This window comes from Halonotius sp. F2-221B (assembly GCF_046719765.1).
Lineage (GTDB): Archaea > Halobacteriota > Halobacteria > Halobacteriales > Haloferacaceae > Halonotius.
This window is the reverse complement of the sequence record NZ_JABEBY010000007.1, coordinates 9,438-120,070: the sequence shown is the minus strand read 5'-3', so window position 1 is coordinate 120,070 and position 110,633 is coordinate 9,438. Positions and strand designations below refer to the sequence as shown.

116 protein-coding genes, 1 tRNA gene and 1 pseudogene are annotated in these 110,633 nt (G+C 63.5%); 58 read left to right on the top strand and 60 right to left on the bottom strand.

Features of this window, described 5'->3' with window-relative positions; translation table 11 throughout:
* Window positions 1–433: 433 nt before the first annotated feature.
* Window positions 434–1,585 carry a hypothetical protein gene (locus HKK80_RS06845; RefSeq protein WP_411798860.1) on the bottom strand — a complete coding sequence of 384 codons (1,152 nt, stop codon included), beginning with the start codon at window positions 1,583–1,585 and terminating at the stop codon, window positions 434–436.
* A complete protein-coding gene (locus tag HKK80_RS06840) occupies window positions 1,578–1,889 on the bottom strand; it encodes a winged helix-turn-helix domain-containing protein (RefSeq protein WP_411798859.1) in 312 nt (103 codons plus the stop codon). Before HKK80_RS06840 ends, HKK80_RS06845 begins: the two co-directional genes overlap by 8 nt.
* A 112-nt stretch (window positions 1,890–2,001) precedes the next feature.
* On the opposite strand from HKK80_RS06840, the gene HKK80_RS06835 reads away from it, so the two are divergent.
* A complete protein-coding gene (locus tag HKK80_RS06835; RefSeq protein WP_411798858.1) occupies window positions 2,002–3,213 on the top strand; it encodes a DNA cytosine methyltransferase in 1,212 nt (403 codons plus the stop codon).
* Window positions 3,214–3,243: 30 nt separating this feature from the next.
* Here the strand turns inward: HKK80_RS06835 and HKK80_RS06830 are convergent, their stop codons facing one another.
* From HKK80_RS06830 to HKK80_RS06820, 3 genes are all read right to left on the bottom strand, one after another.
* Complete coding sequence (locus HKK80_RS06830; RefSeq protein WP_411798857.1) at window positions 3,244–4,899, bottom strand: tryptophan--tRNA ligase; 1,656 nt, start codon at window positions 4,897–4,899, stop codon at window positions 3,244–3,246.
* Entirely contained in the window at window positions 4,896–6,059 is a 1,164-nt protein-coding gene (endA, locus tag HKK80_RS06825) for a tRNA-intron lyase (protein WP_411798856.1), read from the bottom strand. The genes HKK80_RS06830 and endA overlap by 4 nt, the downstream gene beginning before the upstream one ends.
* A 111-nt stretch (window positions 6,060–6,170) precedes the next feature.
* Complete coding sequence (locus HKK80_RS06820) at window positions 6,171–7,187, bottom strand: A24 family peptidase C-terminal domain-containing protein (protein WP_411798855.1); 1,017 nt, start codon at window positions 7,185–7,187, stop codon at window positions 6,171–6,173.
* 126 nt (window positions 7,188–7,313) lie between these two features.
* Between HKK80_RS06820 and HKK80_RS06815 the strand changes: the two genes are divergently transcribed.
* Complete coding sequence (locus tag HKK80_RS06815; protein WP_411798854.1) at window positions 7,314–7,739, top strand: hypothetical protein; 426 nt, start codon at window positions 7,314–7,316, stop codon at window positions 7,737–7,739.
* A 58-nt stretch (window positions 7,740–7,797) separates the two neighbouring features.
* On the opposite strand, the gene HKK80_RS06810 is transcribed toward HKK80_RS06815, so the two are convergent.
* Complete coding sequence (locus HKK80_RS06810; RefSeq protein ID WP_411798883.1) at window positions 7,798–9,522, bottom strand: DNA-directed DNA polymerase II small subunit; 1,725 nt, start codon at window positions 9,520–9,522, stop codon at window positions 7,798–7,800.
* Between the two features lie 146 nt (window positions 9,523–9,668).
* Here HKK80_RS06810 and HKK80_RS06805 point away from each other — a divergent pair, with 146 nt between their 5' ends.
* Window positions 9,669–10,403, top strand: coding sequence for a S26 family signal peptidase (locus HKK80_RS06805; protein WP_411798853.1), 735 nt, complete (start codon window positions 9,669–9,671; stop codon window positions 10,401–10,403).
* Between the two features lie 90 nt (window positions 10,404–10,493).
* Here HKK80_RS06805 and HKK80_RS06800 read toward each other — a convergent pair whose 3' ends face one another.
* Window positions 10,494–12,302 (bottom strand): Cdc6/Cdc18 family protein, encoded by a 1,809-nt coding sequence (locus tag HKK80_RS06800; protein WP_411798852.1) that lies wholly within the window; start codon window positions 12,300–12,302, stop codon window positions 10,494–10,496.
* Window positions 12,303–13,286: 984 nt separating this feature from the next.
* On the opposite strand from HKK80_RS06800, the gene HKK80_RS06795 reads away from it, so the two are divergent.
* Genes HKK80_RS06795 through HKK80_RS06785 form a run of 3 tightly spaced genes read left to right on the top strand, consistent with a single transcriptional unit; the run spans window position 13,287 to window position 15,008 of the window.
* On the top strand, window positions 13,287–13,928 hold the full coding sequence (locus HKK80_RS06795) for an Era-like GTP-binding protein (protein ID WP_142443889.1): 642 nt from the start codon (window positions 13,287–13,289) through the stop codon (window positions 13,926–13,928).
* Window positions 13,928–14,329 (top strand): DUF2073 domain-containing protein, encoded by a 402-nt coding sequence (locus HKK80_RS06790; protein ID WP_142443888.1) that lies wholly within the window; start codon window positions 13,928–13,930, stop codon window positions 14,327–14,329. The genes HKK80_RS06795 and HKK80_RS06790 overlap by 1 nt, the downstream gene beginning before the upstream one ends.
* Before the next feature lie 4 nt (window positions 14,330–14,333).
* The gene (locus HKK80_RS06785; protein WP_411798851.1) at window positions 14,334–15,008 is read left to right on the top strand and encodes a Zn-ribbon containing protein; all 675 of its coding nucleotides are present in this window, start codon (window positions 14,334–14,336) and stop codon (window positions 15,006–15,008) included.
* A gap of 224 nt (window positions 15,009–15,232) precedes the next feature.
* Here the strand turns inward: HKK80_RS06785 and HKK80_RS06780 are convergent, their stop codons facing one another.
* On the bottom strand, window positions 15,233–16,228 hold the full coding sequence (locus HKK80_RS06780) for a radical SAM protein (RefSeq protein WP_411798850.1): 996 nt from the start codon (window positions 16,226–16,228) through the stop codon (window positions 15,233–15,235).
* Between the two features lie 143 nt (window positions 16,229–16,371).
* Between HKK80_RS06780 and HKK80_RS06775 the strand changes: the two genes are divergently transcribed.
* Window positions 16,372–16,731 (top strand): hypothetical protein, encoded by a 360-nt coding sequence (locus tag HKK80_RS06775; protein WP_411798849.1) that lies wholly within the window; start codon window positions 16,372–16,374, stop codon window positions 16,729–16,731.
* Between the two features lie 26 nt (window positions 16,732–16,757).
* Entirely contained in the window at window positions 16,758–17,873 is a 1,116-nt protein-coding gene (locus HKK80_RS06770) for a DUF373 family protein (RefSeq protein ID WP_411798848.1), read from the top strand.
* A 24-nt stretch (window positions 17,874–17,897) separates the two neighbouring features.
* Here the strand turns inward: HKK80_RS06770 and pyrE are convergent, their stop codons facing one another.
* A complete protein-coding gene (gene pyrE, locus HKK80_RS06765; RefSeq protein WP_411798847.1) occupies window positions 17,898–18,419 on the bottom strand; it encodes an orotate phosphoribosyltransferase in 522 nt (173 codons plus the stop codon).
* Between the two features lie 278 nt (window positions 18,420–18,697).
* Between pyrE and HKK80_RS06760 the strand changes: the two genes are divergently transcribed.
* Window positions 18,698–19,702 carry an arsenic resistance protein gene (locus HKK80_RS06760; RefSeq protein WP_411798882.1) on the top strand — a complete coding sequence of 335 codons (1,005 nt, stop codon included), beginning with the start codon at window positions 18,698–18,700 and terminating at the stop codon, window positions 19,700–19,702.
* Between the two features lie 20 nt (window positions 19,703–19,722).
* On the opposite strand, the gene HKK80_RS06755 is transcribed toward HKK80_RS06760, so the two are convergent.
* On the bottom strand, window positions 19,723–20,763 hold the full coding sequence (locus HKK80_RS06755; RefSeq protein WP_411798881.1) for a methyltransferase domain-containing protein: 1,041 nt from the start codon (window positions 20,761–20,763) through the stop codon (window positions 19,723–19,725).
* Window positions 20,764–20,873: 110 nt separating this feature from the next.
* On the opposite strand from HKK80_RS06755, the gene HKK80_RS06750 reads away from it, so the two are divergent.
* On the top strand, window positions 20,874–21,212 hold the full coding sequence (locus tag HKK80_RS06750; RefSeq protein ID WP_411798846.1) for a DUF5658 family protein: 339 nt from the start codon (window positions 20,874–20,876) through the stop codon (window positions 21,210–21,212).
* Between the two features lie 70 nt (window positions 21,213–21,282).
* Window positions 21,283–21,678 (top strand): hypothetical protein, encoded by a 396-nt coding sequence (locus HKK80_RS06745; protein ID WP_411798845.1) that lies wholly within the window; start codon window positions 21,283–21,285, stop codon window positions 21,676–21,678.
* A 27-nt stretch (window positions 21,679–21,705) separates the two neighbouring features.
* Here HKK80_RS06745 and hisG read toward each other — a convergent pair whose 3' ends face one another.
* Window positions 21,706–22,551 (bottom strand): ATP phosphoribosyltransferase, encoded by an 846-nt coding sequence (gene hisG, locus HKK80_RS06740; RefSeq protein ID WP_411798844.1) that lies wholly within the window; start codon window positions 22,549–22,551, stop codon window positions 21,706–21,708.
* Between the two features lie 377 nt (window positions 22,552–22,928).
* Between hisG and HKK80_RS06735 the strand changes: the two genes are divergently transcribed.
* Window positions 22,929–23,606: a peptidase gene (locus HKK80_RS06735; RefSeq protein WP_411798843.1), complete on the top strand. Its 678-nt coding sequence runs from the start codon at window positions 22,929–22,931 to the stop codon at window positions 23,604–23,606.
* A 26-nt stretch (window positions 23,607–23,632) separates the two neighbouring features.
* Here the strand turns inward: HKK80_RS06735 and HKK80_RS06730 are convergent, their stop codons facing one another.
* Both HKK80_RS06730 and HKK80_RS06725 read right to left on the bottom strand, forming a co-directional pair.
* The gene (locus tag HKK80_RS06730) at window positions 23,633–24,070 is read right to left on the bottom strand and encodes a hypothetical protein (RefSeq protein WP_411798842.1); all 438 of its coding nucleotides are present in this window, start codon (window positions 24,068–24,070) and stop codon (window positions 23,633–23,635) included.
* On the bottom strand, window positions 24,067–24,585 hold the full coding sequence (locus tag HKK80_RS06725; RefSeq protein WP_411798841.1) for a sugar-specific transcriptional regulator TrmB: 519 nt from the start codon (window positions 24,583–24,585) through the stop codon (window positions 24,067–24,069). The genes HKK80_RS06730 and HKK80_RS06725 overlap by 4 nt, the downstream gene beginning before the upstream one ends.
* 103 nt (window positions 24,586–24,688) lie before the next feature.
* On the opposite strand from HKK80_RS06725, the gene HKK80_RS06720 reads away from it, so the two are divergent.
* The 5 genes from HKK80_RS06720 to HKK80_RS06700 all read left to right on the top strand — a co-directional run bounded on the left by HKK80_RS06720 (window position 24,689) and on the right by HKK80_RS06700 (window position 28,443).
* Entirely contained in the window at window positions 24,689–25,996 is a 1,308-nt protein-coding gene (locus HKK80_RS06720) for an amidohydrolase (RefSeq protein WP_411798840.1), read from the top strand.
* A 79-nt stretch (window positions 25,997–26,075) separates the two neighbouring features.
* Complete coding sequence (locus HKK80_RS06715; protein ID WP_411798839.1) at window positions 26,076–27,365, top strand: adenosylhomocysteinase; 1,290 nt, start codon at window positions 26,076–26,078, stop codon at window positions 27,363–27,365.
* A 43-nt stretch (window positions 27,366–27,408) separates the two neighbouring features.
* The gene (locus HKK80_RS06710; RefSeq protein ID WP_411798838.1) at window positions 27,409–27,636 is read left to right on the top strand and encodes a hypothetical protein; all 228 of its coding nucleotides are present in this window, start codon (window positions 27,409–27,411) and stop codon (window positions 27,634–27,636) included.
* A gap of 91 nt (window positions 27,637–27,727) precedes the next feature.
* Window positions 27,728–28,150: a Holliday junction resolvase Hjc gene (gene hjc / locus HKK80_RS06705; protein ID WP_021041039.1), complete on the top strand. Its 423-nt coding sequence runs from the start codon at window positions 27,728–27,730 to the stop codon at window positions 28,148–28,150.
* 83 nt (window positions 28,151–28,233) lie between these two features.
* The gene (locus HKK80_RS06700; protein WP_120103759.1) at window positions 28,234–28,443 is read left to right on the top strand and encodes a hypothetical protein; all 210 of its coding nucleotides are present in this window, start codon (window positions 28,234–28,236) and stop codon (window positions 28,441–28,443) included.
* A gap of 13 nt (window positions 28,444–28,456) precedes the next feature.
* Here the strand turns inward: HKK80_RS06700 and HKK80_RS06695 are convergent, their stop codons facing one another.
* Window positions 28,457–29,566 (bottom strand): DNA primase, encoded by a 1,110-nt coding sequence (locus HKK80_RS06695; RefSeq protein WP_411798880.1) that lies wholly within the window; start codon window positions 29,564–29,566, stop codon window positions 28,457–28,459.
* A gap of 121 nt (window positions 29,567–29,687) precedes the next feature.
* Between HKK80_RS06695 and HKK80_RS06690 the strand changes: the two genes are divergently transcribed.
* Both HKK80_RS06690 and HKK80_RS06685 read left to right on the top strand, forming a co-directional pair.
* Entirely contained in the window at window positions 29,688–30,281 is a 594-nt protein-coding gene (locus tag HKK80_RS06690; protein ID WP_411798837.1) for a hypothetical protein, read from the top strand.
* Window positions 30,282–30,405: 124 nt separating this feature from the next.
* Entirely contained in the window at window positions 30,406–32,742 is a 2,337-nt protein-coding gene (locus tag HKK80_RS06685) for a DEAD/DEAH box helicase (RefSeq protein WP_411798836.1), read from the top strand.
* Between the two features lie 12 nt (window positions 32,743–32,754).
* Here the strand turns inward: HKK80_RS06685 and HKK80_RS06680 are convergent, their stop codons facing one another.
* Entirely contained in the window at window positions 32,755–33,090 is a 336-nt protein-coding gene (locus HKK80_RS06680) for a DUF5615 family PIN-like protein (RefSeq protein WP_411798835.1), read from the bottom strand.
* Window positions 33,087–33,386, bottom strand: a complete 300-nt coding sequence (locus HKK80_RS06675) for a DUF433 domain-containing protein (RefSeq protein ID WP_411798834.1) — start codon at window positions 33,384–33,386, stop codon at window positions 33,087–33,089. Before HKK80_RS06675 ends, HKK80_RS06680 begins: the two co-directional genes overlap by 4 nt.
* Before the next feature lie 120 nt (window positions 33,387–33,506).
* Between HKK80_RS06675 and HKK80_RS06670 the strand changes: the two genes are divergently transcribed.
* Complete coding sequence (locus HKK80_RS06670) at window positions 33,507–33,779, top strand: AbrB/MazE/SpoVT family DNA-binding domain-containing protein (protein ID WP_411798833.1); 273 nt, start codon at window positions 33,507–33,509, stop codon at window positions 33,777–33,779.
* Window positions 33,776–34,252, top strand: a complete 477-nt coding sequence (locus tag HKK80_RS06665; protein WP_411798832.1) for a type II toxin-antitoxin system VapC family toxin — start codon at window positions 33,776–33,778, stop codon at window positions 34,250–34,252. The genes HKK80_RS06670 and HKK80_RS06665 overlap by 4 nt, the downstream gene beginning before the upstream one ends.
* A gap of 11 nt (window positions 34,253–34,263) precedes the next feature.
* On the opposite strand, the gene HKK80_RS06660 is transcribed toward HKK80_RS06665, so the two are convergent.
* A complete protein-coding gene (locus HKK80_RS06660) occupies window positions 34,264–34,938 on the bottom strand; it encodes an HAD family hydrolase (RefSeq protein WP_411798831.1) in 675 nt (224 codons plus the stop codon).
* Window positions 34,939–35,012: 74 nt separating this feature from the next.
* On the opposite strand from HKK80_RS06660, the gene HKK80_RS06655 reads away from it, so the two are divergent.
* Window positions 35,013–35,774 carry a topoisomerase DNA-binding C4 zinc finger domain-containing protein gene (locus HKK80_RS06655; RefSeq protein ID WP_411798830.1) on the top strand — a complete coding sequence of 254 codons (762 nt, stop codon included), beginning with the start codon at window positions 35,013–35,015 and terminating at the stop codon, window positions 35,772–35,774.
* Window positions 35,775–35,834: 60 nt separating this feature from the next.
* On the opposite strand, the gene HKK80_RS06650 is transcribed toward HKK80_RS06655, so the two are convergent.
* Window positions 35,835–36,632, bottom strand: a complete 798-nt coding sequence (locus HKK80_RS06650) for a helix-turn-helix transcriptional regulator (RefSeq protein ID WP_411798829.1) — start codon at window positions 36,630–36,632, stop codon at window positions 35,835–35,837.
* A gap of 233 nt (window positions 36,633–36,865) precedes the next feature.
* On the opposite strand from HKK80_RS06650, the gene HKK80_RS06645 reads away from it, so the two are divergent.
* The 6 genes from HKK80_RS06645 (at window position 36,866) to dhaM (ending at window position 41,718) form a co-directional block, all read left to right on the top strand.
* A complete protein-coding gene (locus HKK80_RS06645; protein ID WP_411798828.1) occupies window positions 36,866–37,852 on the top strand; it encodes a DMT family transporter in 987 nt (328 codons plus the stop codon).
* Between the two features lie 73 nt (window positions 37,853–37,925).
* Window positions 37,926–38,294: a phosphoribosyl-AMP cyclohydrolase gene (gene hisI, locus HKK80_RS06640; protein ID WP_411798827.1), complete on the top strand. Its 369-nt coding sequence runs from the start codon at window positions 37,926–37,928 to the stop codon at window positions 38,292–38,294.
* A 1-nt stretch (window position 38,295) separates the two neighbouring features.
* Window positions 38,296–39,531, top strand: a complete 1,236-nt coding sequence (locus tag HKK80_RS06635; RefSeq protein WP_411798826.1) for a hypothetical protein — start codon at window positions 38,296–38,298, stop codon at window positions 39,529–39,531.
* A gap of 116 nt (window positions 39,532–39,647) precedes the next feature.
* On the top strand, window positions 39,648–40,643 hold the full coding sequence (gene dhaK / locus HKK80_RS06630) for a dihydroxyacetone kinase subunit DhaK (RefSeq protein ID WP_411798825.1): 996 nt from the start codon (window positions 39,648–39,650) through the stop codon (window positions 40,641–40,643).
* Complete coding sequence (gene dhaL / locus HKK80_RS06625; RefSeq protein WP_411798824.1) at window positions 40,640–41,341, top strand: dihydroxyacetone kinase subunit DhaL; 702 nt, start codon at window positions 40,640–40,642, stop codon at window positions 41,339–41,341. The genes dhaK and dhaL overlap by 4 nt, the downstream gene beginning before the upstream one ends.
* Window positions 41,341–41,718, top strand: coding sequence for a dihydroxyacetone kinase phosphoryl donor subunit DhaM (dhaM, locus tag HKK80_RS06620; protein WP_411798823.1), 378 nt, complete (start codon window positions 41,341–41,343; stop codon window positions 41,716–41,718). The genes dhaL and dhaM overlap by 1 nt, the downstream gene beginning before the upstream one ends.
* Before the next feature lie 21 nt (window positions 41,719–41,739).
* Here the strand turns inward: dhaM and HKK80_RS06615 are convergent, their stop codons facing one another.
* Window positions 41,740–42,090, bottom strand: coding sequence for a hypothetical protein (locus HKK80_RS06615; protein ID WP_411798822.1), 351 nt, complete (start codon window positions 42,088–42,090; stop codon window positions 41,740–41,742).
* A 358-nt stretch (window positions 42,091–42,448) separates the two neighbouring features.
* Between HKK80_RS06615 and thsB the strand changes: the two genes are divergently transcribed.
* The 3 genes from thsB (at window position 42,449) to HKK80_RS06600 (ending at window position 45,612) form a co-directional block, all read left to right on the top strand.
* The gene (thsB, locus tag HKK80_RS06610; protein WP_411798879.1) at window positions 42,449–44,095 is read left to right on the top strand and encodes a thermosome subunit beta; all 1,647 of its coding nucleotides are present in this window, start codon (window positions 42,449–42,451) and stop codon (window positions 44,093–44,095) included.
* A 217-nt stretch (window positions 44,096–44,312) separates the two neighbouring features.
* The gene (locus HKK80_RS06605; protein WP_411798821.1) at window positions 44,313–44,501 is read left to right on the top strand and encodes a hypothetical protein; all 189 of its coding nucleotides are present in this window, start codon (window positions 44,313–44,315) and stop codon (window positions 44,499–44,501) included.
* A 73-nt stretch (window positions 44,502–44,574) separates the two neighbouring features.
* Window positions 44,575–45,612: an ornithine cyclodeaminase family protein gene (locus tag HKK80_RS06600; protein ID WP_411798820.1), complete on the top strand. Its 1,038-nt coding sequence runs from the start codon at window positions 44,575–44,577 to the stop codon at window positions 45,610–45,612.
* Here HKK80_RS06600 and HKK80_RS06595 read toward each other — a convergent pair.
* Both HKK80_RS06595 and leuS read right to left on the bottom strand, forming a co-directional pair.
* Entirely contained in the window at window positions 45,604–45,825 is a 222-nt protein-coding gene (locus tag HKK80_RS06595; RefSeq protein ID WP_411798819.1) for a hypothetical protein, read from the bottom strand. The genes HKK80_RS06600 and HKK80_RS06595 overlap by 9 nt on opposite strands.
* A gap of 57 nt (window positions 45,826–45,882) precedes the next feature.
* Window positions 45,883–48,786 carry a leucine--tRNA ligase gene (gene leuS, locus HKK80_RS06590; protein ID WP_411798818.1) on the bottom strand — a complete coding sequence of 968 codons (2,904 nt, stop codon included), beginning with the start codon at window positions 48,784–48,786 and terminating at the stop codon, window positions 45,883–45,885.
* Between the two features lie 318 nt (window positions 48,787–49,104).
* On the opposite strand from leuS, the gene HKK80_RS06585 reads away from it, so the two are divergent.
* From HKK80_RS06585 to HKK80_RS06575, 3 genes are all read left to right on the top strand, one after another.
* Entirely contained in the window at window positions 49,105–49,884 is a 780-nt protein-coding gene (locus tag HKK80_RS06585; RefSeq protein WP_411798817.1) for a glycerophosphodiester phosphodiesterase, read from the top strand.
* 99 nt (window positions 49,885–49,983) lie between these two features.
* The gene (locus HKK80_RS06580) at window positions 49,984–50,730 is read left to right on the top strand and encodes a bacteriorhodopsin (RefSeq protein WP_411798816.1); all 747 of its coding nucleotides are present in this window, start codon (window positions 49,984–49,986) and stop codon (window positions 50,728–50,730) included.
* Between the two features lie 88 nt (window positions 50,731–50,818).
* The gene (locus HKK80_RS06575; protein ID WP_411798815.1) at window positions 50,819–51,520 is read left to right on the top strand and encodes a V-type ATP synthase subunit D; all 702 of its coding nucleotides are present in this window, start codon (window positions 50,819–50,821) and stop codon (window positions 51,518–51,520) included.
* Between the two features lie 571 nt (window positions 51,521–52,091).
* On the opposite strand, the gene azf is transcribed toward HKK80_RS06575, so the two are convergent.
* Window positions 52,092–52,886, bottom strand: coding sequence for an NAD-dependent glucose-6-phosphate dehydrogenase Azf (gene azf, locus HKK80_RS06570; protein WP_411798814.1), 795 nt, complete (start codon window positions 52,884–52,886; stop codon window positions 52,092–52,094).
* 142 nt (window positions 52,887–53,028) lie between these two features.
* Here azf and HKK80_RS06565 point away from each other — a divergent pair, with 142 nt between their 5' ends.
* On the top strand, window positions 53,029–53,379 hold the full coding sequence (locus HKK80_RS06565) for a dihydroneopterin aldolase family protein (protein WP_411798813.1): 351 nt from the start codon (window positions 53,029–53,031) through the stop codon (window positions 53,377–53,379).
* Window positions 53,380–53,450: 71 nt separating this feature from the next.
* Window positions 53,451–53,867, top strand: coding sequence for a DUF5790 family protein (locus HKK80_RS06560; RefSeq protein WP_411798812.1), 417 nt, complete (start codon window positions 53,451–53,453; stop codon window positions 53,865–53,867).
* 33 nt (window positions 53,868–53,900) lie between these two features.
* On the opposite strand, the gene HKK80_RS06555 is transcribed toward HKK80_RS06560, so the two are convergent.
* From HKK80_RS06555 to thiE, 4 genes are read right to left on the bottom strand one after another with little or no spacing between them, the layout of a single operon-like run.
* Window positions 53,901–54,629, bottom strand: a complete 729-nt coding sequence (locus tag HKK80_RS06555) for a creatininase family protein (protein ID WP_411798811.1) — start codon at window positions 54,627–54,629, stop codon at window positions 53,901–53,903.
* 44 nt (window positions 54,630–54,673) lie between these two features.
* A complete protein-coding gene (locus HKK80_RS06550; protein WP_411798810.1) occupies window positions 54,674–55,657 on the bottom strand; it encodes an aminopeptidase in 984 nt (327 codons plus the stop codon).
* Window positions 55,658–55,716: 59 nt separating this feature from the next.
* Window positions 55,717–56,553: a hydroxyethylthiazole kinase gene (gene thiM, locus HKK80_RS06545; protein WP_411798878.1), complete on the bottom strand. Its 837-nt coding sequence runs from the start codon at window positions 56,551–56,553 to the stop codon at window positions 55,717–55,719.
* Window positions 56,540–57,208 (bottom strand): thiamine phosphate synthase, encoded by a 669-nt coding sequence (thiE, locus tag HKK80_RS06540; protein ID WP_411798809.1) that lies wholly within the window; start codon window positions 57,206–57,208, stop codon window positions 56,540–56,542. The genes thiM and thiE overlap by 14 nt, the downstream gene beginning before the upstream one ends.
* A 103-nt stretch (window positions 57,209–57,311) precedes the next feature.
* Between thiE and HKK80_RS06535 the strand changes: the two genes are divergently transcribed.
* Window positions 57,312–58,730 carry an MATE family efflux transporter gene (locus tag HKK80_RS06535; protein WP_411798808.1) on the top strand — a complete coding sequence of 473 codons (1,419 nt, stop codon included), beginning with the start codon at window positions 57,312–57,314 and terminating at the stop codon, window positions 58,728–58,730.
* Between the two features lie 61 nt (window positions 58,731–58,791).
* Here the strand turns inward: HKK80_RS06535 and HKK80_RS06530 are convergent, their stop codons facing one another.
* The 4 genes from HKK80_RS06530 to HKK80_RS06515 all read right to left on the bottom strand — a co-directional run bounded on the left by HKK80_RS06530 (window position 58,792) and on the right by HKK80_RS06515 (window position 64,437).
* A complete protein-coding gene (locus tag HKK80_RS06530) occupies window positions 58,792–59,124 on the bottom strand; it encodes a helix-turn-helix transcriptional regulator (RefSeq protein ID WP_411798807.1) in 333 nt (110 codons plus the stop codon).
* Complete coding sequence (locus HKK80_RS06525; protein WP_411798806.1) at window positions 59,121–59,600, bottom strand: hypothetical protein; 480 nt, start codon at window positions 59,598–59,600, stop codon at window positions 59,121–59,123. Before HKK80_RS06525 ends, HKK80_RS06530 begins: the two co-directional genes overlap by 4 nt.
* The gene (locus tag HKK80_RS06520; protein ID WP_411798805.1) at window positions 59,597–59,863 is read right to left on the bottom strand and encodes a hypothetical protein; all 267 of its coding nucleotides are present in this window, start codon (window positions 59,861–59,863) and stop codon (window positions 59,597–59,599) included. The genes HKK80_RS06525 and HKK80_RS06520 overlap by 4 nt, the downstream gene beginning before the upstream one ends.
* Window positions 59,864–59,979: 116 nt before the next feature.
* Window positions 59,980–64,437 carry a PAS domain S-box protein gene (locus HKK80_RS06515; RefSeq protein ID WP_411798804.1) on the bottom strand — a complete coding sequence of 1,486 codons (4,458 nt, stop codon included), beginning with the start codon at window positions 64,435–64,437 and terminating at the stop codon, window positions 59,980–59,982.
* 344 nt (window positions 64,438–64,781) lie between these two features.
* On the opposite strand from HKK80_RS06515, the gene HKK80_RS06510 reads away from it, so the two are divergent.
* Window positions 64,782–65,570 (top strand): DUF4097 family beta strand repeat-containing protein, encoded by a 789-nt coding sequence (locus HKK80_RS06510; protein WP_411798803.1) that lies wholly within the window; start codon window positions 64,782–64,784, stop codon window positions 65,568–65,570.
* A gap of 71 nt (window positions 65,571–65,641) precedes the next feature.
* On the opposite strand, the gene HKK80_RS06505 is transcribed toward HKK80_RS06510, so the two are convergent.
* The 4 genes and pseudogenes from HKK80_RS06505 to HKK80_RS06490 all read right to left on the bottom strand — a co-directional run bounded on the left by HKK80_RS06505 (window position 65,642) and on the right by HKK80_RS06490 (window position 66,792).
* Complete coding sequence (locus HKK80_RS06505) at window positions 65,642–65,797, bottom strand: hypothetical protein (protein ID WP_411798802.1); 156 nt, start codon at window positions 65,795–65,797, stop codon at window positions 65,642–65,644.
* A pseudogene (locus HKK80_RS06500) lies at window positions 65,794–65,892 on the bottom strand (AbrB family transcriptional regulator); the annotation flags it as partial. The pseudogene HKK80_RS06500 and the gene HKK80_RS06505, both read right to left, overlap by 4 nt.
* Before the next feature lie 110 nt (window positions 65,893–66,002).
* Entirely contained in the window at window positions 66,003–66,407 is a 405-nt protein-coding gene (locus HKK80_RS06495) for a DUF1648 domain-containing protein (protein ID WP_411798801.1), read from the bottom strand.
* A 58-nt stretch (window positions 66,408–66,465) separates the two neighbouring features.
* A complete protein-coding gene (locus tag HKK80_RS06490; protein WP_411798800.1) occupies window positions 66,466–66,792 on the bottom strand; it encodes a hypothetical protein in 327 nt (108 codons plus the stop codon).
* 107 nt (window positions 66,793–66,899) lie between these two features.
* On the opposite strand from HKK80_RS06490, the gene HKK80_RS06485 reads away from it, so the two are divergent.
* Window positions 66,900–67,400: a hypothetical protein gene (locus HKK80_RS06485; protein ID WP_411798799.1), complete on the top strand. Its 501-nt coding sequence runs from the start codon at window positions 66,900–66,902 to the stop codon at window positions 67,398–67,400.
* Window positions 67,401–67,544: 144 nt separating this feature from the next.
* Window positions 67,545–68,546 (top strand): halo transducer protein, encoded by a 1,002-nt coding sequence (locus HKK80_RS06480; RefSeq protein ID WP_411798798.1) that lies wholly within the window; start codon window positions 67,545–67,547, stop codon window positions 68,544–68,546.
* Between the two features lie 9 nt (window positions 68,547–68,555).
* On the opposite strand, the gene HKK80_RS06475 is transcribed toward HKK80_RS06480, so the two are convergent.
* The 12 genes from HKK80_RS06475 to gatC form a co-directional block, all read right to left on the bottom strand.
* On the bottom strand, window positions 68,556–69,665 hold the full coding sequence (locus HKK80_RS06475) for an AbrB/MazE/SpoVT family DNA-binding domain-containing protein (protein WP_411798797.1): 1,110 nt from the start codon (window positions 69,663–69,665) through the stop codon (window positions 68,556–68,558).
* Window positions 69,666–69,667: 2 nt separating this feature from the next.
* Window positions 69,668–70,336, bottom strand: coding sequence for a phosphate signaling complex protein PhoU (gene phoU, locus HKK80_RS06470; protein ID WP_411798877.1), 669 nt, complete (start codon window positions 70,334–70,336; stop codon window positions 69,668–69,670).
* A 5-nt stretch (window positions 70,337–70,341) separates the two neighbouring features.
* Window positions 70,342–71,256, bottom strand: coding sequence for a phosphate ABC transporter ATP-binding protein PstB (pstB, locus tag HKK80_RS06465; RefSeq protein WP_411798796.1), 915 nt, complete (start codon window positions 71,254–71,256; stop codon window positions 70,342–70,344).
* Window positions 71,253–72,821, bottom strand: coding sequence for a phosphate ABC transporter permease PstA (pstA, locus tag HKK80_RS06460; RefSeq protein ID WP_411798795.1), 1,569 nt, complete (start codon window positions 72,819–72,821; stop codon window positions 71,253–71,255). The genes pstB and pstA overlap by 4 nt, the downstream gene beginning before the upstream one ends.
* A complete protein-coding gene (pstC, locus tag HKK80_RS06455; RefSeq protein ID WP_411798794.1) occupies window positions 72,818–73,945 on the bottom strand; it encodes a phosphate ABC transporter permease subunit PstC in 1,128 nt (375 codons plus the stop codon). The genes pstA and pstC overlap by 4 nt, the downstream gene beginning before the upstream one ends.
* 45 nt (window positions 73,946–73,990) lie before the next feature.
* A complete protein-coding gene (locus HKK80_RS06450; RefSeq protein WP_411798793.1) occupies window positions 73,991–75,160 on the bottom strand; it encodes a substrate-binding domain-containing protein in 1,170 nt (389 codons plus the stop codon).
* A gap of 191 nt (window positions 75,161–75,351) precedes the next feature.
* Window positions 75,352–76,311, bottom strand: a complete 960-nt coding sequence (locus HKK80_RS06445) for an energy-coupling factor transporter transmembrane component T family protein (protein WP_411798792.1) — start codon at window positions 76,309–76,311, stop codon at window positions 75,352–75,354.
* A complete protein-coding gene (locus HKK80_RS06440; RefSeq protein WP_411798791.1) occupies window positions 76,308–78,152 on the bottom strand; it encodes an ABC transporter ATP-binding protein in 1,845 nt (614 codons plus the stop codon). Before HKK80_RS06440 ends, HKK80_RS06445 begins: the two co-directional genes overlap by 4 nt.
* Before the next feature lie 21 nt (window positions 78,153–78,173).
* Window positions 78,174–79,037, bottom strand: coding sequence for a hypothetical protein (locus HKK80_RS06435; protein ID WP_411798790.1), 864 nt, complete (start codon window positions 79,035–79,037; stop codon window positions 78,174–78,176).
* Between the two features lie 244 nt (window positions 79,038–79,281).
* Window positions 79,282–80,016, bottom strand: a complete 735-nt coding sequence (locus tag HKK80_RS06430) for a 2-phosphosulfolactate phosphatase (RefSeq protein WP_411798789.1) — start codon at window positions 80,014–80,016, stop codon at window positions 79,282–79,284.
* A gap of 184 nt (window positions 80,017–80,200) precedes the next feature.
* Entirely contained in the window at window positions 80,201–81,565 is a 1,365-nt protein-coding gene (gatA, locus tag HKK80_RS06425; RefSeq protein ID WP_411798788.1) for an Asp-tRNA(Asn)/Glu-tRNA(Gln) amidotransferase subunit GatA, read from the bottom strand.
* Window positions 81,562–81,840, bottom strand: a complete 279-nt coding sequence (gene gatC / locus HKK80_RS06420) for an Asp-tRNA(Asn)/Glu-tRNA(Gln) amidotransferase subunit GatC (RefSeq protein WP_142443825.1) — start codon at window positions 81,838–81,840, stop codon at window positions 81,562–81,564. The genes gatA and gatC overlap by 4 nt, the downstream gene beginning before the upstream one ends.
* Window positions 81,841–82,164: 324 nt before the next feature.
* Between gatC and HKK80_RS06415 the strand changes: the two genes are divergently transcribed.
* From HKK80_RS06415 to HKK80_RS06380, 8 genes are all read left to right on the top strand, one after another.
* On the top strand, window positions 82,165–83,154 hold the full coding sequence (locus HKK80_RS06415; RefSeq protein WP_411798787.1) for a transcription initiation factor IIB: 990 nt from the start codon (window positions 82,165–82,167) through the stop codon (window positions 83,152–83,154).
* Between the two features lie 63 nt (window positions 83,155–83,217).
* On the top strand, window positions 83,218–83,694 hold the full coding sequence (locus HKK80_RS06410) for an NUDIX hydrolase (protein WP_411798786.1): 477 nt from the start codon (window positions 83,218–83,220) through the stop codon (window positions 83,692–83,694).
* Window positions 83,695–83,697: 3 nt separating this feature from the next.
* On the top strand, window positions 83,698–84,111 hold the full coding sequence (locus HKK80_RS06405) for a gamma-glutamylcyclotransferase family protein (protein WP_411798785.1): 414 nt from the start codon (window positions 83,698–83,700) through the stop codon (window positions 84,109–84,111).
* Window positions 84,112–84,349: 238 nt separating this feature from the next.
* Entirely contained in the window at window positions 84,350–85,561 is a 1,212-nt protein-coding gene (ilvA, locus tag HKK80_RS06400; RefSeq protein ID WP_411798784.1) for a threonine ammonia-lyase, read from the top strand.
* 87 nt (window positions 85,562–85,648) lie between these two features.
* Window positions 85,649–86,824, top strand: a complete 1,176-nt coding sequence (locus tag HKK80_RS06395; RefSeq protein WP_411798783.1) for a PQQ-binding-like beta-propeller repeat protein — start codon at window positions 85,649–85,651, stop codon at window positions 86,822–86,824.
* A gap of 78 nt (window positions 86,825–86,902) precedes the next feature.
* Window positions 86,903–87,289, top strand: a complete 387-nt coding sequence (locus tag HKK80_RS06390; RefSeq protein ID WP_411798782.1) for a Rid family detoxifying hydrolase — start codon at window positions 86,903–86,905, stop codon at window positions 87,287–87,289.
* On the top strand, window positions 87,274–87,492 hold the full coding sequence (locus HKK80_RS06385) for a hypothetical protein (RefSeq protein ID WP_411798781.1): 219 nt from the start codon (window positions 87,274–87,276) through the stop codon (window positions 87,490–87,492). The genes HKK80_RS06390 and HKK80_RS06385 overlap by 16 nt, the downstream gene beginning before the upstream one ends.
* Before the next feature lie 27 nt (window positions 87,493–87,519).
* A tRNA-Ser gene (locus HKK80_RS06380) sits at window positions 87,520–87,600 on the top strand.
* Window positions 87,601–87,754: 154 nt separating this feature from the next.
* Here HKK80_RS06380 and ptsP read toward each other — a convergent pair.
* The 7 genes from ptsP to HKK80_RS06345 all read right to left on the bottom strand — a co-directional run bounded on the left by ptsP (window position 87,755) and on the right by HKK80_RS06345 (window position 95,894).
* The gene (gene ptsP, locus HKK80_RS06375) at window positions 87,755–89,440 is read right to left on the bottom strand and encodes a phosphoenolpyruvate--protein phosphotransferase (RefSeq protein WP_411798780.1); all 1,686 of its coding nucleotides are present in this window, start codon (window positions 89,438–89,440) and stop codon (window positions 87,755–87,757) included.
* Window positions 89,437–89,742 carry a phosphocarrier protein HPr gene (gene ptsH1 / locus HKK80_RS06370; protein WP_411798779.1) on the bottom strand — a complete coding sequence of 102 codons (306 nt, stop codon included), beginning with the start codon at window positions 89,740–89,742 and terminating at the stop codon, window positions 89,437–89,439. The genes ptsP and ptsH1 overlap by 4 nt, the downstream gene beginning before the upstream one ends.
* Window positions 89,743–89,815: 73 nt before the next feature.
* Window positions 89,816–91,174: a phosphoglucosamine mutase gene (gene glmM / locus HKK80_RS06365; protein WP_411798778.1), complete on the bottom strand. Its 1,359-nt coding sequence runs from the start codon at window positions 91,172–91,174 to the stop codon at window positions 89,816–89,818.
* A 104-nt stretch (window positions 91,175–91,278) separates the two neighbouring features.
* Window positions 91,279–92,022 (bottom strand): DNA polymerase sliding clamp, encoded by a 744-nt coding sequence (locus tag HKK80_RS06360; RefSeq protein WP_411798777.1) that lies wholly within the window; start codon window positions 92,020–92,022, stop codon window positions 91,279–91,281.
* A 477-nt stretch (window positions 92,023–92,499) separates the two neighbouring features.
* On the bottom strand, window positions 92,500–93,873 hold the full coding sequence (locus HKK80_RS06355; RefSeq protein ID WP_411798776.1) for a phosphoglucomutase/phosphomannomutase family protein: 1,374 nt from the start codon (window positions 93,871–93,873) through the stop codon (window positions 92,500–92,502).
* Between the two features lie 48 nt (window positions 93,874–93,921).
* Window positions 93,922–94,620 (bottom strand): hypothetical protein, encoded by a 699-nt coding sequence (locus HKK80_RS06350; protein WP_411798775.1) that lies wholly within the window; start codon window positions 94,618–94,620, stop codon window positions 93,922–93,924.
* Window positions 94,621–94,682: 62 nt separating this feature from the next.
* Window positions 94,683–95,894, bottom strand: coding sequence for an anion permease (locus HKK80_RS06345; RefSeq protein WP_411798774.1), 1,212 nt, complete (start codon window positions 95,892–95,894; stop codon window positions 94,683–94,685).
* Window positions 95,895–96,006: 112 nt separating this feature from the next.
* Here HKK80_RS06345 and HKK80_RS06340 point away from each other — a divergent pair, with 112 nt between their 5' ends.
* Window positions 96,007–96,681, top strand: a complete 675-nt coding sequence (locus HKK80_RS06340; RefSeq protein ID WP_411798773.1) for a nitroreductase family protein — start codon at window positions 96,007–96,009, stop codon at window positions 96,679–96,681.
* 397 nt (window positions 96,682–97,078) lie between these two features.
* Window positions 97,079–97,654, top strand: a complete 576-nt coding sequence (locus HKK80_RS06335; protein ID WP_411798772.1) for an archaellin/type IV pilin N-terminal domain-containing protein — start codon at window positions 97,079–97,081, stop codon at window positions 97,652–97,654.
* A 37-nt stretch (window positions 97,655–97,691) separates the two neighbouring features.
* Here HKK80_RS06335 and HKK80_RS06330 read toward each other — a convergent pair whose 3' ends face one another.
* Window positions 97,692–97,868 carry a hypothetical protein gene (locus HKK80_RS06330; RefSeq protein WP_411798771.1) on the bottom strand — a complete coding sequence of 59 codons (177 nt, stop codon included), beginning with the start codon at window positions 97,866–97,868 and terminating at the stop codon, window positions 97,692–97,694.
* Between the two features lie 7 nt (window positions 97,869–97,875).
* Window positions 97,876–99,663, bottom strand: coding sequence for a translation initiation factor IF-2 (gene infB / locus HKK80_RS06325; RefSeq protein ID WP_411798770.1), 1,788 nt, complete (start codon window positions 99,661–99,663; stop codon window positions 97,876–97,878).
* 155 nt (window positions 99,664–99,818) lie between these two features.
* Between infB and HKK80_RS06320 the strand changes: the two genes are divergently transcribed.
* Window positions 99,819–100,544, top strand: coding sequence for a universal stress protein (locus HKK80_RS06320; RefSeq protein WP_411798769.1), 726 nt, complete (start codon window positions 99,819–99,821; stop codon window positions 100,542–100,544).
* Here HKK80_RS06320 and HKK80_RS06315 read toward each other — a convergent pair.
* A complete protein-coding gene (locus HKK80_RS06315; RefSeq protein ID WP_411798876.1) occupies window positions 100,541–101,917 on the bottom strand; it encodes an APC family permease in 1,377 nt (458 codons plus the stop codon). The genes HKK80_RS06320 and HKK80_RS06315 overlap by 4 nt on opposite strands.
* A 179-nt stretch (window positions 101,918–102,096) precedes the next feature.
* On the opposite strand from HKK80_RS06315, the gene HKK80_RS06310 reads away from it, so the two are divergent.
* Both HKK80_RS06310 and HKK80_RS06305 read left to right on the top strand, forming a co-directional pair.
* Window positions 102,097–102,342 carry a PRC-barrel domain-containing protein gene (locus HKK80_RS06310; RefSeq protein WP_411798768.1) on the top strand — a complete coding sequence of 82 codons (246 nt, stop codon included), beginning with the start codon at window positions 102,097–102,099 and terminating at the stop codon, window positions 102,340–102,342.
* 4 nt (window positions 102,343–102,346) lie between these two features.
* A complete protein-coding gene (locus tag HKK80_RS06305) occupies window positions 102,347–102,805 on the top strand; it encodes an NOB1 family endonuclease (RefSeq protein WP_411798767.1) in 459 nt (152 codons plus the stop codon).
* Between the two features lie 21 nt (window positions 102,806–102,826).
* Here the strand turns inward: HKK80_RS06305 and HKK80_RS06300 are convergent, their stop codons facing one another.
* Both HKK80_RS06300 and HKK80_RS06295 read right to left on the bottom strand, forming a co-directional pair.
* Entirely contained in the window at window positions 102,827–103,561 is a 735-nt protein-coding gene (locus tag HKK80_RS06300) for a lysostaphin resistance A-like protein (RefSeq protein ID WP_411798766.1), read from the bottom strand.
* A gap of 54 nt (window positions 103,562–103,615) precedes the next feature.
* Window positions 103,616–104,908 (bottom strand): glucose-6-phosphate isomerase, encoded by a 1,293-nt coding sequence (locus HKK80_RS06295; RefSeq protein ID WP_411798765.1) that lies wholly within the window; start codon window positions 104,906–104,908, stop codon window positions 103,616–103,618.
* A 184-nt stretch (window positions 104,909–105,092) separates the two neighbouring features.
* Between HKK80_RS06295 and HKK80_RS06290 the strand changes: the two genes are divergently transcribed.
* The 5 genes from HKK80_RS06290 to HKK80_RS06270 all read left to right on the top strand — a co-directional run bounded on the left by HKK80_RS06290 (window position 105,093) and on the right by HKK80_RS06270 (window position 108,085).
* The gene (locus HKK80_RS06290) at window positions 105,093–105,374 is read left to right on the top strand and encodes a ribbon-helix-helix domain-containing protein (RefSeq protein ID WP_411798764.1); all 282 of its coding nucleotides are present in this window, start codon (window positions 105,093–105,095) and stop codon (window positions 105,372–105,374) included.
* 1 nt (window position 105,375) lies between these two features.
* A complete protein-coding gene (locus HKK80_RS06285; RefSeq protein WP_411798763.1) occupies window positions 105,376–105,639 on the top strand; it encodes a type II toxin-antitoxin system RelE family toxin in 264 nt (87 codons plus the stop codon).
* Between the two features lie 61 nt (window positions 105,640–105,700).
* On the top strand, window positions 105,701–106,354 hold the full coding sequence (locus tag HKK80_RS06280; protein WP_411798762.1) for a cyclase family protein: 654 nt from the start codon (window positions 105,701–105,703) through the stop codon (window positions 106,352–106,354).
* A gap of 123 nt (window positions 106,355–106,477) precedes the next feature.
* Complete coding sequence (locus HKK80_RS06275) at window positions 106,478–107,266, top strand: hypothetical protein (protein ID WP_411798761.1); 789 nt, start codon at window positions 106,478–106,480, stop codon at window positions 107,264–107,266.
* A gap of 72 nt (window positions 107,267–107,338) precedes the next feature.
* Window positions 107,339–108,085, top strand: a complete 747-nt coding sequence (locus HKK80_RS06270) for an SIMPL domain-containing protein (protein WP_411798760.1) — start codon at window positions 107,339–107,341, stop codon at window positions 108,083–108,085.
* Window positions 108,086–108,096: 11 nt separating this feature from the next.
* Here the strand turns inward: HKK80_RS06270 and HKK80_RS06265 are convergent, their stop codons facing one another.
* Window positions 108,097–108,675, bottom strand: coding sequence for a hypothetical protein (locus tag HKK80_RS06265; RefSeq protein WP_411798759.1), 579 nt, complete (start codon window positions 108,673–108,675; stop codon window positions 108,097–108,099).
* A gap of 54 nt (window positions 108,676–108,729) precedes the next feature.
* The gene (locus HKK80_RS06260; protein ID WP_411798758.1) at window positions 108,730–110,493 is read right to left on the bottom strand and encodes an excinuclease ABC subunit C; all 1,764 of its coding nucleotides are present in this window, start codon (window positions 110,491–110,493) and stop codon (window positions 108,730–108,732) included.
* Window positions 110,494–110,633 lie beyond the last annotated feature (140 nt).

The window sequence follows — 110,633 nt, the reverse complement described above, 5'->3', positions numbered from 1 at the left end:
TGAGACGGCGTGAAGGCTCAGGTCCCGAAGGAGAACCGAACCGCGCCAGCGCGCCACCGCCGCGGCGGTGGTGGACGAAGGCCAACGATCGGATCACGCGCGAGCGGGATTCGAGAACACGACAGCAGGCCGGTGTGAATCCGGCTGAAGCAGGCTTGCGGCGGCAACGCCGGTGAGAACCCGGCTATCGCCGACCGAGGGTCGCCGCCAAGGCCGCGTTCGTTGCGGAACGCGACCGAAGGTGGTCGGCCCGCCGACGCCGGCAAGACCCGGTGTGACCCCGGGCAAAGCCAGGCGAGCCCCAACAGGCGGTGAAAGCCCGCCGAAAGCTGTCACCGGCCGTGTGGCGCGGGGACAACGTCTCCCGTCCGGTGCATCACCCACGTTCACGGTGGGACTATTCATATCGTATTCACACACTAAGCGATAGAGATTACTCGATCAGATGTGCCAGCGCGGTGTTATTCGGATCAATGTGTTCAATGAACCGAAGCAGGCGCTGTAGTGCTCCGGGATCTTCTTCGATGTTCGTCAGGTAGTGAGCCATCGCTTGAAGGGCTCGATTCTGCTTGTGATAGTCCCACAGCTGCAATCGCTGTGCGAGTTGCTCGTCGGTGAGAACGTTGACATCCGCTTCCCTCAGCACTGTGATCGCGTCGTCGGATGCAGACCGACAGACGGCGACAACAATAGTCGTTGCATTCTCCGCCAACACCATGATCGAGCCCAACTCACTTTCGACGTTTTGGCCATCGATAGCTCGATCCTTGACTTCCACGGAAAGCATGAGATCCGGCCCTTGATAGCCGTCGATGTCCCCGTGGCGGTTCTGTCGAGAGGAGCCGGTTCGAACTTTGCTCGCTTCCAGCGAGAGATGCGGCCACATCGCTGTCACGTACCCATACGCCCACGCTTGGTAGGTCAACCCACCTTCCTCGTCCGGATGGCTTCTGTCGTACTCGTGAAGTACTGCCTCGAACGGCGAGGGGAACGGTGGTTCTCGCTGCGTGATATCTTTCCGTTCTAACTGTTCGAGACCGTACTCGAACAGCCGCTGGGTTGCGATGTACCGACCATCGCGGGAGAGCTGAAACGCCATCGCTAACAGATCCGTGTACCGCTCCCACTCACCGGTATGGTGGCCAGGAGAACTCGGGAAGTTCGTGCGTTTCAAATCCTCACGAAACAGGTCGATGACGGCGTTTTGGACGGGTCGAATCGCGTACTTTTCGCCATCATGTGTGATCGTCAACGTCGATTTGACGCTCGCCTGATCGTAGCGGGACAAGATATCGTCAGCACTGACATCAGGATCGAAACCCGAAACCCATTCGTCGGTCTGCGAAAGCTGCTCGGCGATCATCAAGAAGTCTATCGCAAGTCCGAGTGTTCCTTTCGAACTGACGAACTCGGATTGCTCCGCCGCAATCAGTTGCTCGATCACGGCCAGTTCTTCGTCTGAAATGGTCGAGTCGTCGGGTTCTGTCTGTTGTGAAATCGATTTCTCGTCTATATACTCACGCGGAAAGTAGTCAGACAGAAACCGAGTAATCGCTTCTCGTTCGGATGGTGTGCGTTCAGTCATTCTCTCCCTCTTCGTACTCGTCAAGCAGTGTTGCGACCGTTTCGCCGTGCTCCGTGAGTCGGTACAGCCGAGTTCGTGAATCAGTCCCGTAAGCAGATACGACATCCCTATCCGCTAACTCGCCGAGACCACGGCTGACGTGTGAGACGTGTATATCGTGTGTCTCAGCGATTTTCGTCGGGTTGGACGGGCCTGATGAGAGTTCACTGACAATCAGTCGCCGGTAGCGCGAACCGACGATATACGCCAGCGTATCATATGGATCAGTCCCGTCAGTTTCTTTTGAGTTCAATCTCAAATCCACTCAATAGCCAGCAGAATACCAAGAATAAAGTATCTATTTACCATGTATTTACCAACGCGAGCGGTAGCATGATACGAATCATTAAATACGGAATCGACAAAGAGTGTAGTAAATGGACGAGTCCAAACTGACATACGTCGATCTGTTCGCCGGGGCTGGCGGGCTGTCTGTTGGTCTCGAAAACGCCGGCTACGAACTCGTCCACGCTGTCGAGATCGATGAAGACGCGAGAGAAACGTTTGCTGCGAACCGAAACAGCATTTCAACGGCTGATCTCACAGGCGACATTCGGGATATCGAGTCGGACGATATTAGGGAGGAAGCAGGGACAGAATCAGTCGACTTGGTCGCTGGAGGGCCACCGTGTCAAGGGTTTTCAGAAGTCGTGAGTCCCGACGGTTCCGACGAGCGGAATCACCTTTTTACGCATTTTATCGATTGGGTGGACAAGCTTAGTCCGAAAGCAGCACTCTTCGAGAACGTTCGGGGTATGGAAAACACCGCAGACGGAAAATTCCTCGACGCAGTAAAGAAATCTTTCGGCAGCATTGGTTACAACGTCACAACTCGAATCGTTACATCATCTGATTTCGGCGTTCCACAGCATCGACGGCGACTCGTCGTACTCGCATACGAACAGCCTCGACTCACCCACCCGCTGGAAGGGTTCGAACTCGATCCGGTCGAGACGGCAAGCGTGATGGACGGTATCGGTGATCTCCCGAACGTGGCACCGGGAACGGAAGTCACTGAGTACGATCAAACACCCGAAACCGTTCTACAGGAAGATCTTCGTGGCGACAGTGAAACCCTGACCGGGCACGAAGCAGCCAGACACTCCGACGAGATGGTCGAGATGATTTCACACATCCCCGACGGCGGAAACAGAACTGCGATTCCTGACGAACTACAACCCTCTTCTGGTTACCACAATTCCTACTCCCGACTCGATTCAACTAAGCCAGCGGTTGCGATCACCTCGAATATGTCGAAACCATCCAGTGCCCGCTGTATCCATCCGTTCGAAGATCGGGGGCTGACACCACGCGAAGGAGCCCGACTCCAGACGTTCCCCGACGAATACGAGTTCCACGGTGGATTGGTCGCTCGTCGCCAACAGATCGGAAACGCAGTCCCACCCTATCTTGCCGAAGCTCTCGGCTACTATCTCAAACAGGCCGTTTTCGACGTAGAGCTAAGCGAAAGGGATCACGAGCGGATTCAGTTGCTGCGAAGCGGCACGATGGCACCGTCGGAGTTCCGCAACAGAAAGAGCGAGATCAGTGGGCCGAAGCAGCAAGCAACGTTCGGAAAAATCAAGTGAGCCTGCAGTAGCAGACGAGGAACATCGATCTCAGTGCGAACCGCCCGGCCCCTTCCGCTCGGAGTCGAGAACGATATCGAGATCATCGAGCAGTTCCCGTGCTTCCTCGCGTTTCTCCTGATGGTTTTTTAGGAACTCCTGCATCAGCGTCGCCGCCTGCTCCTTGCAGTCGCCGCAGAGCCGCTCACCGCCGACACACTCCTCGTAAACTTCCTCGACCAGACCATCGTCGTCGTTGGCGAGCAGGTAGGCGTACAGCTCATAGACCGGGCAGTCGTCGGCCTCGCCGCCGAGTTCGCGCTGTTTTTCAGCCGTCTCGCGACCGCCCGTCGTCGCCGACTTCACCTTGTCGTAGCCGTCTTCGGGGTCGTCGAGCAGGCTGATATGGCTGGCCGGGATCGACGATGACATCTTGCCGCCGGTCAGTCCAGTCATGAAGCGGTGATAGATCGAGGAGGGCTGGATGAAGCCGTAGCCGCCGGCGTCCACTTCGACCTCGCGGGCGAGGTCTTCGGCCGCGTCGAAATCGAGCTCGAAGGAATCGATGTGGCCCTCGTAGACGCGTTTTTCGCCCTCGATGGCGTCGATCATCGCCTCGAAGGCGTCTTCGGGGCCGTGGCGGTGGAAGAACCGGACGCGCGGGCGAAGTGGTTCCTTTCCTGCGTTTTGCAGCTTATTGTTCAACGAGGCTTTCACGCTGCCGGTAGTGGATCCCATCTTGACGCTCGAATACGAATCTCGATTAGAGGGATCAACCGCATCTTCACCATCCCGCAGCAGAACCGCAGCATCGACACAGCGGATTTTGTGGTCGTTGTCGATGATCTCAGCAAGTCGATCATACGTCTCAGAAAGTAGCTCTCGCTCTTCCTCTGCGTCTTCAAGAGAGAAGCTAGCGTACTCTCGCGTGACTTTGAAAAATCGCATCCGCACCGCCAGATCCCGAGCGAGCCGGACGTGGGGATCCTGATCGGGGCCGACCGGGATCACCGTCGGCTTGGGGCCGTCGACCAACTGTGGGTAGAGCATGTCGGCCATCTGGGTGACGACGCTCTGCATGTGGGAGACGCTGGTCTCGCCGTCGAAGCCGTAGATCGAGCCGAACTCAGCAAAGCGGGCGTTCGAGCCGAGTTCGAAGGCGAGATCCTGAAGCTCTCGATTTTGGGATTGGCGGTAGAGCGTCCCCTCCTCGGCGTCGAAACCGAGGGCAAGCAGGCTCAGCAGATAGCTCTCGGTGTGTTCATCGATCTCGTCCCACGTCATCCCGCGGGCAGAGTGAGCTTCAAGATCGGCGATCAGGGCGTAGGCGTCGGCACCCTGCTGTTGGTGCCAGATGATCTCATCGAAGACAAGCTTGTGGCCGATATGCGGGTCGCCGGTCGGCATAAAGCCCGAAAGGGCAGCGGCGGGTTCGCCGTTGGCGAGGGCGTCGGCGACGGGCTCGTAGTCGCGGTGGCCGAAGATGACCCCGCGGCGCATGAGGTAGTGGGGGTTCGGTACGTCGCCGAGAATCTGCTCAAATTCCTCGATGCCGAACTCCTCGAAGAGCTTGCGGTAGTCGGCGATCGTTGACGATCCCCACGGGTCGATGGTCGTCTCCTCGACGCCGCCGTCGGTTGCGGCGGCCGCGTCGGTCGCGCCGGCTTCGGACGTGCCATCGTCGTCGTGGGGGGTATCGTCGGTCATGGTGTCAGGCGGCTCACCGCAAGCCAGTCTATCTCCCCGTTCGCGCCGGTCAGCGCAAAAACCATTCGTTTCCGAACCCCGCCGGCCAGCCGCACATCGAGTGACAGTTCGCGGGGATCGAAGGCGTGATCGGCCCCAACAACGCGGACGAGCCGCTCGGAGTGCGGGAGGTCATCGACCGATTCAACCGTGTTGTAGGTGCGGAAATCCGCGCCGAACTTGTAGCCTGTTTTCGGCACCACGTCCTGCTGGCGGAGCCGGCGGTAGACCGCGAGCCGGCGGTCGAACCGCTCGCCTTCGACCCGCCGGCCCTGTTCGCGGATCACGGTGTAGCTGGCCGGCGCGTCGGCGGAGCCGTCGGTGTCGTCAACGCCATCAAGGACGAGAGTTCCGTCGGCAGCGAGGGCGGCGGCCTCAACGAGTGAGAGTTGAACCGCGCTGTCGATGATCGCCTCCCGCACCTCAAGCGGTTGGCCGTAGAACCCGTGGTCGTAGAAGCCATCGGGAGCATCCCAGACGATAACACGATCACCGATGAGCGAACCCGTGATCCCCGCCGGCGGACTGTAGGTCGTCCCGCCGTCGAACTCGGGCGTGGTGGTTTCGAGGTAGCTGATCTCGCTTTCCTCGTCGACGACCGCGAGGGTAAGGTTTGCAAGCTCGTCGGCCGGGAGCGATTCGCGTTCGCCGACGACCGCGATACGATAGGCCGGTTCGCCGTCGCCGGGTTTTGTGCCCCGAGGGGGGACGATCAGATCGATCAGATCGCCGTCGACCGCGTCGACGCCGTCGGCCGTATCGACGCCGTCGGCCGCGTCAACGCCGCCATCGACCGTGTCGACACCGGGCCAGCCCGCGCGGGCGGGCGTAAGATAGAATCCCCGATCGCGGAGGTCGGCGTAGACGAGAAACCGGAGGGCGAACCGGTCGGCGGCCGCCGCGGAGGCGACGAAGAACTCTTCAAACGAGAGGCGACCGGCGGAGCCGTCGTGGTCGACGACAGCCGTGAGGTCGCCACGGAGCAGGAGGTGGGCGGCCTCAACGCGGGCCAGGTGGATCTCGTTGCCGTCGGCCGGCCGGCCGTAGCCGCGAGCGTCGTGGAACTGCTGGCGGGCGTTGCCGCCGACCGCGACGACGCCGTTGCGAAGATGTCCGTCCATACCGAAGGGGGCGGCGGCGAGGCCAAAGGCACACCGATCCCAGAACAGGTGGTGCCGCCACAACGGCAGAATCGCTACACGAGCGGAGCCATTATACAACGAGCGGAGCCGTTATACAAGCGGGAAGAGCCCAATCCAGCGAAGAAAGGCGAACAGCAGGTCGCCGTAGGTGAAGGCGACGAGGAGGCCGGCAAACATCGGGACGACGAACGGAAGTCCCGGTGAGACCCAGACCGTCTCCTCGTCGGTCGTCGCCAGCAGTTCGAGACCGTCGCGGAGTTGTTCAGGATCGGTGCCGTAGGTCGACCGATCGATCGACTCGAAAAACTGGTCGACACCCCACGGGTCGTCGAGAGTCTCGGCGGGAGCGTCGCCGTCGACTGTCGGAACAGCGTCGGCGTCGTCCCAATCGAGGTCGTCGTCGATGTCGCTGCGGCCGTCGGTCGGCTCGCCGGTCGCCTCGATGCTGGCCGGATCCCGAGCGACATCGGGGGCCGCCCGGAGCGCGGCTAAGGGGAGGCCGCGCCAGCGAAGATACATCCGGAGGGCGTCAAGATCAAGCCCATTGTGGGTGAACCCATCCGGGGTTTCAAACAGGCGGCCGTGGCGATCCGGCAGCGAGTCGATGCGGACTGGTCGGGCCAGAAACATCACCACGGGCTCGATCCGGCGGCGGAGCAGATTGCCAAGGCCCAAGCCGACCGGGGCGGCCACCGCGAGGATCACCGCGTTCGTCAGCACCGTCAACGAGAACACGCCGATTGTCGTGTCGACGATGGGGAGTTCCAGCCCGCCGAGAGCGTAGGTCGGGAACGTCGGCAGGAGGACGGCGAGGGCGATCATCGCCTTCGCGTCGGCCGCGCCGAACGCGCCGAACCACCAGAAGGCGTAGCCAAGCGGGGCGACAAATAGGAGGCTGATCCCGGCACGGATCAGGAAGGCTTGGCCGCCGGGAGCACTGAAGACAAAAAATTGGATGGCCTCCCAGACGAGCAGCAGTCCGCCAAGGATGACCAGCGGTGGCCACACCCGGTTCGGGATGCGGCGGGTGTGGATGTCGCGCCACGCAGCCCACCCAAGAACCGGGATCACGAGAAGTCGAAGCAGATCCGGCAACGTTGCAACCATTACCACAGTTCGGAACCGCATCACCCATAGGTGTTTAGGTGTCGAACAGCGGCACAGTGGGCTGGCCCGCGGTGATACCCCACTATCGCCCCGAATTTTATGCGGGTAGATATGATATACGGTCACATGGATGTCCGGGACGCCGTCGAAGAGGACGCCGAGTCGATCGCGGCACTGGCCGATGTGCCGGCGGATGTCGTCCGAAACCTTGTGCACGATCGCAGCGTTCGGGTCGCCGAACGGAAACAGGCCGGCAATGACCCCAACACCGATACCGACGCACTCGAATCCGAGCTGTTGGGGTTCGTCAGCTTCGATGTCCACGACAACACCGTCCACGTGACACAGGTCGGCGGGACGAAGGAGGCCTGTGAGCGGCTGCTGAGCGAGCCGGTTCGGTTCGCCGCCAGCGAGGGGCTGGACGTGGAACTACTGGTCGAACAGAACGCAACTGATCTCCAGACAGCCGCCCAGGCCGCGGGGTTTCAGGAGGCCGGCAACGGCCCCGTCTTCCGTGGGTCGGCGACGATCCGGTACTACCAGGAACCCTGATCGGAGAAACAGAAAGGAATCCTGATCAGGGGAAACAGGACGGTTCCTTACACCTCGCTCACGCGAACTTTCGAACCGTCATATCGAGTGTGTCGAGGTCGACGATCGGGGCGTGAGCCACATCGGGGTCGATATTGACCTTCTTTTGGAAGGCGGTTTGGGCCTGCCAGCAGCCGCTGTTGACCGCCAGCACGTTGTGGTACTTCCCCCAGCCGAGTTTGTGGACGTGGCCGGTGTGGAAGATGTCGGGCACCGTGTCGATGGTGAGATAGTCCTTTGTTTCGGGTGCAAGTCGCATCTTCCCGCCGTACTGGGGGGCGACGTGGCGTTTTTTCAGGAGAGAGTACATCGCTTTGTGTGGCTCGTCGTAGCTGGCTTTGTCCTCAGGGTGTTCGGCGATCACCTCGTCCAGTGAGACGCCGTGGTACATCAGCACGGAGACGCCCTCGATGGTGACCGTCGAGGGGTTGCCCGTGATCTTCGGGTCGTGGGCTGACATGATATTTCGGAGCTCCTCGTCGAAGCCGGGTTGTGGTTCGGCCAGCCGGACAGCATCGTGGTTGCCGGGGATCATCACGATCTCCATGTCGCCAGGGACGGCTTTGAGATGCTCCGAGAACGCTTCGTACTGATCGAAGATATCGATGATGTCGAGTTCCTCGTCCTGATCGGGGTAGACGCCAACGCCTTCGACCATGTCGCCGGCGATCAGGAGGTATTCGACGGCTTCGGCTTCCTCGGTGTGGAGCCAGTCAGCGAATCGGTTCCAGGCGTCGGCCATGAACTCCTGGCTGCCGACGTGGATATCCGAGATCAAGGCGGCCTGGACGTGGCGGTCGGCCGTACTCGGACGGAAGGTTCGGGGAACGTCGGGGAAGTGAATCGAGTCGGTGAATAGGATGCCCGAATCGTCGGCAAGGGTGCCCTGGACGGCGATGCATTCGTCGAGAAGGAGTTCATCGACCAGCTCGGCGATCGGCCGGTCTTTCATCACGAGCGCGGGGAAGGTTCCGGTTGTGTCTTCGAGTTCGATCAGCCAGTGGCCGCTGGCCGTCGAGCGGATATCGTTGACGAGGCCGATCATCTCGGCGTCGCTGCCGCCGGGCATGTCGGCGATGGCCGACGCCGGGCGGTGGTTGACGCGGCCCTTGAGGAGTTTTGAAAGCTGTTCGTAGCGATCCCGAAATGTCGTCACGAACTGGCTGTACTCGCCGGTGCCGGTGCTGCGACCGGTGATGTCGCCGGTGATCTCGGCGGGTTCCGGGTTCCGATCCACCGAAGAGCCGGCGGTTCCTGTTGGTTCATCAACCACTTCTTTACGCCCGGTCGACTTTGACCCCTCTGTTTCGTGTGGAGATTTTGACTTCGTCTGTTGATTTGGGTGTGTTTTGGTTGCAGTCGAAGTGGTGGTGTTTGAGCTGGGTTGGTGGGCTGTTTCAGGCTGTGAGTCGGTGGTTGCAGCCGAATCGGGGGCTGTCGACTCGGTCGCGGCTGCTGCCGTCGACTCAGCCGCCGAGTCTGAGTTGGTCGTCGGGGTCGACTCGGTTGTGGTCGTTGACGACGATGGTTCAGTGGCCGGCGTGGCAGAGGAAACGGCCGCGCCGGTCGCAACGGTGTCGCTGTCGAGACAGGCGCGAACGTCGCTGCTCGTGAGGCGAAGCGTGTCGTCGTCGGTCGCCGAAACGACAGCCTCGATAGCGGCAGCCGGATCCGCCGCGCGGGCGAGCAGGGTGACCGCCTCGCGGTCGGCGTTGTAGCCGTGGCGGGCCAGCGTCTGAACGATCCGGGACGGCCTTTCGGATGGCACTGTCGGGATCTCGGGATCACCGGGCAAAAACATGCCGACAGCCGGAGCCAGTGGGAGTGGCGCTGGCGGGTGGCGACCCCGGGTCAGAAGTTTCAAACGCGGTGCGGCAGAAGACGTTTGTAATGAGTGATGGTGATCGGCAGCCGGCTGTCGAGTCGGAACCCGACGAAGGGTCGTGGTTCCAGCGGCTCCGTGGGGCCGACGACGGACCGCTGTTGTTCCTTCGGGAACTGCTGCTCAGCCTCTCGATCGTGGCTGCCATCGGACTCGTGCTCTTTGCGGCGACCGGGGTCTGGCCGCCGATGGTCGCCGTCGAGAGCAACAGCATGGATCCCAACATCAACAAATACGATCTCGTCGTCGTCAGCGAGCCGGGCCGGTTTGCGCCGGGAGAAGCCAACGATCAGGGGCTCGTGATGGCCGACACAAGCGACACCAGCTATGAATCGTTCAACCAGCCAGGGAGTGTGATCGTCTACGACTACCCCGGCCGTGTCGGCTCGCCGATCATCCATCGGGTACGGTTTCGTGTCGAAGCGGGCGAAAACTGGTATGATCGAACGTCGCCCGATGCGGTCGACGCCGAAAGTTGTGCGGAGTTAACAAACTGTCCGGCCCCGCATGCAGGGTATATCACGAAAGGCGACAACAACCAGCGGTACGATCAGGCAAACGGGGTTGCACCCGTGGTGAAATCGGAGTGGGTCAACGGGGTCGCCCGGTTCAGGATTCCGTATCTTGGCCGGCTCCGATTGGCGTTGCTCGGAACGGGATACAGTGGCGGGATGAGTGGGACAGTCTCCCCTGGTAGCGGAATTGTCACTAGTGGCGGAATGGTCAGATCAGTTGCGGGATAACAGCCGACCCGGCAGTTTGGGAGTATACCGACGACGGGGGTAAGAAGGAGGCTCAGTTCCGCGACAGCTCAGTTGTCGAACCGAGCCTGATCAGTTATCAAAACGAGCCTGCACAAACGGTTGCACGTCGTCGATGTTGCCAAGTCGGGAGTCCGACAGCAGGACGGCCTCGGTTTCCTCAAGCGGTACCGAGAGGCTCATTTCTTTCGTGCGCCCGTAGCGACCCTTCGAGACGACAACCGCGTTGACGATGCCGAGCATGTCGAGTTCGCTGATGAGATCGGTGACGCGCCGTTGGGTCAACACGTCGGCGTCGATCTCCTCACAGAGGCGTTTGTAGATATTGTACACCTCACCGGTGTTGATGTTGTGGACGCCGTTCTGTTCCAGCAGGATGATCGAAAAGAGGACGATCTTGCTTTGGGTGGGGAGGGTGCGAACAACCTCAACGACGCGATCAAGTTCGATCTTATCCTGTGCCTGCCGGACGTGTTCTTCCTCGACGATGTCGGCCTGGCTTCGCTCGGCGAGTTCGCCGGCCGTTCGGAGGAGGTCGAGTGCGCGGCGGGCATCGCCGTGTTCCTGGGCCGCAAACGCCGAACACAGCGGAATCACGTCGCCGGTGAGGGCGTCAGGTTTGAATGCGACCTCGGCGCGGTGTTGGAGGATATCGCCGAGCTGGGTGGCGTCATACGGCGGGAAGACGATCTCCTCCTCGCCAAGGGAGGATTTGACGCGTGGATCGAGGAAATCAGTAAATTTGAGATCGTTCGAGATTCCCATAATCGAGATCCGGGAGTTTGTCAGCTCGTTGTTCATCCGCGAGAGGTTATACAGGGTGTCGTCGCCGCTTTTCTCGACGAGCTTGTCGATCTCGTCGAGCATGATGACGACCACGCGCTCGTTGTAATCGACAGCCTCGAAGAAGGTGCTGTAGACGCGGTCGGTCGGCCACCCGGTCATCGGGACGGGCTCCATCTCCTCGGCGTCAGCCTCCAGAGCTTCGATGCGCTCGTCGACGGCGTCGACCGAGGTGTACTGCTCGGTGACGATCGGCAGGCTGCCTTCGGGGTCGGCCTCGGCGTCAGTTTCGGCATCCGGGATCGAGACCGTCGTATCGTCGGCGTTGGTGTCGCTGACGGTGGCCGTTGTATCAGGGCCACCCTCGGCGAGCTTCTCGCGGACGGTTTCGAGTGCGTCGATCCGGGATTCGATGAGCGCGACGTTTTTTTCGATGAACTTGTTGGCGAGCTGTGCGAGCACGCGATACTGGGTGTCGGTGACCTCGCAGTTGATGTACTCGACCTCACAGGGAACGTCGTACTTTTCGGAGGTCGATTCCAGCTCCTGGCTGACGTACTTCGCACTCGCGGTTTTGCCGGTACCGGTTTTGCCGTAGATCAGGATATTGGAGGGTGTGTCGCCGCGAAGCGCGGAGACGAGAATCGTCGCCATCTGGTTGATCTGGTCGTTGCGGTGGGGGAGCTCACGTGGGGTGTAGGACGGCCGCAGGACTTCCTTGTTCTCGAAGATCGGTTCCCCGGAGAGCAGATCGTCGAACAACCCCTCGCTGTCGTCGGCCGCGTCCGGATCGGGATCGAGATCGAAATCCAAATCGGTCGAGGCGGTCGATCGGTCGCGGCTCCAGTCGGCGTCGGCAAGATCGAGGTCGTCAACCGAGCGATCAGCTGACGGGATCGGATCCGATGCCAACACCGACGACGGATCGGTTGAGGCGTTGTCGGTATCCGAGTCAGAGTGAGTTACTGTTGTCTCCGGCTCAGCAGCCTCCTCTCCGGAGGGGTTCTCGACTGCTTCAGCTGTCCCCGCCGAGTCGGACTGCGATGTCGACTCGGTGTCGCTCAGGTCGTTGTGTTGTCGTGTGTGATCGTCCGTCATTGATCCCATCCCATCGTCTTGTGTTCCGCGTTCCACCCTTTATTTCACGTGGAGCCGCCAACAGGAATGCCCGAAATCAGCTGAAAGACGGCGGAGACCGCAGTTTTTGCCGAATCGGGGACTGCTGACGTGTTGAAATGATGCAGGCGAAACAGAGGGAGACATAGTACAAAAACGTTCTCACTTTGGATACTATTTGCCGATATTTTTGTTGGTTTTTCGATACTGATAGCTATTTTGAAGTTCAACGATGCCGACAGCTTGTATCCGATATGGGTTACCCGGGTGCTGTCGATTGGAAATGAGTGTCGGACACTGTGCAGCACATGAGGTGTGAGCCGTGAGGTGACGATATTTCAATGTGAGATGATCCTGGAGAGGGAGGATCTTGGAGAGGGAGGATCCTGGAGAGGCATAATCTGAGATGGGCGTCTGCCGACTCTGGCGAGAAGGCAAAATGAGCCGTGGCTACACCCCCACCCCTTTGTTTCGAGTGGAACATCCCGATCGGCCGTCGACTATGTTCTCCGTTTATTTTTTGTAGTTGCTCTAGTATCTAATACAACAAAATAACCGGATAGAATAATATATTTTCTTCGCAGTACGGGTGTCGTTTCTTAGTATAGCATATAAATATTTTGGTGTTAGATACCACTCTCAGACACCCCTCCGTCAGTATGATTCCACCCGAAACAAAGGGGTGGGGGGCTAGTGGGGATGGCGGCCTGCCACAATCAACGGCTACTCACCGAAGCAGATTCCCACTAAATCGATTTCTCGCATACTGATCTCGTTTGTCCCGGTTTCTGATCTTCTCTAATCGAGATTCCCTCGCTCACACGCGAATGGTTTCAGACGATGCTACCCGTTGTCCGTTGAATTCGGCCGCTCACCCCTGTCTGACGCAGTGTTTAAGTGTTCCCGGATTGCAAGATGCGTCATACGCCCTTCCACGCGAAACAGGGGAGGTGCGGGAGTGTCAGGATGGGTCTACTCACAAATCTCAGGGACAGCGTCTCGCGGGTCACCGACCGGCTGTTCGCGTCCGACGATCCGAAACGGATCGGGATCTACGGACCGCCGAACGCCGGAAAGACGACCCTCGCAAACCGTATCGCACGTGACTGGACTGGCGACGCCATCGGCCCCGAAAGCCACGTTCCACACGAAACACGCCGTGCACGCCGCAAGGAAGGCGTCGATATCGAGCGCAACGGCCGCTCGGTCACCATCGACATCGTCGACACACCGGGTGTCGCCACCAAGGTCGACTACAAGGAGTTCCTCGACCACGACATCGAGAAGGACGACGCGATCCGTCGCTCCCGGGAGGCGACCGAAGGCGTCGCCGAGGCCATGCACTGGCTCCGGGAGGATGTCGACGGCGTCATCTACGTCCTCGATTCGACGACCGACCCCTTTACGCAGGTGAACACCATGCTCATCGGCATCATCGAGAGCCGCGATCTCCCGGTGCTCATCTTCGCCAACAAGATCGATCTCGACGAGGCCGATATCAAACGCGTCGCCGACGCCTTCCCCCAGCATGAGACCGTCCCACTGTCGGCCCTTGAGGGCGACAACATGGACGAGGTGTACGACAAAATCGCGGAGTACTTCGGATAATGCCTGAAGCAACACCCTCGGATTCCACGACGGAATCGCAAAACGGCGTCCAGATCGACCTGATTAGCGGGTCGCGGATGGAGGGGCTTCGGAGCATGGAGAAGATCCGGCTCATCCTTGATGGCGTCCGCGACGGCAACATCGTCATCCTCGAAGAAGGCCTCTCGCCGGACGAGGAGTCGAAACTCATCGAGGTGACGATGACCGAGATCAGCCCCGACGAGTTCAGCGGGATCGAGATCGAGAGCTATCCCCACGAGGAGGCCGCCGACCAGAGCTTCCTCGACCGCCTCATGGGCCGAGAGTCGACGAAGAAACTCACCGTCATCGGCCCGGCCAACCAGATCGAAACCCTGCACAAGGACGACCAACTCATCAGCGCGCTGGTCTCCCGGAAGTAGCGTCATGCCCCACCAGTGTACCAACTGCGGCCATGTCTTCCCCGACGGCTCCAAGGAGATGCTCTCTGGGTGTCCTGACTGCGGCGGCAACAAATTCCAGTTCAAACAGGGCTCAGTCGAGGATGTCACTGACGATGCCGCCGAGCAGCAGGCCACGCTCGACGATTCTGCCGCGGCCGATGAGTCCGTGACACCCAACCCGGAGCCGGCCACAGAACCCACTGGCACGGCCGATGCCGATTCCCCTGGGACGAGCGATACGACCGAGCCGACCGACGCCGAAGTCCTCGACGACGACCGTACGCCGGGCGGCGAATCACCGGCCCAATCGAGTGCCCGCTCGGATATCGTCTCTGACGACGAACTCCCCGATTCTCCGCCGCCGGCCGACGATTCGGCGGCGACGCCCGATTCAGAAACCCCTCCGGCCGATCAGCCCGCTGCCGACGCCGCCGACGCAGGTGACGTGGCGGCCGACGAGGCGACCTCCTCAAGCCTTGATCAACTCCGCCAAGAGCTCAACGATCAGTTCGAAAGCATCCGCATCGTCAGCCCCGGCCAGTACGAACTGAATCTGATGGAACTGTACGACCGCGACGAGTACATCATCTCGCTGCGCGAGGACGGCCGCTACGTCATCGAAGTCCCGGATAGCTGGGATACTGACACCCCATCCTAACGCTACGGTTTCACCGTCCCGCCTCCGCCAACGCGTTCGCTATGCCAGCGGCGTCCGTCCGACGACCGTCCCATCAACGGTCGAATACCACGTTTTTCCGGTCAGTCACTCGCCGCGCTCGTTCCTTCGGAAAAACCTGGACTAAAACATTCCTCACTCCCGCTGGTCGTTCGTCGTGGATCGATCGGCTGTGTCTACCTACCCCACTCAAACTCTACAGAAAACTACGCTAACGGCGTCCGCTCGACGACCGTCCCGTCGACAGTCGGGTACTGCTCGACGATCTCGCCCTCGTTCACGTCGCCGTCTTCGACCATCTCTTCGAGCAGCCACCAGGCCAACTCGACGTGGTCGGATTTGACGGTGTAGAACTCCTCTGGAACCCCGAGTTCTTCGAGTCGAGCCTCCGGCTCCCACGTTTTCCCGTAGACGAGCGTCCCGTCGTCGGTGATCTCGTCGAACTCACGGCCGATAACACGGGCCATCCGCTTCAGGCGGTTTCGGTGTTGGGCGGCGTCTTTGAACACGCTCGTACAGAAGTAGACGCGTTCGTGATCACCCATCGTTTCCAGAATTTCCTCCTTCGAGCCGTCGACGGCGGACATGTGGCCGTCCTGCAGTTCGTAGCCCTTCTCTTGCATCCGCCGGTAGTTCCCGTCGCTCATCTCGAACTCGTTGATATTGCAGAACTCCGCCGCGCCCTCGTCGAGGAACTCCAAAAACTCCTCTTCGGCACGGATTCCGGGTATCTCGAAGGCGGGTGTCATCCCCTCTTCGCGGGCGATATGGAGGATCTCTTCCCACTCAGTCCCATGCAACTCGCCCCACTGCTCGTACGGTGGGTGGAACCGGATCTCGTCGAGGCCGGCCTCCGAGAGCCGCCGCATGTTCTCGCGGCCGCCCGTGATTCCGGTGTAGAGGTGGGTATGGTGATCCTCGCCGAACTCGTCTTTCAGCAGCCGGAGGTAGCGACAGGTCTTCTCCATCGCTTCCTGCGGTTCGCCACCGGTAATCGAGGTACCCAGCGCGTCCATCCGGTGGGCTTCCTCGATGATGTCTTCGTCGTTTTCGACGAGGCGTTCGTTGGCGTAGACGTCGGTGACGTTCTTGCGGTTTTCCCCAAGCGGACAGTAGAAACAATCCCGCTGGTCACAGTAGCCGTAGACGAAAAGCACCATCTTCCCGCCCTTAGCGCACTGTTCGCAGCCTTTGGAGATCATCAGTTACTCGGTATACCGTTCCCCACCACAAAAACCGTCCGAAACGCCGAGCGCGTAATGAAAACCGGTGTCACGCCGGGACTTTTGCTTTCGATCGGCTGGGTTGCCCCGCTGTGTGCACGCCCTCCCGCCTGCGACCGCTCATGGCTTCCACACGTTGGGCCGCTTCCCGGTTCCATACCCTCGCTTTCGTCTCCACGGTCGCCCGTTCGCCACGTGATGACGCCCTCGGCACTGTCGACCCCGACAGCACCCGCTCGGTCGATCATCTCGGCGACTCGGTTGAGGTTGTCCCCTACCGCGCCGAGGACCGGCTCACCGAGGCCGACAGCGAACCCGATCTCACCACCCTCGTTCCAGTCGCCGAGGATGTCGTTGTCTTTCGGCGTCTATCCCCGCGGACGATGACCCCAACGCGATCAACGCCGTCCTCGCCGGCGTCGAACACACCGCCTACCCCCTTTGTCTCCCGGCCGCTCTCGTATCCCCCAGAAAAGTCTTAACGGGTCGCTCGCGTACCTTCGTATGCATGCTGCTCGTCCTCTGTATCGACCTCGACGATGATGTCGGCCGGAAGACCGACATCGAGACCCCGGTCGTCGGCAGCGATGCGGTTCGGGAGGCCGCTATCGCCCTGGCGACGGTCGATCCGGAGGACTCCGATCTCAACGTCATGTTTCAGGGGCTCTCGACGTACGACTCGCTGCAGGCCGAGGACGACGAGGCCGTCGAGGTCGCCGTCGTCACCGGTGTCGAGGGCAACGATGTCAGCGCCAACCGCACCATCGGCGACGAGATCGACACGGTGCTGGCGGGCCTCCAGACCGGCGAGGAGGTCAGCGCGATCGTCATCACCGACGGGGCCCAAGATGAGTCGGTGATCCCGATCATTCGCTCGCGGATGCCGATCGATGGCGTCCAGCGCGTCGTCGTCCGGCAGGCCCAAAATCTCGAATCGATGTACTACACCATCAAACAGGTGTTGGCCGACCCCGAGACCCGCGGAACGATCCTTGTGCCGCTCGGGGTGCTCCTGTTGATCTACCCGATGGTCGTCATCGCCGGCGTGTTCGATGTTGCCGGCGCGGTTGTCCTCGGTCTCTTGTCCGCCCTCCTCGGCCTCTACACGCTGTTCCGCGGGCTCGGGTTGGAGGACAGCATCGATGCGACCGCCGACCGCGTTCGCAACGGGCTGTACGCCGGCCGGGCGACGCTGATCACCTACGTCGTCGCTCTCGCGCTCGTCATCGTCGGCGGCGTCCAGGGCGTCTCCCTCGTCGAGACCGTTACGGCGACCGACGGCGACGCGGCGGCGATTGTCACCACCGCCGCGGCCTTCGTCCACGGCTCGGTGCAGTGGTTTGCGGCCGCTGGGATCACCAGCAGCCTCGGTCAGGTCACCGACGAGTATCTCGCCGATCGCTTCCGGTGGCGGTATCTCAACGCGCCGTTTTATGTCGTTGCGATCGCCATCGTCCTCTACGGGCTGTCGGGCTTTCTCCTCCCGGATATCGCGGGGGTTGCCGCCTTCACCCTCCCGGATCTGGCGATCGCACTCACCGTCGGGACGCTGTTGGGCGTCCTCAGTACGCTCACCTTCGCGGTCGTCGAATCCCGGTATCCGGCGGCCCCGGAGCCAGCCTGATCAGCCGCGATCGACCGCTGCCGGCTACCGATCGGCCAGCAGTTCGCTTGCGGTCACGAGCGCGTCGAGTTCGAGATCGTGTTCGGCCAGTGTCTCGGCGGCACCCTCCTCGCGGTCGACGACAACGAGCACCCGGTTTACCACCGCGCCGGCCGCCCGCAGTGCTTCGGCAGCTTCGACTGCCGAGGTACCGGTCGTTGCAATATCCTCAAGCACAACGACCTCCTCGCCCTCATCAAGCCGTCCTTCGATCCGATTACCGGTGCCGTACTCCTTGGCCTGCTTGCGGGCGATCACGTAGGGGCGGCCGGTTTCGACGGCGGTCACCGCGACCAGCGGCACCGCACCGAGAGCGACGCCGGCGAGCTTTGGTTCATTGATCTCGGCAGCGAAGGCCGCCGCAATCAGCTCAAGACAGCGTGGGTTGGTTTCGAAGAGATACTTGTCGACGTAGTAGTCGCTGGTGCCGCCATGGGAGAGCTCGAACTCGCCGTACTGCACGGCGTCGGCGTCGCGTAAGGCATCGATGAGTGCCTGATTGGGCATACGCGGACTCGGCCAGCCGTCGGCTTAAACGGGCGGGATCCCGACTGCTCCGCCCGCTGTAGAACACTACCGACCGCTCATGAGTGAACGATTTTGACCGGTATTTGTGTTCTCATAACACTATTCTATACACCGCCCCATTCTGTTTTAGCCGATAAAACCACAATTAAACGCCATTGTTTGGATTGTGCGTTTACCACCGATCGATAGTTTTGTATAATATGGGCACAACTAATGGGTATGAACGACTCCCAGCCGATCATCGGTCGGAGGCAGCCATGATCCGCTCCTTCCTCATCACCCTGAAACAGAACCTGATCTACGTTGTCATCGCTTCGCTGGTCGGCGGTCTTGCGTTCGGTCAGATCGCCGGGGGCGACATCAAGAGCCTGCTGCGATCAGCGGTGGTGCCCGTATTATTCCTGATGATCTACCCGATGATGATCAACATCGATCTCCGAGAGATCCTTTATGTGCGAACACACGCAAAGGTTGTCAGCCTCAGCCTGCTGCTCAACTTCGTGTTCGCGCCGCTGGTGGCGGTCGGCCTTGGTCGGTTGTTTTTTGCCGGCTCGGTCGGCTATACGATCGGGTTATACTTCATCGCGCTGATCCCCTCCTCGGGGATGACCGCCGCCTGGACCGGGCTGGCCGGCGGCGATCTGGAATCCGCCTTGGTCGCCATGTCGGTGAACCTGCTGGCGGCGATCGCCATCCTGCCGGCGTATCTCTCGTTGCTGGTGCCCGGCAGTGTCGGATTCGAACCAGCAGCCCTCTACCGGCAGCTTGCAACCGTGATCGTCGGCCCGATGATCGCCGGGACGGCCACCCGGTGGTGGCTACTCCGCCGATACAAGTCGGACGGGCTCAAGCGACTCAAACCCGTGTTTGGTGGGCTGAGCTCGCTGGGTGTGATGTTGATCGTCTTTATCGCGATGACAATGCGGTCGGCCTCGATCCTTTCGGATCCTGTGACCTCCGCGACCACGATCATCCCGTTGCTCGCGTTCTACGCCGTGATCTTGGCTGTGGGTGCGGGACTCGGCCGCCTGCTGTTGTCCGATGAGCTTGGCATCTCGCTGGTGTACGTGACCAGCATGCGGAACCTCTCGATCGCTGTGGCGATCGTTGTCGCCAGCGATAGCCTTCCGACCGAGGCTGTGCTCCCGATCGCCTTGGCCTACATCATTCAGCCGCCGCTGGGGGCCGTGTACATGCACTACCGCCGGGATGTCGTCGAGGAGGGGCTGTCGATCAGGCAGGCCGTCGCCGCGATGATCTAACCGGCCGTCGCCGAGATACTCTAACCGGACAGTACGTGGACGTGCCGCACTAAGGATCCGTGCACTCGCCGTTCGAACCGCCGTTCGACCGTCCATCCGGCTTCCTGTGCGGCATCGTCCCACGATCGATCGGCGACGACAACCGCGCGCGGGGCGATCCGACGGGCTTCTCGGAGCGCGCCACCGACCAGCTCGCTCAACTCGTGGCGGGCGATCTTTGATTGGCGGCCGTAGGGGGCATCGAAGACGACCGTGTCGGCCGCGTTATCAACGAGCGGTAGCGCGGTAGCGTCGCCGCGGCAGACGCTCACCTCGCCGTCGAACCCCTCGCCGGCCTCCTCGCGCAGTTCCGCCAGATTCTCTCGGCTCCCGCGGGCCATCTTCCACTGGGCGTCGACGCCGATCACGTTGCTGCCGACGAGGCCGGCCTCCAGTAGTAGCCCGCCGGTGCCACACATCGGGTCGACGACCGTTGTTTCTGGGCCGGCTCCCGCGATGTTCACGAGTGCCCGGGCGTCCAACGGAGCCATACTTCCGGGCTGGACGAATGGGCGATCTGTGGGTCGGCGCTCGCCGTAATCCCGGCGGCTCTCGACGGCCAGCCAGCCGATGAGGCAGCAGGTATCGTCGTCATCATCTGCGTCGTCGTCCACGAAGTCATCGTCTGCGCCGTCATCGTCATCGCCCGCGAACAACACCCGCAGTTCGTGGTCTGGATCATCGAGATCGACTTCGAAGCCGCGATCGACGAGCACACCGCCGAGCTGCCGTTCGGCCGCCTGGGTGCTCACACCCGTCTGACTCCGCACGTCGCGGGCCCGAACTGCGACCGAGCCCTCGCGGTCGATGCCGGCTGCCGTGAGCGCGGCTGCGGCGGCCTCGATATCGGCGTCTGTCTTTGCAATGAGCTCGCTGGCAGCATGCGTGTAGGCGAGCCGCCGGACGCCGTCGGGATCGATCCCGCGAGCGGTCGCCACCCCGCCGGCGATGACCTCGACTGCACTCGCGGCCGAGCCGGCCTCGTAGGCCGCAAACACATCCTCGTCGCCGGCGAGCTCCAGACAGTACACGCATCGATACACTCGTAGATCGGCTTTCAGCGTGTCGATTCTGGGGCCCATCCCATCGTCCAACCCGGTGTTCTCTTGTCGGTTCGCCCACCACTCGGTGTATGGCACTCCCCGCTGTCGACCTCGGGTGGTGGTTGCTTGCGGTGCTCTGTTACGGCGTCGGCGACTATGTGACGACAGTCGTTGCTGTCCGTCGGTATGCGGTTGTTGAGGCAAACCCCGTCGTCAGCCGACTCCTTTCGCGACAGCCCGGGCCGATCGGCTTCGCCGTCCTCAAACTCGCCACGCTGGCGGTCACGGTTGCGGGATATCTTTTCATCGCCGACAGCCCGATCGCGGTCGGGGTTCCGATCGCTGTCGCGGCTATCGGCGTCGTTGTAACCGTCTCGAATCTTCGGGCGATCAGGGGGAGCCACCGGCTGGATGAGCCGGCCAACTGAGCCGATCGCTGCGCTCGCCGTCGCGTCGCCAAACGACAGATTCGACATCCCCCGGGGTCTGTGGGTAGGTATGTCGGTGGCTGGATCGTCGTTGTCGTCCGCACTCACCCTGCAAGCAGCCCCGAGCCCGACGGCCGTCCTCGGAACTGTCGGGTTGTTGGCCCTCTTTTTGTCGATCACGGCCCACCTCGCGGCCCGGAACGTCCTCGGCGATGTCGCCGTTGTCAAAGCACTCGGCGTCGGCGTCGGCCCCGCGGTCGTTTCGACTGGAACGGCACTGCTCTCGCTGCCAGGCGTGCTTGGTGTGGCTCTCGCGCTTGCGGTTGATGCCGCGGCGATCCACCTGCTCTATCGGCAACCACGCCGAACAACCGGGTTGATTACCGCGATCCACGCGATCATCACGGTCATCCTCGGCACGGTCGTGGGTGGAGCGGTGATCCTCTATATGAGCGCGCCGGGCTGATCTCACTGTCCTCGAATTATCCCGCAGCTATTCGACGAGCCGTTCGATCTCGGTGACGAGAATCCCGGTCGCGCCCGCGGCTTTCAGATCGTTGATGACCTCGAACACCTCGCGTTCGTCGACGACGACGTGAACGGCCAGATCGTCGCTGCCGGCGACATCCATCACCGTCGGCCCGCCGAGTCCGGGGATCACGTCTTTGACAGCGTCGAGATCCTCGCTGGCGACGTTCATCATCAGATAGCGTTTGTCGTCGGCTGCCAGCACCGACTCGAAAGCGGTCGTGAGCTGTTTGACCTTGTCGTCGTCGGCCGTCTCGGGGCGGGCGAACAAGCGGACTGAGCTCTGTAGCACCTCGTCGATGATCGCTAGTCGGTTGACTGCGAGCGTCGTTCCTGTGGAGGTGATATCGACGATGGCGTCGGCCATCTCGACGTGTGGCGTCAACTCGGTCGCGCCCGTGACCTCGACGATGTCGGTGTCGATCCCCTGCTCCTCGAAGTACTCGCGGGTGATTCGCGGGAACTCGGTGGCGACCGTTTTGCCTTCCAACTGCTCGGGTTCGCTGATCTCGCCGTCTTCGGGTGCCGCGAGGACGAGCCGGCACTGGCCGAACTCCAGGTCGACCAGTTCGTCGAGGTCGGTGCCGGACTCGCGTTCCTGATCGAGGCCGGTGATCCCGACGGCGGCCGCGCCGTCAGCGACGTACTCGGGGATGTCCGCGGCGCGGGCGAACAGCACAGTCACGTCGGGGTCGACCGTCTCAGCGTAGAGCTTCCGCTCGGCCCCGTTTTCGATCCGCAACCCGGCGCGTTCGAGTAGCTTCACCGTCGGCTCGTGGAGACGCCCCTTGTTGGGCACGGCGATGCGCATACTCGCTCCTCTCGGTGACGGGGCAACTGTCTTTCCCTCTATTCGTCGTAGTATTCCGATCCGTAGCTGCGTGGGAGCAGGATATGTAGAAAGCCCTCGGTTCTCTCGACCACCGAAAGACTCGCTCCGCTCGTCTTTCGAGGTTCTGCTCGCTTCGCTCGCAGAACTCCCGGGACTCGCTGCGCTCCTCTCTCGCTTCGCTCGCTGTGGTGCTTGCGTCGTCCAGGTTCGTCGAGAGAACCTCGCCCTTTCATTCCGCCAGGGAGTCGGTTGCTCGGCCGGCCGACCCGCGTGCTTGACTGCTCTCTACGAACTCCTTGTTGCTGGCGGGAACGCGGAGCGGAACCGCTATGGGGCCGTCGGCCGCAGTCGGATGTATGACTGCGGCCGCCGCTCCGCTACAGGCCACCATCGATCCGTTGTGGTTCGTCGTCGCCGCCGTCGTGCTGTTTCTGGCTATGGCCGCCCTTGGCCCGCGGGTGTCGCTGTCGCTTCGAGAGACACGCTCGCCGACGACCGACGAGCAGGATGATCTCGACGCGTTGCTCGCGGCGGCCGATCTCGATCCGCCAGCGATCCACATCTCCGAGACGGCCGATCCGTCGTCGATCAAAATCTCGCTGCACGGCCTGCCGGGTCGCCGCAGACTGCTGCTTACCGAGGGGGTTCTCGATTCTCTCGATGACGCGACGGCGACCGCGCTGCTGACGGCCGAAGCCCAGCGCGGCCGTCTGTTGTATCTCGAATACCGCGCGGTCGCGTCCGCGGTCGTCATCGGCGTCGCCACCGCGATGTTCGGCGGGTTGCTCGCGTTTTCCAACGGGCTGTTTGTCATCGCGGCTGCCGCGCTCGTCCTCTTCTGGATCGGTCGCCAACTCCAGTTCCGCGCGGATCGAGCGGCCGCCGACCGCGTCGGTGCAAGTGAGTTGGCCGACGCCTTCGAGGCAGTCGCCGACCACCGCGGCGTTGAGCCCGAGGGGGCGACGTGGCAGACGTATTTCGAAGTACAGCCGCCGCTCGGCCAGCGGATCGCTCGGCTGCGCGCGGGCGAGTGACTCACCTGTTCCGCCGGGTAGTCAGCCTACTCCCCGTCTTCGACGGCCTGCCAGAGTGAGTCCGTCCGCGTACGGACGCCATCGACAACGAGTTTGAGAACAGGTTCGAATTTGGTCGGCCACGCGCGATCCTCGCCGGGCGTGGCGGCATCCGGTGGCGGATGGAAGTGATCTCGGTCGTTGTGCTCGTTTGGATGGCGATCCCACCGCTGACACCACGTCCGATCCGGCCAGTCTTCCTGATAATGGATCCTGAAATCGCCGTTCGTGTACCAGCGAATATCCAGAAACCGCCGATCGATCCGTGACGGCGTAGCTTTCGGTGTCAGTGTGGCTCCCAGTTTCGTCTGCCCCTCGGCGACGACGATCGCTGCAGTCTCGATCTGTGGTGCGGTGCGGAGTCGATCCCGAATGGCTTCGAGGATGCCACGATCAATTTCGGGGACGCTGTCGTCGCCGGTCATTGCCGAACCGGCGGGCTCGAATCGCCCGCTTGGAGGCGTCGGGCCTGTTCGTGTCGCTGGAGTTCCGAGCGCGCTGTTTGCCAGTCGGTCAGTTCTGCGAATGCGGTTTCCGTCGAGATATCATCCGGCGGGGCCAACGCATCCACTTCGCTCGGATCGTCCGCGTCGTACCGCTGTTCGTACGTTTCGATTCGTTCGATCAGCGACTGGACTTGCGATTGTAACTCTGCAGCCGGTTTGCTCGCCAGTTCGTTGATGCGCCGCCACTCGAAATATCGGTCATTACGCTCGTAGGTCGGTGGTTCGCCGTCGTGTTCGGTCACGACGCCGAGCTTCGAGAACCACTCCAGATACTTCCGTGCGGTCTTGGGATCACAGTCGGCGGCGTTGGCCATGTCTTTGGCCGTTTTCGGCTGCCGTGTCTGGAGGACGGTATCGTACACACGCTCCTCGGCTGACCGCGCCGTATCGAACGGGTTTTCGAACGGTGGTGGCGCGTCCTCACTGTCGCTCATGGCTGATGGTACTGCCCGCGAGGATATAATTCTTTGTTACAGATTTATTTCTCCATCGCTGCCAACCCGCCCCGATTAAGAGACCCGCGGCACAATCGCCGGTATGACCGAGACGGCATTCGACGACACCGTCGTGATCGAGGGCGGCCATGTCCTCACGCCCGACTTCGAGGTACGCGAGGCCGACGTACTGATCGACCGCCAGGCCGGCGTGGTGCTCGATGTCGATGACGACCTTGATGGCGACGAAACGCTGGATGCGACCGACTCGCTAGTGATGCCGGGGCTCGTCAACGCCCACACGCACGTCGCCATGACGCTGCTGCGCGGCTACGCCGACGACAAGCCGCTCGACGCATGGCTCCAAGAGGACATCTGGCCGGTCGAAGCCGAGTTGACGCCGGCGGATATCCGCGTCGGCACCGAACTCGGCCTCGTCGAGTTCATCAAAAACGGGATCACTAGCTTCGCCGACAGCTACTTCGAAGTCCCCGAAATCGCCGCCGCAACCGAAGCATCGGGCCTTCGCGCGAACCTCTGTCACGCCTTCATCAGCGTCGGCAAGGACGACGAGGCCGCCCGCGCCGACGCACAGGAAGGCCTCGACATCGCCCGCGAGTTCGATGGCGCGGCCGACGGCCGGATCACCACGGCGTTGATGCCACACTCGCTGACGACCGTTGAGACCGAGTATCTGGAGGAGTTCGTCCCGCAGGCCCGCGAGGCCGGCGTCCCGCTGCATTTCCACGCCAACGAGACGGAAAACGAGGTCGAGCCAATCGTCGACGACCACGGCGTCCGCCCGCTCGAATACGCCGACGACCTCGGAATGCTCACCGACGACGACTTCCTCGCCCACTGCGTTCACGTCGACGAGACCGAAATCGAGCTGCTGGCCGAGACGGGCGCGAGCGTGATCCACTGCCCGGCCTCGAACATGAAACTCGCAAGCGGGATCGCCCCCATACAGGAGATGCTCGACGCGGGCGTGAACGTCGGCCTCGGAACTGACGGCGCGGCCTCGAACAACGATCTCGATCTGTTCGACGAAATTCGGGATGCGGCTATGCTCGGCAAACTCGCCCGTGGCGACGCCCGCGATGTCGCCGCCGAGTCCGCGGTGCGCATGGCAACTGAGGGCAGCGCAGCGGCCATCGGCTTGCCTGTCGGTCGACTCGAAGCCGGCGGGACGGCCGATATCGCGGTCGTCGATTTCGACGCCCCCCACCTCACACCGGTTCACGACTACGTGAGCCACCTGGCCTACGCGGTTCGCGGCTCGGACGTGCGACACACGATCTGTGACGGCGAGATCCTGATGGAAGACCGCGAGGTTCGGACGCTGGACGAGGCGGCGATCCGCGAGCGGGCGAGCGAGCACGCCGCCGACCTCGTTGCGCGCGCCGAGTAATTCGTTCGCGCCGAGTAACCCGCTGGCCCAGCGTCGCCGTCTTCGGTACCGTTTTCACCGCCTGACGTGATGAACGCGTATGAGCACATCAGCGTATCCACCGGTCGCGTCCCACCTCGACGACCCCGAGGACGCGGCAACCGAGGGCCGCCGCAAGATGGACTGGGCACTCCAGCATATGCCCATCCTCCAGTCGCTCCGCGAGGAGTTCGAAGCCAACCAGCCGCTCGCCGGCGAGACGGTCGGGATGGCGATGCACGTCGAAGCCAAGACGGCCAACCTCGTCGAACTCTTGGCTCTTGGCGGCGCGGAAGTAGCGATCACCGGCTGCAACCCGCTATCGACGCACGACGACGTGAGCGCGGCCCTCGACGCCCACGAGAACATCACCTCCTACGCCGTCCGGGGCGTCGACGACGAGGACTATTATGCGGCCATCGATGCCGTCATCGACCACGAGCCGACGATCACCGTCGACGACGGGATGGACATGATCGCGGCGATCCACGAGGATCACCCGGAACTCATCGACACCATCGTCGGCGGCTGCGAGGAGACGACGACCGGCGTCCACCGCCTGCGGGCGATGGACGACGACGGCGCGCTCGAATACCCGGTCTTCGCGGTCAACGACACGCCGATGAAGACGCTCTTTGATAATGTCCACGGCACCGGCGAGTCCTCGCTGGCGACGATTGCGATGACGACGAACCTCTCGTTCGCTGGCAAGAACGTCGTCGTCGCCGGCTACGGCTACTGCGGGAAAGGCGTCGCCAAGAAAGCCGCGGGCCAGAACGCGAACGTCGTCGTCACCGAGGTCGACCCCCGGAAAGCCCTCGAAGCCCACATGGAAGGCTACGACGTGAAACCGATGGAAGAGGCCGCCGCCGAGGCCGACCTCATCCTGACGACCACCGGCAACCGCGATGTCGTCGTCGACGAGCATTTCGACGTGATGCCCGACGGTGTTTTGCTGGCGAACGCGGGTCACTTCGACATCGAGATCGACCTCGTTGCACTCGAAGAGAAGGCCGTCGACAACTACGAAGCCAGAGATGGTGTCCAAGCCTACGAGATGCCCGACGGCCGCCGGCTCAACGTGCTGGCGGAGGGCCGACTCGTCAACCTCGCCGCACCCATCGCGCTCGGCCATCCGGTCGAAGTCATGGATCAGAGCTTCGGCGTCCAGGCGGTCTGTGTCCGCGAACTCGCCGCCAACGGCGACGCCTACGAGGCGGGTGTCCACGACGTGCCGGACGACCTCGATCGGGAAATCGCTGAGATCAAACTCGGCGCCGAGGGTGTCGCCCACGACTCGCTGAGCGACGAACAGAGAGAATACCTCGATAGCTGGGATCACGGAACGTAGCCGGAACCGTCGTACTTTTCACCTCGCCCGGAGCACTACGGGTATGAATGTCGGTTGGGCATACCTCGGGCTGGCCGCCATCTGCGTGATTGTCGGCGCATATATGGGGATGATCCAAGGGCGACTGCTCGGTGATCTCGTGATGCTTGTCTCCCTTCCGCTGATCTACGTTGGATCGACGAGCCTCGCTGCCGGCGATGTTGCCGAGAAGCTGAGCGAAAACGCTATCGGGAGTAGCACGGGGTCAACCGAGGACTCTGACGAGCCGTGAGCTGGCGGCCGTATCCTTTTGCCCGTCCCCGCTCATTCCTGCGTATGCACCGTCCTCGACGACTGCCGGCGACGACTGCCGACCGCCACTCATGAGTGCCAACCGCAAGGGCGACCGCCGCGAACGCGAGTTGGTCAACCGTCTTGACGAGGCCGGCTTTGCGGTCATGCGCGCGCCGGCCAGCGGCAGTGCCACCGACCGCGACCTCCCGGATGTGTTGGCCGGCGACGACGGCCGATTTTACGCCATCGAAGCCAAATCCTCCAGCGGCGACCCGATCTATCTCTCCGGCGAGGAGGTTGAAGCCCTGATCTACTTCGCCCAGAACTTCGGCGCGAAGGCGCGCATCGCCGTCCGCTTTGATCGGGAGGACTGGTATTTCTTCCATCCGGGCGATCTCTATACGACCGACGGCGGCAACTACCGCGTCAAAAAGGAGACCGCCCTCGCCGATGGCACCGATTTCGAGGAACTCGTCGGCCACAGCGAGCGGACGACGCTTGACGACCTCTGATCGCCCGACGCCGAACCGACCGCTGCGGCCGCTGCCGTCGGCGGTTTCGAAGCCCTTTTGCGCCGGCCTACAGAACCCGAGGTATGGAAATCGACGCGGAACTCCGCCGGCAGATCGTTGCGTCGCTGTTTGCCGTCGGGCTGTTCCTCGTGAGTCTTGTCGCTATCGGCGTCGTGTTCAACGGCACCGACGGCTTCGATCCGACCGGTGGCTTCGCACTCGTCGGCGCACTCGCCGGGTTTATTCTGTTGATGGCTGCCGTCGGCTTCGGCCTTGCCCGCGCCGGCGACTGATCCGTTTGATTTCTCACTCGCTGTCGTCCACTGCTGCTTGCTCTCGCCAGTCGACGAGGTCGTCGTCGGTCGCCTCCAGTTGGTGTTGGTAGTATGCCAGCGGATGGCCGGCGACCTTCCAGTGGTCGTCCTCGTTGTGGCAGATCCCGTACGTGCTCAGGGTTTCACACGACGGCGGCGGGTACTGCGTTCCACGGTCGGCCTGCAGATACTCGATCTGGTAGCGAATCCCCTTGGGATCAAGCGAGGATTCCCCACAGAAGGCGACGATCTCGTCGGCGTCCATCCCGATCCCGGTGAGAAACGCCATCAGCGTGAACTGCTCGATGGCTTCGAGTTCGATCCCGTCTTCGGCCTTCTGCAACAGGTTCTCGATACACGGCGGGAACAACTCGCGGGCGACAAAATCGATCTCGCCGACCGTGGTGCGCTCCGACAGCAGCCGTCGCAGTTCCGTGAGTTCGGCCTCCAACTCGGCGGCGATACCTTCGTCCTCGTTGAGGCCCTCGAACGGCAGTCCCTCGGCGACTCGCCGCCGGATCGCCGCCCGCAGCAGCCGAAACAGCTCTTCGCGGTCGACACGCACCTGCCCGTCGCTGAGTTCGCGGTTGACCAGCCGCCAGTCGTCGCCGAGCCCGGTTGCGAGATCGAGATACGTTCCCACCTCGATCCAAAACCACTCCGGGGCGGCCGCCGGCTGTGGCGTGTCGGCTTCCGGCGTGATCGCCCCCTCGAGTCCGAGTTCGGCGATCAGCGTCGCCCGATCGAGGCTGGCGTCTGGCGTACTCCGGAGTTCGCTGCCGGCGGTGTCAAGATCGTCTTTCACCCGCTCGATCGCGGTTTTGGCCTCCGCGGCGGCGTACTTCTCGACGGCTGCCGGTGAGTCGAGCAAGGACACGAGGATGCGGGCGATCGGATACGACAACAGCTCGTCTTCAAGCCGCCACTCATCCGGCGTTTCGGCGTCGACACGGCCGGCCAACAGCGCGCGTTCAACCCGCTCGCGGCCGCGATCGACAGCCGGCTCGTCGTTGGCGACAAGCGTGCCCAGATCGACACCCGTCTCCGTGACAGTCTCTCGGGCCGCAGCGAGAAACGGATACCGGGCGTCTCGGGGGGTGATCGCCATCGTACGCCGTCTTCACAAGCGGGGTGAATAAGCCCGACGGTCAGCGGCGTCGCCCCGTCCGCGGCACCGTCCTCGGTGACGTAAACTATAATCACCGCGCGCCGAACTATCGATCGTGCCGCGTTTCAGCTACCCCTGTCCCGGCTGTCGGACGACCAACAGCCTCCATGATCCCGACTGCCGGTTTGAGGGTACCCCGTGGCCAACCATCGAGAAGGCTTACATCGATTGTCTTGCCGTTCTGACCGCCGAGGAGCTAACCGAGGAGGAGCTTCGATCGTCGGTCGACAGCGAGTGGCGTGACCTCCATACCGCCGCGTTGGCGACGCTCAAATCGCTCAACCGGATCGAGCAGGCTGATGATGGCACCCTCCGGCTGCTGACGGCCGCCGAGTACGCCGAGCAGGTTTCGGAACCCTCAATCGAGCCGATGGCAACGATCTACGAACACGGCTCGGTGCCGGGCTGTCACGACAACGCGGTCTTTGCGATGATCGCGTGGTACGAGATGGTCGATCTCTCGTGGCCCGAAACGAAGGACAATGTCGTCACGTGGCTCCGGGAGTCCGGCGCGTGGGATCGCGGCGGCTTCGCGGAATCATCCCCGGAGGAACTCGTCGAGAGCAAACGCCACGTCTATGAGTCAGGCTACGGCTGGAAACAAGCTGGCCAAGAGGCCAAAGCCGTCATCGACCGCCATCTCGGCTAGCGCTGTCTCGCCACGCTGTGCTGTACCCGCAGCCAAATCTCCAGTCGAACCGGGGCCGAAGGAAACGCCTTTCATCGCCCAACCCCCGACACCATGCAATGAGGCATCCCGCCGGTGAGTCGCCGTGAAGGTCGCCGAGGCGATCCCGGAGTTCGCCGACGCCTTCGGCTTCGAGGAGTTCAACCGGATGCAGCGGGAGGCACTGCCGGTCATCTTAGAGACCGACGACAACGTCGTCGCCAGCGCGCCGACCGCCGCCGGCAAAACCGCGCTGGCCGAGCTGGCGATCTGTCGCTGCCTCCGGGACGGCGGCACCGCGCTGTTCATGGCTCCGATGCGCGCGCTCACCAACGAGAAGGAAGCTGAGTGGGATCGCTTCGAGGAGCTCGGCTACTCCGTCTACGTCGTCACCGGCGAGCGGGATCTCAACCCCCGCCGCGCCGAACGCGCCGATATCCTCGTGATGACGCCCGAAAAAACGGACTCGGCGACGCGCAAACACGACTCGCCGCGGTATTCGTTTATTACTGATGTTGACTGCGTCGTCATCGACGAGGTTCACTTGCTGGATTCGGAGGGCCGCGGCGGCGTTCTTGAGGTGACGATCTCGCGGCTCCGGCGGCTCTGCGCGCCGCGGATCGTCGCGCTGTCGGCGACGATGCCGAACATCGAGGACGTGGCCGGCTGGCTCGACGCCCCGCCGGAAGCGACCTTCGAGTTCGGCGAGGAGTACCGCCCGGTCGAACTCCACACCGATGTGCAGACCTACAGCCATGGGGACAACGCCTTCGCCGACAAATACCGCCGGCTCTACGCCGCCCTCGATAAGGTTGAGCCGCACCTCCGCGAAGATGGTCAGGCCATCGTTTTCGTCTCATCCAGACAGGACGCGGTACGGGCGGCCGCGAAAGCCCGCGACGAGGTCGCCGACCGCGACATCCCGATGGGAGCCCGCGGCGACTACGATTTCCACAACGACGCCACAGACCTCAACAACGACAGCCTCCGGAAAGGTGCTCCCGACGGCGTCGCCTTCCACCATGCTGGCCTCGCCAAGGACGACCGCAACAAGATCGAGGAGTGGTTCAAGGACGGCAAGATTCAGCTGCTCTTCTCCACTTCGACGCTGGCGTGGGGCGTCAACCTCCCGGCCCGCTGTGTCGTGATCCGCGATACCAAATATCACGATCCGCTGGAAGGCGAGGTCGACATCAGCCCGCTCGATATCCTTCAAATGCTCGGCCGCGCCGGCCGCCCGGAGTACGACGACGTGGGCTACGGCTGGGTGATCTGCGACCGCGAGGACGCCGACAAATATCGGCGACTGCTCAGAGAGGGCAAGGAGATCGAGTCCCGGTTGGCCGACGATCTCGACGCCCATCTCAACGCCGAGATCGCCCTTGGCACGATCCGTGATCTCGACGACGTGATGAGTTGGCTCGAAACCACGTTCTACTACCAGCGCGCCCACGCCGATCCCGACGCCTACGATCCCGAGGGGCTCCGCGAGCGGGTGCGGTCGACGCTGGAAACGCTCGTCGACCGCGGCTTCGTCGACACCGACAGCGATCTCGGCGTCGAGGGAACCCAACTCGGCCGGCTGGCGTCGAACTTCTACCTTCGGTTGTCGACGGCCGTCCGGTTTGCCGATCTCGTTGAGCGCGATCGCCTCTCGGTCGATGCCGTCCTCGACGCCGTCGCCCGCGCCGAGGAGTTCGACAGCGTCTCCGCGCGGCAGGCCGAAACCGATGCCATCGACGAGGTGCTCGGCGACACCGATACCGACCTCGAAAACGGCCACCGGAAAGTTCTCGCTATCTTGCAGGCGAGCATGGACGATCGGGTGCCCTCGGGGCTTCGCAGTGACGCGTGGGTGATCAAGCAGAATGCCCTGCGCCTGCTCGCCGCACTCCACGCCTTCGCCGACCGGTTTGCTGGCCCCCGAGCCGCCAACCTCGTTCGCCGGATCGAAGCCCGCGTCGAACACGGTGTCTCCCGCGAAGCAGTCGGTCTCACCGCCATCGACGGTGTCGGCGCGGGCCGAGCCGAAACCCTCGCTACTGGCGGGCTGACGACACCCGGCGAGATCGTTGCGGCCGGCGTCGATGAACTCACGCGCGCTGGTCTCACGGCTGGCGTCGCTGAACGTGTCGTCGATGCGGCCAGCGAGTTGCCACGGATCTCCGTTGAGTGGGGTGAGTTCCCGACCACCATTGGCCGCGGCGACAACGAAATGTGCGAAATCACGGTGCGGACGACCGCCGGCAGCGCGGCTGTCGGGGTTCGCGTGACGGTCAACGGCGTCGAGATGAACGAAAAGCGGTGTTATTTGAGCGACGAGACGGCGGTTCCGGTCGGCGTTTTCGGAGCCGATGAGGATCTGGAGTTCACCGTCGAGGTGACGTTCCCTGATCTGCCGTTGCCGCCGGTGCGGGCGAGTCGGTCGGTGACGGTGGAGTAGTCGGTTTGTTCCTCAGAGCCACTCGCCCGGCACATATAGCACCGTTTCTGAGAGGTCGTCCGTGACGGCATCGATTCGCCTGACGGCAGTAGCAATCTCACCAGGTGAGGCAGTTGGATCACACGCGAGGACGCCGAGAAACGGCTCACCCTTCAGTTCTGGGTCGGCCCCACGGAAGTCGGTGTCTTGGCTGAGAATCGCGCGATTCGTCTCGCGGGCGTACTCAAGTAGCACCTTGTCGTCAGCACTCAGCGGGAGTTCGTTGCCGACGACAGCGACATCGTGGCCTTCGCCATCGAGGGCCGACACAAACGCTGTCGGGACGTGTTCGTCGGCCAACAGCCTCATACTTCGCGTTCGGACTGGACATCGGCATCGAGGTCGTCGGGGCCACGAACGACGGAAACACCGTCAGGAATCGACTGTCGCTCGGCTTGCACCTGGCGCATCTCCTCGGGATTGTCGTAGTAGTATGTGAGCGCGCGGTGGACATCCGCGATATCGAGGTTGTACTCCGCCGCGACGGCCATCGGTGACTCGCCGCCGTCGACGACGCGGGCGGCGATATGGTGGACACCGATCCGCCGTCCCTCGATTCGTGGCGCGCCGCCGAGGGTATCCGGCGTTGTGACGATTTCGCTCATTATATCTCAGTACGCCGTCATCGCGTATAAAATCATGTTCATATGGCGTTTTCTTGCTGATCGGTGTCGATTCACCCTGAGTAATACTTTTCTTGTATTACGCCATACGTTCAACTACACATGCCCCGCGTGACAACGAAAGGTCAAGTCACGATTCCCAAAGAGATCCGGGAGGCTCTCGGTATCGAACCGGGTGACGAGATCACGTTTGAGGAGGACGAATCGGGGTACACGATCCGGAAACAACCCCCGACGACAGCCGACGGTGATGATCCGTTCGCCAAACACCGCGGTCGTGCCGACAGCGACGACTCGATGCCCGAGCGGATGCGCCGGCTCCGCGGTGAGTACCCTCGTGACGTGGGTGACGACGAACTCGGGGGCGACACGTGATCACCGCGGTCGATACGAATGCGCTGCTCGCCCTGTTGTACGACGACGAACACGCCGACGCCAGCGAGTCGGTTCTGCGCCGCGCTTATCAGGATGGTCGGGTCGTGATCTCGTCGATCGTCTACGCCGAACTCGCTGCCGACGGCCATTTCGAATCGTCTGCGGCTCTCGACGAGTTCTGCGACGACCTTCGATTGCAACTTGACGAGCCGTCACAAGAAGCCCTGTTCCGCGCCGGCGGAGCCTTTCAGGAGTACACTGACCGCCGCCCTGACGGATTGCAGTGTCCGACGTGTGGGACTGACCAGACGGTTCCCTGCACGGAGTGTGGCACCGCGCTCGCTCCGCGACAGCATATCGCCGCTGATTTTCTCATTGGTGCCCACGCCGCTGTCGACTGCGACCGGCTGCTTACCTTCGATACTGCGTTCTACGAGACGTATTTTCCGTCTGTCACCGTCAGATCCGAGTAGTCACACGCGGCCTATCCCTCAACTCCCGTCCGTCGTCGAATCTCAGCCCGTAACTCTGCGGAGCCGTCGACAACGACATCGGCCGCCGAGAGGTCGGTATCGTCGTTCGGCCCGCTCCGGTAGGCGATCACCGTCATGCCGGCGCGCTTCCCGGCTTCGACGCCGTTTTTCGAATCCTCGACGACGAGGCAGTCGGCCGGGTCGATGCCGAGGACGCCCGCGGCATGCTCGTAGACATCCGGGGCTGGCTTCCCCTCGCCGTCGATGTCTTCCGCGCTGATCGTCTCGCCAACCGCGATGTCGAACCGCTCGGTGACGATCTCGTGCCACGCTGGCGGCGCGGAGGTGACGATGCTGACGGTAACCTCGTTGGCGGCGAGTTCATCATGGAGGTCGTGAAAGCCATCGAGCAGCGAGACACGCTCGCGGTAGATTTCGCGTGCTGTTTCATCGAAGATATCGATAAACTCGTCTTTGCTGATTTTCGTCTCGTAGTTCGCATCGAGATAGTCGTAGATCTCCTTGTAGTTCATCCCGGTTGTCTCGTCGAGATCCGGGTACGCGCCCGCGAGCGTCGCCGGAAAGATGTGCTCGGGCTGGGCGTCGTGCCAGTATCGCTCGGAGTCAACGATCACGCCGTCCATATCGAACAACACGGCCCGGCTCCCGCGTTTGGAGTCGCCCATGGTGGCCCGTCATCGCCTTCACCTAAAGACTCTCGCCCGTAGCTTTAGGGCGGAAGCCGCGGCCACGGCGGCCCATGGCCGACCGCACCCGCATCCTGACCGGCGACTGCACCGTCGAGTTCGAAGGCAGCCGCGACCGCACCCAACGCGGCCACGTCGTGATCCTGGTCAAACCGGATCGCACCGTCCTCGTCCACGACGCCGACGGCTACCAGCCCGTCGCGTGGCTCACCCGCCCCGACGAGGTCACCGTCGAACACGACAGCGAGGGGTTCAGCCTCACCGCCGCGGCCGACGGCCAACAGCTTTCGGTTAGCTCTCACGACGTTGCCGGCGTCGAATCGTTCCCGGTTTCCGAAGCCGGCGTCCCCGTTGGCGACTGCCCGCTGTGCACTGGCCAACTCGTCCGCACGCGCGGGGAAGTCAGATGTCTCGACTGTGCCGAACAGTACGGCCTGCCGTCGGGGGCGACCGTGCTTGACTCCACCTGCCCGGATTGTGGTCTCCCACAGATCCGCGTCGAACGCGGCGAGGCCTTCGACCTCTGTGTCGATTACGCCTGTGAGTCGCTGTCGGATGCCGTCCGCGAGCGATTCGACGAGGCCTACGACTGTCCTGACTGTGGCGCGCCGCTCCGCGTTCGCAGCCCCGACGGGCGACTCTTCTTCGGCTGTGACGACTACCCGGATTGTGAAACGTCGTTTTCCTTCCCCGCGGGCGTCGTCACCGGGGCCTGTGAGTGCGGGCTTCCGCGGTTCCGCACCGCCTCTGGCGAGCGGTGTCTCGACGGCACCTGTGAGTATGACCGACCGGCCTCGGAGACACCCTCTGTCTGATTGCTGTCACCCTCTGGTCGATTGCTGTCGGCTGCGGCCTCACAGCCGGTGTCGCCGTCGTCACGTGTCGCCAGCGAGATCTGTCTCGTCCAGTGGGCGCGCCGACGCCCAGTAGTCGCTGTGTCGGGCTGTTGCCCACGTCTTGACATCCGAGTCGTCGGTGTCGACAGCCGCCTGCAGCCGTCCCTGCTCGTCCCGCAACAACAGGCTCACCGTGTCGTCAGCGACTGTCACCGCCAGCGGAATATCATCTTCGATGACACGAATCGTCGCGTCGGCGGCCGCATACAGCTGTTTGAGTTGTCCGCGCAGCCCCGTCTCGTGGGCCACCGCATCGATCGCCGCCGCGGAGAATACGCCCTCGAACTGCCCACCATCGGCGACCCACTCGACGACCGCGGCCAGCGTCTGTTCGTTAAACGCATGTGAGAAGACCCGCACCCGGTCTGCCGTCTCAATCAGTTCGATCACGCAGCTGATCGGCGCGCTCGGTCGGGTCTGGGTCGGCGTCGTAATCGTCGCCTCGCCCAGTCGTTTCAGGTCAAAACCGAGATCGTCGGCCGGCAGCCACCCGCTGATCTCTCGAAGGTGGAGCTCGGCAGTCAGGCTCTCGGAGAGTTCGGTCAGCCCCGCGGCGACGAGCCGGCCGGTCGCCGTTGCGGTGTAGCCGGCCTCGGTTGCTCGCACCCAGTCACGTTCCTCGAAATCCCGGAGAATCCGACCGAGCGTTGGCTGTGAGGCCCCGGTCTCGGCCGCCAACGCCCCCCGGTCGTGTGGGGCCTCGGCCACCAGCGTCAGCACATCGCCACGGTTGGCCGACCGCGCGAGAAACTCCATCTCCTCGAAGACCCGATCCATACCCTGTGTTCTTGCCCCGCCCGCAAGTCGGTTTCGGCCATCTTTCACACCGTGAAACTACGTCGTTACGTGCGCCGCCTGCACGTTGCGGCTGGTCGTCACGATCCAACCGATTGTCCCGCAGTGCAGCGATTTCTGGATTGGTTTATGCCCATTCAGCCCCTCTGTTTGGATATGAGCGATCTTCTCTCTTCGACGCTATCTCCCCGCCCGTTCGCCGGATCGGAGGCCGGATGCAACTGACCGACCACCGCTGGACGGCGGCGTTTCTCGCGGTGAGCGTGCTGTTCGGTGGCACCTTTGTCGCAGCGAAGGCTGGCCTCGCTGACGTGCCGCCGCTACTGCTTGTCGCGGTGCGGTTCGATCTTGCCGCGCTCGTCCTCGGTGGCTACGTCCTCCTCACCCACGACGTGGGCGATCTCATCCCGCGAACCCGCGGCGACATCGCCGGCATCCTTGCCGCTGGCGTCTTTGCGATCGGCCTCGCCAACGGCCTGTTGTTCCTCGGCCAGGGCTCAGTCACCAGCGGCGTCGGCGCGATCCTCTTCGCGCTTGTGCCCATCTTCACCCCGCTGTTTGCCGGCGGCCTGCTCAGCGACGAACGCCTCTCGGCGACCGGCGCGGTCGGCACGCTCGTCGGCCTCGTCGGCGTCGGCATGGTCATCGAGTTGACGCCGGCGACGCTGCAAGCGACGCTGTCCGGCGGCGCGGCGATCGTGCTCGCGGGTGCGGTCAGCCTCGCGCTCGGTACGGTGTTGATCCGCCGCTCCGCGCCGCGGCTGTCGAGTACGGTTCGCACCGCATGGGCCCTCCCGATCAGCGCGGCGTTGCTCCACGCGCTCAGCCTCGCTGCCGGCGAGTCGGTCGCGGCGGCGACGTGGACGGCCTCGGCGCTGCTCTCGGTTGTCTACCTCGGCGTCTTCGCCGGCGCGCTCGCCTACATCCTGCATTTCAATCTGCTCGATGCCGTCGGGGCGACCCGGTCGAGTCTCGTCTTCTACGTCAGTCCGGTCGTCGCCACCCTCGGCGGCTGGCTCCTGCTTGGGGAGTCGCTGTCGGCGATGACCGTCGCCGGCTTCGGCGTGATCGTTGTCGGCTTCGGGATCATCGGTGCCCCGGAGTTGGCCCCGCTGGCCCGCCGGGGTCGCCACCGCCTCATCGAATGGAGCCGGGCCCACGGCTACGGCCGCGTCGACACGGGTCGCTACAGCGGCGAGTAGGGGACGCGCCGATCGCCGACGCGCCGTCGGCGACGGGAAAGGCCTATTCGCCTCGCCGCGTTGAGTCCTCCCAATGACCGAGCAGATCGATGTTGATTTCGGTGACAACGGCCTCGTCCCCGCCGTCGCCCAAGACGCCGACTCGAAGGACGTGCTCATGCTCGCGTACGTCTCGCCGGACGCCCTCGACAAGACACTGGAGACCGGTCGCGCCCACTACTACTCCCGCAGCCGCGATGAGCTCTGGGAGAAAGGCGCGACCAGCGGCCACACCCAAGAGATTCAGGAGGTTCGGGTCGACTGCGACGCCGACACGCTGCTGTATCTCGTCGAACAAGAGGGCGGGGCGTGTCACACCGGCCACGAGAGCTGTTTTTACCGCACCATCGACGGCGAGCACGTCGGCGAAACCGTCTTCGATCCCGACGCAGTCTACGAATAAGATGGTCGATCCTGTCCCCACGCAGTCGCCGCCGGCTGTCATCGAGGAGCTCCGGGCGGCTGCCGACCGCGTGCAGGCCGCCGAGGCCGCCATCGCCGACCACGGTGAGGATAGCGTCGAAGCCGCCGCGGACGCCTACCGGAACGCGACGCGACTCCTCGACAGCTACGAGGATAGCGCGACCGGCACCGGCGATTTTACCGCCTATCTCCAGTTCCAAACCGAGATCCTCGCCCTCGTCGATTCGCTGTCCGACGACGCGTTCGCCGCCGACGCCTTCCAGCGCGTCAGCGACCGGCTGGACAAACGCCGGCTGAACGAGGCGGATTTCGAGTTCGCCCGCGAACAGATCGAGACCGCCGGCGAGGCCGTCGACATGCTGGAGGAACGGGAGGACGCCATCGACGCCTACCGCGAGGCTCGCAACGAGGCCAAGACCGAACGCGACGAACTCCGCGACGAAGCCGACCGCCTCCGCGACCTCCAGCGGCTCGCCGATGTCGACCTTGCTGTCTCGACTGACCCCCTGCGGGAGCGTGTCGATGACTACAACACGGCTGTCCGGGCTGCATTCGAACGGTTCCGCAAAACGCGACCGGCCCGCGATCTCTTTACCCTCCTCGACGATGCGGCCGACCGCCCGCTCGTTGGTGTCGACCGCCCGCCACGGGATCTGGTCGACTACATCGCATCGAAGCCGGCCGGCACCGAACCGCTGGCGACGCTGCGCGAGTACGCCGACTACTCCCCCTCAAAACTGGAGCATTACGTCGACGACCCCGGCGCGCTCCGCACCTCGGTTGCCGTCCATCAGACCTACCTCGACCGCCTCGACGCTGACCCCTTCTGTGTCGATTGGCCGCCCGCCGAGGCCGCGACGCTCCGGGCGCGGCTCGACGAGTTGGCCCCGTTCGTCCGCCGGCTTGATTCGGTCTTCGAGGCCGACAGCGGTGCTGCCGCTCCCGGCGACGACACCGATAGCGTCACCGCCGCCCCCGCCGATATCGCCGACGCTGTCGATCCGTCCGCACCGATCGAGGCTGCCCGCCGTCGCCTCGCTCGCTTTTCGCGCCGCGACGAGTACGAGCGGCTCCGGGAGGTTGCCGTCGCCGAACACGAACTGGACGATGCGGAGTACGAGCGGGTTGCAAGCGGGGCTGTTGCCGACGATCTCGAAGCTGTCACCGACGCCATCGACACGATCGAAACCGCGCTTGCGGAGACGGCTCTCGACTGATCGGCCGCGGCTCCGCCCGACAGCATGTGCTGTGGTAATCTCCGCGCGGTGCTGTATTACCTGCCAGATTCGGAGAATTAACCTTTAGTCTATCACGGTCGATTGCGATAGTGCGTATGAAGAAACTCATCAACGATTCTGACGACGTTGTCGACGAAATGCTCGACGGAATGACCGCCGCCTACCCGGAGATGCGGCGACTCCCTGACACACAGGTACTCGTTCGGGATGACGCGCCCGTCGACGGGAAGGTCGGTGTCGTCTCGGGCGGCGGCAGCGGCCACGAGCCGACCCACGGCGGCTATATCGGCGACGGCATGCTCGACGGGGCGGCCGCCGGCGACGTGTTCTCCTCGCCGACCGCCGACGAGTTCGAGGCCCTGCTCGACGCGACCGACAGCGGCGAAGGGGTACTCGCCGTCATCAAAAACTACGAGGGCGACGTGATGAACTTCGAGACCGCCATCGAGATGGTCGAGATGGAGGGCACCGACGTTGCCACGGTCGTCGTCAACGACGACGTTGCTGTCGAGGACTCGCTCTATACATCGGGCCGGCGCGGGGTCTGTGGGACGATCCTCGTCCACAAGGCTGCCGGCGCGAAAGCCGCCGCGGGCGCGGATCTCGACGAGGTTCAGCGGGTCGCCCAGAAGGTCGTCGACAACGTCGGCACGATGGGGATGGCACTCACCTCCTGTGTGACGCCCGAAAAGGGTGAAGCGACGTTCGATCTGCCCGACGACGAGATCGAACTCGGGATCGGGATCCACGGCGAGCCGGGCACCGAGCGCACCGACGTGATGTCGGCCGACGAGATCACCGAGGAACTCACTGAGAGCGTCCTCGACGACCTCGACCTCGACGAGGGCCAGGAAGTCGTCACCATCGTCAACGGGATGGGCGGCACGCCGCTGATGGAGCTGTTCGTCGTCAACCGCAAGCTCCAGGAACTCATCGGCGACCACGGCCTCGAAACGTGGGACGCGTGGGTCGGCGACTACATGACCTCCCTGGATATGGAGGGGGCGTCGATCACGGTCTGTGCGGTCGACGACGAGCTCAAAGAGCTGCTCGACGCGCCGGCTGATACCCCGGGTCTGACAGTCCAATGAGCGGGGACGCAGCTGCTGTCGTCGCCGCCGTCGAAGCCGTCGCCGAGCGTATCCAGGCCGAACGCTCGCATCTGACCGACCTCGACTCCGCCATCGGTGACGCCGACCACGGCGGCAACATGGCCCGTGGCTGGGCCGAAGCCGCCGACGCCGTCGCTGATCTCGACGACCCGGATGTCCAGACAGTCGTCAAGACTGCGGGCAAGACCGTCCTCTCGGAAGTCGGTGGTGCGGCCGGGCCGCTGTACGGCGGCTCGCTCGTCTTCGCCAGCCAAGAGTTGGAGGGCGGCATCACGCCGGAAACCGCGGTCGCCTTTGCGGAGACCTACCTCGAAAAGGTCAAAGACCGCGGCGACGCCAGCGTCGGCGCTGGGACGATGGTCGACGCGCTGACGCCCGCCGTCCACACGTTCAAGAAGTCCATCGAGACCGACGACCTCCCGCCGCTGGAAGCGTTCGCCAAGGCGGTCGCGGCCGCTGAGGCTGGCGTCCAGTTTACCGTCCCGATCCGGGCGAGCAAGGGCCGCGCCTCGTATCTCGGCTGGCGGTCGGTCGGCCACCAGGATCCCGGCGCGACGAGCACGCTGTATATCATGGAGGAACTGCTGGAGACGGCAGCCGACGAACTCGACAGTGAGGTACCGGATGTCGACGCCTCGTCGCCGACGATCCCGGATGCGGAGGCCGCGGAGAACTGATGGTCGGACTCGTTGTCGTCTCTCACAGCGCGACAGCCGCCGAGGGGATCGTCGAGGTCGCCGCCGAGATGGGCGGCGAGACGGCGATCGAAGCCGCCGGCGGTGACGACGGTGGGGTCGGCACCAACGTCGACCGCATCAGCGACGCGCTGGCCGCCGCCGACGATGGCGACGGCGTCGTCGTTCTCGTCGATCTCGGCAGCGCGGTGATGAACGCCGAGGTCGCCATCGAGATGCATGACGGCGAGGCGATCATCGCCGACGCGCCGGTGCTCGAAGGCGCGGTCAACGCCGCTGTCGCCGCGACCGATCCAAAGGCGACGCTGGAATCAGTGGTTGAGCAGGCCGAGGCCGCGGCTGACCTCAGCAAAACCTGACGGGGTCGCCGGCTCCGTTTTTTAGACGCCGGGGATCCCGAACGCGCCGATCCCGAGGCTGAGGAGGCTGTTTGCGACAAAGATGATGCCCAGTGCGGCGAGCCACGCGATCAGGCCGATGGCTCCGGCGGTACCCCAGCCGCCGGGATACCGCCAGTTGATGACGCCGACCCAGACGACGAGGGCGATGAGTGGGCCGATCAGCGGCACCCACGAGGTGAGCGCCCAGGCGATCGCGCCGAGCAGCGCGGTGATGACCGCGTGTCTGTAGTCGTCGACATCGACGATGGCGCGGGCGCTGATGAAGATCGCTAAGCCGCCGATGAGGAGGGCGATCACAAACGAGACGAGGCCGCCGATAACAGGAACCATACCTACTGATTCGCTTGTGGGCGTATGTATGTGTGCACTGGGCTCCTGTCGTCGATCCCCGTTTGCGGCTGTCATCGGTGTCTTCGTTCGACAGGTGTCAACGCCGAGAACTCGGCCTCCCGCCTGTTGTGGCTGCTTGGTCAATATATAAACCCAACCGAATCGCTGGGTGTCGGTTTAGATAGATCCGTGATAACACGGCTCATGAAACTCAGATTCCCCGTCGCTTGCTGTGTGTTTTTCGAACTCGACTTCGATGCGCTCGCTCGTTGATGACGCCGACGAACAACACATTTATATAGAATCACAAACAATCAAGCGGTGAACTATGAGTCAGCGCATGCAGCAGGGCCAACCGATGATCATTCTCGGAGAGGACTCTCAGCGCGTCCAGGATAAGGACGCCCAGCAGTACAATATCTCGGCCGCTCGGGCGGTCGCCGACTCCGTCCGGTCGACACTCGGACCGAAAGGGATGGACAAGATGCTCGTCAGCTCGACGGGCGATGTCACTGTCACCAACGACGGTGTCACCATCCTCACCGAGATGGATATTGACAATCCGACCGCCGAGATGATCGTCGAGGTCGCCGAAACCCAAGAGGACGAGGCCGGCGACGGGACGACCACCGCGGTCGCCATCGCGGGCGAACTCCTGAAGAACGCCGAAGACCTCCTCGAACAGGAGATCCACCCGACGGCGATCATCAAGGGCTTCCATCTCGCCAGCGAGCAGGCCCGCGAGGAGGTCGACAACATCGCCGAACCTGTCGACCCTGACGACGAAGCTCTCCTCAAGAAGGTCGCCGAGACCTCGATGACCGGTAAGGGCGCGGAGCTCGAAAAGGACGTACTGGCCGATCTCGTCGTCCGTGCTGTCCAGCAGATCACCGTTGAAGCCGACGACGGCTCCCACGTCGTCGACCTCCAGAACCTCAACATCGAAACGCAGACCGGTCGCTCGGCGGGCGACAGCGAGCTTCTCGTCGGCGCGGTTATCGACAAAGACCCTGTCGTCGACGATATGCCGACCGAGATCGACGACGCCGATACGCTGCTGCTCAACGAAGCCATCGAGATCGAGGAGGCCGACGTTGACACGCAGGTCTCGATCGAATCCCCCGACCAGCTCCAGAACTTCCTCGACCAGGAGGAAGAACAGCTCAAAGCAAAGGTCGACCAGATCGTCGAGAGCGGTGCCGACGTGGTTTTCTGTCAGAAAGGCATCGACGACCTCGCCCAACACTACCTCGCCAAGGAGGGCGTGCTGGCGATCCGCCGGACAAAGAAGTCCGACATCAAATTCTTGAAGAACGTCCTCGGCGGCAGCGTCGTCTCCGACCTCGATTCGCTGACGGCCGCCGACCTCGGCAGCGGGTCGATCAGCCGCGACGAGGCAGACGAACTGTTCTACGTCGAGGGCACCGGCGGCGAGGTACACGGCGTGACGCTCCTGCTGCGTGGCTCGACCGACCACGTCGTCGACGAGCTTGAACGCGGGATCAACGACGCGATTGACGTTGTCTCGACGACCGTCTCCGACGGCCGTGTGCTCGCCGGCGGCGGCGCGCCCGAGGTCGAACTCGCCTCCCGGCTCCGCGATTACGCCGACAGCATCGAGGGCCGCGAGCAGCTCGCCGTCGAGGCCTTTGCCGACTCGCTGGAGCTTGTTCCCCGCGTGCTCGCCGAGAACGCCGGGCTGGACTCCATCGACTCGCTGGTCGATCTCCGCGCCGAACACGAGAGCGGCGACACCCACGCCGGGCTTGACGCCACAACCGGCGACGTGACTGACACCTTCGACGCCGGTGTCGTTGAGCCAGCCCACGCCAAAGAGCAGGCACTCGCCTCCGCTGCTGAGGCCGCGAACCTCGTGCTCAAGATCGACGACATCATCTCCGCCGGCGATCTCTCGACGGACAAAGAGGACGACGAGGGCGGTCCCGGCGGTGCTGGCGGTATGGGCGGCATGGGCGGTATGGGTGGCATGGGCGGCGCGATGTAAGCGAGGCGAGAAAACGCGAGCCGCAGGCGAGCGGCAAATCGCCTCGCTGTCGAGCGGGCGGCCGGCGACGCCGGCCGCTTCTAACGTGGCGGCTTCGCCGCCACGCGGGCGAAGCCCGCGAGACTAAGTTCGGCCAACAGCTACTCCACGATTCACTCTCTCGAACCGCCGCGGCTAACCGGAATCGATTTTTTGCTGGCCGAGAGACGACAAGCCGATGCTCAGTCGCCTTCGTCACCTCGCCAAACGTGGGGCACTCCTCGCTGTCGGTGTCCCGCTGTTGGTGCTCGTCGTCGGTGTGGCCGTCCTCGTCCCGTTGGTCTGGCTTGCGGTGACTGCGTTCCTCCTGTGGCTGGTTCGTCGCCAGCGACGCCGCATCACACAGTTGGAAGTCGACGCCGCGTAGCGACTGCCGGCACCCGAACAAACCGTGGCCGACGCGGCCCAACTGTTACTACCTCACGCTCAAAGGGTAAGCCATGCAGACGCTCTTACTCGACAGCGACGACGTACGGGCGAACGCGCCGCTGCCGGCCGTGATCGACGCCGTCGAAGCCGCCTTCGGGGCCGACGAACGCGGCGACACCCAGATGCCGGCGAAATCCTATATCGATCTGCCGCAGTACAACGGCGATTTCCGGTCGATGCCGGCCTATCTCTCGGTCGACGCCGACGCGCCCGAAGCCGCCGCGAGCGAGGACTGGGACGCCGCGGGTATCAAATGGATCAATGTCCACACCGACAACAGCGAGCGCGGCTTGCCGACCGTGCTGGGGACGATGATCTACTCCGATCCTGAAACCGCCTTTCCGCTGGCGATCATGGACGGCCGCGAGTTGACGCAGCTGCGTACCGGCGCGGCCGCCGCCGTCGCCACCGACCATCTGGCTATCGCGGAGGCAACCTCGCTCGGCCTCGTCGGCGCGGGCGTCCAATCCTACACCCAGCTTGAAGCGATTTCGACGGTTCGACCGATCGAGGAGGCCGTCGTCGCCGATCAACGCCCCGACCCCGTCGCCGATTTTATCGCTCATTTCGAGGATCGCTTCGACGTGCGGGCCGGCGAGATCAGCGACGCAGCCGCCTGCGACGTGCTCTCGACGGTCACGCCGGTCGAATCACCCATCGTCGACCGCGCCGACGTTGGCAACCACACCCACATCAACGCCATCGGCGCGGATGCGGCGGGCAAACACGAACTCAGCGATCAGATTCTGCTGGACGCGAAACTCGTTATCGATGACTACGAGCAGACGACCCACTCCGGGGAGATCAACGTCCCCTACAGCGCGGGGACGCTGACCGACAGCGACATCTACGGCGCGCTCGGCGAGATCGTCGTCGGCGACAAAGCAGGCCGTGAGGCCGCTGATGGTATCACGGTCTTCGACTCGACAGGGTTGGCTATTCAGGACGTTGCCGCCGCTCGCGTCGTCTACACCGAGGCCACCGAAGCCGACAACGGCACCGCCTTCGACCTGCTCGGTCTCGGCGATGTCGAGGCGTCGCTACGCTGACGAACCGGTTTGGGAACGAACCGCCGAGACCGCCTTGCCGACGAGGACGACCGCGAGAAACAGCGGGAGCAGCGGGAACAACAGCGTGAGGATTCCAAGCAGGACGATCCAGCCGATCACATCCATGCTGGTGTCCTCGTGGCTGCCGTAGCCGGGCGTGACAGTTCGGTACACTGGCTCACGCAGGCCGCTATCCGATGCTGTGGAGGACATACAACAGCTACGCTTCGACAGGAGATAAGCAGGTGGTCGGATGGGGGATCGATCCCGCTACTCGATGTGGATCGCCGGCCGGAACGGCACCGCGCTCGACGCTTTGCCGCCCGGATCGTCGATGTCGTCGCCGTCCTCGGTGTAGACCGCCACCGCGGCGTCGTGTTCGCGTTCGAGGAAGGCGACCGCGGTCTCGTAGGTCGACCGTTCGTCGATTTCGGCCATCGCAGCGAGCGTCTCATCGTCAACGCCGCGGACGAGTTCGACGAGATCCCCCACGAGGTCGTTGACCGCGTCGCCGCGCTCGCGGAGGTCGGGATCCTGCATGACTTCGCCCATCACCTGTCCCACGTCGGTACCGACTTCTCGAACCGTCTCGAAGACCTCGCGTTTCCAGTCGGCGGCGACGTAGACCCGGATCGTTGCGGGATCCTGCTCGGTGACGGTGAGGATATCTTGGATGTCGTCGGCCAGCCGTTCGATCTGTCGCTCCTCGATTTCGGTGCGCGGTGACTCCCAACTCTCGTCGACCGCGGGCCACGGCGCGTCCTCGGCGGGCGTGTCGGTCAGCTGCTCGTGGAGTTCGTTCGCCATGAACGGAACGAACGGCGCAAGCAAGCGAAGTCTGGTTTCAAGCACATGGCGGAGCGTCCACTGCGCGCCGTCCCGATCCAGATCCGACCGCCGGCGGTACCATTTTAGGTGTTCTTCGAACCCATAGAAGGCGGCCTGTGAGGCGGTTCGGGTTTCGGCGTTGTCGAGGGCGGCAGTCACGTCGCTGATGGTCGTCTGGAGCTTCGACAGCAGCCAGCGGTCGATATGTTCGAGGTCGCCCTCGGGATCGACGCGGTCGGCTGCGGCCGCTGCGTCGTCGTCGATCAACTCTTGGGCGCGGTTCCAGAACCGCCGCAGTTGGTCTTCGACGCCTTCGACCTGCTCGGCTCGCCAGTCGTAATCCTGCCACGGTTCGGCGGAGTTGAGCAGGAAGAAGCGAACCGTGTCTGCGCCGTAGTTTTCGATGGCTTTGCCGGGGAGGACGACGTGGCCCTTCGAGGAGGACATCTTCTCGCCTTCCAGCAGGCCCATCCCCATGATCGTGATCCCCTCGGGCCACTCGGCCTCGTCGAACAGTTCGGCGTGGTGGAACAGGAAGAACGTCAGGTGATTCGAGATGAGGTCGTTGGCCGAAAACCGCTGGCTGACGGGGTACCAGTACTGCCATTCTGCCCGAAGTTCGAGCGCACGCTCGTCGGCCTCGCCCTCGACGGCCTCGTCGCCGTAAAACAGCGCGTCGAAAAAGTCGCGGTCGAGATCCTCAACTGGGATCTCTTCGAGGCGGTGGGCGATGGTGTAGTAGGCCATGTAGATCGTCGAGTCCGACAGCGGTTCGATGACGAACTCGTCGTCCCACGGCAGCCGGGTACCGAGCCCATAGTTTCGAATGCAGGGCCACTCGTTGAGCCAGTCGATGGTGTGGGTGTACTCCCCGCGGGTGTTCTCGGGTGTCGTATCCAGATTTTCGACGGCACGTTTCGCGGCCTCTTTCCAGTCCTCGTCGTTGTACGTGAGGAACCATGTGTCCTGGTAGGCGACGACGACTTTGCCGCCCGCACGGGAGATGACGGGCTCGGGGAAGTCGTACATCGCGCCGAAGGCACCCTGCTCGCGGTAGTTCGCGGCCAACTCGTCGCGGACGTTCTCGATCACTTCGCCGGCGTACTCGCCGTACTCCTCGTGGAGCGTTCCGGTGTGGAACTCCGCGTTGTACACGTCCTGGGTGACTTCCTCCAGTTCGGGGTCGGTGCTGTCGGTGATTTCCGCGGATTCGACGGCGTCTTTGGCGGGAATCTCGCCGTAGCCGTCGACATCGAGGATCGGCACCGGTTCGATAGCGTCGACTGCGGCGGGATCGATCCCGTAGGATTCTAGTCGCTCCGTGTCGGCTTTTGCCTCCTGCAGTGCGAGGTAGTCGTCGGGGCTGTGGGCCGGCACCGACATGACGACGCCGGTGGCGTTGTCGGGATCGACGAACCCCGCGGGGAGGATGATGATCTCGTCGCCGGTCACCGGGTTGGTGACGGTGTCGCCGACGACCTCGCTGCCGGGGAACTCGCGGTGGATTTCGACCTCGTGATCCTGCAGTTCGAGTTTTTCTGCTGCCTCAGTCGAGACGAGCCACGTTTCGCCGTCGACGGTGGCTTCGACGTAGGTCGCCTCCGTGTTGATGTAGGCGTTGGTGACGCCACGCACCGTTTCGGGTCGTAGCGTCGCCATCGGGATGACCGTCTCCCCGTCGTCGCCGTCACCGGCGCGAGTGAATTTGATCAGCGTGTACTCCTGATACTCCACGTCCTCGCCTTCCAGCAGGTCGTGGGTTGTCACCGGGTTCTCCTGTTCGGTGCAGTACTTGACCGGGTGGAGGCCTTTTTCGAGTCGGTCGCGCTCCTTCAGCGTCTCGTACTGCCACGTGATGAACTTGGAGTAGCGGTCGTCGTTGGTCGTAAACTCGCGCCGCCAGTCGATCGAGAGGCCGAGCGAGCGCATCCCCTTCTTGTAGTGCTCTTCGATGAAGTGGTGGGCATACCCCATCGGCGTTTCGAGGTCTTCGAGCACGTCGTCGTCGACGTTGTAGGTGTCCTGTAAGACGGACATTTGGGACTCCTCGCGTTTCTGGAGGCGTTCGACCGCGCCGATGATCGGCGTCCCGGTGACGTGCCACGCCATCGGGAACAGCACCTCGTCGCCCTGCTGGCGACGGTAGCGGGCGTACACGTCTGGCACGGTGTAGGTTCGGGCGTGGCCGATGTGCATACCGCCGCTGGGGTAGGGATAGGGAACCGTGATAAACGTCGTCTCCTCGTCCTCGGGGGCTGCCGCGTCGGTGGGATCGGGTTCATAGCGGTTTTCGGCGTCCCACCGCGCCCGCCACTCGGCTTCGAGTTCCTGCGGGTCGTAGTCCATACGGGCCTTTCTGTGGGTGTCGCGTAAAATAGCATCTATCCGGGCGCACACGACTCGGCTGTTGCTGTTGACCCTCGTCTCAAATCTGAACTGAATACTGTTCAGCGTATCGTGACTGGATCGAAACACCTCGAAAGCCCCACCCACGTCGGCGGATCAGGCAGCCGCAGTCGGGCGGGACTTTCGAGGTGTTCTCAATCCTATCGCACTAATCTGAACCACAGTACTCGGACGCATGCGACGCGGCTGTCGCTGCTGACGCCTAAGCCACCCAGTGACACCCACGAACTTAGGACTGCCCGCACCAACCCGATATCAATGCGTTCCACGTCGCCACAAGTGATCGCCCACCGCGGCTACGCCGCCGACAACCCCGAAAACACGATCGCCGCGATGCGGGCGGCCGCGAACGACGACCGAACGGACGCCATCGAAATCGACGCTCGCTTGACGGCCGACGACCGCGTGATCGTCTTTCACGACGACGATCTCTCGCGGCTGACCGACGCCCCGCCAGCCGTCAGCGACACGCCGATCTGGGAGCTATCCGACGACGAGATCAGCGGGTACACTGTCGCCGACAGCGACGAGTCGATTCCACTACTGACCGAGGTGCTGGCGGCGATTCCCGCGTCGACATCGGTCAATCTCGAACTCAAACATCCCGGCCGCGACGGCCTCCAATTCGGCGCCGTCGATGGCGACGCCGCCCGCGAGCGTGCGACCGACCGCTGGCGACCCTTCGTCGACCGCGCGCTCGACATTGCGACCGCGACCGATCACGACCTGCTCGTTTCGTCGTTTTACGAGGGCGCGTTGGCGGCGACCCACGCCGTCGATCCCGCTGTGTCCGTCGCGCCGCTCGTCGCTGACGATGTCGAGACCGGAGTCGCCCTCGCCGACCGCTACGACGCCGCGGCGATTCACCCGCCGCTGGATCTGGTGGTCGAGTCCAACCTCGTCGCTCGGGCACACGATGCCGACCGCCGCGTCAACGCGTGGACGGTCACGACCGCCGAGGAGGGACGCACGCTCGCTGCCGCCGGCGTCGACGGCCTCATCGCGGATACCCCCGGCGTGATCCCGGGACTGGTGTAATCGCATGCCGGTGTGGTCACCAGCCCCATGGGTGCCGATTCAACCTAACCAGTCTGGTAGTTGCTTTTTATATACTCGCCACATAACATAGTATGGATTATGGTTGGATACACACCAGGATCAGAAGGATTGTTCCTTTGGATCGGCACCGCAGGGATGGCCCTCGGACTACTGTATTTCCTTGGCCGAGGGTGGGGGGTTAAAGACACGAAACTGAAGCAGTTCTATGCGATCAACATCTTCGTCACAACCATCGCGTTCAGCATGTACTTCTCGATGGCAACCGGGTTCGGTGTGGCGAATGTGACGCTTTCAGGCGGCGAAGAGCTGCCCATCTATTGGGCGCGATACGCCGACTGGCTGTTCACCACACCGTTGCTCCTGTTGGACATCGCGTTGCTGGCTAACGCTGACCGCGAGACGATTTACACGTTGATCGGCCTCGACGTGTTCATGATCGCAACCGGGCTTATCGGCGCGTTCGCCGCCCAACCGGTCTACCGGATCGCCTGGTGGGGCATCAGCACGGCTGCACTGCTCGTCCTCCTGTACGTGCTTGTTGGCACGCTGAAAGAGGCGGCAGCAAACCAGTCCGATGCGGCCCGCAGCCTGACGAACACGCTGAAAAACGTCCTGATCGTGCTGTGGCTGGCCTACCCGGTCGTCTGGATCCTCGGCACCGAGGGCACCCTCGAGTTCATTCCGCTGTACACCGAGACGGCTGCCTTCATGGTGCTTGACCTGACGGCAAAGGTCGGATACGGCGCGTACCTCCTGCAGAACCACGACGTGCTGAAATCTGTCGGCAGCGGTGCGAGCGCGGGCAGTGCTCAGCCGGCCGACTGATCGACATCGCGTCGAACCGAACCTGCGGCTCATTTTTTCGAGCGAACTGAAAGGATTAACACCGTGGCCGCCAACAGTCCGGTAAGCGATGGCTGAGGACGTAAAACCGACACGCAAGAACCTGATGGCGATCGAGGATCGCATCGAGCTCTCCGAGCGCGGCCACGACACGCTCGAACAGAAGCGCGACGGGCTGATCATGGAGTTCATGGATATCCTCGATCAGGCCCAGGACGTACGCAGCGATCTGAGCGCGGATTACGAAACCGCCCAGCGCACGCTCAACATGGCGCGGGCGATGGAGGGCGACGTGGCGGTGCGTGGGGCGGCCGCCGCGCTGAAGGAACACCCGGAGATCACGATCCAATCGAAAAATATCATGGGCGTTGTTGTCCCGCAGATCGAATCCTCGAAGGTGAAAAAATCCCTCGACGAGCGCGGCTACGGGCTGCTCGGCTCCTCGGCCCGCATCGACGAGGCCGCCGATGCCTACGAGGAACTGCTGGAGACGATCATCCTCGCCGCCGAGGTCGAAACGGCGATGAAAAAGATGCTGACGGAGATCGAAACCACCAAACGCCGTGTTAACGCCCTTGAGTTCAAGCTGCTTCCCGATCTCTATGAGAACCAGGAGTATATCGAACAGAAACTCGAAGAGCAGGAACGCGAGGAGATCTTCCGGATGAAAAAGATCAAAGAAAAGAAAGAGGAAGCCGAGGCCGAGGAGGCTGCGGCCGCCGCGGAGGCCGACGCCGCTGCCGACGCCGCAGCCGCCACCGCCGACGAGTAGTCCGATCACCCACCCAGCCGGTATCTTTATTATCCCCAGCACACAAACAGTTGGTACCGTCTGGTGTCTCGGTTCTCAGTGTTGAACATGGTACGCCTGACTGTTGACACCAGACGGCTACTCTTGCCTGCACACCCTACCTGACCGACCTTTCCGGGTCTTTTTCTATCGCCGATCGATCACCGCAGGCGTGTCGCGTGCGGTTGCCGCAGTTTCGAGCGGCGCGCTCAGCGTGGCGGATCCCATCACGTATCCAACGATATGACCACCTCCAGTTATTAGAATTGATTCTGGGGTCAGTATTTTTATTAGTATTCCCCCAGTTGCGTTTAGGTACCGTCTGTGAATGGTGGTATCACTGCAGACGGGTACCATGTTCAACACTGAGAATCGAGGCACCACTCAGCCTTGATTCGCTGACCCCCCCCTTATCCCCCTACCCATTATTACCGGAGCCAGCCACCTCGTGTCGAGAGCCACGTCACTGCGCGCTTTGTCTCGCCGGTGGCTACAGTATGGAGCTGCTGCCGTATCATCGGGCTGTTCCGTACGGTTGGCGACGCGCTGTCGGCTACGCCTCCGATTCGTCTTTCGGTGTGCCGTCGAGGTGGTACTCCGCGGAGTTGTCCGTCGGCTCGTAGTCAAGCACGCGCCGGGTGTTCTCGATGGAGTAGTATTTGCGGTCGTTGTCGGAGATGCCGTAGACGATCTCAAAGCCGTAGTCGGCGATGATAGATCGCTCGAAGAGATGCGCACAATCCCGGTAGGAGAGCCACATCGCCTGGCCACGCTCGTAGTTGCGTGGTGGATGGCCCTCGGTGAGATTCCCGATCCGGACACAGACGATCGAGAGGTCGTGTTCGTCGTGGTAGTACCGCCCCAGCGTTTCGCCGGCGGCCTTCGAGACGCCATAGAGGTTGCTGGGTCGCTGGAGTTCGGTGCCGTCAAGGAGAAAGTCGTCGTCGGTGCGGTAGAGGTCGGGCTTTTTTGCGTCGGTTTCGTAGTTGCCGACCGCGTGGTTCGAGGAGGCGAAGGCGACCTTCTCGACGCCGACATCGACGGCGGTCTGCAGTACCGATTGGGTGCCATCGATGTTGTTGTGGAGGACGCTCTCCCAGGGGGCGTTCGGTCGCGGGTCGCCGGCGAGATGGATGATGACCGCACAGCCTTCGGCGGCGTTGCGCACCGCCTCCCGGTTGGTCACGTCGGCGACGTAGACATCGCTGTTGTCCACCCCATCGGGGAGTTTCGCCGCCGGAAGCGGCTCACGATCCAACAGCCGCCAGTCGTAGTCGGCGCCGATATTCCGGAGGATGGCCTGCCCGACACGACCGCCGGCCCCAGTCAGCAGCACAGATCGCGCCATTCATTCGGCAAAGGGAGGACGACGCGTAAGTAACGCGCGGTTCCGTGCCGATTTCATGGTGATTGTTAGCGTTTGCAGCCCCGTCGGCGTCGTCGCCCCACCGAGTCGACACGCCTTAGCCGCCGCCAACCGTGGTTGCGGTATGCCCACCGACACCGAGCAGGCGTGTTTCGAGGCCGGTATCAAATTCGGCTCGCTGTACCACCAGTTCGCCGGCACGCCCGTCAGCCCCGCCAGCACCCGAAGCTTGGAGACGGCGATGGCCGAGGCCATCGAGAATCAACCCTTTTGTGAGTCGGTCTCCGTCGCCATCGACGACGACCGCGTTGCCGACGCCACCGACCACGACAGCGGGTACACCGAGCTGACCGGGAGCCTGATGACCGTCGAGATGCGGATCGAGTACGAGGGTGTGACCGCCCGGACGCGCATGGAGATGGAGGATGGCTACCCGCTGATGAAGCTGGTCGCCGTCGACGAAGCCGGCGAGTGAGCCGACAGCACGGCGGATTTCACTTTCACTTTCGGGCTCGTTTTTAACCGCCCCCGCACCTAGCATGAACTATGAGTCAAGCCACCTTCGATGACGACGAGCTGTTCGGCGAGGCCGCCGCGGAGACACGGGAGGATGTCGAACAGCATCTGTCGGCGGCCCGTGAGGCCCTGCCGACGGCCGACGATATCTGGGAGACCGACGCCGACAACGTCCTCGGCGTGCTCAACGGGCTGAAATCCGCCCTCGATGTCGGCGAGGCACCGGAACACCTCCGCCAAGCAAAGAAGTGGTACACCCTCGGCGAACGCGCCGACGCCTTCGAGGACGCCGAGGATCTGGAGGCCGACATCGACGCCATCGAGGAACTGCTGGAAACTATTGAGGCCGCCCACGACGACGTGGGCGAGCTCACCGGCACCGTCCCGCAGCTCCGGGGTTCCCTCCAGGATGCCCACGACGACGCCGGCGATGACAGCGACGACTGAGCCAACACCCCGTGCTGTCGACGGCCGTTCTCGTTAGCGGTCGCGGCTGTCGACAGCAGCCAACAGATCGGCTAGCCTCTCGCCGCTGCGGGCAAGGAGTCGTTCGCCGAGATCGGCCGTCGCCGCGGTTGGATCACCAACAACGCCGTTGTCGGTGAACTCGTCGCTGTCGTGTGCGAGGTTGACGCCGGCGACCCACTCGCCCCACCCCTCGCTTGCTTCCTCGCGGGCGGTATCTAGTTTCTCTTCGCGGATCGCGTCGTCGTCGATGTGAGAGAGGAGGCTTGTTTCGACGGGGCCAGCGTGGCCCATTTCTTCTTCGGTGTCGATACTGTCGAACCAGGTGAACGCGACCGCGTAGGCCGCGTCCTCGCGTGAAATTGTGCCCGTTATCTCCCGGAGCGCGTCGGTGTTGCCGCCGTGGCCGTTGACGATGACGACGCGGTCGAAGCCGTGATGGGCGAGGCTGGCGACGGTCTCTCGAACATACGCCCGAAAGGTATCGGGGCTGACCCACAGCGTCCCATCGAAGGCGCGGTGTTCGGCGGCGACGCCGACCGGGATCGCCGGCGCGATCGGCACGTCAGCGCCGGTTCGCTTGCGGTAGGCTTCAACGCCGGTTTCGGCGACAGCGGCGGCAGTTTTGGCGTCGGTGCCGAGCGGGGCGTGGGGGCCGTGCTGTTCGGTACTCCCGGTCGGGAGCACCGCGAGGTCGCTTTCACACTCCTGTATCTCGGGCCACGTTGCCTCCGAAAGCTGCATACCGGGTGTGTGGGCCGGTGGTTCTTGAACGCCCCGCTCGGTTCTCAGGCCGGCAACTCGATCTCCTCGCCGTCGGCGTAGACGGTCGGCTCCCGGAGGATACCGTCGAGATGCAGCGGCGCGTCGGTCTCGCCGCCGATGGCAGCGTTGTCACCGATGGCGAGATGGACGGTGCCGGCGGCTTTCTCGTCGAGCAGCACCGAGCCGACGAGTTCGTCGACGCCGACGTTGGTGCCGATGCCCAACTCCGCGAGGTTGTAGGCGTCGCGGCCGACTTCTTCGGCGGCGGTTTCGATCTGGCTCCGGATCTCGTCGTCGCTGATCTCGGTCACATAGCCGTCTTCGACCTCGAAGGTGAGTTGCTGGCCCTCATCGAGCAGGCCGTGGGGTCGCATCGTTCCGTCGACGACGTAGGTGCCGGTCGCGCTTTCGGGGCTGACGAAGATCTCGCCGGCCGGCAGGTTCGAGAAGCCGCCGTCGTCGTGGACGATCCCGGTGTCGAGTAGCCACTCGCGGTCACCGATCTCGACGGTGATGTCGGTGCCCTGCGGCGAGGTGACGCGGATCTCGTCGGCATCTGTGACCTGTTCGTGGAGGCTCTCGCTGTGGGCTGCGATCGCCTCGTAGTCGGCATCGAGGCCGGTGACGAACACCGATTCTGTGATCCCTGGGAGGGTCGCACCGCGGGCACCGTTCTCGCAGGCGTCACCGCGGGCGCGGGTGTGGCTGATGCTTTTCGTCGTCGGGGCGAGAAACACGTCGGCTGCGTTGAGGGCGGCGGCGACGGGTTCGGGTGGCTCCGCGCCGTGTTGGGGGCCGGGTGGGTAGCGGACGATCACCGGATCGTCGGTGATCGCGCTGGCTTCCGCATAGAGTGTCTCGCCGATTCGCTTTCGTTTGTCGTCGGTGACGATCAGGCAGGTCTCCTCGCTCCCGAGGTTGAGACACTGGGTGAGGGCGGTCTTGGCGGCCTCACGGAGGTCGGCGTCGCTCGGTTCGGTGTCGCCTGTGGCGTCGGCGGTGGGCATACAGTGGCTTGCCGCCGGCGGGGGTTAGCCCTTACTCCGATCGGCGTGCACTCCGCGGCTTACTCAATGCGTTCGACGCGCTCATCGAGGTCGACATCGAGGTCGCTGGCGGCCTCAGGTGTGAGATTCCAGATCCCGTCGAGAAGGTTCGTGTGGTAGCTTGCTGGCCCGCTGTACTCGCTGTCGGCTGCGCGCTCGCCGACCAGCCCGAAGGCCAGTGTCGCGTGCAACGCGGCCGTCAGCGTGTCGTCGACGCCGCCACAGAAGGTGGCGACCGCGCCGCCGAGGATACAGCCCGTACCGACAACCTCGCCCATCATCTCGTGGCCGGCATCGACGCGGTAGGCGGCGTCGGCTGTGGCGACGATGTCGGTCTCGCCGGAGGCGACGACGACGGTGTCGGCCGATTCGGCGACCGCCTGTGCCGTCTGTTCGATCTCGTCGTACTCGCCGACGGATTCGACGCCGCGCACCTCGGCTTCCGCGCCGGCGAGGGCGGTGATCTCACCGTAGTTGCCCTTGATCGCCGCGAACTCAACGTCGGCGAGCAGTCGCTCAACGAGTTCGTTGCGCGTCGGCGTCGACCCCATCCCAACCGGGTCGAGCACAACCGGGACGCCGAGTTCGTTGGCCGCGAGTCCGGTCTCGTAGATCGCTTCGCTCAGCGAGTCGTTGACCTGGCCCGTGTTGAGCAGCACCGCGCTCGCGCCGTGGGCCATCTCCGGGCCGTCGTTCGGCCCGTCGGCCATCACCGGCAGCGCGCCCCAATGGAGGGTGCTGTTGGCCACATCGTTGATCGTCACCCGGTTGGTGAGGTGTTGGATCAGCGGCTCGGTTGCCCGCAGCGTCGACAGCGACTCGGCGAGGGCGTCCGGCGACACGTCAGTCATCGGCAGCCACCTCTGCGTTTTCGACCGAGGTGTCGACCGCTTCGCGCAGCGCGCGCGTGGCAGCCGCCGGATCGTCGGCGGCGGTGATCGCGCTGATGACCGCGACGCTCGTCGCGCCGGCTTGGATCGGGCCGCTCGCGTTCTCGGGGGTGATCCCGCCGATGGCAACGACCGGGATCGTCACCGCCTCGACGATCTTGGCGAGCTGGTCGACGCCGAGGCCGTCGTCGGCTGTCTCGGCGTCTGGCTTCGAGTCGGTGCCGTAGACCGCGCCGACGCCGAGATAGTCCGCGCCGCTGATCGCCGCCAGCCGGGCCTCCGAGACCGTCGACACCGAGACGCCGATCGTCGCCTCCGGGCCGAGGATCTCCCGGGCCGTCGACACCGATGGGTCGGATTGGCCGAGGTGGACGCCGTCGGCACCGACCGCGTAGGCGATGTCGATCCGGTCGTTGACGATGAGGTCGACGCCGGCATCGCTCGTCAGCTCGCGGAGTCGCTCGCCGAGTTCGATCCGGTGTTGGGCCGAGGTGTCTTTTTCGCGGAGTTGGACGGCGTCGATGCCGCCCTCGATAGCCGCCTCGACGATGGTTTCCGTCGATCGGCCCGCAGAAAGCGACTGCTGTGTGACGAGGTAGGTGCGCCACTGATCGGGAGTCATGGGTGTGATTACCGTGTGATCGGTAAGCGACTTACGATTACCCGACCGTCTCATCGCCGCCGAAGCAATAGACGCAAACCCGCCGCTCACCAAGCCCGACCGAATGGTCGATCCCGCCCGCCCGGTTGCCGTTCTCGCCGCGCTGTTGGCCCGGCTGGGGATCATCGAGCGCGACCGTTTGACGGCGACGGTCGATCTCGCCTGGCCGCGGGTGATCACCGGCTTCGCCATCATGTCGAAACAGACCGCCGACCTTGCGATGGTCGGATCGGTGTTGGGCGCGCCAGCGGTCGCGGGGCTGGCCTTCGCCGGCGCGTACTGGACGGTTGGGAAGTTCGTCGCCATCGGCCTCGCAGGCGGGACGGTCGGGCTGGTCTCCCAGAACTACGGCGGCGGTGAGTCCGCCCGGGCCGCGCTGTTGGTCAAACAGAGCGTCTGGGTCGCCCTCGCGTTGGCGGTGCCCGTGGTCGCCGGCTTCGTCGCCTTCGCTGACCCGCTGATCGCGCTCCTGAGCGACGACGCTGCGGCGGTCGGCTACGGCACCACCTACCTCGGGATCGTCGCACCCGCACTCGCCTTCGAGTTTCTGAACATGATCGCCAGCCGCACCTACGCCGGCGTTAGCGACACCTTTACTCCGATGGTGGTGCGGGCCGGCGGCGCGGTGTTGAACGTCGCGCTCAGCGGCACGCTGATCTTCGGGTTCGGCTGGGGCGTCGCCGGCGCGGCGGTCGGTACCGCGGTGGCGACAGGGGTGGTGACACTGATCTTCTCGTGGGGCATGTTCGGCCGCGAGTACTTCGGCCGCGGTGCCAGCCCCGTCGCGCTCTCACTGGGCGGCCCGCAGTTCGATCGGGAGCTCTTGACGCAGCTGCTCCGGGTGTCGACGCCGCTGATCGCCCGCCGGGTCTCCCAGGGGCTTGCCACCTTCCCGCTGCTGGCGATCACCGCGAGTTTCGGCTCGGCGACGGTGGCCGCCCTCGAAGTCGGCCGCCGGGTGCGAAACATCGCCAACAGCACGAGCTGGGGGCTGTCAATCGCCTCCAGTACGCTCGTCGGGCAGGAACTGGGTGCGGGCGAGGAGGGTGAGGCGACGGCCTACGGCACCCAGATCATCACGCTCGCCGCCGTCATCCACCTGTTCGTCGCCGCGGGCGTCATCCTGCTTGCCGAGCCGACAGCGACCCTCTTTGTCGATGAGCCGGCGGCAGTCGCGTTGTCGGCGACGTTCATCGCTGTCTCGGCGGTCAGCCTCGTCGCCATGGGCATCGATGGCTCGGCGACGGGCGCGCTCCGTGGGGCTGGCGATACGCGGATCCCGTTTTATGCCTCGTTGGTCGGCCTCTACGTATTCACGCTGCCAGTGGCGTATCTTGGGACGGTGACGGCACTCGGCGAGACGGCGCTGTACGTCGCGTTGGTGCTTGAAACGGGAGTGCCGGCGGCGGTGACGCTGTGGCGGTTCCGAACTGGGAAGTGGCGGGCGGTGAGTCGTGACTATCGGCCGGAAGCAGAATCTTGATGTGTGAAGCTAGCTAATTAATACGATTAAACTACACAGAGTCAAATCAGTCGAAACCATATTACTGCTGGAGTCGGCTGTCGGCTTGGAGTGCCTCTATCTGAATTCGTCTTTTGGCCTGTGTCCGTTGCCAATAGTGACGGTTTTTCATCGCAATCACTGCCATTTGTGTTAGTGTATAAGTATTTGTTCGTTTGTCGATCTCTGATTTTTCGATGTACTCCATATCAACCAATCTGTTGAGATTCTGGTAGACCCGGCCAGTGTTGACGTCCTCGTCGTAATACTCCTCAAGGCCGCGTTTTATCGCCAACCCATAGGGCGTATCAAGATCCGCCACAACGTAGAGTATATCGCGCTGAAATGCAGAAAGATGCTTAAGCGATGTATTCATTGATCAGACGCCTCCTGCCCGGAGTTGGTGGTTCGTTCTTGTAGTACCGCCACAGCGAGGTACGGCTTCATATTGGCAGTCTTTGCAGTTGCCGTTATTTGCTGGTGTTCGAGATCATAGGAGATGTAGCCCTCAGCATCAAGTTTCGGCAGATGTCTGTTGGTAAACGCCTGGGTGACCTCTTGACGGGTTGCTTTCGATTCGGAGCCCGTATCTGACTGTGAGAAGACGTAATCGAGCAGCTGACTGAGTGTCACGGTCGGGCCAGCAGACAGTAGATGTGTGATTACGATTCGGCGACCCGGATGGGCAAGTAATTTGAAGGCTGAGTCTGGACAGAACTCTGCCCCATCGGGCTCATCAGAGAGCACCCCACAGTCGGCAAGAACACGGATCGTTGCCGGTGCAACATCGTCGAACGGAATCGCGTCAGTGGACGGTGGTGCTGCCCCGGGAGATGTATCGGATCGGCTCATCGATCCTCCACAGCAGTGATCTGGTCACGAAACAGCACATCAGCCGACTCTGTCTTCAGTGTGGTTGCCAGCGTGATGTCTGCCAGTCGTTCCAGTCGTGCGATGCGGTTGGTTGTCAGGCTGCTCTTGGATATAGGTCTCTCTGTGCCCGCCGCTTGCTGTTGTGCGGCGTGAAAAAACGCAGCCAGCACTTGGTTGTACGACTCGGTCGGTAGTTTTCGGGCGCGTGGTTCGGCCTCGGAGGACATGAGGGAATACAACATAGTAGTATACTTCACCTGTCGTCCGAATATACGGTGGATCGAGAGAAAGAGCCCGATATATCAGGGCAGCTCGATATCGAGCGATGGCGAGGCATGCCGAATGGGGCTCCGAAGAGTCAGGCGTTATCTGGCCAAACCGAACCGTCATCAAAAAGAACCGTTGCGACCCGTTGTTCGGCTTCGCGCAGGTGTTCGTGGACGGTCGACTGCGAGATATCGAAGAGTTCGGCGAGGTCGTCACCACTGATCTCCTTTGGCTGCTCGTAGTAGCCCTCTCTGTATGCTGTCCGGAACAGTTCGCGCTGCCGGTCGGTGAGGGCGTCGGTGATCTGGGTTCGCTGGGTGAGCAGATCCGTCGATGCTGTGGTTTGTTTCGAGATGAGTTGGCAGTCGAGTGTCTCCCGTAGTCTGTCGGTGATATCTCCCACCACCCCCGGCCGATGACTCTCGATCTGAACGGTCTCACTGGCCGGGGTGCTGTGGAGGGTCACGATATCGGTGGCATGTTGGTTCAGCACCTCGAAGAGCTGCTGGGTTGGTGCTCGGGCGGTGAGTGTGAGTCGAACCGCGGCGAGAACGCTGTCGGTGTCGTCTTGGTCGGTTGCGACCTCGAACCCGGAGAGCCCCGGCGTTTTGTCGACATACCGTTCAAACTGGTCGGCGGTAGTCGCCGCAACCTGCAGGGTAAGTCTACGGGTGTCGCTGTCGATGGTCTCGATTGTGAGCACCTCGACCGTTACGTCGTCGGGCAGTGACGGAAAGACGGGTCGCTCCGCGACGAACAGTAGTTCGAAGACAACCGCCTCCCGATTCGATCCTATCGGTTCGGCACGATCGAGTTGATCGAGTCGGATCGCCACGGCCCGACAGAGCACACCCAGCATCTCTCTGGCCTGTGTGTCGAACCCCTCCGTGTCGGTGGCTGTCACCTCCAGAACGCCGTGGATGGCCCCACCGTCACAGATCGGCAGGGCCACAGCAGACTGATAGCCGTAGGTCAGCAGCTGACGCCCCCAGTTCGACTGCTGCCGTATCGATCGCGTGTTTTCGGTGTAGACCGGTTCGCGGTCGACGGCGGCGGCAAGCATCGGCGGTCTGCGGCCGGTTTCGCCCTCGCTGGCGACGGTTGTCGCCGGGCCGCCGGTGGAGCTGACGACCGTCGGTGTCACCGTCTCCGCCTGTGGCTGGTAGGTGCCAACCCACCCGTACGCCCAGTTGGTCTCACAGAAGTCGGTGAGCGTCTCGAACAGTTCCACCCGTGATTCACCGCTCATCACGGTCTCGATCGCCGAAGTATAGCTCTCTAGCAGCGTGCGCTGGCGAGAGATTTCGGTCTTCAACGTCTCGGTGTCGGCTCTGAGGTCGTCGATCGAGGCCTTCTGTCGGGCCTGCCGGAGACCGACCGCCAGCGTATCGGCCGCCGATTCGAGAAATTCGGTTTCCTCAGTCGATGGGCTGTCGGCGGTGAACGTGGCGACGAGCAGCCCATCCGACCCGATCGGAACCGACACGACACCCGAATCCGACACGGTCACCGCCCCCTCGGTAAACGCTCGCCAGCGGTCGTCGTCATCGATCGTGATCCGGGCTGGATGCGGGGAATCGGCCGCAGGCGCACTCGACTTGTGTGCGAGAACCGTCTCGGTCTCGTCCCATATGTAGACGCTCACGGCTGTCACCGGGAGTCCATCGACAATCGCCTGCGAGCCGATGGTACACACCTCGTCGGTTGTTCTGGTCTGCAGGAGTTCGTCACCGATCTTGTAGTGGGCTTTCAGCCGCTGGAGCCGTTCGACCGCGGCTGTTGCCTCCTCCAACTCCGTCACGTCGTTCGAGACGGAGAGCACGGCGGTCTCGTCGACATCGACCGCCTCAAACCCGACAGTCCACGTCTCGAAGAGACGCTCGTCGCCATCGACGCTGGTCAGGGCGGTTCCCCACGTGTGGATCGACTCGCCGGGCTCGATCGACGCTGTGTCCGTCTCACCGGCCGCCATCTGCTCTGGGTCGACGACAGCGATATCGGTATCTGTGCTTCCCTCGAGGTCGGCGATGGTCGTATCGTAGGCGTCTGCGAGTGCCGCGTTGGCGAAGATGAGCTCGCCCGTCTGATCCGTTGCACAGATGAGCTGTGGCACAGCGTCGATCACGTCACGGAGCTGCTGTCGTTCGTCCTCCGCCGTCTCGCGGGCCTGCTGTAGCTGGGTGGTGCGGTCACGTAGTGTCAGTGCCGTCTCAACATGGTCGACAAGAATACCGAGGAGATCGCGTTCCGTCTCGGTGATGTCGTCCGGCGTCGTGGAGGCGACGATGAAGACGCCATCGTCACCCACGGGGAGATGAAGCTCCGATCGGAGCACCGTGTCGGGGTTATAGCAGTCGTCACGCTCGGTCACATCCGGGTAGTACGCCGATGTACCCGTCTCGACGGCAGTCCAGACGAGCCCATCACCGGCCTCGAACGCCGGCTGATCGTCGAGGACTGTCGTTGCCGCTGTCGACACCGATTCCGGCCGCAATCTGTCGTCGTCGCGGCGGTAGTAGGCAACAACCGGGAGCGAGAGCGTCTCGGTGATCGCTTCGACCGCCGTTTCGATGACCGCCGTCCGATCCTCGGCGAGCATGAACGTCGACACCGTCTCGCGTATCTGCTGAAGCTGCCGCTCGCGCTCTTTGCGCTCGGTAATGTCGACCACGTATCCCAGTCGGTGAGTGATCTCGCCGTCATGTCTGATGTTTTTCGTGTAATCAAGCACCCATCGAACGGTTCCGTCAGGGGTAACAACCCGATACGGGTCATGACTGAACTCGTCGATCTCCCCGCTGCTGCGTTCGACGACTTCTTTCGATACACGCTCGTAGTCCTGATCGTGAATGATATCGGCGTAGACCATCGCTCCGGACTGGAACTGGTCGGGTGTGTAGCCGAGCACGTCTTCGATATTCTCAGAGACGTACTTGACCGGCCACCCTTCGGCGTCTCGCCATTTGAAGACGACTGCGGGGCCCTGTGTGAACATATCCCGCTCTTCTTTTAGCTGCTGTTCGTACGTCTTGCGGTCGTCGATATCGAGGTGGATGCCGACAGCCCGAAGCGGCTCGCCGGCATCGTTCCGCTCAACGACCCTGCCGATGTCACGAACCCATTTCCACCCTCTAGCCGCAGTTTGCATCCTGTGTTCGGTGTCGTAATAGTCAGTGTCACCCGCAATGTGAGCGTCAAGTGCCGCGGTCACCGCATCGATATCCTCGGGATGCACCCGCTGTTCCCATGTGTCCAAGCTCGGTTCGATATCTTCGAGTGACAGCCCGAGCATTTCGGCCCACTGCTCGTTGAACTCCACCTGATTCGTGGTCATATCCCAGTCCCAGATGCCAAGATTTGCCCCTTCAACGGCAAGGTTGAGTCGCTCAGTGAGTTCGCGGAGTTCTTGCTCCCGTTGTTTGCGTTCGGTGATATCGCGGTTGACACAGACGAGCCCGCCATCGGGAAGCGCGGTCAGCGAAACATGCTGTTCGACGGGTGAGCCATCGGCCCGCTGACCGGTGAGTTCGCCGTTCCACGAGCCGGTTGTCTCGACCACTGGCAGCACCTCAGATTCGATATGTGCCTGCTGGTCGTCGTCGTAGATCGCCCGCCACGTCTTACCGAGGAGGTCGTCCGGCTCGTAATCAAAGATCGCGGCGTGGGCCTCGTTCATGTAGGTGTACGCCGACGACGGCGAGAGAATCGAGATGCCGGTCAGAGCGGTATCCATCGCCATGGCCTGTCGCTGAAGATCTGTCTCCCGGGCGAGTCGATCGGTAGCATCCTCGAACATCTCAACAAGATGCTCGCGCCCATTGATACTGGTCGTGATCGCATTGTAATCGACCGGCGGTGACGACCCATCTCCGGTAGCGATGGTCACCGCCTCGCCGTCGCCGGTCGCTGGCCGCTGTATCTGACCGGTTTCGACCGCGGCATCGAGGAGCGTCTCGTCGGTGTCAGTAGCCGATTCGGCGCGGAGCTCGGTCGGCGAACACCCGACGAGCGCGGAGCGTGGCTGGTCGAACAACGACACCGCCGCGCTGTTGACCGCAACCACAGTCTGGGTGTCGACCACGGAGACGACAACTGGAATTGGCAGTTCGATTCCAGCAACGTCGGCCGGCGTTGGCGGCACCGATCGCTCGGCTGGCGGTGTGGTCGTGGCGACCCCCGTGGCAGCCGCGATTGTGCGAAGCTGTGAGCGAATCTGTGCTGGCGGGCTCTCGGCGTGAATGTAACTCGCTTGAACAGGGAGTGCCGCCGGATCGATATCGGTCGTCGACCCGGTGTCGACCACAAGTACCCACTCGCCGGCCTGCAGGTCGGTCGTCGGAACGGCGTCGCTCGCGACGGCTGTCGCGGTGCAGGCGATCAGCCGCGTCGCAGCACCGTCCCGGCCGGTCGACGGCGACCCGCTGGCGTCGTCACCAAGTGCGGTCGACCCAAAGACCGCCGCTATCGGGTCACGAAGGAGGTCACGGACAGTGTCGCTGCCGGGACCAACACACCGAACTGCGACCGAGTTGTGTTCAGCTGTTTGCATAGGAGACTGGAGATTGGTTACCGTTCCGAGGTGGGCTGATCGGCCGTGAACAGTTGGATTGCTGATAGCATTATTGTATGGATAACACAGAAACGTGCTCAGCAGATATAATACTGTCCACGTCTGTTCCCCTTACTGGCGTAATACGTTGTATCTCTGTAACCTTATCACTCACAATGAAACGAATACAGAGCACATGAGAAAGAACGTGAGGCTGATATATCGGCCTCCGATCGTGTGAGCCGCAGACAACAGGGGCGGTGCGTGCTGCAGTGTGAGCGAGACTGTTGCCAGGCCTGCAACATGTGATCTCGTTTAATCAGTGATCGCAGTATGGATCGAGTATGCACGACGACACAGATTCGACGCCGCTGCTGTCGAGACGCAGGCTGCTCGGGGGCTGTGCCGCCGCCGGCACCGTCGGTCTCGCCGGCTGTTCGTCCAGATCGCTTGCCGCCGAAACAACAGTCACAGAGGAGTACGACGCGAGCGAGATCGCGACGCTCGCCATCAACGTCCCGAACGGAACAATCGACATCACCGGGGAACAGCGGCAAACAGTCGGCGTCGAGGCGACAAAACAGGCCGGCGACGAGGATGCACTCGATCGCCTCACACTGCAGGACGAGCGGAGCGAGAACAGCCTGTCGCTTGCTGTCGACAGCGGGGACAGTGGGTTCCTCTCGCTGGGGCCGACACCACGGATGGATCTCTCGCTCACCGTGCCACCGGGACTACAGCTCGATGCCGAAAGTACGAACGGGGCGATCACCGTCGACACGGCAGCTGCCGACGGGATCACCGCCGAGGTGACGAACGGGGTGGTCGACATCGACACAGGAGGTGCTGACAGTGTCACCGCCGAGACGACAAACGGCGATATCGCCCTTGCGGTTGCGGAGGCGACTGACGTGCAGGCCGACACGACGAACGGCAACGTGTCGATCACCCTGCCGGCGACAGCGGAGCCGTCGATCAGCTACGAGACGACCAACGGTGGGTTCGAGGCCAGCGGTCTCGATGCCGGGTCGATCGAGGCCGACGCCGGCGTCGAGCGGACACTCGGCAACGGAACCCACCAGCTCACGGTCACCACGACGAACGGTGATCTCACGATCCGGGGCGACCGCTGAGCCGGGGTGTAGCTGTGTTCGCGGGGCGACGCTACAACAGCGGGTGCCGTGAAGTATGCGGTGAGTCAGGATTATCGTCCGGGCAAGTCGGGTTTCGTGACGACGGCGTCGGGAAGTTTGCCGTGGTCGACTGCCCGGACGATCTCGCTGGCGCGGTCGTGGGAGGCGTCGCGGGCACTCGCACCCGCGAAGAGCACGTTCGTGTCGACCAGTGCAACCGCTATCACTCGGCTCCGAACTCGCGTTCGGTTGCGACGGCGTCTGTCTCGCCAGCGTCAACCGGTTCGAAGTCGTCGAACACGCCCTCACGCTGGTCGACGATGTCGGCCGAGAAATCGGTCTCGTCGTCGGTTGTCATGGGTGTCCATACTCGGACGAGCGTGATACGCGTTTCTCCACATATGCCGCCACAGCGCGCAGCAGGTGGGACGCTCACCGCGTGCTCGTCCGCAACACGTACCAGACGAGCCCCGCAGCCAACACCAAGACGGGCAGCGTGGCGAGAGTGACGTTGAACCGGTAGCCGAGATTCCAGACGAGCACCAGCGTCTCGACCCACGCGAAGACGACGCCGACAAAGAGGATGGCGGGTGTTTCGCCACCGGGCGTGCTTGTCAGCGAGTCGGGCGCAAGCCGGACGAAGGCGACGGTGGCGACGCCGAACAGCGGCAGCCCCAGCGTCGCCAGCGGTTTCGCAACCGTGTTATCCGGCGTGCCGGCGGCGTTCCAGTGGATCGCCATCTCGGTGGGGAGGCTATTCCAGACGACCACTGCGGCCACTGCCGGGATCGCCATGAGGCAGACAGCCAGCAGGTCGAATCGGCGAGCGGGGTTCATAGTCTAGGGGTACGCCAGATCCGTCTTATTGGTGCTGGATTCAGCGGCGCGGCGACGATTAGCCCGCCGTGAGTGGCCCGTACCGGCTGCCGATGCCGTAGGTGAGCACCGCCAGCGCGCTCAGCGCCACGCCAGCGACGACGACGCCGGTGAGGAGTTGCAGCGGCGTCACCGCGATCGCTGGATCGCTACGGGTGATCCACAGTCGGAAGAGCACGTCGTCGCCGAGAGCTACCGCAAGTGAGCCGCCGATGCTGATCGTCGCAACGATGCCGATCCAGCCGGCCTGTGCGCGCGGCGACAGCCCGCGGCGACGCGTGTCGACGGCGACAACCGCCGTCGCCACAATCCCCACAGCGAGGTTGAGGAGGGCAAGGACGACCATATCGGCCTGTTGGCAGCGAGGCTTCTAAAACGCTGTCGGCTGTCGCAGCTGTTCAGGAACTTCTGTGTGGGTATCATTTTTAGCTTACACTTACGAGCACTGTTGACATGGGGCTCGATACCGACGACTGGTACGACACGCGCTGGGGGCGGATCTTCTACTGGACGGTACTCGCAGCGACCCTGCTGGCGGTCGTCATCTCGGCGAGCAGCGTCGGGGTCGCCATGCAGATTCCGGCGACCGTCTACCTGTTCGGTTTTCTCGGGGCCGCGGTCTACGCCTGTGCCGGCTTCGCCAAACAGTTCGAGCGGGCGGGTCGCTACCGACTGAAGATCCTCAGCCGGACGGTCGCCGTCCTGCCGCTGTCGGCCGGTGTCTTTCTACTGGCCGGCGTCTTCGTCGATCCGCCTGGTTCGGCGGCGACGCTGGGCGAGTCAGGGCTGAGTTCGACCGAGCGGCTCGTCGGCGGGCTGGTGTTCGTCGCCGGCATCTACGTCAGCACGACGCTCAAAGCGTTGGACGCCTTCGCCAAACGGACGCTTGGTTATCCCGGCAACCACACAGATCGGGAGTCCTCACCGGGCGACGACACAGAATCGAACCGGTAAGACCGATGCGGCCGTGTCGGTACCCTGTTTTTTGCTGCTCGCTCTACGTAGGTTCCTTCGCCACTCGGGTTCACTCGCGCGTTTTGCGTACGAGATGGCTCTCCCATCGAACCACTAACAACCCCACGCGATAGAGGTAGATCCATGACCGAGGCAGATGCCGACGACACTAGCGAGCTTGCTGGGCTCCCCATCGAGCGTGCGGTCGACATCGTCGGTACGGCCGACGCCGATCCCGGCGAACTGCGGGAAACGCTGGCGATCGTCGCCGAAGACGGCGTCGTCAGCCGAGCCGCTGTCGACGACGCGCTGGCGAACGCGTCGATGGTGGTAACGACCGCCGAGACGCGGGTCGAACTCGCAGGCGACAAGCTTGACAATGCACGGGCGGCAGCTCCTTCAACCGCTGATCTGGCGTTCGTCTCTGACCGCGTTGACAACTTCGACACACGGCTCGGCCATATCGAAACCCGCGCGGACGACCTCGGTGCGGCGCTGCAGGAGGTGGTTTCGATGAAAGCAGACGGTGATCTCTACGAGATCGCCCGCCGAATTCGACGGCTGACCAACGCCGCAACCGAGGTGCAACAGGCTGCCGACGATCTGCAGCTCGAACTCGACAGCTTCGAGGCGTGGCTCACTGACGCTGATCGACGCGTCGACGAACTCACCGCCGATATCGACGCGCTTGCCGACTCGCTGAGCGAGCTTAGCGATGTTGTCGACCAGCTCGAAAACAGCGACGCTGGCGACGCTGATGACAACGGCGACGATAGCGAGGACGCTGACGACGCTGAGAACGACCCCGAAAGCGAGGCAGCGAGTCGGTGGGCCGCAGCGATGGTTCGCCACCGCGTGCTGTCGTTGCTGCTCACCGATCTCCACGCGGAGTTGGCAGCCATTCAAACGTGGGCCGAGCGTGAGACTGTCACGTCGCCGTCGGGGATCGAACCCAGACTCGATGAGATTCAGGAGAGCCATACCGCGCTCGGCGAACGGCTCACCGCGTGCGCTGCCCCGGAGTGGCGGGCACGGTTCGACGAGCAGCTGACCGCCCTTGAGGAGGCACTCACCGAGATGGAGCCACCGGTGGTCTGGGCCGACGTTGATGCCGTCGTCGCGGAACACCGACCCGCAGTCGAGTGAGCCAACCGGTCAGCGATCGATGTTTTCGGCGCGGATCGCGGTTCTCGCCGCCACATCGGCGATGCCGCAGCTACAGTTGGCTGCTCGCCGCAGGTGCGTGAGTGTGGTCGAGAGCGCGACGGCCGTGGGCACCGAGTCCGATACCGACTCCTCGTAGAGTCGCTGTTCGACCGCGTCAATCTGTTCGATGGCGTCAGCAGATCGCTCTCTGGCCTGTTGTGCTGTCGTCAGCTCCCCGTTGAGGACGGCGGTTACCGCGTCGTCGACGGCGCGGGCAACATCGTCGACGACGGCGCGGACAGCCGCGGCCGCCTCCGCCGCGGGTGGCTCGGGAAGCTCTTCGCCCGTCGTTGCGATCCGGACGGCCTGCTCGGTGACGGTTTCCAGCCGGGTGGCGATCCCGTAGTAGGCGAACAGCTCCGATCGGGAGACGCCAAGTGCATCAAGCTCGGCATACGAGACCAGTGATCGGGAGAAGTGTCGGGTGATCATCTCCGCGGAGCGACGCGCCTCGGCCGCGCGGTCACGCACCCGTGTCTGCGTGTCGGCGGCGTTCCCGAACGCCTCGGCCGCATCACGGAGCAGCGAGACGACCACGTACTGGAGTTGGGTGACCGACTGCCGGACGGAGACCGACGACGTATCCAACAGGTGGCCGATCCTGATCTCGGCGTCGGACTCGGTGAGGATATCTGTCCCGACCAGCTCCCGAACCGTCGACCGGACGGCCTCGCGTTCGGCCTCGGTGAACGCCCCGCGTCGACGCAGCGTGATCGTCTCGAAGCCGACCGTGTGTGCCGTTCGAACTGCACGGGCGGCGGCCTCGGGATCGCCGTTGTCGGGGTCGCCGGCGTCGAGATCGTCGCAGTCGGGATCGCCGCTGTCGGTGTCGCCGGCGTCGAGATCGTCGCAGTCGGGATCGCCGCCGTCGAGGTCGACCGTCGCATCCGCCAACCACTCGACCTCCGCCTCCGAGGATCTGATGAGGATCGATCCGTCGCGGTGGGTGTAGAGCCGGAGCTCCATTCCGGCCTCGAAGCCGTGATCACTCGTCCACGCCTTCGGAAGCGAGACGGTGAAGGTGCCGCCGCCGACCTTCTGGATCTTTCTCGTCTCCATCGTTAGTAGATCAGCTCGGGGGCTCCCTCAGTCATATACAGCGTCCGGGCGGCGATGTTGACGGCATGGTCGCCGACCCGCTCCAGATCCCGGATCGTCAGCAACAGCCGCAAGACGCCGTCAAGCCGTTGTTCGATCTCCCACCCGTCGGGGTCGCTGGCGATCAGCTCCCGGACGACAGCCTCGTTGGCGGCCTGACACGACGTATCAAGCTCGTCGTCGCGGTCGGCGATCGCCCGACAGGCGTCGGCGTCGCCTGCGACGTACGCGTCGACGGCCGCCCGAACCTGCTCTACGGCGGTCTCGCCGATCTCCTGGATCCGCACGTCGGAGACGATCGCCGGGCTGTCGGCGCGGGCGTATCGGGCGAGGTTCGTTGCGAGATCGCCGATCCGTTCCAGATCGGTCAGGATCTTAAACGACGCAACGACAAAGCGGAGATCGGCGGCGACGGGCTGTTGGAGGGCGATCAGATCGACACAGTTGCTTTCGAGGTTGAGATACTGTTGGTTGATGTGGTCGTCGCTGTCGATCACCGCTCGGGCCAGCGTGCGGTCGTCGCTGTCGAGGGCGTCGAGTGCCTGCTGGAGCTGTTCTACGACAGCTTCGGCCATCGATTCGACGTTCGCCCGCAGGTCGTCCAGCGACTGCCGGTACTCCTCACGCGGCACGGCGATCACCCGAACTTCCCGCTGATGTAGTCCTCAACCCGCTGGCTTTCGGGGTTCTCGAAGATCTTCTCGGTGTCGTCGTACTCGACGAGTTCGCCGCCGGTCAGGAAAACGGCCGTCTGGTCGGACACCCGGGCGGCCTGCTGCATGCTGTGGGTGACGACGACGACCGTGTAATCCTGTGCGAGGTCTTCGATGAGATCCTCGATCTTCGAGGTGGCGATGGGGTCGAGTGCCGAGGCCGGTTCGTCCATGAGGATCACCTCGGGATCGACGGCGAGACAGCGGGCGATACAGAGGCGTTGTTGCTGGCCGCCCGACAGCCCAAGGGCGTTGTCGTCGAGGCGGTCGTTGACCTCCTCCCACAATGCGGCCCGTTCGAGCGATTGCTCAACAAGGGCATCTTCCCGGTCGGGTTCAGCACGACCGGTCAGCCGAGCGAGCAATCCTGTCTCGATATCACCATGCTTTCGCGGTCCGTAGGAGACGTTCTCACGGATGGACTTCGGGAAGGGATTGGGACTCTGAAACACCATCCCGACCCGCTTGCGCAACTCGACAAGGTCGATACCATCCTGATAGATGTTTTGCTCGTCGAGTTCGACTGTGCCATCGACGTTAGCGGCGCGGATTCGATCGTTCATTCGGTTAAGACACCGGAGGAACGTCGACTTTCCGCAGCCGGAGGGGCCGATGAGAGCTGTCACGCTCTCTTCAGGAATGTCCATCGAGACATCCTTTATGGCGTGGTCGTCACCATAGTGGACATCAAGATCCTTGACAGCGAGTTTCGTCCCGCTTGCAGCCTCGTAGGTTGTCCACTCTGGGCGTGTCTCTTCGACGGTCTCGCCGACGGTCGTTGAGACTGATTGGTTGTCGGTGCGATTCGCCGTGGTTTCAGCGGGGTCTGTCTGACTCATTGGTGAAGTTTCCGTCTGAAGTAGTACCGCGTCGTAATCCCGATCGCGTAGAAGACCAACACGACGAGCAACAGTGTCAGTGCCAGCCCCCAGGCGTATTCCTGCGGATTCTGGATGTTTCCACTGAGCCCTGCGGTAATAAGCGCGTACAGCTGATACGGCAGCGCGCTCGTCGCCTCCAACAGCGCGGGGTTGCTGACGAACGGCGGCGATGCGGTCAGCTGGAACCCGCCCAACACGTTGGGCGCGGCCGATTTCGCCGGGAGGACGCCGCCGCCCATCGTCAGGAGGATCGGCGCGGTCTCGCCGGCGATGCGGCCGACGCCGAGAATGACGCCGGTCGTCACACCCGGGATCGCCGCGGGGAGGACGACGCTGCGGATCGTCTGCCATTTCGAGACGCCGAGGGCCGCGCTGGCGTCGCGGTACTCGTCGGGCACCGCGAGGATCGCCTCCCGGCTCGTGATCAACACCAGCGGCAACAGCATGAAGCCGAGCGTCAGCATGCCGGCGATCAGCGATTTCTGATTGCCGAACCGCGGGATCAGGAAGGCGGCCCCGAACAGGCCGAAGACGATACTCGGCGTGCTCCAGAGGCCGTTCGTTGCTACCTCGACAGCCCCGGTAAAGCGGCCCTGTTCGGCGTACTCGCTGAGGAAGACGGCGGCACCGACGCCGGTCGGGACGGCGAAGAGCACGGCCCCGATGACCAGCCAGACCGTTCCTAACAGCGCGGGGAAGACGCCCGCGACATCGGCCAACAAGCCGGCTCCGTTGGTGAGGAACGGCCACCGAACGAGGCCGGCTCCGCCAACGCTGAACCCATTGAACAGGCCGGGGAGGCCCCGCACCGTGACGAAGGCGACGAGGCCAACGAGTACCGACAGGATCGAGCCGACGACGAGGTAGATGAGCACGTACGCGCCGACGTTGCGCCCACGAGCCCCGAAGCCGCCGTAGGCTTTCGCGGCACTCCAGCCGGTCACCAGCGAGGCGAACAGTACGATCGCGGGAACGACAGTGTCGCCGAACAGCGTTGCGTTGTAGCCGGCGAGTGGTTGCTCCCAGCCGGGGCCGACGATGCCGGTGACGAGTGCGAGCCCACAGAGGCCGGCGACAGCCCCGGCGGGCATTGTCGAACCGATATCTTCCCGCGGGAACGCGGTCGTTGCGAAGGCGGCCGCGCTGAGGAGCATTCCGACGCCGAGCTGGCTGACCGTGCCGAGCCCGGCCGCACCGGCGACGGCTGTACCGACCGCGAACCAGATCGCCGTGAACGCGCCTGCGGCGACGATTCCCGCGCTGGGCTGGGCCCCTGTCTCGACGTAGTCCAGCCGTGAGGCGACGCCGAAGCCGACGGTCGTGGCTCCGAGCCCGAGCAGGACGACGCCGAACAGCACGGAGAGTTCGAGGCCAGCGACGGGGTCGTCGATGGCGACGACGTTCAGCAGTGCCGCTAAGCCGGTGACGAAGGCGACGCCGGAGAGGCCGACGGCGAGGCCGGCAGCCGCCTCGTAGATCGTGCGGTCGTCGCGGACGAGGGCCGTTTGGGTCGCGCGGCTCATTCGGCACCTCCAAGCCGGCGACGCATGCGTGCCTCGATATACTGTGAGCCGATGCTCAGACACAACACGGTGACGAACAGAACGACGCCGGCGGCGAACAGCGCGCTCTCGTGGACGCCGTTCGCGCTGCCGTAGCCACGGGCGATCAGCGAGGTAAGCGTCTCGTAGCCGTAGAAGACGTTAACGAGCGGCTCACTGATTCGGGGGACGCCAGCGAGCATCACCGTCGCGGCCATGGTCTCGCCGATGGCCCGCCCGACGCCGAGGAGGACGGCCGCCGACACACCCGAAAAGGCCGCCGGCAGCGTGATCGAGGTCATCGACTGCCAGTCGGTCGCCCCGAGCGCAAGCGAGCCGTTTTTCATCACGTCGGGCACGCTCGTCAGCGCGTCTTCAGCGACGGAGACGACCGTCGGCAACGCCATCAGCCCGACCACTATGCCGACAAAGAGGTACGTCGAGCCGCCGTTGAGCGCGAACGCGCCGCTTGCCCACGGGTTGATGACGGTAAAGCCGATAAAGCCGTAGACGATCGAGGGGATGCCCGCCAGTATCTCGATGCCGGGTTTGACGAGTTCGCGGACGCGTGGCGGCGCGATCTCCGCGATGAACAGCGCGGCAGCGACGCCGAGCGGCGCGGCGACGAGCGTTGCGATGGTGGTCACCATCACGGTGCCGTGAATCATCGGGAGCAGCGAGTAGCGAACCGGTTCGGAGACGGCGTCCCAGCGGGCCTGTGCGAACATGCCGAGACCCGGCACGGAAACCCCGAAGACGGTCGTTGTTTCGTACTGAAAGGCCGGGATCGACTCGGCGAAAATGAAGACGACGATAAGCCCGAGCGTGATCAGCGTCACCGTCGTCATCGCGAAGGTGACCGCGCGGGCGAGGAGGGCCTGATGGCGCGCCCAGCCGTAGCCAGTAGCGATCAAAAACGCGCCGAGCGGGACGGCAGTCCACGCTGACGCCAGCAGGAACCCGACGAACGCGGCCAGCAGCGACCCCATCGAGACGAGGACGACCGCCAGTGCGTCCGGGTCGGTGTCGTCGATGAACGCCCGCGTGTGGGTCAGCCGTCGCTCGATGCTTGCGCGCCAATCTGTTTGAAGCGTAGTGAATGACATGTACTGGAATCGAGGGTGAAAGCAAGCGACAGCGCGGCTACAGCGTTAGGCCTGCTCGGGGAGCTTCGCGCGTTCGGCCTCGATATCCGAGGTCGGCAGCGTGATGTAGTTGACGTCCTCGACGAAGACCTGCTGGCCGAACTCGGTCAGGAACATGTTGAGGAACGCCGCCTCGCGCATGTCGGTGCCGTTCGGCGTCTCCTCGTTGATCCGGGTGTACATGTGCAGATCCCGATTCAGCGGGTATTCGGAGTCGAAAATGGTGTTTTCGGCGTCAGGGTCGGGGCGGAAGACAGTGCCCTCGAAGTCGATGGCGATGGCCTGAATGCCCGATCCCGAGAACGCCAGTGCCATGTAGCCGATGGCGTTGTCGTTGTCCTGCAGCACCTGTTGAACCTGCTGATTCTGTCCGAGGCGCGTGTCGACGTCCATCGGCGCGTCGGCGTCGCCGAGCATGTTCAGTCGGAACGAGGTGTCGGTACCGGAGCCCTCGGCGCGGCCGACCACGTAGATCTCCTGATCGGGGCCGCCGACCTCGCTCCAGTTGGTGATATCGCCTTGGTAGATACCGCGGATCTGGTCGCCGGTGAGCTGGTCGACGCCGGCGTCGTAGATCGCCTGACTGACGAAGACCGGCTGGCCGTCGCGGCCGACGACGTGGTCGACGTAGTTCTCGTCGCGCTGTTCCTCGCTGATATCGAGTTCGGCCGTGATCGGGCCGGAAGAGTTCCCGATATCGACGAGGCCGTCTCGAACCGCCTCACAGCCGGTTCCCGAGTGGCTCAGTGCGACGCGGGTCGCAAACGGCGGGTTCGACCGCTCGCCGCTCGGCTCGAAGCCATAGAGGCTGGCGAAGTAGTCGGCGATGTTCATGTCGGTGTCGAGCTGATCCCAGCCGGGCACCGAGGACTCGTCGTTCGAGCCCCAGTACTCACCGTCGCTGGCCGGCGAGTTCGAGTTCCAGTAGGAACTACCCTTGTTCGAGATGGGGTACACCGTCGAGGAACCTTCGGCGGTCACCGTCGCCGGGTCGCCGGAGCCGCCTTCGCTGCCGTCGGCGGTGTTGGCACCCTCGCTTGACTCGCTGCCATCGCCGCCCTCGCCGCTCTCGCCGCCGCTACAACCGGCGAGTCCGGCGATCCCTGCGGTACCGGAGGCAACCACGAATTTACGACGCGATACACGATCCGACAATCGTTCTGTCTCTCCCGTCATCACCCGTTGCTGGGTGGAGTTATACTAAAGCAGTTTATAATAGGGGTATAGATGTACAGTATTTCTCCGTTAGGATATTGGGTGTTTGTATGCATATTGTGTTCTATATAGTCTCAATTGATCACGTTGACCGGATGGCGTCCGATCGAGCATTCGATCCCCTATGAAGTGACGAATGCTTCCAGTTCTTGTTAAAGGAACACCCACACACCCGCAACAAACAACAGCGAGCCGAAAACAAACGAGACATCCCGGGGGCGAATTATCATATCATCCGTTCGTAGCTTGCGGCTTTTCGGATCGCTCAGCGATTGTGAGAACCCCTTCGTCTCCATTGCCTCAACAGTAACGCGAGACCGTTTGGCGACATTGAAGATCAACGGGTAGAAGGCCTTGATCGAGAGCTTCAGGAGGTAGAGCAGATATCGCCAGCTCAGCACACCTTTCTTTTCCGGCACCTTGCTTCGGAGTCGGAATGAGTTGATGAGCGCGTGGTACTCCTCGACGAGTAGCGGCATCATTCGGTAGCCGTAGGCGATCGCAAACGTGAGCTGTCGGGGCACCCCAAGCCGAAGCATCCCTTGGCTGATCTTCTGTGGGCTCATCGCCGAGAACACCGCCAAACTGATCACCGAGATAATCGTGAGCTTGAGGAAGAACGGGACGACGGCACCGACAGCTTCGACCCCGGCCTGCTGGCTTGACAGTGCCGTGTTGAGCCCCTCCCCGACAGCAGCCGCGACAATGCCACCAGCCTCGGCGAGCACCGACGGGTCAAAGGCTACGACGCCATCGATCAGCTGTGAGCTGTTGGCACTGAGGTCTTCCCACCCGGTAACTAAGCCACCCATCAGCGGCACCATGACGACAAAGAAGCCGATGTTGGTGAGCTGTCCGAACAACAGTAATACAAGCAGATACTTGCTTACCTGCGAGAGCGCCGCGAGAACGAACGCCGCCGCCAGCAGGGTGACCAACGGCAGCGTGTCGTAGAACAACCACGGTATAATCATAAACAGCACCGTCCACAGCAGCACCACCCGGGGATCGAACGTGTTCAACAAGGCGTCCTCGTTGTCGTAGGCCGTCCGCATCAGGTCGACCTTGAGATCCGCGATCGAGATATCGGTCAGCGCGGTGAGGTAGCTCATTGTTCCTCCCTGAGCGTCTGTGTCGTGTTCGGAACCGTGGTGTCGGGAGCCGCGTCATCGCCGACCGGGGTTGCGACATCCGGGGCTGTCCCCTTCGTGATCGCCTCAACCATCACATCCGTGGTGAGCAGCGGCGAATCAAACCCCAGCCGCTCGCTCAATTCGACCACCTGGGGCTGTCTGAGGTCGGCCGCCGCGAGGAGCTCTGCGTCGTCGAACACCGCCGCCGGCGGCGCGTCCGCAATCACGTCCCCGTCGTCAAGCACGATCACCCGATCGGCCCAGCCGGCGACCAGTTGGAGGTCATGGGAGGCGATGACGACCGTCTCGACGCGGCTCTCGGCTTTCCGGAGGATCCCGGTGACCTCCCGGCGGCTCTGGAGATCGAGGCTCCCCGTTGGTTCGTCGAGCAGTACGACTGTCGGATCGGTCGCTAACCCGATGCCAAGTGAGGCGCGCCGCTGCTGGCCCAAGCTCATCAGCCGGCCGTCGCGGTCGGCTAACTCCTCCAGATCGAGGTACGTCAGTATCTCCGCAACACGGCTTTCAACATCGGCTGCCCCACGGTTTTTGAGATAGTAGCCGATATCCTTGCGGACGTTGTCCTCGACGAACATCTCCTCGGGATTTTGGTGAATGTAGACGGTGTCGTCCGCAAGTTCCTCCGGCAGCGCGTCGTTCGTTTCCTGTCCCAGCACGGAGACCGTCCCTTCATCCGGTGACTCAAGCCCGGTGAGCAGGCGAAGCAGCGTCGATTTGCCCGAGCCGTTTGCGCCGACGAGCGCAACGCGGTCGCCTGCGTACAGATCGAGGTTCAACCCATCGAGCACCTGGTTGTACCCCTCACGAAGCGTCGGGTAGCCGTGGCCGACGTTCCGGAGAGTGATGACCGGCTCACGATCACCGTTCTCGGCGTTCTCCTCGTCTGAACGATTGTGTGGTGTCGATTCGGACGCCTCATCGATCGGCACGGATCGCTTTTTGCCCGCCGGCGCGGATTCAGACCATAGTGCAGTCTCTGCCTCGTCAACAGTCACCGGATACCGGCCATCCGAGACGGTCGCCATCCCGGCGGGGACGGCATCGGCAATCTGGGTGACCTGTGGCGGATGGATGTTTTCGGCACGCAGGTCGTCGAGTTGGTTGAGGCCAACCTGCGCTGGTTCCTTCCAGGCGACACCACCGTCGGAGACCAACACCATCTCGTCGCAGTACTCCGCGATGAACTCCGAGTGGTGTTCGATCACGATGACCGTCTTGTCCTGTTCCTCGTGCAGCCAGCGGAGTCGTTCGTACGCCTCGCGGGCGTTCTGTGGGTCAAGCTGGGCGGCCGGTTCGTCAACCACCACGAACTCGGGATCCATCGCAAGGACGCCCGCGAGCGCGACGAGGTGTTGTTGGCCGCCGCTGAGCTCCCAGATAAACCGATCCGCAAGGTCGGCAAGGCCGACCATCTCAAGGGCGCGCGTGGCCCGCTCCTCGTAGTCGTCGAACCCGTAGTTCAGCGGCGCGAACTCAACATCGTCTCGCACCGTCTCCTGGACTAGTTGGTTTTCGAAGTCCTGGAACACGTAGCCAACCGTTCGGGAGAGATCTCCGACATTTGATTTGCGGGTGTCAGTGCCATCGACACGAACCGACCCCTCGAACGTCCCATCGAAAAAGTGGGGGATGAGTCCGTTGAACGTTTTACAGAGCGTCGTTTTCCCGCTGCCGTTCCCGCCGACGACGGCGGTAAACTCGCCCGAATCGATGCGCAGATCCGCCCCCTGTAGCACTGATTCGTCGCCACCGGGGTATTCGAACGTCAGATCGTCAACGATGATGCTGTGTGCGCTCATAAATAAAAAATCAGCAGCCGGTTAGTTGTTCAGCGAGTCAGTTTTGCGCTGACGGTAGGCGACCACGCTGAAGGCGACCACCGCGGCGGCCAAAATCGGGACGAACAGGAACTCTTGGCCGTAGGTCTCGACGAACTGCGGGGTGAAGGTGATGAGCCCACCGCTGGTCTCGCTGAGGGCCTCGATGACGAAGGCCAGCGGGAGGAACGCCACCCAGGCGAACAGTCGCTTTCCGGAGGATCGGGTGAACATCGGGCCGTCACGGCCCTCGACGGGCGTCATCCCCAGCAGGGGTTCGATCTTCCCACGCAGCCGTGGGTAGAGGAAGTACGTCGGGATCGCCCCGAAGATGATCCCGGCAACGATGATCTGTGTGAACGCTCCCATCCCTTCGGTCACCCAGACGGTTTCGGGCAGCCACGCGATGGCGTCAAGCTCTTCGACGCCAACATAGAACTTCCCGACATCGATCAGCCACGCACCGATCTCCTCCATCGCCTTTGCGATGAAGCCGACCACAGCGATCTGTTTCGGATCGGTCGGCTCCGTGATGAGCGACATCGCGAAGAACCACGACAGGGTGATCACGATCAGCCCTTCAACCGTCCCAAGGGCGTTGAAATCGCCGATCAGGATCTCACCGAAGACGGTTGTCCCGACCGGAATCGCAAGACAGGCCCAGAACGACCGGAACAACAGCGCGACCGACATCGCGACAAACCAGAACGGCCCGATCTGGACATCCAGCACTCCTGAAACACTCGGTAGGAGTTCCGAGATCATACTCTGCAAACCATGCAGCGACATGATGAGGATGAACGCCATCATGTCCCGATGGTCGAAGCTGAACGGGTTGTGTGAGTCAGCCGAGGTGTAGCTTGCCATGCGGGTAGAAGCGGTAGCGAATCCTGTTTAACGGCTTATATGAGGCGTCCATCCCGGTTCAAACCAGTAGGGAACGAACAAAACGAGATGATCGCAACAGGGTACAACAGAACCGTATGTTCACTATATAGCTGTACGCCAACGACTCCTGGGATCGCTTGCGCGACAGCAAACGATCCGAGACAGAACGGTGGTCGTCGCTACAGAAGCGAGTCGACGTCGACAACAGCAACCGCTGCTCGCATCACTCGCCCCCAGACACGTCGTAGAGCTTCTGGCCGTCCAGTTTCGGAACAACGTCGCGGCTGTCGAAGTTCAGGGCGTACTCGTAGAGATCCGTTCGTTTGATCTGTGGTTTCCCCTGATATTTTGCGCCCTTCGAATACGCGACCATCTCACGGTAGAGCCTCCGGTGGTGTTCGGTTGGCGGCTCTCCGGAGAGATGTCGGGCGATGTACAACGCCCCCGCGATATCCTCGGGTGACGGCTTTCCGTTGGAGCCAGCAGCGACGAAGTACGTCGGCTCAGTTTGTTCTCGGAGATGGGCTGCCACCGCAGCACCATTGGTCAATCCACCGACGTAGATGGTTACGTTTTCATCGCCAGCCAGCCGGAGATCCGTCACCGCGTTGCCGCCGTTCGTTGAGGTCATCGCCGTCGGGCGACCCTCGACATCGACATCCTGGACGAAGCTCGGCGAGTTGAAAAAGTCATAGCCGGGTTCGCCACGGTACTCCGGCCCGGAGTTGCCGCCGATCTTCGCCCGTGGATGGGCCTGTTGGAACTCGGGTTCATCGCCGCGGGTTTCGGTGATGTGGATGTATTTCGCCCCGTTGGCAAACAGCTCCGGCACGGTCGTTGAGAACTGTGCGACATCGACAACGACGTAGTTGCCGGGATCGGGGTCGGCAGGGATCTGCGATCGTGCGGGGATCATTTGATCGACAGGGATCGGTTCTGTCGGCTGAGCTGCATGCATACCCATACCACACCTTCCGAGATCTGGTGTATTACTGTGACTATGAGCTCTATATGTTGCTCAGGAGCAATCGTGAGCAAACCATATCTCCGCGCTGTCTGCTCATACTGTTCACTGTAGACGGTTACCGCCTCGACCGCCCACCGGGCGGCGGTCGAACGGTAACTTCCTACAGCAAACCGTATCAGTCTTCGACCGCACTCGCCGCCCGGATGATCGTCTCCTCGCCGAACTTCGGCCCGATGAGCTGGCAGCCGACCGGCAGGCCGTCCACGTCGCCGGCCGGCACCGAGATCGCCGGGAGATTGGCGAGGTTCACCGGCACCGTATTCGCGTCCATCAGATACAGCTGCAGGGGATCGTCAAGACTCTCGCCGAGTTTTGGCGGGAGTACGGGCATCGTCGGCGACGCCAGCACGTCCACATTCTCAAAGGCCGAATCGAAATCCTGTTTCACCCACGCCCGGGCGTCCTGGGCCTTCTTGTAGTACTTGTCGTGATAGCCCGCCGAGAGCGCGTAGGTGCCGAGCAGAATCCGGCGTTTGACTTCCGGGCCGAAGCCCGCCTCGCGGACGGCGGCGAACTGCTCGTTCCAGTTGCCCTCGCTGTCGGTGTCGGGGCCGTAGCGGACGCCGTCGAACCGCGCCAGGTTCGAGGAGGCCTCCGACATGGCGATCACGTAGTAGGCCTGGACGGCGTGTTCCAGCGACTCCAGCGAGACCTCGGTGATCTCTGCGCCCTGGGCTTCGAGATCGTCCAACGAGGCCTCGAAGGTCTCGACTACGTTGTCGTCCGCGCCCTCGATCAGGTCGGTGATGACGCCGACTGTGAGGCCGTCAACGTCGCCGTCGGCTGCGGCGGCATAGTCGGAGTCCGCGCCGCCGTCGTTGGTCGTTGCGTCGTTCGGATCGGGGCCGGAAATCACGTCGAGCAGGAGGGCGGCGTCTTCGACCGTATTCGCCAGCGGGCCGACCTGCTCTAAGCTGTTGGCGTAGGCGACGATGCCGTACCGTGAGACCAGCCCGTAGGTCGGTTTGATGCCGACGACGCCGCAGAAGGCGGCGGGGTTTCGCACCGAGCCGCCGGTGTCGCTGCCGAGTGCGAGATCGGCGTCGCCGGCGGCAACGGCGGCCGCCGAGCCACCGGAGGAGCCGCCGGGAACACGGCCCGCGGCGGCGGGGTTTTCGGTCGCGCCGAACGCCGAGGTTTCGGTGGTGCCACCCATGGCGAACTCGTCCATGTTGGCCTTGCCGACCATCGTCGCGCCCGCCTCCAGCACGCGGTCGACAACGGTCGCGTTGTACGGCGGGACGTAGTCCTCAAGCATCGCGGAGCCGCAGGTCGTTCTGACTCCTTCGGTCGACATGTTGTCCTTAATCGCGATGGTGCGGCCGGCCAGCGGGCCGTCGTCGTCGCCCTCGATCCGGGCGTTGGTGACGAAGGCGTTGTGGTCGTCGCCGGTGGCGGTGTCGTCGGCGGTGTCGGCGTCGCCGGTGGCGGTGTCGTCGGCGGTGTCGGCGTCGCCGGTGGCGGTGCCGTCGCTGCTCATGAGACGCTCGGCCCCTTGAAGAAGCCGTCCTCGGTTTCGGGGGCGTTCCGAAGAGCTTCGTCCTGTGAGAGCCCTTCCTCGACCTCGTCGGCTCGCATCACGTTGACCAACTCGGGATCGCTGTCGACCTCGGGCACCTCATCGAGGGCCTCGAAGTAATCAAGGATGTCGGCGAACTGCGCGGCGAACTCGTCGGCGTCGCTGTCGTCGAGATCGACCCGCGCGAGGTCGGCGACGTGTTGTACCTCGTCGGCGTCGACGGGCGAATCGCTCATATCCGCCCCGAATCGCGGCCTGAGAGTAAGGGTTTCGGTCGCTCGACGGTGCCGACGCGTGGGTGTCGCCTATCGACTGCGAGTTCGGCTCTGGAACGCCGTTGATTGCACACCTCATCCCAAATTAAATACAGCAGTTACGCTGTCGAAACAACAGACGGCGCACGGCATAATTATCATGGTTTTTGAAGCGGTTCTGTCTGCTTATTTTCACAAAATATATTTTTGGAAATATAGCCTACAGTTAAGTTAGTTCAGCACGTGTTTATCGATGCAGAAAACAGGTGTGAGAGCAACCCCCTTTCACACCCCTCACCACAACTCATGAGCGACAACGTTCGTACGTTTACCGACGAGCACACCCGGAGCCACAACCGGCCATCCGAGCAGACGGAGTCGACCGACACCGAGGAGTCAATTCACTGTCCGGAGTGTGGCGGCCAGTTGGCGACCGACACCGAACACGGCGAAACCGTCTGTCGGGACTGTGGGCTCGTCGTCGAGGAGGATGAGATCGACCACGGCCCCGAGTGGCGCGCCTTCGACAGCAACGAGAAGGATCAGAAATCCCGTGTTGGCGCGCCGACGACGAAGATGATGCACGACAAGGGGCTGTCGACCAACATCGGCTGGCAGGACAAAGACGCCTACGGCAAATCCCTCTCGTCGCGGCAACGCCAGAAGATGCAGCGGCTCCGCACCTGGAACGAGCGGTTCCGCACCCGCGACAGCAAGGAGCGCAACCTCAAGCAGGCCCTCGGCGAGATCGACCGCATGGCCTCGGCGTTGGGCCTCCCGGATGCCGTCCGCGAGACCGCCTCCGTCATCTATCGACGCGCGCTCGACGAGGATCTCCTCCCTGGCCGCTCGATCGAGGGTGTCTCGACGGCCGCTCTGTATGCCGCCGCCCGACAGGCCGGCACGCCGCGCAGCCTCGACGAGCTGACGGGTGTCTCCAGAGTTGACAAGGATGAGATCGCCCGCACCTACCGGTATATCGCCCGCGAGCTCAACCTTGAGATCCAGCCGGCCGACCCCGAGCAGTACGTGCCCCGCTTTGCCTCGGATCTTGATCTCTCTGATGAGGCCGAACGCCGCGCCCGCGAGCTGCTGTCGACGGCGAAGGCACAGGGCGTCCACAGCGGGAAATCGCCGGTTGGCCTTGCCGCCGCCGCGATCTACGCCGCCTCGCTGCTGACCAACCAGAAAGTGACACAGAACGAGGTCAGCGAGGTTGCCAACATCTCCGAGGTCACGATCCGCAACCGCTACCACGAGCTGCTTGAGGCCGACGAACAGCAGTCGGTCGCCTAACCCGGTTCTCGTTGTTTCGCCGTGTTTCGCAACGACAAAGCCGCCGGCCCGCAAGCGACAGCCATGGAGACGACACGCCATTTCACCGCCACGGTCTACATCGTCAACGACGGCGCGACCGCGCTCCACCGGCATGCTGGCCTCGGCATCCGCATCCCCCCGGGCGGCCACGTCGACCGCGACGAACTGCCCCACGAGGCAGGGATCCGCGAGGTTCGCGAGGAAACCGGGCTTGATCCAACGCTTCACCGCGAGACAGCCGACCTGCAGCCGCCGGCCGGCGAAGTACTTCCCCAGCCGGCCCACGTTATGCTGTACGACATCAACATCCACGACGACGGCACGGTCGGCCACCAACACATCGACCACAGCTACTTTGCGGCTGTCGACAGCCGTGAGATCGACCCCATCGAAGGCGAAGCCCCGGCCGACCGCTGGGCGTGGTACACACCCGCGAAACTCCGCGACAGCGATCTCGACGCCGACACAGTTGCCATCGGCTGTGAGGCCATCGAGACCGTCGGCGACCACACCGCGTAGCCAATGGCCGATCTCGTCTTCGTCTATGGCACGCTCACCGACGACGCCCAGGTCGCCGCGCTGCTCGACAGCTACCGCGTTGTCGGCGAGGCCGTCTGTGTCGGATTCAAGCGTGTCGACGGCCGGTATCCGACGCTTGTTCCTGGTGAATCGGTTTCGGGTCGGCTGCTCGAAACTAGCGAGATCGACCGGCTTGACCGGTACGAGGGTGTCAATCGCGGGCTCTATCATCGGGTGTCGGTGTCGCTTGCATCGTCGCTTACGGCGTCGGTGTCGGCGACGACAGCCGAGGTTTATCTCGCCGCGCCGAACGTCATCGGACTCGGATCGCTTGAGGAGTACTGGCCCGGTGAGGGGAGCTTCCGCGCGCGGGTCGACCGCCATCTCGGCGCGACCCACATCGAACGTATCAGTTAGAAATAACGAAATCAAACGGTGACCGACAGCCGTCTGACGGGCGTCGGCGGTCGCCGCTGTCTTGCGGTTTTTACTTTCACTCTGCATGCCCGATGTTTATATACTTCCGGGTCGAACGTTCACCTGCACGTCACACGCGTGCATTCCCCATCTCCGTTTTCAGCCCACCGAGTGGCGACCGCAGCCACCCCGGTGGGACACCGAAACCGATTAGCGGCCGCTCCGGTGACAGCAGGGTATGCTTTCGCTTGCGGCGATCCACGACGCGCGCGATCGGATTGCCGATGTCGTGCGGGTGACACCGATGCAGTACTCCTATGCCTTTTCGGAGCGGACGGGCGCGGCCGTCCACCTCAAGCTCGAAAACTTTCAGCGGACGGGCGCGTTCAAGCTCCGCGGCGCGCTCAACCGGATCACCACCCTCTCGGATGCCCAACAGGCCGCCGGCGTCGTCACCGCCAGCGCGGGCAATCACGCCCAAGGCGTCGCACTGGCAGCCACACGGGCCGGCGTTGACGCGACCATCGTCATGCCGGAACACGCGCCGATTTCGAAGGTACAGGCTACTCGGCGGTACGGCGGCCGGGTCGTCCTCGACGGCGTCGACTACGAGGAGGCCCAGGCCCGCGCCCACGAGATCGAACGCGAGGAGGGCCGCACCTACGTCCACGCCTTCAACGACGAGATGGTAATGGCCGGACAGGGAACGATCGGCCTTGAGATCCTCGACCAGCAGCCCGACGTGGAGACCGTCATCGTCCCGATCGGCGGCGGCGGGCTCATCTCCGGGATTGCCACCGCGATCAAGAGCCAGCAGCCGGACGTGCGGATCATCGGCGTCCAAGCCGAGGGTGCCTCAAGCGTCATCGACTCGCTGGCGGCCGGCGAGATCAGAGCCCGCGACAGCGTCGACACCGTCGCCGACGGCATCGCCACCCGGTCGGTCGGCGAGCACCCCTTCGAGATCATCCAAGAGCGCGTCGACGAGGTCGTCACCGTCTCCGACGAGGAGATCGCCCTCGCGCTCACCCTCCTGTTGGAGCGGAGCAAAACCCTCGTTGAGGGTGCGGGCGCGGTCGCGCTGTCGGCCCTGCTGGAAGATCGCTTCGAGTACGACGAGGAGGAGGTGATCGTCCCCGCGCTTTGTGGCGGCAACATCGACATGAACGTGTTGACGACGGTGATCCTGCGCGGGATGATCCAGTTGGGTCGCTACCTCAAGATCCGCACCGTTCTCCCGGATCAGCCCGGCGCGCTGGAGGGCCTCATCGAGATTATCGCCGACAAAGGGGCCAACATCTACGAGATTCACCACGAACGCGCCTCCCGGGAGATCGGGATGAGCGACACCTCCGTCGAACTCGAACTCGAAACCCACGGCCCCGAACACGCCGCCGACCTGTTGGCGACGTTGCGGGACGCTGGCTACACGGTTGACGTACAGAAGTAAGCTGACGTGCCACAGGCCGGTGTCGCCGTCGGCGGCTCGCGCGGTCGATCTGACAAAATACTTACCGGCTCAGTCTGAGCCACCGGTATGCCCTCCACACGACGCGATATCCTTCGGTATGGCGCGCTCGGCGGCAGTCTTCTCGTGGCTGGCTGCAGCAGCCGCCAGTCGGAGTCGGGGTGTGAAACCGGTCGAACCAGCTACAACGGTGATACCCCGTTGTCGACGGGAGCGCGGTGGTCGATGGCGAACCGAACCGCACGGCGCACGGCGTTCAATCCCGAAGCGTCGGTTCCCGACGACGTGTCGATGTACTGGCGATACACCGCCTGTGCCGAGGTCGAATCCGGGGTCGCGGTCGCCGACGGGCGGGTGTTTGCCGGGGAGGCACGGCTCGACGGCCAAACCGGAACCCTGCTCGGCGGCGAGTGGACGGCCTACCAGTGGCCGGCGGTCGTTGACGACACGCTGTTCATCGGGGCCCACACCCTGGAGGCCTACGACGTGACCGACGGGAGCGAACGGTGGACGTTCACGCCCGACGGCGAGGCGGGAGCGGTGTCGCCGCCGGCCATCGCCAACGGGATTGTCTACATCACCGGCAACCTCGACGACCGAACCGTCTACGGCGTCGATGCGACGACCGGCGACGAGGAATGGCGGTTCACGCCGCAGGCCGACTGCAGTACCCCGCTGGCGGTCGCCGACGACACGGCCTACGCCGTCGACAACGCGGGAACGGTGTACGCGCTGGCCACCGAGACGGGCGAGAAACGGTGGGAGCGGTCGGTCGCGGAATCGACCCGTGTGGGCGCGCCGGTGGTCGGCGACGACGGCCTCTATCTACCGACAGGCGATGGCGTCGTCGCCCTCGATCCCGCCGACGGCTCCGATCGGTGGGACTGGGAAGCCGACGACGACGGCGACCGCGACATCGCAGTCGCCGAGGGAACCGTCTACGTCGTCGGCCGCGAGAGCTGCCGCGCGCTGGCGGCGGGCGACGGGACGGAACGCTGGGCGACTGACGCGGTCGGCGGCCACACCTGCAGCGTCGGTGCCGAGTCGGTCGTCGTCGGTGGCGACCCGGATGTTGTGGCGATCAGCCGGAGCGACGGAACCGAACGGTGGCGGTTCGAGACGCGATCAGTGCTGTTCAGCGATTACGACAGACGCGGGGTCTCGGCCGCGCCGGCACTCGTCGACGATATCGTCTACGTCGCCACCGAGGCCAGCGATGTCTACGCGCTCGGCCCTGCGGAGTGACCGCGCTGCGGCGGTACCCACGGCCAGCGAGGCCGCGGATCAGCCGGATTTATTCGCGTTGCCCGCCCATGGCACGCCATGAAACGCACCATCAGCACCGACGACGCCCCCGCAGCCGTGGGTGCCTACAGCCAAGCGACGACCGACGGTTCGACGCTGTACACGGCGGGGCAGATCCCGCTCACGCCCGACGGCGACCTCCACGCCGAGGCCGACATCGCCACCCAGACCGAACTCGCCCTCGACAACATCATGGCGATCCTTGCGGCCGAAGACCTCGCCGCCGAGGACATCCTCAAAACGACCGTCTATCTCGCCGACATCGACGACTTCGACGAGATGAACGAGACCTACGAGACGTATTTCGCCGCCCAGCCGCCAGCTCGCAGCGCGGTCGAGGCGGGCGCGCTGCCGAAGGGTGTCGGTGTCGAGATCGAGGCCGTGGCGACGTGTCCCGAGACGTGAGGCCGCGCCGGAAATCGAGCCTGCTGTGGGGGCTCATCGGCACGCTGTTGTTCCTCGTGCTCGCGCTGGGCTACCGCCTCGCTGGCGGGTCGCTGCCGGTCGGTGCTGGCGGACTTGCGGGCATCGCGGTCGGCGTCGGTGGCGTCGTCGCCGTTGCCTCGGCGATTATCGACCCGCGGCTGGTCGGGAAGGGAAGGACTTAAAATCGCCACCCCGATAGGGTCATACGAGCCAGGATGGCCGAGTGGTAAGGCGCACGCCTGGAAAGCGTGTTCCCTTTGGGATCCGGGGTTCAAATCCCTGTCCTGGCGTTTCTGCCGGAGCAGCACACCTCAAGCGGCGCGTTTCATCGCGCCGCGTTCACTGCTGCTCCGGAATCGCTGACTGACAGGATTTGAGCAGCGAGCGACCGTAGGGAGCGAGTGAGTTCAAATCCCTGTCCTGGCGGTGCTGACAGCACACCGACTAGGTATCGTCGAGCACTGCCTGCACCTCGGCCCGCGTCTCACAGGCCAGCACCTCCTCGGCCAGCTCGCGGGCAGCGTCGGTCGCGGTTTGTTGCACCTGTTCTTTCACTGCCGGCACTGTCACCGCACTCATGCTGAGTTCGTCGAGCCCGAGGCCGACAAGCAGCTCCGTCAGCTCGGGATCGCCGGCCATCTCGCCGCACATCCCGACCCAGGCGTCGTTGCCCTCGGCCGCCGAGACCGTCCGGTCGATGGCGCGCAACACCGCCGGATGCAACGGATCGTGGTAGTCGGCGACGGCGTCGTTTTCGCGGTCGACGGCCATCACGTACTGCGTGAGGTCGTTGGTGCCGATGCTGAGAAAGTCCAGTCGCTCCGCTAAGGCGTCGGCGAGAAACGCGGCCGCCGGCGTTTCGATCATCACGCCGAGTTCCGGCATCGCGTAGTCGACACCCTCGCCGTCAAGATCGTCGGCGACCGCGTCGACGCGTTCGATGGCGGTCTCGACCTCCTCGATCTGTGTCGCCATCGGAAACATCACCGCAAGGTCGTCGCCGTGCTCGCTGGCGGCCGCCCGCAGCAACGCGCGCAACTGTGTCTCGAAGAGATCGGCGTGCTCGCCCAGTGAGAGCCGAATCCCACGCTGGCCGAGGAAGGGGTTTGTTTCCTCTGGAAGATCGAGATACGGCACGTCTTTGTCGCCGCCGATGTCCAGCGTTCGGACGACGACCCGATCGTCGGGAAACGCTGCCAGCGCGGTCGTGATCGCGTCGTACTGCTCGGCCTCATCCGGCGGGGACTGCCGATCTAAAAACAGAAACTCGCTGCGAAAGAGCCCGATCCCGTCGGCACCGCGGGCGACCGCCGGATCGAGCTCCGCCTCGCCGCCGACGTTGGCTGCGACCTCGATCCGCTTCCCGTCGGCGGTCGTAACCGTCTCCTCGACGACGGGAGCGTCAACGCCGCCGGCGGCCGCCCGTTCGTCCTCGTCGGGATCGACAACAACGGTTCCGGCCTCGCCATCAACGAGCACCTCATCGCCCTCCTCGATCTCTGTCAGTTCTTCGCCGACACCGACGACCGCGGGGATCGCCAGCGAGCGGGCGATGATCGCGGCATGAGAGGTGCGACCCCCGGTGACGGTGGCGATCCCGGCGACCGAATCGGGATCGAGTTCCGCGGTATCGCTCGGGGTGAGCCGCTCGGCCAGCAGGATCGTGCCGGCCGGCAACGCCGAGAGATCGACGGTTTCGACAGCCAACAGCGACCGGAGGAGTCGATCCCGGATATCCCGCAGGTCGTCGGCGCGTTCGGCCATCCGGCCGTCCATCCCCTCGAACTGCGCGATCGCCTCCCCAAACCGGTCGTCGACGGCGTGTTCGGCCGGTGTCCCCTCGCCGATTGCGGTCTCGATATCGCCGACGAGTTGGGGATCATCGAGAAACTGGAGGTGGGCCTCGAAGACCGCGGCTTCGTCCTCGCCGACGCGGTCGGCGGCCTGCTGCCGGGCGGTCTCGATCTGCCCGCGGGCGGTCGATTGGGCGTCCTCGAAGCGAGACTGCTCGGCGTCGCTGTCGACCGCGCTTGGGTCCGGCTTCTCGGGGAGTGTTAGATCGCCGGGGCGGTACCAGCGGGCGGTGCCGACACCGGACAGCGGCGTGCTCCCAACCCCGTTGAGCTTCATTCGCTTGCTTCCTCCTCGTTCTCATCGCCGTCGCCATCCTCGTCTTCGACCGGCGTCGTCAACAGGGTTTCGAGCTCGTCGAGGGCGGCTTCGCTGTCGTCGCCGTCGGCGGTGATCCGGATTTCCTCGCCATGTTCGATGTTCAGCCCGGTCACCGCGAGCATGCTGTTTGCGCTCACGGCGTCGCCGTCGGTGCGACCGACCGTGATCTCGCTGTCGAATCGGTTCGCCGTCTGGACGAACTTCGATGCCGGCCGCGCGTGCAACCCCGCCTCCGGAACCACCGCGACGATTCGTTCCATGGCTCGCTATTTGGGTGGGCAGGCTCTTACCATGTTTGCCGCCATGGTGACAGGTTCGCCGGTGTTGTTGCGGTTACTCCACAGCCGCCCGTACCACGTCGGCGAGATCGGTTGCCAGCTCCTCGGCGCGGTCGGCGGTCGTCGCCTCGGCGACGATCCGGATCTTTGGCTCGGTGCCGCTCGGCCGCACCAACACCCACGAATCGCCGTAATCGAGGCGGTAGCCGTCGAGCGTCGAGATCTCGGCGTCAGCAGTTTTCACATAGTCCTCGGCGGCCGACAGCATCGTCCGGCGTTCGGCCTCGCTGCCGTAGGCGAGATTAACCCGTGTGCTGTGGTAATCCTGATACGGCGTGACGACCTCGCTGGCCGGCCGCTCGGCGATCAGTTCGAGGAACTTCGCGCCGATGTAGGGGCCATCGCGGACGAGCCGATGGTTCGGGAAGAAGACGCCGCCGTTGCCCTCGCCGGCGATCGGGACGGTCTCACCGGCCGTCCACAGCTCTTTGATTCGGGTGATGATGTGACTCGCGCCGATCGGCGTTAACTCCAACTCGGCGTCGACGCGCTCGCAGACATCGACCAACCGCTGTGAGACGTTGACCGCGGCGACCGTGTGATCGCCAGCCGATAGCTCGCGTTCGGCGAGGGCGGCCAGCGAGGCGTTGCCATCGATAAACTGTCCCTGCTCATCGAAGAAGACCGAGCGGTCGGCGTCGCCGTCGTGGGCAATCCCAACGTCGGCGTCAGCGGCGGTGACAAGCCGACTGAGGTCATCGAGGTTTTCGGGAACCGGTTCGGGCATCCGTCCCGGAAACCGGCCGTCGAGTTGGGCGTTGACAGTGACGACCTTACAGCCCAACTCGCGGTAGAACTCCGGGCTGACGAGCCCACCCGCGCCGTGGCCCGGATCGAGCGCGACCGTGAGATCGGCGTCGGCGATCCGGTCGGTGTCGACGGCGTCGATGAGCGATTGGCGGTAGGTTGCGTTTGCGGTGTCGATCTCGCGGCTCTCGCCGACAAACTCCCACGGAACGAGATCGAACTCCTCGCCGAGGGCGTGGGCTTCGATCCGCTCTAGGCGGTCGATCGAGAGCTCGATCCCGTCGGCACCGATCAGCTTGACGCCGTTGTACTCCGGCGGGTTGTGGGAGGCCGTCAGCATGACCCCCGGGATCGCCTCCTGTTCGCAGTAGCGGCCGATCGCCGGGGTTGGCGTCACCCCAAGCCGGTCGACATCGAGCCCGACGCCGGCCAGCCCTGATGCGGTGGCGTCGGCGAACATTTGCCCGGTCAGGCGGGTGTCGGTGGCGACGGCGGCGCGGTCGGCCTCCCAGACCGTGCCGGCGGCTTGGGCGACTGTGAGAACGAACTCCGGGGTAAGCTCGGTGCCGGCGATCCCGCGGGCCCCACTGGAGCCAAACACTTCCATACGTACGCCTCAAGCGGGTCGGTAAAATCGGTTGCGGCCTGTCGCTGTCGGATCCGCGCGTTCGATTAGGCGTCGTTGGTGTCGACTCCTCACGTTGATGCCGACTACTCGCTTTGAATGCGCGGCGCGAGCATGTAGGTGACCTGGCCGAGCCCTTCGGCGAACTCGTAATGAAGCTTGACGGGGAACTCCTCGCCGAGTTCGGCGGTGACCTCCGTCGCGTTCGGGATCGCCTTGTTCATATCCTTGAGATAGTCCAGCGAGAACAGCGAGTCGGCCGCGCCGGGCGTCAGATCGATCAGGTCGTCGCTGTCGAGTTTGAGATCCACGTCGTCGGTGTCGCCCTCGGCTTCGATGTAGAAGGCCTCGGCGTCGGGATCGACGCGGAGGGCGATGTGGTCGCTGACCATGTCGGCGGCGGTGATCCCACGGCCGAGCTGGCTGCCTTCGAGGATGATCTCGGCGGGGAGATCGAGATCCGGGATGTCGGGTTCCTGGCGGATCGAGTCGGGGTCGATCAGCGCGAGCGTGTAGGAGAGGCCGTCGATCTGGATGTGGAGCTTGCGGGTCTCCTCGTCGAGTTCGAGATGGATGAGATCGCCGCTGTTTGCCATCCCGGCGATATCCTCAAGCCGGCCGAGGTTGACGCCGATGACGCCGCCGTCGGCCTCGTAGGACTCGAAGGCCGCCGCCGCCAGCGAGAGGTCGACCATCCCGACGTTTGCGGGGTCGACGGCGCGGATGGCGAACTCCTCTTCTTCCAGCCGGATCTTACACTCGTCGACCAGCACGCTCACCGAGTCGAGTGCGTCCTTCAGCGTCTCCGCACTCACGATGGCCTTGAACATGCTCCGGGGTACGAAAGCCCGGATAAAAAGACACCCGGTTTACACCCTGTTCGCCGACATCAGGCTGTTTGTAGGTTCTATAGCAAATTACATCAATGAGGAGTGTCTACTAGTAGACGGAGACACCCAGTCTCCATGGTATACAGGCCAGTGAAACATCCGAGAGGATGATAGCATCAGCGGCCTGAATCCAAAAAAAGGAGACCAGTCGACAGCGAGTCACTCGCCGTCGACAGCCGACGTGACAGCGATCATCAGCACGACGGTTCCGACCGGCCTACCAAACAGGACGAGAACTGTCCCGCAGATGATCGCTGTGATTTGCGGTTTTTCGGAGATGATGTTCACCTCCCAGGTCAGCTTGTTTTGTGACGCGACCCAACGTCATTATCCTGCAGCGAAGCCCGAATAAAAAGACACCCGGTTTACACCCTATTTCGTCGCGGCTTCGGCCGCAGCGATGTCGCCGACGGGCGCTCAGACCAGCGGTTCGACGAGGGCGACGCCCTCATCCAGCAGGGTCTGCAGTCGTTCGTCGCTGCTGGCCTCGCCGTAGACCCGTAGTTTCGGCTCGGTGCCGCTCGGGCGAATCAGCAGCCACGAGCCGTCCTCAAGCAGGAGCTTGAACCCGTCGAGCGTGACGGTGTTGGCGACCGCGCTGCCGGCAACTGATTCCGGGATGTGGTCTTCGAGGTCGTCGAGGACGCGCTCCTTCTCGCTGTCGGGGCACTCGACGCTGCGTTTGCTGGCGTGGATCTCGCCGAACTCCTCCAGCAGGGCGTCGACGCGGTCGTCGAGCGGTTTGGCGGCGGTGACCGCGCCAGCGAGCAGGGCCATCAGGACGCCGTCTTTCTCGCGGATGTGGCCACGGATCGAGAAGCCGCCCGATTCCTCGCCGCCGATCAGCGCGTCGGAGTCGCCCATCGCCTTCCCGACCCACTTGAAGCCGACCGGCACCTCGATGACTTCTTGCCCATTTGCCTCCGCGATCCGGTCGATGAGGAACGTCGTCGACACCGAGCGGACGGCGGGGCCGGAATCCGACTCAAGGAGGTAGTCGTAGACGGCGGCGAAAAACAGGTTTTCGTCGAGGTAGCCGCGGTCGGGCGTCGTGATGGCGATCCGGTCGGCGTCGCCATCGTTGGCGATCCCGAGGTCGGCGTCGTGTTCTTCGACCGCGTCAGCCAGCGGCTGGAGATTCTCGGGGCTCGGTTCGGGTTCGCCGCCGCCGAAGTCGGGATCTTGGGTACAGCGGCGGGTGATGACCTCCGCGCCCGCCGACTCCAGGAGGGCGTCGGTGACGCCGCGGCCGCTGCCGTGGAGGGCGTCGTAGACGATGGTGAGATCGGAGAGATCCGCGCCGACGAGATCGGTCGCGTGCTCGGCGTGATCCGGGATCGGATCGATCTCCCGAATCTCGCCCCACTCCTCCTCGGGCAGGAGGTCGGGTTCGGCGAGGTTGTCGACGATCTTCTCGGTGCGTTCGGGCAGTGCGGGCGCGCCGTCCTCGGGAATGAACTTGACGCCGTTGTACTCCGGCGGGTTGTGTGAGGCCGTGACCATCAGCGCACATGAGAGCCCGCGGTTGACGATGGCGTAGGCGATCACCGGCGTCGGGCAGTCGCGCTCGGGCAGGAGCACATCGAAGCCGTGGCCGGCGAGGATCTCAGCGAGGCTTTCCGCAAAGCCGGGCGACGTTTCGCGGGCGTCGTAGCCGACGATGACGGGGTCGGTGTGCCCCTCGTCGTCGAGATACCGGGCGACTGCCTCGCCGACGATCCGGACGCGCCGGTCGGTGAAGGTGTCCAACGTTGCACGCCAGCCATCAGTGCCGAAGGCAATCTGATCCATACCCTATCTGCTGTGTGGATCGTCAAAAAGATAGGAGGTCGCGGCCACCTACGGCGACCCCTCGTCGTCGCGTTCACCGTCGACCTGCTGTTCGATCTCCTCGGCGACGGTTTCCTCCACCTCGTCGGCGACACGGTCGGTGACTGCGTCGGAAACCTGCGCTTCGACCTCGCTGGCGACCTCCTCGGCGACACGGTCGTCGATCACGTCGCTCACCTCGTCGGCCACGCAGTCTTCGACCTCCGTCTGCACTTCGTCCGGAACCCGGTCTTCGACCTCTGTCTGTACCTCGTCGGCCACGCAGTCTTCGACCTCGGTTTGCACCTCGTCGGCAACCCGGTCTTCGACTTCGGTCTGTACCTCGTCTGGCACCTGCGATTCGAGTTCGGCCGTCACCTCGTCTTCGACTGTCGCGGTGACCTGTTCGGGCACCCGATCTTCGACCTCGGTTTGCACCTCGTCGGCGACGCGATCCTCGACCTCGCTGGGGACACGCTGTTCGACCTCGTCGGCAACGGCCTGTTCGGCCTCCTCGGCGACCTCCTCGGCCAAGACCTGCTCGTAGATCGTCATGTTCTCCCAGACCCGCAGAAAGTACCCGAGGACGAGTCCACCCTCGAAGGCCGCAACCCGGGGATCCATCCCGAAAAACAACAGGTAGCCGAAGCCGAGGGTAAACGCCAGCCCGTAGACGAGATCGACCTGAAACTGCGTCTGCCGTCCGCTGAAGCGACCGCTCAGAGACATCACCAGATCTCTACGGCGTAGTGCGTACAAATGCACACCGCTACGCGCTGTCGGTGTACCGATCAGATGCTACCGACGACGGTGAACGTCAGAAACGAGCCGACTGTTGCGAGGATCGGAACCACGTTCTGCATCGCGATCACCCGCGCCGTCGTCGAGGGATCGAACAGTGCTGGTGATTCGTCTGTCCCGCTGACGGTTTCCTCACCGATCGGCTGGAGATCCTGCTCAGCGTCAGCGGTTGACGGGTCTCCAACCGTCGGGCTCTCTTCGTCGCTTCGCAACGCGGCGGTTGTGACCTGTGGAGCCCCCCGGCCGCGAACCGCATCGGTGATGGTGATCGTTCGGGTTGCTCGCCCCCAGCCGAGGCCGACGATACACATCGTCGCGATGATGACGAAGCTCGCCGGAATCCCCGCCGCCGACAGCAGCACGACGATCACCGAACTGACGACCGCAACGACGATGGCGGCGGTCAGCGGCAGATCGGTGATATCGTTGCCCAGCGTCTCCATCGTCCGGCGAGCGATCGTGAACGCGCCGACGGCAACCGCAGCCGTGCCGAGCAGGATCGCGGGATTCATCGCAAGCTGTCCGCTGCCCACGAGCGGTGCGATCGCGTTGGCGATGTTGCTCGTCCCGGAGCTAAACGCCATCAGACAGCCGATCCCGACAACAACGACCGTCCCGACGAGTTCCCGGCGCGTCGTTGCGTCGCCGAGTTGCGGCCGCGGAACCGTTCCCGTTCGATTGAGTGTGAGCAACGCCCCCGGGGTCTGATCGATGGCGATGGCTCGATCGATGTAGGGGTAGAGATACCGGCCGATCATCACCGCCGCCCAGAAGGCGATTACCGGCGAGACGACCCACCAGGAGACGATGACACCGACGACACTCCAGTTTAGGGCGTCGGTGGCGACACCGAGGCCGATGATCGCGCCGACGGCGGTCATCGAGGTCGACGCCGGTGCGCCCGAGAGGTTGCCCACCAACAGCGCGCCGCCGATGAACAGGAGCACGACGATGCTGCTTTTGAGCGTCAACACGCCCGGTTCGGCCAGTAGCTCCCGCCCCAGCGTGTCGACGACCCGGCGGCCAAGCGTCCACGCTCCGGCGGCAAAACAGACTGACATTAGTCCCGCGGCGGTGAGCTTTCCGATCACCTCGGCCCCAACCGCCGGGCCGAACGCCGGCCCTGTCGTCGCGCCGCCGATGTTGTAGGCGACAAACAGTGTGGCGACGATCCCGATCAGCAACGCGGTCGACACTGCCATCACACACTGCTACCGATGGTTTGGGCAAAACCGTATTGGTTCAGTCGGCGAGCCCAATTTTGATACTCGCCGGGAGCCGTGTCGTTATGCCTGTTCGGCCCCTCGCGTTGGTGTGGATTTCACAGACGCCGTTGTGACCCGACGATCCGTACACGATTACAGCGACGAGCCGATCGATCAGTCGACGCTCGATACCATCTTCGAGGCAACGACGCTTGCGCCCTCCGGCTACAACCTCCAGCCATGGGAGTTCCTCGCGCTTCGTGAGCCCGAGACCAAGGAGCGACTCAAAGCCGTCGCCAACGGGCAGGAACACGTTGTTGACGCCGACACGGCTGTCGTGGTGCTCGGCAACACCGATCCGATGGCGCACGCCGAGGCGGTCTTCGACGACTGGCTCGCCAAGGAGTATATCCCCAACGAGGACGTGCGGGCTGCCCTCCTGGATAATGTCGAGGCGATGGCCGGTATGGCTGCGGCCGACCGCCGAACGTGGACGACGCGATCAACGTCGTTGGCGGCGATGACGCTTATGTATGCGGCCTGGACACACGGCGTCGCCAGCTGTCCGATGGAAGGGTTTGATGGCGACGCTCTCATCGAGGAGTTTGACGTTCCTGAGGGGTACGAACCGGTGATGCTGATCACCTTGGGGTATCCGGCTGATCCCGCCGCTGACATCGACAACGAGCGCAAGGGCCGGCGGCCGATCGAATCGGTCGTCCACTACGAGTCCTTCGAGCCGAGCGATGAGACGACGCTCGAAACGCCTGACCGCGCTGACTAAGGCTGATTGCGGGTGTTTGATCGCTTCCTCAGCGTCGATTTCCGCGCCGCGAAAATACCTCCGTATGCCTGCGACCACCCCGGGCCGAACGGGAAGCGTTGGGTAACTTCCCCTACCTGTTCCGGGTAGTAGTCACACAGTCGCCCTCAGTCACTAAGGCGACTACCGGTTAGTTGGAGAGAGAGGGTAAAATAACTATCGACTGAATATCAAAATAGATAATTTTGGATCCACCACAAACTGTTACAGAAGTAATCAAACGACAGAGGTAGCATTCGTCTGCCGACATTGTCTGCTCAATATTATCTCTTTTGAAAATTGAAGGAGTGATTTTATGTTCATTTCTTGCGGTCGTTCTGATATCGCCTAACCTGTTCCGGGTTAGGCGGAGTCACACATGTTCGAGACAGAGACCCGAGGTCAGGTGGGGATCGGTACGCTCATCGTCTTCATTGCGATGGTGTTGGTCGCGGCGATCGCCGCGGGCGTGCTGATCAACACGGCTGGCCTCCTGCAAGCACAAGCACAGCAAACCGGTGAAGAGACGACCGCCGAGGTCAGCAACGTCTTCCAGATCGGGAAGGTCGTCGGCAGCGAGACCACCGGCAACAACAAACTCGATGTGCTCAACGTGTCTGCGCGCCTGTCGTCGGGGTCAGATCCGATCAACGTGAGCGAAGCCTCCTACACCATCGAGACCGGCGGCAACGCGACTGTCGTTGATGGCAACGCAAACACGAACGATGGTATCGAGCTGTTGCCGGTTCAAAGCCTCACGGACAACACACAGGTGCTCTCCGAGCAGGATGACCTGATGGTCGTTCAGTTCACGCTCACCAATCTCACCGATGTGAACCAACTTGCGGAATCGGAGTCGATCACGATTGTCGCCCAAGCACCCGCCGGTGGGAGCACATACAAACAAATCCAAGCACCGCGCCGCATCGAAAACAGCAACTCCTACATCCTGTAGGCTGACACCCGCTGGGGTTATTTTTTGTGTGGTACTCTCAGGAAGACGCTATCATCATCGCCCCGCTTCTCGCTAAATACGGGAGCTGGTCGATCTGGTTGCGCAGATAGTCAGCCAGATAGAGGACGACACCGGCCGCGATGAGCGCTACCAGCAGCATTGCGATCAGCAACAGCAGGGTTCCGATACTGGAGGCTCCGCGGCTGTCGGTCATGCACGCCCTATTTGCCCCAGAACGGATCGCGTTTGCGTCGCTTGTTCAGATAGCCCGACAACGCCTCCAGCTCGTCGGCCGGGATCTCGTCGTTGAGCTCCTGTTCGAGGATCTTGGCGTGTTTTTCGGGAAGTTCGATCCATAGCTCGTCGCCCTCCTCGATCTGGCGGCCGACCGTCGGCCCGTCGATGGCGACGCTGACGCGCTCGCCGGCGCGGGCCTCCTCGACGTCGTCACCCTGGGCCTGAATCCCGGAGAGCTCGCCGACGCGATCCGGTTCGTTGTTGTCGAATTTGGCGACGTTCGTGTTATTGTTGATCGTTCCCGACATGACCTCAACGCCGACGACGGCGGGGTCTGACTGCCGGAAGGTGTGGTCGTCGAGGATCTGAAACCGGGCGGGCCGGACGATCTTATCGAGGATCGTCTCCTGTTGGGCCCGCTGCATCTCCGCGACGTGTTCCTCGTAGTCCTCGACAAGCTGGTAGATCACGTCGTCGTTGAACAGCGTCACCTCGCTTTGTTCGAGTTCGCGCTCGGCATCCGGCAGCACGTCGACGTTGAACCCGAGGATGACGGTGTGTTCGGGCTCGCGGGCTGTGCCGGCGACCGCGATATCGCGGGGTGCCACGTCGCCGACCTCCGCCCGGAGGATCGGCACCTCCGCCTCCTGGAGGGCGTTGGCCATCGCCTCCAAACTGCCAAGGGTGTCGGCTTTGACGACGACGCCTTCCTCCTCGGTGTCGACCTCGATCTCGGCGAGTTCGGCCTTCACGTCGGCGATCACGTCGTCGACATCCCGGTCGCGGACGACCCGCACCGGCGCGCCCGCCATCGCCTCATCGAGGTCGGGGGCGGCGATCTTGACACCCGCGGCGGCGGCGACGGCGTCGACGCGCTCGAAGCGGTTTTCGACCCGGATTTCCGCATTCGGTTGTGGCTGGAGCAACGCCCGGATCTCGGTGACGATCGGCTCGTTGATCCCGCCGACAACGAGCTGATCGCCCTCCTGGATCGTCCCATCGTAGACAACGACATCCAGTGTCGCGCCGAACCCCTGTTCGTCCTTTACTTCGAGGACAGTGCCCTCGCCGGGGCCCTCCACGTCGATCTCCATCTCGGCTTTCATGAACCGCTGGGAGAGCCCCATCAACACGGCGAGTACGTCGGGGACGCCCTCGCCGGTGAGCGCCGAGCAGGGGACGACGCCGATGTTTTTCTGGAAGTTCTGGACGCGCCAGTAGAGATCCGCCGAGAAGCCGTCGTCCGATAGCTGGCCGATAATCTCATAGAGGTTTTCGTCGAGTCGCTGCCGGGCGGTGTCGCTCTGGCCGTCGTAGCTCGGCTTGATCGGCGAGTTTTCGTTCGGATTCCAGCCCGGCGTCGTGTCAGCCTTGTTGGCGGCGACGACGAAGGGTGTCCCGGTGCGCTGGAGGATATCGAGGGCCTCCTCGGTTTGCGGTTGGAAGCCGTCGTTGACATCGACGACGAGGATGGCGATGTCGGCGAGCGCGCCGCCCCGGGAGCGCAGCGTCGAAAACGAGTGGTGGCCGGGTGTGTCGATAAACAGCAAGCCAGGCAGATCAAAATCGTCGACCGCGACGAGATCGCCGGCCATATCGGCGATCGTTTCGAGCGGAACCGCTGTTGCGCCGATATGTTGGGTGATCGCGCCGGCCTCGCCCTCGCTGACCGCCGAGCCGCGGATCTTATCCAGCAGGCTTGTCTTGCCGTGGTCGACGTGACCGAGGACAGCGACGATCGGGGTTCGCAGTGAGGTATCGTGATCTGACATACAGAGAACTCCGGCAACCGCGTTACCAGTGGAATCGGGCGCTCGGAGTTAAGCCTTTCAACTTCCGCCGTCGGTCGCCCCACCCCCATCGGCATATGGGCAGCGACGACAGCGGTGTCCGCAGCTATATCCACCTTCGGCAGCAATCGTCGACTATGACAGAGACCATCCTCATCCCGTTTGAACTCCCGGATCCCGAGCCACTGTCGCCGGTCTTGGTTGACGATCTTGCCACATTGGATGTCGTCGTCCTCGGGCATTTTGCTGTCCCGGAACAGACGCCGGTCGATGCCGCCCGCGAGCAGTTTGAGACCGAGGCCCAAACGACGCTGGACGAGATCGCCGACCGGTTCCGCGAGGCTGGGGCCACAGCGCGCACTCGGTTGGTGTTCGGCAAGGCACGCGCCGCGGCCATCGACCGGGTGATGATCGAGGAGGACTGTGTGGCGGAGCTCAATCCGGCTCCGACCGAGGGGATCGATCGGATTCTCGTGCCGATCCCTGCGGTCGCCGAGTTTACCCGCCTGCCGGAGTTCGTGGATATCTTGTGTGAGGAATCGACCCGAGAGATCACGCTCTTTCACGTCGCCGAGGGCGAGGAATCACGCGAACGCGCCGAGGAAATCGTTACCGAAACCCGCGAGGGCATGCTCGAAGCCGGTTTCGGTGCCGACGCTGTTGATACACTCGTGGTTGCGGGTGATAGCCACGACAGCGAAATCCTCGCCGTCGCCGCCGACTACGACGCGGTCGTCATGTACGAGGCGCAGTCGGGGCTCAGCGACCACATCTTCGGCAGCCTGCCGGATCGCATCGGCGACGAGACCGGAGATCCGGTGATCGTTGTCCGCCGTGATTACGACCCCAACGCGGCGAACTAGTCGCGCTGTGGTTCCGAAGTGGGGTCGTCACCGCGTCGCTGCCGGAGATATCTGCTGGCTGCACCGATCCGGTCGGTTCGTGACCGGCCGTAGAGCAGATAGATCGCCCCACCACCGCCGATGATTCCGGCCGCCCCGAGCAGCGGTGTCACCCCCATCTGGGTCAGCAGTGCCAGACAGCCAACGAAGCCAAAGATCTGCACGTACGGATACCCCGGCGTGACAAACTCCGGCTGGTAGCTCTCGGGGTCGGCAACCCTGAACGCCACGACGGCAAGATTCTCAAACGAAAAGACGAGGATCTGAAACGCGCTGGCGAGCTTTGCCAACTCGATCACCGGGACGAACGCGATCAACAATAGCAACACGGCCCCGGTCAGCAGTACAGCGTTGCGTGGGGTTTTGAACCGTCGGTCGATCCGTTTGAGCATCGGCGGTAGCAGCCCATCTCGGCTCATCGCCAGCGGAAACCGTGAGGAGGAGAGCACCCCGGCGTTTGCCATGCTGGTCAGCGCGACGATGGCGATCACCGAGATCACAACGACCCCGCCCCCACCGAACAGCAGTGACGCCCCGTCGGCCATCGGTGTCAGCGACGCGGTGTTGTCCGGCCCGCCGGTTTTCAACACCTCCGGATCGGTGAGCCCAACCACGGCACCGACGACGCCAACATAGATGACTGCCATAACCCCCAGCGAGCCAAGCATCGCCCGCGGCAGGTTCGTTCCGGGGTTTTTGACCTCCTCGGCGACGCTGGCGATCTTGGTGACGCCCGCATAGGAGACAAACACGAAGGCGGCGGCGGTCACGATCCCGGTGGTACCGTTGGTTCGAAGCGGGGTAAACCGCGCCGTGTCGGCAAACAGCCCGGCGTTGACCGTGAACGCGGTGATGCCAACGATCACGAGGCTCACGATGACGGCCTGCACCCGGCCGCTGAGCTTTGTTCCGGAGATGTTGAGGACGACGACCAGCGCCCCAAGCGCGAGGGCAACGAGGATGATCTGGCCCTGTGAGATCGGCACCAACAACAGGAGATAGGCGCCAAGGCCGACGAGCGCGAAGGAGCTTTTGAACACCAGCGAAAACCACGCACCGATCCCGGCGATCGTCCCGAACAGTGGCCCCATGGCGCGGTCGATGTAGAGATACGTTCCGCCGGATTCCGGCATCGCCGTCGCCATCTCGGCTTTCGACAGCGCGGCGGGCAAGACGATCACCGCCGCCAGGAGATACGCCACCACCACCGCGGGGCCGGCCTTTTTGAACCCAAGGGCTGGGAGGACGAAGATCCCGCTGCCGATCATCGCGCCCATGCTGATCATCATCGTCGAGTACAGCCCAAGGCTCCGTTCGAGATCCTCTGACCCCATCTCGTAGTACTGCGTGCGCAGCACGGAAAAACGTCGCTCTGTGCAGCTCGGCCCCGCTTCGGTGTTGGTGCCGTCGTCGTGACGGTTCTGTCCTGTCGTTCTCACAGCGCGCTTCGCCTGTCTGCCGGTCGTCGGACGCGCCCGTGGCGTTTATATGAGTTCGCACGTCTACCTCAGGCATGGTTGACATACTCGCGGAAAACCTCTCGGGCAAAGCCGTGATGGGGGCCGACGGGACGGAACTCGGCGACCTCTACAACATCACGATGGATCTCAAAACCGGTCGCCTCCACAACCTGCTTGTCACCCCCAACGAGGGGATCTCGGCGGCTGGCTCCGATTTCGAGGCCGACGACGAGGGCCGGATTCGGATCCCGGCTGGTGCCGTTGACGCGGTCAAAGACTACATTGTCATCTCCCGGTAACCATATGCAGATTCTCGATACGTCGGCGTTTATCAACGAGTATCACACCGATGAGGACACCGCCTCGGTTCCGCAGGTTCACGAGGAGCTGGAAGGCGAACACGCCTTCCGGTTCGACGCCGAGGAGGGCGCGGGGATGCACATCCATATCCCCTCCGAGGAAACCGTTGAAAAGATCAACCGCGCGGCAACCGAAACCGGCGACGCCGACGAGCTCAGCGAGACGGATATGGTTCTTATCGCCGCCGCCTTCGAGCTTGACGGCACTCTTGTGACCGACGACTACGCGATGCAGAACGTCGCCGACCGACTCAACGTTGCTGTCGACGTGATCGCCCAGGACGGCATCACCGAACAGCGGGAGTGGCAGTTCCAGTGTCAGGGCTGTGGCCGCACCTATGACGAGAAGCTCGATCGCTGTCGGATCTGCGGCAGCGACCTCGCCCGGAAAAACCCGAACTGAGCCCCACCGATCACCTGGTTTTCAGACAACGCCGATCTCGCCCAGATAGAGCCACGCAAAGATGACCGCGTTGTTCACGCCGTGGATGACCGCCGGGACGACGATGTTCTCGGTGCGTTCGTAGAGATACCCCAACAGGACGCCGAGCAGTGTCGCCGTCAGCATGTAGGCGACGACCCCAGCCAGGCCGCCGGAGACGGAGGCGTGACTCAGCCCGAACAGCACCGTCGCCACAAGGATCGCCGGCCAGACGCCCCACGTCTCCCGGAGCCGACCCTGGACGACGCCGCGAAACAGCAACTCCTCGGCCGGGCCGACAACAAGCAATGAGAAACCGACCATCGTCAACAGATAGCCCGGATCGCCGGCCCCGACGGTCACGGCGGCGTTGTCGCCGATCGCTACGTCCGCGGCAGCAAACAGCCGGGTGATCCCGTTGTTCGCGCCAACGAGGACGACGACCCCGGCGACGATGAGCCCGATCTCACGGGGTCGGGGGCGTCGCCACGGGATCAGCGGCTCCTCTCTGACAGCGAGGGCGTACCAGCCGGTCACCAGCAGAAAGCCGGCGTATTGGAGGGCGAACTGTGCGAGGTATTCGTCGGTGCCGCCGGGGGTGACGATCCCGGCGTCGACCAACGGTGGATTCACCGCCGCAAGCATGAGGCTCGCAAACAGGTAGGCTCCGAAGACAACCGCGAGCACCTCACCGAGTACTTTTGCTCGTGGCTCCCAGCCGGCGATATCGGTCGCCATTACCGGTCGGCTACGCTGCCGCCCCTGTTAGGGACACCGATTCGATCGATGTGCCTACTCGATCTCGAAGGTGCGCTTGTCGGCGACCGCCTCGGCTTCCGCGAAGTCGCCACCGCCGAGCAGTCCCCGGGCGGCCTTCTTGCCCCACTCGACGGCGGGCTGGGTAAACGTCGACAGCCCGGCGAGTTCGCCGTACATGACGGTCGCGGCCTCCATCGCGTACAGCAGTTCGCCGATGCTTTCGGCGTCGACGGCGTCGATCTCGATGCGAACGTTGGGGCGGCCTTCGGCGGCGAGGCTGGCTTCGGTCGCCTCGAACTCGGCGTCAAGCAGGTCGCCCAGCCCGGAGCCGCCGAGATACGACAGGCCCTCAAGATCGGTTTCCGGAATCCCGATATCCTCGCGTTCGCGCGGGCGGACGAGCGTGACGAGTTTGTCGCGGGGCCCGGCCCGGTAGAGCTGGAGCTGGGAGTGTTGGTCGGTCGCACCCAGCGCGCGGGCCGGCGTCTGGCCGACCTGTTCCTTCCCCAAGCTCTCGGCCCACAGTTGCGCGAACCACTCGGCGAAGTATTCCAGCGATTCCGCATAGGGCATCATCGCGTTGGTGAGCGCGCCGCGCTCGGCGAGGCCGTAACAGACCGCCCCGTAGGCGTAGGCCGGCGAGTCGTACAACGAGGGCGAGAGGTCGTCCATCGCCGTCTGCGCGCCGGCGACGACACCCTCGATATCGAGGCCCTGGAGTGCGGCACAGGCCAGCCCGACTGTTGAGATCGCCGAAAAGCGACCCGGCACGCCTTCGGGGACTTTCAGCGACGGGAGGTCGTGTGTGTCGGCAAGATTTCGGAGGTTGCCATCGTCGCCCGTGGTGACAAAGGTCTGTTCGGTCCAGTCGACGCCGGCGTCGTCCATCGCTTCGCGGACGACAAGAAAGTTCGAGAGGGTTTCCGCCGTGGTGCCCGACCGCGAGACGACGTTGACGACGGTGTCATCCAGGGGTAGCGAATCGAGCAGTTCGGCGGTGTCCTCGGGATCAACGTTGTCGAGGAAGTGTGCCTCCACGTCGGTCTGGTCGGCCAGCGCAGCCGAAATCGTCGCCGCACCGAGCGCGCTGCCGCCGATGCCGACCGTCAGGACGGCTTCGGGGGTGCCGAACGGTTCGACCGCCGCACGGATCGCGTCGGTGTCGACCGTCTCAGGGAGGTTGAGCGCGGCGTAGCCGTGTTCGTCGTCAGCGCGGCCCTGCTCGATGCGCTCGTGGGCGATCCCCACCCGTTCGTCGAGGTGATCGAGGGTGTCTTCGGTGAGGCCGGGACTCCCGCCGAGTGCATTGCCGATATCCAGATACATACCTGTGGTCGCGTCCGGCGGCGGTAAAGTCGTTGTTGTGACTGTTTTTGTGTGAAGCCGCGCCGAAGTGGGAGTATCCGATGGCTCGGTTCGCGTCGTGGACAGCCCGACACAGCCGACCCAACCCGGTCGGGGCAGCGATTGCGAGCAAAGCGTTTTGTGTGCGACACACGTCTCACAATATATGAGCACCGACACCGATCGCTCCGAGAACGAGGCCGAAACGACCAAAATCGACGTGCGCGTGCCGACTGAGTTGGTTGAGCAGATCGACGATGAGTACCACCAACGCGGCTACACCTCCCGCTCGGAGGCGATCCGTGATGCGTTGCGGGCGTGGGTCGATCCACCCGTGCGGCTCTCCGACGAGGCGTTGGATGATCTTGCCACCAGTCGCAAGCAGCGTGAGGCGGGCGAAACGGTTCCGCTCGACGACGTGATGGACAAATACGGGGTCGAGAAGTAGGATGCCCACAGTCGAGATCACGCCACAGGCCGACGAGCACCTCGCTGATCTCGACACCGAACCACGCGAACGACTCCTGAAGAAGCTCGCCGAAGCCGAGGACTGGCCTGACCACCGGCTCAAATCGCTATCGAACTATCCGTACTACACACTCCGCGCTGGTGATTACCGAGCGATCATTACGTGGGATCGAAACGGGAACCGGCTGATCGTCGAAGCGGTCGGCCATCGTCGCTACGTCTACGATCGCCACCTCCCACCGTGACAGCGGCAGGTGGATCGCCGGCGACACCAATCTCTTTGCCCACTCACAGTGAGTCCAACCCATGCCCGACCACGTCGACCTCACCCACTCACTCGACACCGGCATGCAGACCTATCCCGATGATCCGGCGGTCAGCGTGACCGACCACGCGACCCACGCCGCCGACGGCTACCATGTTGAATCCCTCTCCTGCGGCAGTCACACCGGCACCCACATCGACGCGCCGCGACACACTGAACCCGACGGCGACCCGCTGTCGGCGTTCTCGCTCGACCGCTTCGTCTTCGATGCCGTCCGGGTCGACTGCCGGGACTGTGCCGCCCGCGAGGCCATCAGCCCGGAGCGACTCCCCGCAGGCGACGTGCTCGACGACGCCGACATGGTCGTCTGCTGGACTGGCTGGGACGACCACTGGAACACCGATCGCTATCTTGATCACCCCTACATTGCACCCGAAACGGCGGCCCGCTGTGCCGACCACGGGCTGGCCGTCGGCATCGACGCGCTCAGCCCCGATCCGACGCCGAGCCCGCGAGCCGGCGACGACGAGCCGACCGATTTTGCGGCCCACCACGCGCTGCTCGGCGAGAACTGCCTCATCGTCGAGAACCTGGCCACCCTCGAAGGCGTCGGCGAGCGGTTCGAACTCCGGGCGTATCCGCTCGCGCTCGGTGGCGACGGCGCGCCGGTGCGGGCGGTCGGCGTCCGGCAGTGAAGGCTTTATTACCGGCCCACGCGAACCCGCGGATATGTCGCAGGCCACCAAGGTCGTCCTCGGAACCGTACTTCTATCGGCCGTCTTTGCGGTCGGAATCATCCTGTCGTACGTCTTCGCCTAATGTTTACTGAGCGATCGCTGTCACCGCTGTTGTCGACCGTCCGCCAGCAATACGCCCCCGCGGCGACGGTGCTCGATGTCGAGACCGATTTTGACACGCTGCCGCCGGCGGTTGCCGAGGATCTCGGCCTGCTGGCTGACCGCCTCGATCCGACCAGCTACCCCGCCGACTGGCTGCCGGAAAACGCGCCAACCGTCCTCGAAGAGTACGCCGGCGAGGCCTTTACAATCGGCACCCCCGACGACGGCACCGTCGTCTGGACGACCCAGACCGAACCGCCGACGGTGCTCTGCAAACAGCGCGCCGAGAACACCCCCGACGATTTTCTGAACTTCCTCATCGCCGAAGCCTTCGTCCAACTCGACTGTGGCGTCCCCGAACACTTCCTGCCGTTCTTCGGCGAGCAGTACCCCGACCTTGACGCCGCGGTCGGGCTCAACGGAACCGAGGTTTATCAGATCGCTGCCGCCCTCTTCGATGGGTGGGTTGGCCTCCAGACCCGCGAGGTGTTTGCGTCGTGGGCCGACGATGACGAGCTCGAACCCCTGTACGACGCGTGGATCGATGCCGGCCAGCGACTCGAACCGCGGCTCGATGAGCTCTCGCGGGCGGTTGCCCACAACGAGATGACGTTTCCGGCGGCCACCGAGTACGCCTGTGCGGCGATCAAACACGATCTCGACCTTCCGACCCCGTTCAGCGCGCTCGATACGACAGCCTACCGCGACCACGGCGCGGCCTACGCGATTGAGTGGGCCGAGAAGACATTTGCCGAGCTCCGTGAGTAACCGCCACAGCCGACTCAAACCGCCGTTTCACCTTTAGGAACCTATTCATCTGCTGGCCGCCTGTGAGCGACCATGCAGCGACGTGACTTCCTCATCGGCACGGCAGCAGCCGGCGCGGCCGGCCTCTCCGGCTGTCTCGGCACCGCACAGCAAGCAACCGACACCGGCAGCACCGCCGACAGCGATGGCGGTCGCACCATCACCGTCACCGGGTCGGCCGAGATGCAGGCCGCTCCCGACCGCGCGGTCATCGAGGCCAGCGTTGAGGCCACCGGCGACAGCGCGGCCGCCGTCCGCGATGCGCTGTCAACACGCTCCGAGAGCCTCCGGCAGGCCCTTCGGGACGCCGGCCTCGACGATGACCAACTCACGACCGGGCGGTTTGCAATTCGGCCCGAGTACGACCGCCGCGAACCGGGTGAGGAGCCCGAACAGACCGGCTACGAAGGAACCCACACGATCACCATCGAGGTCGACGATGTCGATGCCACCGGCGATGTGATCGATACCGCCATCGACGGCGGAGCCGACTCGATCGGTCGGATCGAGTACACGCTTGCGGAGTCGACCCGCGAATCCTTGCGGGAGGATGCCCTCAAAGCGGCTGTTGATACCGCCCGTGACGAGGCGGATGTCCTCGCCGCCCGCGTCGACTCGCGGGTGGTGTCGGTACAGCGGCTCAACGCCGCCGGTGGCGGGCTCTCGCCGACGTACGAACGCTACGACGTTGCCGAAGCAGCTTCTGGGGGCTCGACGGAGCTCCAGCCTGACGATGTCACTGTCAGCGCATCCGTTGAGGCAACCTACCGAATCGACTGAGCGGCGGCTGCTTAAAATTCGGCGGTGACGCTGCCGTCGTCGGCGAGATCGATGACGCCATCGAAGCGCTCACGGAACCGATCCAGCGTTGCCTCGTCGTGAACCTCCTTCGAGAGATGGAAGAGACCGACAGCGTCGTGTTCGGCCAGCAGCGCACACAGCTTTTCGGTTGCGTCGACGACGCCGTCCTCGTCGGCGTAGTAGATCATCTCGGTGAGGGAGTCGACGCTGAGCCGCACCTTTCCGTCGTGGCTGGTGAGGAACTCCTCGACCTTGGCGACGATCCCATCGAGGTCGTCGGGGGCGGAGACGTAGTGCACGTCGTCGGTGCCGCGCCGGGAGTAGCCGCGCTCGACCGACAGCGTATCGAGGATGACCGCGCTGTCCTCGTCGACATCGTAGTGTTCGAGCTTCTGTTCGACCTCCCGGGCGGTCGTCCGCGTCGAGACAACGAGGAAGTGGTCGGTGTCGGTTTTGAAGAAGTCGGTGTCGATGCGGTCGGTCTCGCCGATCGAGGGATGCAGCAGAAGGACGCCTGTCCCACCCTCGATCGTCTCCGGCGCGTTCTCAACGGCTAGCGTGTAGTCCATACCAGCCCCATCGCCTCAGCGACCTTAATGATGTATGGATTCGGAATCCCTACCTCACAGTCGTTCCGCGATCGTCGCCGCCGTTTTCTCCCCGATACCGTCGACAGCCTGCAGGTCGGCTTGGGAGGCATCCCGCACGTTGTCGACGCTGCCAAACCGCCGGAGCAGTCGGGTTCGCGTCTGGGGGCCGACGCCCGGAATCCCATCCAGCGCGGTCGACACGTCATCCCGCAGCTGTTGGTGATACTGAACGGCAAAGCGGTGGGCCTCATCGCGGACGCGCTGACAGACGTGGAGGTGGTCGGCGTCGCTCGGCCAGTCGAAGACGCGGTCAGGCGTGATCACCAACTCCTCATCCTTGGCGAGGGCGACGACCGGTACGTCCCAGCCCGTTTTGTCGAGGGCATCCATCGCGGCCCCGAGTTGGCCCTCGCCGCCGTCGACGAGGAGGAGATCTGGGTCGGGGCGGTCGTCGCGTCCTTCCAGGGCGCGGCTCGCCCGCCACTCGATCAACTCCCGCATGTTGGCGTAGTCGTCGTTGCGGTCGGTGAGCTTTTTTCGGCGGTAGTCACTCGTTTCTGCATCGCCGTCGACGAAACAGACGTTGCTGCCGACGACCGCTTTCCCCTGGCTGTGACTTATATCGAACCCGTCGATCCGGTGTGGGCGGTCGACCCCGAGGGCCTCGCCGAGGGCTGCGAGTGGGTCGCCATCGACCGGCCCCTGCCGGGCGTTTTTGAGCGCAAGCTCGACGAGCGTTGCCTCCCGACCGGCTCCAGGGACGCGAACCGCGACGCCCTCGCGTTCCAGCCAGTCGAGTACGTCGTCGTCGGCCGGCCGCTCCGAGAGCAGGATCGCATCCGGCAGTTGGCGTTCAGCATAATACTGGGGCAAAAACGCCGACAGCAACGCGGCCACGCGGTCGCCGCCGTCGGCTTCGTCGGGGGCATCAAGGCTGTGCCGTGATCGATCGACGAGCTGTCCGCGCTCGCTGCGAAGGCGGGCGACGGTCGCCTCGTTGCCGTCGACGGCGACGCCGAGCACGTCCGCGACCGCCTCGCTGCCGCCACCCTCACCTGCTGCACCGCCGCCGGCGACCGCTCGCTCGCTGTCGCCGTGGATCGTCTCGACGGTGTCGAGCTGATCGCGGAGATTTGCCGCGCGCTCGAAGGCCTGCTCCTGGGCTGCGGCTTCCATCTCCCGGCGAAGTGGGTCGGCCAGCACGCCGGTTTCGCCCTCGAAAAACCGGATCGCCGCCTCAACATCCTCACGGTAGCTTTCGGGGTCTATCTCGCCGGTACAGGGCGCGGTACACAGCCCCATCTCGTAGTCGAGACAGGGTCGCTCCCGGCCCTGATACTTGTGCTCCGAACAGCCGCGCAGCCCGTAGACCTCCCGGATCGCCTTGACGACCGTCTCCAGTCGGCCCTTGTCGGTGAACGGCCCGAAGACCGTCGCGGCGTCATCGGGGTCGCGGGTGATCTCGATGCGTGGGATCTCGTGGTCGGTGAGCTGCACCAGCGGGTAGGATTTGTCATCCTTCAGGCGGACGTTGTACCGCGGCTGGTGGCGTTTGATCAGATTCGCTTCTAATAGGAGGGCCTGGGTTTCGGTGTCGGTGACCGCAACCTCAAGCGATTCCGCGCGAGCGACCATCCGCGCGATGCGGTCGTTGCGTGGATCGGTGTAGGAACGAACCCGCGAACGCAGGTCGACCGCTTTGCCGACGTACAACACCCGGTCGCCGGCCTGAAACTGGTAGACGCCGGGCTCGGTCGGCAGCTCGGCAACCCGCGCTCGCAACGTGTCGACCTCCATCGTCGGTGATACGGTCGCTGGCCAATTGAACGTGACGCGACCATCGACCAGTTGAACACGTCGCGACCATCGACCAGTTGAACACGTCGCGACCATCGACCAGTTGAACACGTCGCGACCATCGACCAGTTGAACACGTC

Bases quoted from the DNA above. Each gene is read 5' to 3' on its own strand.
- HKK80_RS06845 (WP_411798860.1), bottom strand. From the start codon at position 1,585: ATGACTGAACGCACACCATCCGAACGAGAAGCGATTACTCGGTTTCTG.
- HKK80_RS06835 (WP_411798858.1), top strand. From the start codon at position 2,002: ATGGACGAGTCCAAACTGACATACGTCGATCTGTTCGCCGGGGCTGGC.
- HKK80_RS06830 (WP_411798857.1), bottom strand. From the start codon at position 4,899: ATGACCGACGATACCCCCCACGACGACGATGGCACGTCCGAAGCCGGC.
- endA (WP_411798856.1), bottom strand. From the start codon at position 6,059: ATGGACGGACATCTTCGCAACGGCGTCGTCGCGGTCGGCGGCAACGCC.
- HKK80_RS06820 (WP_411798855.1), bottom strand. From the start codon at position 7,187: ATGGTTGCAACGTTGCCGGATCTGCTTCGACTTCTCGTGATCCCGGTT.
- HKK80_RS06815 (WP_411798854.1), top strand. From the start codon at position 7,314: ATGGATGTCCGGGACGCCGTCGAAGAGGACGCCGAGTCGATCGCGGCA.
- HKK80_RS06805 (WP_411798853.1), top strand. From the start codon at position 9,669: ATGAGTGATGGTGATCGGCAGCCGGCTGTCGAGTCGGAACCCGACGAA.
- HKK80_RS06800 (WP_411798852.1), bottom strand. From the start codon at position 12,302: ATGACGGACGATCACACACGACAACACAACGACCTGAGCGACACCGAG.
- HKK80_RS06795 (WP_142443889.1), top strand. From the start codon at position 13,287: ATGGGTCTACTCACAAATCTCAGGGACAGCGTCTCGCGGGTCACCGAC.
- HKK80_RS06790 (WP_142443888.1), top strand. From the start codon at position 13,928: ATGCCTGAAGCAACACCCTCGGATTCCACGACGGAATCGCAAAACGGC.
- HKK80_RS06785 (WP_411798851.1), top strand. From the start codon at position 14,334: ATGCCCCACCAGTGTACCAACTGCGGCCATGTCTTCCCCGACGGCTCC.
- HKK80_RS06780 (WP_411798850.1), bottom strand. From the start codon at position 16,228: ATGATCTCCAAAGGCTGCGAACAGTGCGCTAAGGGCGGGAAGATGGTG.
- HKK80_RS06775 (WP_411798849.1), top strand. From the start codon at position 16,372: ATGGCTTCCACACGTTGGGCCGCTTCCCGGTTCCATACCCTCGCTTTC.
- HKK80_RS06770 (WP_411798848.1), top strand. From the start codon at position 16,758: ATGCTGCTCGTCCTCTGTATCGACCTCGACGATGATGTCGGCCGGAAG.
- pyrE (WP_411798847.1), bottom strand. From the start codon at position 18,419: ATGCCCAATCAGGCACTCATCGATGCCTTACGCGACGCCGACGCCGTG.
- HKK80_RS06760 (WP_411798882.1), top strand. From the start codon at position 18,698: ATGATCCGCTCCTTCCTCATCACCCTGAAACAGAACCTGATCTACGTT.
- HKK80_RS06750 (WP_411798846.1), top strand. From the start codon at position 20,874: ATGGCACTCCCCGCTGTCGACCTCGGGTGGTGGTTGCTTGCGGTGCTC.
- HKK80_RS06745 (WP_411798845.1), top strand. From the start codon at position 21,283: ATGTCGGTGGCTGGATCGTCGTTGTCGTCCGCACTCACCCTGCAAGCA.
- hisG (WP_411798844.1), bottom strand. From the start codon at position 22,551: ATGCGCATCGCCGTGCCCAACAAGGGGCGTCTCCACGAGCCGACGGTG.
- HKK80_RS06735 (WP_411798843.1), top strand. From the start codon at position 22,929: ATGACTGCGGCCGCCGCTCCGCTACAGGCCACCATCGATCCGTTGTGG.
- HKK80_RS06730 (WP_411798842.1), bottom strand. From the start codon at position 24,070: ATGACCGGCGACGACAGCGTCCCCGAAATTGATCGTGGCATCCTCGAA.
- HKK80_RS06725 (WP_411798841.1), bottom strand. From the start codon at position 24,585: ATGAGCGACAGTGAGGACGCGCCACCACCGTTCGAAAACCCGTTCGAT.
- HKK80_RS06720 (WP_411798840.1), top strand. From the start codon at position 24,689: ATGACCGAGACGGCATTCGACGACACCGTCGTGATCGAGGGCGGCCAT.
- HKK80_RS06715 (WP_411798839.1), top strand. From the start codon at position 26,076: ATGAGCACATCAGCGTATCCACCGGTCGCGTCCCACCTCGACGACCCC.
- HKK80_RS06710 (WP_411798838.1), top strand. From the start codon at position 27,409: ATGAATGTCGGTTGGGCATACCTCGGGCTGGCCGCCATCTGCGTGATT.
- hjc (WP_021041039.1), top strand. From the start codon at position 27,728: ATGAGTGCCAACCGCAAGGGCGACCGCCGCGAACGCGAGTTGGTCAAC.
- HKK80_RS06700 (WP_120103759.1), top strand. From the start codon at position 28,234: ATGGAAATCGACGCGGAACTCCGCCGGCAGATCGTTGCGTCGCTGTTT.
- HKK80_RS06680 (WP_411798835.1), bottom strand. From the start codon at position 33,090: ATGAGGCTGTTGGCCGACGAACACGTCCCGACAGCGTTTGTGTCGGCC.
- HKK80_RS06675 (WP_411798834.1), bottom strand. From the start codon at position 33,386: ATGAGCGAAATCGTCACAACGCCGGATACCCTCGGCGGCGCGCCACGA.
- HKK80_RS06670 (WP_411798833.1), top strand. From the start codon at position 33,507: ATGCCCCGCGTGACAACGAAAGGTCAAGTCACGATTCCCAAAGAGATC.
- HKK80_RS06660 (WP_411798831.1), bottom strand. From the start codon at position 34,938: ATGGGCGACTCCAAACGCGGGAGCCGGGCCGTGTTGTTCGATATGGAC.
- HKK80_RS06655 (WP_411798830.1), top strand. From the start codon at position 35,013: ATGGCCGACCGCACCCGCATCCTGACCGGCGACTGCACCGTCGAGTTC.
- HKK80_RS06650 (WP_411798829.1), bottom strand. From the start codon at position 36,632: ATGGATCGGGTCTTCGAGGAGATGGAGTTTCTCGCGCGGTCGGCCAAC.
- HKK80_RS06645 (WP_411798828.1), top strand. From the start codon at position 36,866: ATGCAACTGACCGACCACCGCTGGACGGCGGCGTTTCTCGCGGTGAGC.
- hisI (WP_411798827.1), top strand. From the start codon at position 37,926: ATGACCGAGCAGATCGATGTTGATTTCGGTGACAACGGCCTCGTCCCC.
- HKK80_RS06635 (WP_411798826.1), top strand. From the start codon at position 38,296: ATGGTCGATCCTGTCCCCACGCAGTCGCCGCCGGCTGTCATCGAGGAG.
- dhaK (WP_411798825.1), top strand. From the start codon at position 39,648: ATGAAGAAACTCATCAACGATTCTGACGACGTTGTCGACGAAATGCTC.
- dhaL (WP_411798824.1), top strand. From the start codon at position 40,640: ATGAGCGGGGACGCAGCTGCTGTCGTCGCCGCCGTCGAAGCCGTCGCC.
- dhaM (WP_411798823.1), top strand. From the start codon at position 41,341: ATGGTCGGACTCGTTGTCGTCTCTCACAGCGCGACAGCCGCCGAGGGG.
- HKK80_RS06615 (WP_411798822.1), bottom strand. From the start codon at position 42,090: ATGGTTCCTGTTATCGGCGGCCTCGTCTCGTTTGTGATCGCCCTCCTC.
- thsB (WP_411798879.1), top strand. From the start codon at position 42,449: ATGATCATTCTCGGAGAGGACTCTCAGCGCGTCCAGGATAAGGACGCC.
- HKK80_RS06605 (WP_411798821.1), top strand. From the start codon at position 44,313: ATGCTCAGTCGCCTTCGTCACCTCGCCAAACGTGGGGCACTCCTCGCT.
- HKK80_RS06600 (WP_411798820.1), top strand. From the start codon at position 44,575: ATGCAGACGCTCTTACTCGACAGCGACGACGTACGGGCGAACGCGCCG.
- HKK80_RS06595 (WP_411798819.1), bottom strand. From the start codon at position 45,825: ATGTCCTCCACAGCATCGGATAGCGGCCTGCGTGAGCCAGTGTACCGA.
- leuS (WP_411798818.1), bottom strand. From the start codon at position 48,786: ATGGACTACGACCCGCAGGAACTCGAAGCCGAGTGGCGGGCGCGGTGG.
- HKK80_RS06585 (WP_411798817.1), top strand. From the start codon at position 49,105: ATGCGTTCCACGTCGCCACAAGTGATCGCCCACCGCGGCTACGCCGCC.
- HKK80_RS06580 (WP_411798816.1), top strand. From the start codon at position 49,984: ATGGTTGGATACACACCAGGATCAGAAGGATTGTTCCTTTGGATCGGC.
- HKK80_RS06575 (WP_411798815.1), top strand. From the start codon at position 50,819: ATGGCTGAGGACGTAAAACCGACACGCAAGAACCTGATGGCGATCGAG.
- azf (WP_411798814.1), bottom strand. From the start codon at position 52,886: ATGGCGCGATCTGTGCTGCTGACTGGGGCCGGCGGTCGTGTCGGGCAG.
- HKK80_RS06565 (WP_411798813.1), top strand. From the start codon at position 53,029: ATGCCCACCGACACCGAGCAGGCGTGTTTCGAGGCCGGTATCAAATTC.
- HKK80_RS06560 (WP_411798812.1), top strand. From the start codon at position 53,451: ATGAGTCAAGCCACCTTCGATGACGACGAGCTGTTCGGCGAGGCCGCC.
- HKK80_RS06555 (WP_411798811.1), bottom strand. From the start codon at position 54,629: ATGCAGCTTTCGGAGGCAACGTGGCCCGAGATACAGGAGTGTGAAAGC.
- HKK80_RS06550 (WP_411798810.1), bottom strand. From the start codon at position 55,657: ATGCCCACCGCCGACGCCACAGGCGACACCGAACCGAGCGACGCCGAC.
- thiE (WP_411798809.1), bottom strand. From the start codon at position 57,208: ATGACTCCCGATCAGTGGCGCACCTACCTCGTCACACAGCAGTCGCTT.
- HKK80_RS06535 (WP_411798808.1), top strand. From the start codon at position 57,312: ATGGTCGATCCCGCCCGCCCGGTTGCCGTTCTCGCCGCGCTGTTGGCC.
- HKK80_RS06530 (WP_411798807.1), bottom strand. From the start codon at position 59,124: ATGAATACATCGCTTAAGCATCTTTCTGCATTTCAGCGCGATATACTC.
- HKK80_RS06525 (WP_411798806.1), bottom strand. From the start codon at position 59,600: ATGAGCCGATCCGATACATCTCCCGGGGCAGCACCACCGTCCACTGAC.
- HKK80_RS06520 (WP_411798805.1), bottom strand. From the start codon at position 59,863: ATGTTGTATTCCCTCATGTCCTCCGAGGCCGAACCACGCGCCCGAAAA.
- HKK80_RS06515 (WP_411798804.1), bottom strand. From the start codon at position 64,437: ATGCAAACAGCTGAACACAACTCGGTCGCAGTTCGGTGTGTTGGTCCC.
- HKK80_RS06510 (WP_411798803.1), top strand. From the start codon at position 64,782: ATGCACGACGACACAGATTCGACGCCGCTGCTGTCGAGACGCAGGCTG.
- HKK80_RS06495 (WP_411798801.1), bottom strand. From the start codon at position 66,407: ATGAACCCCGCTCGCCGATTCGACCTGCTGGCTGTCTGCCTCATGGCG.
- HKK80_RS06490 (WP_411798800.1), bottom strand. From the start codon at position 66,792: ATGGTCGTCCTTGCCCTCCTCAACCTCGCTGTGGGGATTGTGGCGACG.
- HKK80_RS06485 (WP_411798799.1), top strand. From the start codon at position 66,900: ATGGGGCTCGATACCGACGACTGGTACGACACGCGCTGGGGGCGGATC.
- HKK80_RS06480 (WP_411798798.1), top strand. From the start codon at position 67,545: ATGACCGAGGCAGATGCCGACGACACTAGCGAGCTTGCTGGGCTCCCC.
- HKK80_RS06475 (WP_411798797.1), bottom strand. From the start codon at position 69,665: ATGGAGACGAGAAAGATCCAGAAGGTCGGCGGCGGCACCTTCACCGTC.
- pstB (WP_411798796.1), bottom strand. From the start codon at position 71,256: ATGAGTCAGACAGACCCCGCTGAAACCACGGCGAATCGCACCGACAAC.
- pstA (WP_411798795.1), bottom strand. From the start codon at position 72,821: ATGAGCCGCGCGACCCAAACGGCCCTCGTCCGCGACGACCGCACGATC.
- pstC (WP_411798794.1), bottom strand. From the start codon at position 73,945: ATGTCATTCACTACGCTTCAAACAGATTGGCGCGCAAGCATCGAGCGA.
- HKK80_RS06450 (WP_411798793.1), bottom strand. From the start codon at position 75,160: ATGACGGGAGAGACAGAACGATTGTCGGATCGTGTATCGCGTCGTAAA.
- HKK80_RS06445 (WP_411798792.1), bottom strand. From the start codon at position 76,311: ATGAGCTACCTCACCGCGCTGACCGATATCTCGATCGCGGATCTCAAG.
- HKK80_RS06440 (WP_411798791.1), bottom strand. From the start codon at position 78,152: ATGAGCGCACACAGCATCATCGTTGACGATCTGACGTTCGAATACCCC.
- HKK80_RS06435 (WP_411798790.1), bottom strand. From the start codon at position 79,037: ATGGCAAGCTACACCTCGGCTGACTCACACAACCCGTTCAGCTTCGAC.
- HKK80_RS06430 (WP_411798789.1), bottom strand. From the start codon at position 80,016: ATGCATGCAGCTCAGCCGACAGAACCGATCCCTGTCGATCAAATGATC.
- gatA (WP_411798788.1), bottom strand. From the start codon at position 81,565: ATGAGCAGCGACGGCACCGCCACCGGCGACGCCGACACCGCCGACGAC.
- gatC (WP_142443825.1), bottom strand. From the start codon at position 81,840: ATGAGCGATTCGCCCGTCGACGCCGACGAGGTACAACACGTCGCCGAC.
- HKK80_RS06415 (WP_411798787.1), top strand. From the start codon at position 82,165: ATGAGCGACAACGTTCGTACGTTTACCGACGAGCACACCCGGAGCCAC.
- HKK80_RS06410 (WP_411798786.1), top strand. From the start codon at position 83,218: ATGGAGACGACACGCCATTTCACCGCCACGGTCTACATCGTCAACGAC.
- HKK80_RS06405 (WP_411798785.1), top strand. From the start codon at position 83,698: ATGGCCGATCTCGTCTTCGTCTATGGCACGCTCACCGACGACGCCCAG.
- ilvA (WP_411798784.1), top strand. From the start codon at position 84,350: ATGCTTTCGCTTGCGGCGATCCACGACGCGCGCGATCGGATTGCCGAT.
- HKK80_RS06395 (WP_411798783.1), top strand. From the start codon at position 85,649: ATGCCCTCCACACGACGCGATATCCTTCGGTATGGCGCGCTCGGCGGC.
- HKK80_RS06390 (WP_411798782.1), top strand. From the start codon at position 86,903: ATGAAACGCACCATCAGCACCGACGACGCCCCCGCAGCCGTGGGTGCC.
- ptsP (WP_411798780.1), bottom strand. From the start codon at position 89,440: ATGAAGCTCAACGGGGTTGGGAGCACGCCGCTGTCCGGTGTCGGCACC.
- ptsH1 (WP_411798779.1), bottom strand. From the start codon at position 89,742: ATGGAACGAATCGTCGCGGTGGTTCCGGAGGCGGGGTTGCACGCGCGG.
- glmM (WP_411798778.1), bottom strand. From the start codon at position 91,174: ATGGAAGTGTTTGGCTCCAGTGGGGCCCGCGGGATCGCCGGCACCGAG.
- HKK80_RS06360 (WP_411798777.1), bottom strand. From the start codon at position 92,022: ATGTTCAAGGCCATCGTGAGTGCGGAGACGCTGAAGGACGCACTCGAC.
- HKK80_RS06355 (WP_411798776.1), bottom strand. From the start codon at position 93,873: ATGGATCAGATTGCCTTCGGCACTGATGGCTGGCGTGCAACGTTGGAC.
- HKK80_RS06350 (WP_411798775.1), bottom strand. From the start codon at position 94,620: ATGTCTCTGAGCGGTCGCTTCAGCGGACGGCAGACGCAGTTTCAGGTC.
- HKK80_RS06345 (WP_411798774.1), bottom strand. From the start codon at position 95,894: ATGGCAGTGTCGACCGCGTTGCTGATCGGGATCGTCGCCACACTGTTT.
- HKK80_RS06335 (WP_411798772.1), top strand. From the start codon at position 97,079: ATGTTCGAGACAGAGACCCGAGGTCAGGTGGGGATCGGTACGCTCATC.
- HKK80_RS06330 (WP_411798771.1), bottom strand. From the start codon at position 97,868: ATGACCGACAGCCGCGGAGCCTCCAGTATCGGAACCCTGCTGTTGCTG.
- infB (WP_411798770.1), bottom strand. From the start codon at position 99,663: ATGTCAGATCACGATACCTCACTGCGAACCCCGATCGTCGCTGTCCTC.
- HKK80_RS06320 (WP_411798769.1), top strand. From the start codon at position 99,819: ATGACAGAGACCATCCTCATCCCGTTTGAACTCCCGGATCCCGAGCCA.
- HKK80_RS06315 (WP_411798876.1), bottom strand. From the start codon at position 101,917: ATGGGGTCAGAGGATCTCGAACGGAGCCTTGGGCTGTACTCGACGATG.
- HKK80_RS06310 (WP_411798768.1), top strand. From the start codon at position 102,097: ATGGTTGACATACTCGCGGAAAACCTCTCGGGCAAAGCCGTGATGGGG.
- HKK80_RS06305 (WP_411798767.1), top strand. From the start codon at position 102,347: ATGCAGATTCTCGATACGTCGGCGTTTATCAACGAGTATCACACCGAT.
- HKK80_RS06300 (WP_411798766.1), bottom strand. From the start codon at position 103,561: ATGGCGACCGATATCGCCGGCTGGGAGCCACGAGCAAAAGTACTCGGT.
- HKK80_RS06295 (WP_411798765.1), bottom strand. From the start codon at position 104,908: ATGTATCTGGATATCGGCAATGCACTCGGCGGGAGTCCCGGCCTCACC.
- HKK80_RS06290 (WP_411798764.1), top strand. From the start codon at position 105,093: ATGAGCACCGACACCGATCGCTCCGAGAACGAGGCCGAAACGACCAAA.
- HKK80_RS06285 (WP_411798763.1), top strand. From the start codon at position 105,376: ATGCCCACAGTCGAGATCACGCCACAGGCCGACGAGCACCTCGCTGAT.
- HKK80_RS06280 (WP_411798762.1), top strand. From the start codon at position 105,701: ATGCCCGACCACGTCGACCTCACCCACTCACTCGACACCGGCATGCAG.
- HKK80_RS06275 (WP_411798761.1), top strand. From the start codon at position 106,478: ATGTTTACTGAGCGATCGCTGTCACCGCTGTTGTCGACCGTCCGCCAG.
- HKK80_RS06270 (WP_411798760.1), top strand. From the start codon at position 107,339: ATGCAGCGACGTGACTTCCTCATCGGCACGGCAGCAGCCGGCGCGGCC.
- HKK80_RS06265 (WP_411798759.1), bottom strand. From the start codon at position 108,675: ATGGACTACACGCTAGCCGTTGAGAACGCGCCGGAGACGATCGAGGGT.
- HKK80_RS06260 (WP_411798758.1), bottom strand. From the start codon at position 110,493: ATGGAGGTCGACACGTTGCGAGCGCGGGTTGCCGAGCTGCCGACCGAG.